This window comes from Halosimplex rubrum, assembly GCF_013415885.1.
GTDB classification, from domain to species: domain Archaea; phylum Halobacteriota; class Halobacteria; order Halobacteriales; family Haloarculaceae; genus Halosimplex; species Halosimplex rubrum.
The window spans coordinates 1564871-1679106 of sequence record NZ_CP058910.1; the positions used below are offsets into that span (position 1 = coordinate 1564871).

A 114236-nucleotide genomic window follows, 5' to 3' on the forward strand; every position below is an offset into this window, starting at 1 on the left:
CGGCCACGCTCGACGCGAGTCGCGTCCGCGAGGCGTTTCCCGACCACGCGCTCCCCAAAGAGGTGAAGCACTACTACGCCCGCGAGGCGTTGTCGGTCCCCGACGACCACCCGCTCGCCCATCCGAAGGTCGGCGCGTCGCTCCAGGCGTCGCTACTCGACGACGACGAGACGGTCCGCTGGCGCGACCTCGACCGACTCCAGCGGGAACTCGACCAGACGGTGCTGTCGGTGCTGGCCGACGCCGGCTTGGACGTAGCGCCGAGCGATGGGCATGGGCCGTTCGTCGCTGACGCGTACTTCGAGCCCGCCGTCGACGAGGGTGGTCCCGACCCCATCGGGCTGGACCTGACGCGGGTCGAACAGTCCCAGGAGAGCGTCGTCGTGCGCCACCTCGCTGACGGGCTCTCACCCGTGCAGTGGGAGGCGATGGAGACGTTGGTGACGGACGGCGGCCAGGTGGCGCCGGCGGATATCGCGGACGTTCACGGCCGGCACGTCGAGTCCGTCCGGCGAGCCCTGCGAGAGATGGACGATCTCGTCGAGCGCGAGTATTCGTCGGTGTCGCTTCGGTCGGAGTACGTCGCGGAAATGGTCCACGCCGCGGTCGACGAGGCGCGCGAGGGACTTGAACGCGCGGTCGACGCGACGGCGAAGGCGATGGAAGCCGCCGAGCGCGGGCTGGAGGAGACGATGAGCGCGTTCATCGCGTGGGCCGCCCGCCACGGTGTCGACGTAGACGACGCCCGCGACGCCCGGATGACGCTCCGGTTCAACGCGACGGTCGCCAGCGACGTGGGTGAGTCCATCCGCGAGGGCTTCCGCGTCTGGACGGACGCGGGGATGCCCGAGCAGCGATACCGCGAGGCGCGAGTCCGGTTCGGTGACGGTTCGATCAGCGACGCCTGGCGGTTCCTGAACACCGGGTAGCAGCCCGCCCGAGTAGAGGCATCACTGTCGTTCGTACCTATTTTCGGGGTATTTTCGCGCGCCAGTGCCGTGATTGCGTGATCTCGGTCGTCATCGCCCGGGTCAACGAGCGCCAGCTGGGTGTCGCCGCCGCGACGGAACCCAACCCGGGGGGTTTGGTTCCGTCTTAGGGGTGTGGCTAAGGCCACTTGTCCAAAATACACCGCACGCCTTTTGCGGAGCGCGCGAAATTTCCGCCCCCTTGGGGGCGCGCGAAAAATTGGGGGAGGAGTCAATCGAAGATAGCGCCGATCGGGAGTTTGGCCTGCTGGGCATCGCGGTGGTCGCCGCCGCCGTGCCACTCCAGGCGCGGGAGTCGTGACGAGTGTCGCATCTCCCAGGCGAGAACTTCGACACCGCGGCCTCGAACCCGGTAGGGAGCGAAGACGTACCACCCGTTGGCCCCTCTCAGTTGTTCGTGATACCTATCATATATCTTGAAGTTCCCCGGTTGACCGTCTGCGTGGGTCCGTTTCGCCGCTTTGATTTCGACCGGCGTCCCGTCGGGTCGGAGCGCGTCGTGCCAGCTACACCGCTCCAAGTCGAGACGGTACCGCTCGGCGGCCTGGCGCTCGACGAGCGTCCCGTAGTGGTTGGCGCGGTGGCTCGGCATCGCTACGCGCCCCTCGCGCCTCGCGCGCTTTTATATATATACTCGGGCCGCCCCCGCCCCGCGCCCGGCCCATCGGTCGCTCTCGCTCCCGAAGGGACGAGAGCCGGCTGTGGGCCTGACCACCCTATACAGTAGGCGGGGGGTGTGTGGACGTGGACACGTGGACACCCGGGCGCCCTCATGCGATTATGCCCTCCACTCTGTCCAAGGCCCCATCATGCTCTCCGTCGGCGATTTCAGGCGCTCGATTGCCGACCCACGATTTCCCGAACGGCACGTATTTGGCCGTTTCGCGGTGACTCAGGCCGTCCTCTTTACAGGCGCGAACGGTCCACACCGCCACGTCATACGCGACTTCGCCAGGCTCGGGATTCTCCTCGTCCTCCGCTCCTGTCCACGACCACGTAGCCGGGTCTTTCGTATCATAGCGCCAGTCAGTCTGCGGAATTCCGTCGATCCGGAATAGTTCATCTCTCACCTCGCCCGATTTAATCCTGTCCGCGACCACAGCCTGCTTCTTAGACTGTTTCTGGATGATATAGCCGACTCTCCACAGCAGCGGGTGAATGCTGCTTGGGTCGTGCGCGATGTAGATGAGAATCCCGTTGTACTTTCGAATTTTGAACACGAGCGGCCCCATCTTGGTCCGCATGAAGTACCCCGATCTCCCGGTCCCGTCGCCGCCCGACGAGAATTCATCGCCGATGAACATCTTTGGCGACTGCTGCTGATCGAGTGGGTCGCCGTCCTGCTCGACCCACTCCTCGAACGACCGGAAGCCAGGAACGAATCCGTCGCGCGGCTCGCCCTCCTGGTCGGTCCACTGGTCGGTCTCCCGCAGCGTCGGGATGTTGCTGGCGACCTTCTCGATACCGAGCAAGTGCTTCGCTCGCTGGCCGATAAGACCGCCTAAATCGGTCTTTCCGGTCCCCATGTCGCCGAGAATCACTATCACGGGCGCCGGGTCCTCGATGATTTCGTCTAGCTTCTGGATTGCTTTCATTCCTGAAATATCGGCCTGCTGGCCCTGGTCGCCGGTCTGTAGCTTCAGCGTCTGCATATCGCCCTCCTCAATGGCGTGCCGGCCGGCGTCGGTCGCCTCGATGCCGGTGATGTCGCGCCACTCTTGGAGGTCGCGGGCCTGGCCGGGCATCTCGGCGGGCTCGTCGGCCTCGCGCGGGTCGTAGTGCATCCGCATCACCGACAGGTACCGCGATAGCTGGGGGTCTTGGACCGTCCCGGCGTGCGGGTCGGCGACGGGATCTCGGTGCCCATGCCCATGCAGATGTTCGACGTACTGTGCTGGCGTGTATAGGTCGCTATCTTCAGTCATCGTTCATATCCTCCTGCTGCTGGCGGGCGCGGTCCATCCGTTCGTCGAGGTCGCGGTCGCGCTCGCCGTCGGTGTAATCGTCGATATTCGGCATCTCGTCAGCGTCGAGACTCGGGATGTCCTCGTCGTCGCCGGTCATGTCCTCGAAAACGTCGCGGGCGGTGGTCCGCTTCAGCGTCGTCCCGCGCTCGCGCGCCTCGGCGAAGTCGTTGACTGTCTCCTGTTCGTACTGCGTGACCGACCGAGACCACTTCGCTCGGGTATCCGCGAGGCGTTCGATCTGGTCGAGCATCCACCCGTGCATGTCGACCATCATCGACTGAGCGGTGAACAGTTGGGTGTCTTCCAGACCCTCCAGCCAGACGCCCTTTACCCGCAGTTCGCCGATGTCGTCCAGATATTCGTACTCCTGCACTGCCCAGGCGCTCCCGCCGTTGACCGGGTACGGGTCGGGGCCGTCGACGGTCTTGGTCCGCCACGTCTCCGGCGGGACGTAGTGCTTCTCGATGTCGGTCTCGGTCGTCCCACGGCCGTCGACGTGATGGACTTCGACCCAGTTGCGCCGGCGCAACCAGCGGGCGATGGCGACGCCGGCGAGGTAGCAGGGGATGCCGAGCACGAGCCAGGCGACGATCGCGGCGCCGACCCAGGTCGGCGGCTGTGGAATCGACGGCTGGTAGTAGGCGACCAGGGCGATAGCGCCGAGGACCATGCCCGTGACGAGATACCGAAACTCGCCGATGAGGTAGACGATGCGGTCGGTGCGGGAGTCGAACGTCGGCGCCGGTCCGTCGGCCATCAGGCAACCTCCGGACGGCCGCGCTCGCCCCGCAGTTCGTTCCACCCGGCGATGATCATCCAGACGAGCATGACCACGACGCCGATGATGAGGCCCTGCAGGCCGGATAGCTCACGGATCACGTCGAGGCCGCCGCCGCCCTGCTTGACGATGACGCCGTAGATCGGCGTCTCCTCCGTGCCGATGATGACGGCCGCGCGCCCGCCGGACTCGGTCACCGGGATGGCGACGGTCGACTCCTCGCCGGCGCCGAACGCTTCGGCGCGGAACCCGGCTTCGCCGCCGCCGTCGGCGAGGAACCCGCCGTCACTGAAGGTGATCACCTGTGCCGACTCGGAGCGGACAGTGACCTTCGCGATGCCGTTCTGCGGCAGGTACTCGCTGGCGACGATGGCTGTCTCGGAGTCGATGCGCGTCACGTTGCCGTCGGACTCCGGCGCCGGGACGGCCGTCGGTGCCCGCGTCGCGGTCGGCGTCGCCGTCGCGGTCGCGGTCCCGTTGCCGCCGAGTGAGATGTTCGGGAGCGAGATGTTCCCGCCGCCGGTCGCGTTCGAGAGCCACCGACGGGCGCGGTCGGCCTGGCGGCCGCCGCGCTCGCCGCCCTCGGAGCGGACCCACCCGGCGACGGTCCGCACGTCGTCGAGGGTCGCGTTCGATGGGTCCACGTCGTCGAGCACGTCGTCGGCGGTCGGCCGGGGCGTCCCGGTCGGCGTCGGGGTCGGCGTCGCCGTCGGTGAGCTCGTCGACGTGGTCGTCGCGGTCGTCGTCGAGGCCGCTGGCGTCGCGGTGGCGTTCGGAGTGTCGGTACGTTGGGCCGTGGGCTGTGGGCTCGCGACGGCGCCGCCGGCCGCGACGGTCACCAAAGCGAGCACTGCCAGCACTGTGAACAGCGAAAAGCGCATGGGTAGTTACCTCCGGCCGCCGTTTCCGAGGACAACCACCGCGACCGCGCCCGCGACGAGCACGAGCACGATGGTCTGGTTGCCGCCTCCGAGGAGCCCGCCGCCTCCACCGCCGCCGTCCATGTTGGCGAGTCGGGCGTCAATCTCCGCTTGGTCCTTGGCGATTTGCTGATACAGATTACTGAGTTCGTTCGCGCTGGTGGTCTCGTACGTCCGCTTTTCGATACGGACCTTGTCGAGCGACCCGCCCGTCGTGTTGACGGCGGAGTCAATCGTGAACGCTTGCTCAACCTCCCGAATCTCGGAGTCTTGGGAGTCAATGAGCCAGACCGCTCCCGAGATATTGCCCGGAGCGTACTCGGTGCCGACCTGGAAGGACCCGCCTGGCGGATTGGACTGTGCAACGACGAGCCCGCGGTCGGTCGTCCCGTCCGCGAACGAGACGTTCATGTGCCCGAGTTGGGAATAGCTCTCGGGGATGCTGACCCCGAGGCTTGCGAGGCTAGCGGCCGCGTAGCCGCTGAAATCGCTGCTCTGGGAGTAGCTGCCTGCGACCATCGCGGGAGTGACGAGGTCCGACGAGTTGATCTCTCCCGTCTCCAGCTGATCCCAGGTCCCACTCACCACCGACTGCATCTCTGAGATCGCGCTATCCGTCTGGGTCGAGATTCGCGAGAGCGGGGTCGCAAAGTCCTTAAACCAAAGCGCAGTCTGTGCGTCGTGGTTGGATTGAGGCGCAGAGACGTTTATGCGCCGGATATCAACGTCCTTGGCTGGACCATTGCTATTGCCGTCGGTCGCGTTGAAGACGGTCCCGGTCGACGGACCGATCACATGCGTCTCGGTCGTCGCGGGCTGCGTCTGCAAGTTCCAGAACGTGACCTCGATCGTGCTCACCTCAACGCTTGACCCGTTCTCCAGCGTGAATTGTCGGGTGCCGAACCCAGTAATGTTGAGTTCGTGAGGAGTGAAAGAGCTAGCAAGGTCTCCGTCCTGAACGTCCTCCTCAATGACATGAACGTAGGAGTCAGGAACCCCAGTCTCCTCTTGAGAGACCTGTCGCATCCGCTTAATGGTCGCAACGTGTCGGTTCCATTCGCTGACTGTGTTGCGATCCATCACGGAGTAGTATTCCGTGATATTCTGGATAGCTGCGTCTTCTGCGGCGGCTTCGCCGAGTCCGTTGTTGTAGGCACGGATGTAAGCGGGCTTACCGTGGTTGACGAGGGAGACCGTCTCAGTGTCTTCGAGACGGTTCGAGATCGTCGTCTGCCAGTTGTCGGCCGCGTCGGCACTTGTGGCGAGAGATTGATAGATATCTAGCATCGTCTCCTCTGCATCGAGGCCCGTCGTGTTGACGGTCGTCGTGGCAGGGAGCGCGTTGCAGTCCGTGATTTCGATGGCGGGGTTAACCACTTGCGAGACCCGCTCCATCGGACCGCAGTTAAAATCACGGTCCGCGCCGCTGGAGGTCCATACGTCCTTGTTTCGCCAGTCTGAGCGTTCGAACGCCGAGCCGGTCCCAATCTCCAAATCGGACGGGACTCCGCTCCCAGAGATCTCGACCGTGACGTTCTGGTACGCCTTGCTGTTCCGATACGCGGGGATATCCGCGGTGTTGGCGGCGTTGTGGGTGTCCTCGTAGACGAGTGTTTGGCCACCTCCGGGGGCCGGCGACACCCAGATTTTCACATCGAACGACCCGCTCACGTCGCTCACGTCCGCGGCGACGTAGGCGGCGCCCTCGGCGTCGACGGTCTTCGAGACGGTCTCCGCCGACGCGAGCCCGACCGCGGCGGGCGCGGCCAGGGACAGCACGAGCAGCAACGCGAGCACGGTCGGCCCCATCGCCTCGCGGGCTCGGCGGGCGCGGCGGCCGATCATGCTCCTCCCTCGTCGTGCATCCCGAGCGGGTCGCCCACGTCCACTCGGTCCGTGTCGTCTTCGTCGGGCTCCTCGACGCCGGCGCCCTGGTCGTCGCGCCGCTCGCGGAGGTGGTGACCGGCGACGAGCGCGCCGGCGGCGATGCTAGGGACGACCACGGGGAACGGGTCGCCGACGATGGCCGAGGCGATCGTGCTCGCCGAGACGCCGATGGTCCCGACGAGCCCATAGCCCATGATTCGGTCCATCGGTATTCACCCCAGGTAGCTGATGACGTAGTAGCCGGCCGCCTGGACGGCGAGCGAGACGATACCGATGGCGGGCTCGCTCTGGATGGTCTCGCGGAGGCCGAGGATGTTCAGGCCGGTGCCGAGGACGAGCACGATCGTCCCGATCATCACGTAGCTCTCGACGGTGGCTTGACCCTTCGCGAGCGCCTTCAGGTCCGTGTCGATTTCCATGTCCTTGCCGGCGGAGTCCATGCGATTCGTCGCGTAGGCGGTCAGCAGCGACAGCAGCGAGAGCGCGAACGCGAGGGTGAGTTCGGTGCCGGCGCCGGTGCCGGAGCCGCCGATGGTCCAGAGACTCCCCGAGAGCGCGTGCCCGAGGACGGTGATAGTCGCGATGCCGGCCGTGACAGCGGCCGAGAGCGCGAAAACGGTGCCTGCGATAGCGTCTTCCATATCGATCTGTCCGAACATGATTCGGTCATCCGTCCGCGTGGACGGATGACCGACAGGCTATCAGGTGGCGGTAAAAGACAGGTCACAACCAGATCATATACAGTCAAATCATGGTGTTCTATCCCGCCCATCCATCATGGAAATTACTTTTGTGACTAAGCGATTTTGATTCCTTTGAGATGGTAGATGGAAAGTTGTACTCTGCGACAGTACCTTTGCTGTATCTTGTAATCGTAGAATTGTCCGCAATATGTAGAGAGACAGACATTCTTGAGATACTTAGAAATGATCTCAATATTGGCAAGTACACCTTCCCCGGAGTAGATAACTCTATGATTCTCTTACGAAGAGTGGCCGTCATTCACATGGTGAATACAGGATTGTTCATTGTCGTTTTCTTTATGGTATTTCAACTTTTTGAGGTGGATTTTACTATTGCAGCCACATTATGGATACTCACTTGGATAATGTGGATTTTCCTGCCGTACTTAGAGATCCAAGAATATGGACAGATGCCTCCCGACCTACAAGCCTACGAAGCTCAGGGAGGTGGTGAAACTAACTCAGACCTCCTGCATAGTTCAGTAAAAACACATATTAAGTACATAGCGGTTCTACCGGTGTTGCTGTTCCTTTTAAATTATATTTCATCCCGGGGGGCGAGTTCCATGTTTGTATCGAGTGTTTCTGCTGGATGGATTTGGTCTTCCGGTCTCTGGCTAACTGTGTTGTATATGTCCTTTGAGAACATTACAAAATTCACGCGAGCGGTCGTCGGGGAGGCAACTGCCTACAATGTCTACAAACAGAAACAAAAGGAAGATTGATATTGTAGCATTGACCCTGCGAGGAGAGGAAAAGACGAAACCCTCCGGTCGCGCGTCGAGAGATACGCTCGCCGCGATATGCACACGAGCGCGAATCGGTCGTGTGCATATTCGGTGCCCGGGGAGGGCTCCGAACCTGGGTATCGAACGCTGTGGGCCGTGGGCCAGCATGGGCTTTAAGAGTAATCGGGGTTCCAGTCACTCGCTCAGACCTGCTTTTTGGCTTCGTGTTCACGAACGGTCGATATGCGAATCCGCGAAGACGGCAAGCACGCGCACCGGAGCGACACCATCGAACAGGCCGCCGAGTTCTGGGGGTGCAACAAGACCACCGCGTTGATGCGCTCGGCGGACTTCGCCCGGCGAATCGACGAGCGAATCCGAACCGTGCTCGCTCGCGACGACCTGACCATCGAGCAGAAGCAGGAGATCGCCGATACCCTGAGTATTCTGGGAACGTACGATTTGACCGTTGAAGAATCCGTATCCGTTGACTTGACGGATTAGTTCAGAATATTACCAGGGAAGTCGAGTGCCGTCGCAGTCACACGGACATCGCTGGCATCCTCCGGGACATTCATGGTGAGGGTTACGTCTCTCCGCTCACTTTGGGTCATGTGTATCTCTTTGGTCACTTTTTCGAGAACCACCGTCGGAGACTCGATAGCTTCCAGAGAAACAAGCACATTTCCCTTTGCGCCCCTGTTGAATACTCGAACGGTGAATTCTGTTTCTCCGAGTAGTTCACTGTTTGCGGAGTGGTCCCCGACAATCGGTTCAGTACTTTTGACAAAGATACCAAGCCCCAGAGCACCCACACCGACAGCGCCGCCGAGAGCCTTCAATACAGTTCTACGGGTCGATTTATCCGACATATAGGTGTCAAGCACTACCCAGGAACTTGTATCATTCGTCGTCGAGCCGGAGATCGTCTGCGTCGAGATTCCCTGCGAGATAGTCGCATCCCTTTTGAGTTATCTGGTAGTACCCTCGTTCTTCAGATACTTTTGACAGGAGCGTGCGGTCGGTCAATTTTCGCATCCGGCGAGCAACTGTGTCGCGGCTCTTGTCGATAGCTTCGAGACGTTCGTGGAGGTTGTACCAGACGACAGTAGGGGGTAGAGCGACGCCCTCGTCTTGCGCCGCGAAAAATTCGAGGACGGCATCGTCCACCTCGTTCATGCCTTCGACACGCGGGCGCATACCCGCAAATCTGAGCAATTCGTGTTAGTATCACCGGTCACTCCGTAGGTTTGGGTTACCATGTGCGTTTGTACGCAATATAGTGCAAACTAATAAGTAAGGTCGGCATTACTGAGCAGTATAGGGCGACACGCCGGGCTGGCGAGCGTAGTTCCTGCGAGAAAGAGTCGTCGACCGACGCCCCTACGCGCCGGCCTGGTCCGCTCTGTGAGCGAACACATGACGACGAGACACACGCGCTGGCTTAAGCCAGGTGGCGAGGAGTATCGACCGCGGACCACTTTCACCGGCCGCTCGACCGCTCAGGCGGGTGATACCTGCCCGTCCGGACGGGTCAGTTGCCGGATACGGGCGTTTTACTTTCACCCTACGTCCGTGGATTTCCCCTTTTACACACCCGGCCGTCAGCCCGACTCGGCTATGTCGGCAAACGAGAAGATGACCGTCCGGATTGAAGACGAGAGCGACCGCTGGCGCTTCACCTGTCCCCGCGGACACCGCGATTGGGAGCCCACGAATCACCATTTCTGGTGTGCGACCTGCGCTCGCGCTGAGGGTGTGGACGGCGTGTTCACCGACCTTCGCGACAAGACGAACGGCGAACTCTACGCACGCGACGACGTGCGCCTGGTGACGCCTGCCGGTCCCTACGACCGCGACCTCGACCGGAGGAGTTCGGCGTGAGCGCGCAGCTTGAACCGCTCCCCCCTTCGGAGGCGGTCGACTTGTATCTCGAAGCCCGCGACGACGCCGCGGATCAGACGCTTGACGGGCAGAAGTATCGACTCCGCGCGTTCGTCGCCTGGTGCGACGAGGAAGGAATCGCCAACATGAACGACCTGTCCGGTCGGGACCTGTACGCGTATCGCGTCTGGCGGCGCGAAGGCGGGTACTCCGGGGAGGAACTCGCGACGGTCACCCTCCGCGGTGACATGGCGACACTTCGGGCGTTCCTCCGCTTCTGCGGTGATATCGACGCGGTGCCCGAGGAGCTATTCGATCAGGTGCCGCTCCCCCGGATGGACGGCGAGGCGGACGTGAGCGACAGCACGCTCGACCCGGACCGCGCCGTCGAGATCGTCGACTATCTGGAGCGCTTCGAGTACGCGAGCCGGCGCCATATCATCGTCCTGCTACTCTGGCATACGGGCTGTCGGGTGGGTGCCCTCCGCGCGCTCGACCTGGGAGATCTCGACCTGGAGGGCGAGCGCCCCCGCGCCGATGGGCCGGCGATTCATTTCGTCCACCGCCCGGAGACGGATACCCCGCTCAAGAACAAGGAGAAGAGCGAGCGGTGGAACGCGATCAGCGGTCACATCGCGGACGTGCTGGACGACTACATCCACGGCCCTCGCGACAAAGTGACCGACGAGCATGGGCGCGCGCCGCTCGTGACGACCCGGAACGGCCGGGTGTCGGTGTCGGCCTGCCGGGATACGCTCTACCGAGTGACCCGTCCGTGCTGGCGCGGTGAGGGGTGCCCGCACGACCGCGATATCGACGATTGCGAGGCGGCCCACTACTCGAAGATGAGTACGTGCCCGTCGTCGCGGTCGCCCCACGACGTGCGTAGCGGCCGGGTGACCGCGCATCGGCTGGCCGACGAGGACCGTTCGCTGGTGTCCGACCGGATGGATGCCAGCGAGGACATTCTGGACAAGCACTACGACCGGCGGAGCAAGCGTCAGAAGGCGGAGCAGCGACGGAGGTTGTTCGACCTATGAGATTCGACCCCACCAAGTTGACCACGGAGACGTATCGGCGAGAGGATACCCCAGTACGGGGAGGGCGGACTCGTTCTGTCGGCGACTGCGAACGGAGTGAGCCAACGCCGACTGCCGTGTCTACCGCTCCCCGATTTGAGCCTGGAAGTCGCAGCGCGCGAACGAAGTGAGCGCGACCGTCTTCCTTCGTTCAAATCGGGGAGGGCGGACTTGGTTTTCGGCCGAACCGTAGTCGACCGCCGAGCGACGGCTCTCGGTCCTCGGAGGGGCTCGGGCGGTGCGCCGGGATACGGGGGACTATGACCGACCAGTCCTGAGCGCCCGGGGGCTGGCGTCTGCCAGCCCGCGGCGATGTCCCGGCCGTCGGCGCGTGTCCGACCCCCGACCCCTCCACACGTGCGCCGACGGAGCCGAGGGTCCGGGCCATCCCTTCAGCCGTCGGACGATTCGGCGCCCATCGCCTGTGTGACGTGTGTGACGGTGACGAGGCCGAACCCGCCGACGAGGTTGCCGGCGGTGACGACGGCGGTCATCGCGGCGAGCCGTTCCGGGCCGACCGTCGCGCCCAGCAGCGTTCCGAGGACGACGTGGAGGATGGAGACGACGACGTGGTCGAACGGGCCGAGCGCGAGCATGAAGCCGACGGCGTAGGCGAGCCAGAGCCGGCTCCCGTCGCTCCGGACGGAGACGACGAGAAAGGAGAGCAGGCTCACGAGCGCACCGCCGGCGACGCCGCGGGTGAACCACGTGCGTGCGGGCCGGTGCGCGGTCTCCTCGGCGAAGCGCTGGAGCGCGTCGGCCCCGGCCGGTGGGATCGCGCCGTCGACGGCGAACACGAGGGCCAGCAGGCCGCCGCCGAGGAGGTTGAAGACGAACGTGAGCGTCCACAGGCGGAGCAGCGACGGGAGCGCGGAGACGCCGCGCTCGACCGCGGCGGCGGCGGGGTCGGAGAAGTTCTCGTTGAACAGCTCCGTCCGGCCGGCGACGAGGAAGACGACCCCGGGCGCGAAGGCCAGCGCGCCGGCGACCCGGGCGGCGTGGCCCGCGGTCGGTCGGACGAGCCCCTCGACGATGCCGAGCGCGACGACGCCGAACAGGACGGTGAAGCCGGCGATGAAACTCGTCGACGCGAGCTCCAGCGGCGACTGGTCGAGGCGGCGCTCGCCCTCCGCGACGGCGCGGTCGAAGATCTCGCCCGGCGTCAGTTGCTCCGCCACGTGAGCGGTTGAAGCGCCGGCGACAAAAGCCGCTGGCCGGCCATCGAATGGGCCGGGTCACCCGGCACTCCGACGGGGTCCCCATCGGTACTCGCGGTGGGGGCGCGCGGTGGCGCGCGACCACCGGGCGGGTCGGTGCCGGTCGCCGCCGAGTGTAAACCCCTGGGACCACAAGTCGGGGTATGGACGAAATCGAACTCGGCCAGGCGACGATCGTCTACGACGACCCCGAGGAGGGTACGACCGAGGTCACGGTCGACAACGAGGAGGTCGTCTACGCCCGGGACCACTGGATGCTCAAGTCGGGGACCGACGACGACGGCAACGACCTGATGAAACAGATCCCGCGGGACCGGGTCCACTCCGTCGAGCGCAACGTCGAACGCTTCGAGGACGAGGCGTCGACGGTCCGCAACCGCGTCGAGTCGTTCGCCAGCGAGATGCGCGAGAAACTCCCGGTCGGCGGCGACGGCGAGCGCCGCCCCGGCGACGGCCGCGGGAGCGACGGCGGGCCGACGCGCGTCCCCGTCACCGAGGCGGACGACCGCGACGACTCCGGCGGGGAGTGAGCGGCGAGTCGCCCCCGCGACCCGCTCGTTCGGCGTGCGTGAGGCGTCGAGCGGACGCCGGTACCCCGGCGCCGAGAACACGGCCTAACGCGGACGTAGGCCCGGACGGGAGCGTTTTCACCGGATGTAAACTATCCTCGCTCTTTTTAGTGGGAGCGGTTCTGGTACGGATGTGGTCACGATGGGCGTCTTGGAACGGGCCAAACGCGCTTCAGGGCTGTCGGAGCCCGAGGCGTTACCGTATCTGTGTCTCGGCTGTGAGACGCAGTTCGACATCCAGTATCACACCTGCCCGGTCTGTGGGAAGTACGATATCCGACGGGCCAAGTGGGTGAACGCGGACGGCGAGTCCCGCTGACGACGGCCGTCCGGACGCCTCGCCGACAGCTCAGGCCTGCCCGAAGCCGAGCGCGCGGCCCACGACCCATGTGACCCGGGGCCGAATCGGCCCGCACACCCCTTTATTTATCGCGACTCCCCGGCGAGCGGCGGCGCCGACGGTCGGTCGTCATCGCGGTCCGCCGTCCCGATGCCCGAGCGCGCTGAACAGTCCGTATCGTTCAAGGTGCGGCGGTTCGACGGGGGGTTCGTGGTAGTTTCGTTCGACCTGTTCGGCACGCTCGTCGCCGTCTCCCGGCCCGCCGAGCCCGCCGAGGCGGTCGCCCGGCAGCTCCGCGAGCGCGGGGTCGCGGTCCCCGACGACTGGGCGAGAGCCTATCGCGAGCCGCAGGTCACCGTCGAACCGGGTGCGGAGCTCCCGCTGTCGGACCACGTCGGACACGCGCTCGCGAGCCGCGGCGTCGACGCCGAGGCGGAGACGGTCGCGGCCGCCGTTCGCGCGGCGTTCGACGGGCCGGTGGACACCCGCGAGGGCGCCGAGGCGGCCGTCGCGGCCGCCGCCGAGGGCGCCCCCGTCGGGGTCCTCTCGAACTGCAGCGTCGACGGGCTGGTCGAGCGGACGCTCGAACGGTCGGAACTCGCTGTCGACCGATTCGACGCGGTCGTCGCGAGCGTCGACTGCGGGTGGCGCAAGCCCGACCGCCGCGCGTTCGAGGCGGTCGCCGACGCGCTCGGCGTCCCGGTCGCGGATCTGGTTCACGTCGGCGACGATCCCGCGACCGACGGCGGCGCCGGCGACGTCGGCGCGCGGAGCGTCCTCCTGGACGACATCGGCCTGGCGGATCTGCCGACGCGACTGGAGGGGATGGAGTGTCGCTGAGTACCGTCGCGGTCGGGCTGGCGCTCGCGCTCGACGCGGCCCTTGGCGAGCCGCCGACGCGCGTCCATCCCGTCGCCTGGTTCGGCCGGCTGGTCGCGCCGCTGGACCGGCCGTGGACCCGGCCACGACTCGCCGGCGCGCTCGCGACGGTCGCGCTCCCGCTGGTCGCGGCGCTGACCGTCGGCGGCGTCGTCGCCGCGGCCGGTGCCTGGCGGCCGCTCGCGGGCGCCGTCGCCGGCGGGCTCGCCCTGTTCCTGACGACGAGCCTCCGGCGGTTGCTGTCGGTCGCCCGCGAGGTGACGGCGCTGACCGAGACGGACCTCGACGCGGCCCGGGCCGAGTTGCGCGCGCTCGCCGGCCGCGACGCCGCGGCGCTGTCGGCCGGCGAGGTGCGGAGCGCGGTCGTCGAGAGCGTAAGCGAGAACCTCGCGGACGGGCTGGTCGCGCCGCTGGGCGCGTTCGTCGTGCTGGCGGTCGTCGGCGCGCTCTTGCCGTCGGCTGGGGCGCTTCGGCCCGGTCTCGACCCGGCCGTCGCGGCGGTCGCGCTGGGCGCGGCCGGGGCGGCGTGGGTCAAGGCGGTGAACACGATGGACTCGATGCTCGGTTACCGGTCGAAACCCGTCGGGTGGGCGCCGGCGCGGCTGGACGACGCGGTCATGTGGGCGCCCGCGCGGGCGAGCGCCGTCCTGATCGCCGCGGCGTCGCTGTCGCCCGGTTCGGTGCTCGCCGCGCGGCGCTGGCTCGACCGCGTCCCCTCGCCGAACTCCGGGTGGCCGATGGGGACGGTCGCCGCCGCGCTGGGCGTGCGCCTCGTCAAGCCCGGCGCGTACGACATCGACGCCGACGCGCCGCTGCCGACGGCCGACGACGCCGAGCGGGCAGTCCGTCGAGTGGGACTGGCCGGCGGGCTGGCGTACCTGGGTGCGGGCGCGGTGACGTACGTGGGTGCGGGGGTGTTCACGTGGGCCTGAAGGAGGTTCCGAGGGCGATCCGCGGCGCGCTGGGGTTCCTCTCACGGCTCCCGGTTGGCCGCGACGAGCGCGCCTGGGAGGCGTTTCGGACGGCGCCGTGGACGCTCCCGGTCGCTGGCTACCTGCTGGGCGGGCTCGCCGCCGTGCCGGTCGCGGTGGGCGTCCTCGCGCCCGTTCCCGCGGTCACGGTCGCGCTCGCGTACGTGCTCGCGGTGGTCGCGCTGACGGGGATCAACCACTTCGACGGCGTCGCGGACCTGGGCGACGCGGCCGTCGTCCACGGCGACGCCGAGCGCCGCCGGGAGGTGATGGGCGACACCGCACTGGGCGTCGGCGGGACGCTCGCGCTGGCGGTCGTGGTCACCGGGCTGGCGCTGGCCGGGGCGGGGCTCGCGGCGCTGCCGGTCGCGGCGGCCGTCGGGCTTGTCGTCGCCGCGGAGGTCGCGGCGAAGGCCGCGATGGCGACGCTGGTCGCGCTCGGTTCGGCGGCCCACGACGGCTTCGGCGCGGCGGTCGCCGACGAGACGCCGCCGCGCGGGCTCGTCGCCCCGCTCGTGCTGGCCGCCCCTGCGGTCGCGCTGACCCTGCCGTCGCTCGCGGCCGTCGCGGCGCTTTCGAGCGGCGTGGGAGTCGCCCTCGCGCTGCTGTGGTGGGCGCGGGACCGACTCGACGGCGTGACCGGCGACGTGATCGGCGGCGCGAACGAACTCGCGCGAGTGGCCGCGCTCCACGCCGGGCTGGTGGCCTGGCGGGCCGACTTCGCGGTGCCGGTCGGTTTCGGGGAGCCGGTAGGTCTCGCGGTGCCGGTGGGGCTCGGGGAGGTGGTCGCGTGGACGCTCTGGTGATCTGCGGCGGGAAGGGCACGCGGCTCGACTTCGACGGCGAGAAGCCCCTGTTTCCGGTCGACGGCGAACCGATGGTCGACCGGGTGTTGGCGGCGCTGGCGGACAGTCGAGTCGACCGGGTGTCCGCCGTCGTCTCGCCCCACGCCCCCGAGACCGCCGCCCACGTCGACTGTCCGACCGTCGAGACGCCCGGCGAGGGGTACGTGGCGGATCTGCAGCACGCGCTGGCCGACGAGCGGGTCGGCCGGCCGGTGCTGACGGTCGCGGCGGACTTGCCGCTGCTGGACGCCGAGGCGGTCGACGGCGTGCTCGACGCCCACGAGTCGGGCTCGCTGACCGTCGCGACGCCGACCTTCCTCAAGAGCGCGCTGGGCGTGAGCGTCGACACGACGTTCGTCCACGAGGGCGAGGAACTCGCGCCGGCGGGCGTCAACGTCGTCGGCGACGGCCCCGACCGGACCGCGGTCCGCGACGACGCCCGCCTGGCGGTCAACGTCAACCGCCGCGAGGACGCCGAAGTCGCCGAGCGACTGCTGCACTGAGCCGGCGCCGCGCGGCGTCGTCCCCCGAACGGTCGGTCCGTCCGTGGGAAACCCTCAATGGGCTCACCGCCGAAGGTGGGGTATGTCATTCGATCCAGCGGTGCCCGACCCGCCGAGACTCGACGCCGCCGAGGACCCGGGCGACTACGACGCGGTCGAGGAACCGGAGACCAGGACCGGCGAGGAGGGGCGCCGCGAGGCGCTCGCGGAGTTCCTCGCGGAGGGCGCCTGGGAGGACGCCTTCCTCGAGTGGGTCGACAACTCCTACCTCGACGACGAGCAGTTCGAGGCCGCCCGCGAGCTGGGTATGGTCGCCGCGCTCGACTTCTACTGGAACGAGACGGCCGGCGACGTGGGGTATCTCGCGCCCGAACTCGCCGACGAGTTGCCCGACCCCTGGGACGACCGGCTCGGCCGGGCCGACCGCGCGGACATCGACGAGGCGATCGACGAACTCGGCCGGACGACCAGCGAGGTGCTGGAGAATCGCTACATCGACCGCAGTTCCGAGGTGTTCGGCTACACCTGGGAGTGAGCGGTCGCCGCGAGCGGTCGGCCGGACCGTGTGGCGAGCGAGATGGCGCTCGCGGGCGTCGCGAGCGCCTGTCTGGGAGATCCGTCGAACCAACGGCGGGCGGAGCGGGAGCTTCATGTCGCCGCTGGCCGACCCACCGGTATGGACAACGAGGCGGTCGCGCGGCTGGCCGGGACGGCGGTGACCCACGGCAGCAGCGACGACCCCGACGCCCTCGACTTCAGCGCGAACGTCAACCCCGAGGTGCCCGACGGCGTCGCCCAGGTCTACGCGGAGGCGCTCGACGACGCGCGGACCTACCCGCCCGAGGACTACCCCGACTACCGGCGGGCCGCCGCCGGCTACGTCGACTGCGAGGCCGGCGACGTGGTCCCGACGGCGGGCGGGCTGGCGGCCATCCGCCTGGCCGTCGCGGTGACGGTCGACCCGGGCGACCGGGCGCTCGTCCCCGAACCGAGCTTCGGCGAGTACGCCCGCGAGGTCGAGCTGCAGGGCGGCGCGGCGGTGGCGGTCGACCACGACGCCCTGTTGGAGCGCGACCCCGGCGAGTTCGCGCTCGTTCTCCTGTGCAACCCGAACAACCCGACCGGCGACGCCTACGAGCCGGGGGCGCTGGCCGACTTCGCCGACCGCTGTCGCGCGGCGGGGACGCCGTTGCTCGTCGACGAGGCGTTCCTGGGGTTCACGGACCGGCCGTCGCTGGCGGGCGAGCCGGGCGTGGTCACCGCGCGGTCGCTGACGAAGCTGTTCGGGCTGCCGGGGCTGCGTGCGGGCTTCGCCGTCGCGACGGGCGAACTGGGTGACAGGGTCCGGACGGCGGCGATCACCTGGGGACTCGGCTGGCCCGCGGCCGCCGTCGGCGCGCACTGCATGGACAGCCCGGGATTCGTCGCCGAGACGCGCGACCGCGTGGCGAGCGAGCGCGAGCGGCTACGGGCGGCCTTCGACGGCGACCCGCGGTTCTCCGTGTATCGGCCCGACCCGCCGACGGAGGACGCGACGGCGCCGTTCCTCCTCCTCGATTGTGAGAGCGACGACGGCGTCGAAGAGCTGCTCTCGCGGGCGCGGGCGGCCGGTATCGAACTCCGGGACGCCCGCTCGTTCGCGGGGCTGGACTCGCACGTCCGGGTCGCCGTCCGGACGCCCGCCGACCACGACCGGCTGCTGGGGGCGCTGGATGTTCGAGAGTAGGGTGTCGGCGGACGTGTTGCGGGTTCGGCGACCCGACACCCGCTGGCTCTCGACCGGCTTCGCGGGCGGGTACCAGCGGGCGGACGCCGCCTACAACTGTACCGTTCCGGAGGGCTTCGACCGGACGGATCTCTCCGCCTACGTCGCCGAGCGCCGCGAGCGGGCGGGCTTCTCCGACGAGGGACCGGCGATGCTGACCGGCGTCGAGTTGCGACACGCCCGCCGCGCCCGGCTGGACGGCGTCGAGGTCGTGGCGACCGCGGGGATCTCGAACCCGGCGCACCTCTCGATGGACGGCGAGCGGGCGGCCGAGCGAGCGGACTCGGGCGGCGGCGAGACCGGCGACGACCCGCCGCGGCCGGGGACGGTGAACCTCGTCGTCGGGACGACGCGGGCGCTGGACGAGGGCGCGCTGGCGACGCTGCTGGCGACGGCCGTCGAGGCCAAGACCGCGACGCTGCTGGCCGAGACCGGCTTCACCGGGACCACGTCGGACGCCGTGGTGGTGGGGTCGGACCCCTCCGGCGAGCCCGCGGCGTTCGCCGGCAGCGCGACGCCCGTGGGACGGGCCACGCGGGTCTGCGTCCGTGACGCCGTCCGGGCGAGTCTCGCCGCGCGGTACGGGGGGATGGCCGGTGACGGGAGCGGCGACGCGGTCCCCGAATCCGTCGCGGCGGCGGAGTACGGCGTCCGTTCGAGTGGACGGGCGGCCGTCTCGCGGGTCGGCCAGTAGCGCCGAGCGCGTGGACGAGCGGCCGGGACCGCCCGGTCGAAGCGGCTACGAGGCTGGGGGGCGACGCCATCGACATGAGCGACGACGCGACCGCGGACGGCGATCTTCGAGGCGACGACCCGCTGGAACCGCGACCGATCGAGCCGGCGGCGCCCGAGGCGTTCGGGCTGACACAGGTCTGGTGGGGCGACGGCAAGGGCAAGACCACTGCCGCCATGGGGATGGGGATGCGCGCGGCCGGCCACGGCTACCGCGTCCACATGCTCCAGTTCATGAAGGGCGGCACCAGCACCGTCGAAGACGTGCGCGGCGAGTACAACGCCATCGCGGCGCTGCCGGGGTACTCCTACGAGAACAGCGGCCACTACGGCTGGCACCGCTTCCACGACGGTACCGACGACGACGAGCACGCCGCCCGCGCTCGCGGCGGCTTCGAACGAGCGCGCGAACTGGTCGACGCGGCGGGCGAGGCGGACCTGTCCTCGCCCCTGCCGCTGGACGGTCCCGCCGACGACGGCGTCCACATGCTGATCCTCGACGAGATCTGCTACGCGGGCAACCGCGGTCTGGTCGACCCCGACGACGTGCGGGAGCTGGTCGAGTCCAAACCGGCGGACCTGGAACTCGTCCTGACCGGCGGCCACGAGCGCCCGGAGTTCGCGACCGACCTCGCGGACCTCGTGACGAACGTGGGCAAGGAGGCCCACCCGATCGAGTCCGGTCACAGCGCCCGCAAGGGGACCGAGTTCTGAGACTCCGGCGCCGTGCGTTCTCGGGGGAACGCCGATCAGGCGAGTTCGTACCGGTCGAAGGTGCGGACGGCGTAGCGATAGGACAGGGCAGGGAGGAGCAACAGCACCACCAGCGCGACGGCGCTGACGGTGAAGAGCGCGCTCGGCGCCAGCGACACCTCCGAGGAGAGGACGAGCGAGGCGATCGCGCCGATCAGCGTCGCGCCGAGTTCGCGCGCGCCTTCGAGGCCGACGAAGACGGCGGCGACGGCCGCCAGGACGACGTGGGCGCTGAAGAGGACGAACGCCCACGGGCTGGGGACGACCGCTTCCATCGAGCGGGTGACGTTGGTCGCCTCGAAGCGGGGGAAGGCGGTCCCGATACCGACCGAGAGGCCGGCGGCGACGACCATCGCCACGGGCGAGAGCCCGACGAGGATCGCCGTCTTCCCGGCGCCCACCGGGCTCAGCGCGGCGACGACGCCGACGAGGACCGTCCCGACGGGGACGGCGACGATCAGGCCCGCCAGCACGTGCGCGAAGACGAACGCCCGGCCGGTCACCTCGCTCAGCATGGTGGTCGCGAGCACCGACCCCTGGTCGCCCAGCGGGTTGAGGGTGAAGACGACGCCGCCGGCCCAGGCGACGAACACGAGGAGGGCGTAGGGCAGGTACACCGGGATCTCGCCGGTCTGGAGGATCTCGACGAACGCGCCCGTCCCGAAGAAGAGCGGATAAGCGGCGTACATCAGCTTGAGCGGGGCGCGGGCGGCCCGGCGCCAGGCGAGGACGGCCAGCGCCGCGGTCGGTCGGTCGACGACCGCTTCGAGTCGGCGGGCGAGCCAGTCGTCGTCGGCGGTCGCCGCGGCGGTCGCGCTCGCCGCCCCGGAGGTATCGGATTCGGCGGGGTCGGGGTCGTCCTCGCCGGCGAGGGCGGGGTCGGCGAACCAGTGACGCCTGGCGACCCAGGTGCCCGCGGCGAGGGTGACGGCGGCGAAGCCGACGGAGGCGGCGACGGCCGCACCCGCTCGCGTCGCGTCGGCGGCCACGTTCGGCAGGCCGAGCAGTCCCAGGTCGGCGAACCAGCCGACGGGCGAGGCGGCCATCGGCTCGAAGATGGCGCCCACGGCCTGGTTGAGCGACCCGCTGACGATGGCGGCCATGTAGACGACGAACACGAGGGCGATCAGGCCGTTCTTGTGGCGGGCGACGAACGGGAAGCGGGTGACGACGTGGCGGATACCGAGCCCGAGCGCGTACGCCGCGGTGGCGACGGTCGCTCCCCCGAGGACGAGGGCCAGCGGGACGCCCGCGGCCGGCCAGGGCGTCCCGGTGCCGAGCGCGAGGCCGACGCCGGCGCCGGCGGCGGGCAGCAACGTCCAGATCAGCAGGTAGACGAACTCGCTCGCGACGAGTCCGAGGTAGGCCTCGACGGTGGGGACGACCGTCAGGACCCCGTCGGCGTTGGTGAGCGTGCCGCGCTGGCCGACGGCGCGGACGGCGAAGACCACGACGGCGATGGCCCACATGACGCCGACGAACCCGCGGGCGGCTTCCGCCGTCGCCGTCGGTGCGAAATCGAGCGACCCCGAAGCGAGCGCACGGCCCAGCGCCCGACCGCCGTAGCCGCCCCCGGCGGTGAGCCCGAGCGTCAGCAGCGCGAACAGCCCCACGGAGACGATCGAGGTCGCCCAGCTGTCGGGGTCCGTCCGCTTGCGGACCATCCGCCGTACGTCGATGCGGGCCAGTCGGAGGCTGTGGCCGGCGTTCATGACTGGGTGTCCGGCGTCGTCGCGCTCGCTTCGGCGGCGGTCGCCTCCTCGGTGTGGTCGGTCGTCACCTCGAGGAACACGTCCTCCAGCGACCCCGCCTCGCCGCGCTCGGCGCGCTGTTTGAGCCGGTCGGGCGGTCCCTCCGCGACGAGGTCGCCGCGGTGGAGGACGCCGACGGTGTCGGCCAGCTCGTCGACGACCGGCAGGATGTGCGTCGAGAGGAACACGGTCGTCTCGCCGCCGGAGAGCTCGGCGACGAGGTCTTTGACCGTCCGGGCGGCGCGGGGGTCCAGCCCGCTCGTCGGCTCGTCGAGGAAGAGGACCGGCGGCTCGTGGATCACCGTCGCGATCAGTCCGACCTTCTTGCGCATCCCCGTCGAGAAGCCTTCGAGCCGGCGGTCGGCCTCGTCGGCCAGCGAGAAGCGGTCGAGATAGCGGTCGATGCGGTCGCGGGCCTGCTCGCGAGGTATGTCGTGGAGGGCGGCGACGTGGCGCAACTGTTCGCGAGCGGTCAGCTCGTCGAACAGCGGCGGTTCCTCGGGGAGATACCCCACCACGGAGATCAGCTCCCGGCGGTCGGTCACGTCGACGCCCATCACGTGAGCCGACCCGCTCGTGGGCCGGGTGAGCGTCGTCAGCATCCGCATCGTCGTCGTCTTCCCGGAGCCGTTGGGACCGAGGAAGCCGTACACCTCGCCCTGGTCGATCGACAGGTCGAGGCCGTCGACCGCCAGCACGTCGCCGAACCGTTTCGTCAGATCGCTCGTCTCGATCGCGAGACCGTCTGGGGGACGTTCGGGGGCCATATCGCCCTGTTCACGCGTCTGACCCTTATGTGATCGGTCGGCCTGACAGGATCTCGGTATCGGACGGGGGCGGTCACCGCAGGTCGGCGCGGAGACAGAGCGACCGCGGCGGCCGCTCGGCGAGGTCGGCCACCTCCTCCAGCAGTTCGTCGTCCAATCGCTCGGAGAGGTCGGGCTCGCGCAGGGCCGTGAGCGCGAACCCGGCGTCGAACAGCGGGTCGGTGAGCGCGTCGAGCGGTCGCCGGTGGAAGGTCGACGGGGCGGCGTCGTCGCCGCCGGTCCCATCCTGCTGTCCGTCGGGCACCGACCCGTTCCAGTAGAGGTCGTAGCGTTCGGTGTCGACGTAGGTCGACGACCCGGAGTCGGCGTCGACGGCCGGACGAGCGTCGAGCCCGTCGATGGCCCGGGTGTCGGGATAGGACGCCTCGCGGGCGACGAGGTACTCGTGGAAGGGGTGGTGGGTCGAGCAGACGACCGAGCCGCCGGGGCGGACCAGGCGGGCGAACGCCGCGGCGACGGGTTCGAGATCGGGGAGGTGCGAGAGGACGTGCTGGCAGAGCACGAGGTCGAATCCGTCGTCGTCGAGGAAGTCGAGGCCCGTCGCGAGGTCGCCGCGGCGGAACTCGATGCGGTCGCGGTCGCCGTAGCGTTCGCGCGCGGTCTCGATCATTCCCGCGCTCGCGTCGACGCCGACCACGTCGGCGCCGCGGTCGGCGAGCGCGGCGGCGTGGGTGCCGTCGCCGCAGCCGGCGTCGAGGACGCGCTTCCCGCCGAGGTCCGGGAGCAGTTCGTCGACGGTTGGCCACAGCACCTGTGCGCGCCACGGGACCGCGGCGTAGTCGCTCCAGTCGTCGGCGAGGTCGTCGTAGTGGTCGGACATGTGAACGGCGCTCACGAACGGATGGATCCAGTCGTCACTTCAGTGGTTCGGACAGGCCGATCTCGCGTGCGTGCCCGACAACTGCCGCTGGGACCTGATCTCTGTCGCAACTCGGGAGAGCTGAGGAGCGAAATCAGAACCACCATACATCCCCGTTCGGTCTATCGAAGGAAATGACAACTATCGTTACAGTCCGACACGGCGAGACCACGTGGAACCGGGAGGGGCGATTGCAAGGCTGGGCGCCCGTCCCACTCACCGGGTACTGCTCGATCACCGAGTTCGAGTTCGACCACGAGACGGATGCGGTGCGGGTCGTTCGCGAGAACGATACCGGCCACTGTTGACTCCCTCCGACGATCGACCGATCCCCGGCCCGTATTTACCGCTCGGTCCCGAACCGACGAGCGACTCCCGGATGACACGGACGATCCTGATCGCGGGCACGGCCAGCCACGCCGGCAAGAGCACCGTCGCCGCGGGGCTCTGCCGGTACCTCGCGGATCGGGGCGTCGACGCGGTGCCGTTCAAGGCCCAGAACATGAGCAACAACGCCCGCGCGGTGCCGAAAGCGGAGGCCGTCACCGACGACGGCGAAGCCGACGCTGCGGCGTTCGGCGAGATCGGCGTCTCCCAGTACGTCCAGGCCCGCGCCGCCCGCGTCCCGTCCACCACGGACCACAACCCTGTCCTGCTCAAACCCCGCGGCGACGGCGAGTCCCAGCTCGTCCTCGACGGCGAGGCGGTCGCCCACTACGAGGCCGGCGAGTACTACGACGACCACTGGGAGCGCGCCCGCGAGACGGCCCGCCGCGCCCACGAGCGACTCGCCGCCGACCACGAGGTCGTCGTCGCCGAAGGTGCGGGGTCGATCGCAGAGCCGAACCTGCGCGACCGGGACCTGGCAAATATCGAGACCGCGCGCTTCGCCGACGCCGCGGTCCTCCTCGCGGCCGACATCGAGCGCGGGGGCGCGTTCGCCAGCCTCGTCGGCACGGTGGAACTGCTCCCCGACGACGTGCGCGAGCGGGTCGCCGGCGCCGTCCTGACGAAGTTCCGCGGCGACGAATCGCTGCTCGACCCCGCCATCGAGGAAGTCGAGGAGCGAACTGGTGTCCCCATTTTGGGCGTGATCCCCCACGACGACCCCGGGTTGCCCGCCGAGGACAGCGTCGACCTCCCCGCGGAGGGTGAGCGAGCGATCCGCGGAACCGACGACGGCGTCCCCGACGACCGGGCGGTCGCCGTCGCCGTCCCACGAGTGCCCCGGATCTCGAACTTCACCGATCTGGAACCGCTGGCCCGCGAACCCGGGGTTCGGGTGGTCTACCTGCCGCTCGACGCCGCCCTCGACGACCCCGGGGCCGTCGGCGCCGGTACCGGTCGCGGGGCCGACGCCGTCGTGTTGCCGGGCACCAAGAACACCGTCGACGACCTCCGGGCGCTGCGGGCGGCGGGCTTTCCCGAGCGACTCCGCGCGTTCGACGGGCCGGTCGTGGGCCTCTGTGGCGGCTACCAGATGCTCGGCGAGCGCATCACGTCCGCCGGCGTCGAGAGCACCGACGACATCGATTCCCTCGAAGGTATCGGCCTCCTCCCGGTCGAGACGCGCTTCTCGACGGACAAACGGGTCGAGCGAGCGACCCGTCGTATCGACGGCGTCGGTCCGCTCGCGGGCGCCGCGGGCGAGGTCTCGGGCTACGAGATCCACATGGGCGAGACGCGCGTGCTCGACCGGGGAGGCGACACCGGCGCCGCGGTCGACCGGCCGTTCCCCGACGCCGGGGCGGGCGCGGCGACCGACCGAGTGCTGGGGACGTATCTACACGGACTGTTCGAGAACGAGACCGCTCGCGACGCGTTCGTGGAGCGTGTCTTTTCCCACGTAGGTATCGAACGGTCCGACGGCGGTTCGGCGGCGGGGTCGCCGTACGACAGGGCGGCCGACCTCGTCGCGGGGCTGGGACGGGACACGCTGGCCGAGGGCCTCGGCCTGGGCGCGCTCGCCGACGAGGCGGGCCGGTAGACTGACCGGTCCGGCGGCCGTGGATCGGGTATGTCGCTCCCCTCCGTCGACGACGCCCGCGCGTGGATCGATGCCCGCTCGGCGCGCGGACTCGCGCTCCGGGTGGCCGTAGCGGTCGCCGTCCTCGCGCTGGCGGGTGGCCTGGCCTTCTACGCCTACTTCGGTGTCTTCGCCCACCACGCTCCCGAGGAGGTCCGGGAGTCGGTCCGCGCGGACGGGAACGTGACGGTGACCGAGGAGTACGGCGGGTTCGTCGTCTCGGACGCCGACCCCGGCGTCGAGCGCATCGGCGTGGTGTTGTACCCGGGCGGTCGGGTGGCGCCCGACGCGTACCTCCCGACGGCCGCGCGGATCGCGACGCGGGCGAACGTCACCGTCGTCGTCCCGAAGATGCGGGCGAACCTCGCGGTGTTGTCGATCGGGCGGGCCGACGCGGTCCTCGCGGGCGAACGGAACGTCTCGCGATGGGTCGTCGGCGGACACTCCCTCGGTGGGGCGATGGCGTGTCGGTACGCCGGGTCCAATCCCGAGGCCGTCGACGGTCTGCTGCTCGTCGGCGCGTACTGCGACCAGCCGGTCCGCGGGATGCCCGCCCTGGCGGTTCTCGGGACGCGCGATGCGGTGCTCGACCGCGAGCAGTTCGCCGACAGCCGGGCGAACCTGCCGGCCGACGCCGCCGTCGAGCGCATCGAGGGGATGAACCACTCCCAGGCGGGGCACTACACCGGCCAATCCGGCGACCGTCCGGCGCGGATCGAGACCGACGCGGCCCACCGTCGGCTCGCGGGGGTCGTCGCCGACTGGCTCTGCGCCGGGCTCGACCACTGCGCGGCCGACGCCTCGCCGGACGACGGGACGGCCGCGCTCGCGCGGCCACCGTCGACCTGACACCGCCTCCCGAACCACCGAGTGCGCCGGACTGTTCCCGTGTGGGTCTACCGCTCGACGGCACCGTCGCTCGGCGGTCCGCTACCGGTCGCGCGCGAGCGCGCCGACGGCCCCACAGGGGAGGGCGACAGTCGGGCCACGGCCGTATCGCCGACGGGCTCGGACATTTCGAAATACGTTCGATCGGTTAATCGGTGGGAAACAACCCGATCGTTTCTAAATCTGTCGAAGCCATGCAGTATTTGCGAACTCGATCGGAACAGAATTACGGACGTGCTATTTTCGGAGGAGTATGAGTGTGCATCGGATACGTGGCAACTCGCGCCGGGGGCTGGTGTCGGCGACGCTCGGCTTCTTCGTTGGGTTCGCCGGCGTCGTGTTGTACGGGCCGGTCGCGACGGAGTTCGAGTCGGCGATGGGGCTGTCCGGGCTGGCGCTCGGGTTGCTGGTCGGTGCGCCCCAGCTGACGGGGTCGCTGCTGCGGATCCCCTTCGGCGCGTGGGTCGACGAGGTCGGCCCGCGCAAGCCGTTTCTGGTCCTCCTGACGCTCTCGATCGCCGGGATGGCCGGGCTGTCGGCGCTGCTGGTGACGGCCTATCCCGACGGGCTGACGATGGAGCTGTACCCGCTGGTCTTCCTGTGTGGCGCCCTGAGCGGCTGCGGGATCGCCACCTTCTCCGTGGGCACCACCCAGACCTCCTACTGGTACCCGAAGGACCGCCAGGGGACGGTGCTGGCGGTGTACGCGGGGCTGGGCAACAGCTCGCCGGGGCTGTTCACGCTCCTCGTCCCGATCGCGCTGTCGGCGCTCGGGCTGACGACGTCCTATCTCGTCTGGTTCGCGTTCCTGGTGGTCGGGACGGTCGCCTACGCCGCGCTGGCGGTCGACCCGCCCTCGTTTCAGCTGCGCGAACAGGGGCTCGATACCGGCGAGGCGCGTCAGCGGGCCGAAGCGTACGGCCAGGAGCTGTTCCCGGGCGGGGACGCCTTCGCGTCGGTCCGCGAGGCCGCGGCGATCCCGCGGACCTGGGGGCTGGTCGCGCTGTTTTTCACTTCCTTCGGTGGCTTCCTGGCGCTGACGGTGTGGTTGCCCTCCTACTGGACGGCGATCCACGGGATGGGCGTTCAGGGGGCGGGGGCGCTGACGGCCATCGCGTTTACCTTACCGGCGGCGATCCTGCGGGTTCCGGGAGGGTACCTCAGCGACCGCATCGGCGGGGAGGTGACGGCGGTCGGGAGCTTCGTCGTCGTCGGCATCGCGGCGCTGGGACTCGTCGTCACGCGGACCTACGGGACCGCGCTCGGGGCGACGGTCTGTCTGGCCGTCGGGATCGGCGTCGCCAACGCCGCCGTCTTCCAGCTCGTCCCGAAGTACGTGCCCGAAGCCGTCGGCGGCGCGTCGGGACTGGTCGGCGGCCTCGGCGCGTTCGGCGGGTTCGTCGTCCCGCCGCTGTTGGGGCTGTTCGTCGACAGCTTCGGCGAGTCGGGCTACGCAAGCGGGTTCGTCGTCTTCGTCGCACTCGCGCTCGTCTCGGTCGCGCTCTCCGAGCGGCTCTACCGCACCCGCGCGAGCGTCGGGGTCGACGCCGCGGCCGCCGGGGAGTGACCGCCGGTCTCGGCGACCGAGTCGGCGTCACTCGCCGGTCACCCGTCCCGAGTCACTCGACGACGAGTTCGACCGTATCGGTCGTCGTCTGACCGGTGTTGTCGGTCGCGGTCAGCTCGACGGTGTAAGTGCCCGCCGAGTCGTAGGCGTGGGACGCCCACCAGCCTTCGGCGCTCGTATCGTCGCCGAAGTCCCAGGCGAGCGCGTCGACCCAGCGCTCGTCGCCGGCGGTGTCGCGGGCCTCGAACTCGACGGTCTCGTCGACGGCCGGTCCGGTCGTGCTCGGGTCGGCTTTCGCGACTTTCTCGGTCGGCTCGGTGACGGTGATCGCCAGCCCGTGGGTCGTCGACTCGCCGGCGTCGTTCGTCGCGGTGAGCGCGACCTCGTACTGGCCGGGGCCGTCGTACTGGGCGTCGACCCACCAGCCCTCGCCGGTGGTGCCGTTCCCGAGGTCCCACTCCAGCGTCGAGACGTGGCGGTCGTCGCCCGAGGTGTCGCGGGCCTCGAAGTGGACCCAGTCGCCCGCGGTCGCCTGGGTCCTGTCCGGCTGCAAGCGCGCGATGGGGTCATCGGAGGTCTCGGCGAGCCACTGTCTGATGAACCCGCCGTGTTCCTCGGGCGCCGAGCGCAGCGTCCACTCGTCGGCGCCGCCCGGGCCGGGGGAGTCGAACATCGTCGGCGCCCACGAGTCGTCGAAACACCAGGCCGCCCAGCCCATGTTGTCGTAGCTCTCGACCCACTCGCGGAAGGGCTGGCCCCAGTCGGTGTTGGTGCCGTAGTCGAGGCCGTCGCTGTAGGGGTCCCAGCCGAACTCGGTGACGAAGACGGGCACGTCCTCGGCGGGCGCGCCGTAGGTGTCGTCGAACTCGTCGGGCTGGCCGTTGTCCGGGTAGATGTGGGCGGCGTAGATCAGGTTCTCCCCCTCGAAGGGGTACTCCGGGGCGAAGTTCGTCCGGGAGGTCCAGCTCGGCGACCCGATGACGATGGGGGTCTCCGGGGCGTCCTCGCGGACCATGTCCACCCACGGCTGGGCGGTGTCGCGCCACAGCAGCCACTCGTCCTCGGGGCTCTCGACGGCTTCGCCGTTGTCGCTCCAGAAGATCGGGTAGGTGGGTTCGTTGAACAGCTCGTAGCAGACGTGCTCGTCGTCGGCGAACGCCGGTGCGACGCCGCCCCAGAAGGTCCGGACGATCTCGTCGGGGCTGGTGTCGTAGTCGGCGTCGTCGGCCGCCGCCTCGGTGTAGGGGTGGATGACGTGGAAGTCGATCAGCGCGTAGATGCCCCGCTCGCCCAGCAGGTCGACGACCGGCCGGAGCACGTCGTCGATCAGCCCGTCGACGCCGAGCTGGTCCACGTCCCACTGGGTGACCGGCAGGCGGACGACGTTGGGGTACCAGCCCCGAGCGGGGTCGCTCGCCCAGTCGACGACCTCCTCGGGCGTCTTCGGGTGGGTCCCCTCGACCTCGTAGAAGCCCATCGACGCCGTCGCGAGGCCGCGGAGTCTGACCGGCTCGCCGTCGGCGTCTCTGACCCACCGGCCGTCGGTGTGCAGTCGCGAGGGCGCCCCCTCGTCGTTCGCCGCCGCGGTCCCCGCGAAGCCGCCCAGCGCGACGCCGGCCACGCCCGCCCCCGTCGCTCGCAGGACGCCCCGCCGCGTCGCCGTCCGTTCCCATGTGCCCGTTCGCCGCTCGTCTGATCCGTGCGGATCGATATCTGGTGTCATGCCACTTTTCCATCGGAACGACACGATGTAATACCATAGTCGAGTGAAACGTCGGGCCGCTGAAACTCCTTGGATTTCACAGTGTGGAACGGCATAGGGCGCGTGAGGGTGTCTTCGGCCCGACGGGGTGCTCGCGCGCCAACTACCTGTCGCTCACACGAATGTTTTTAAGCCAGGGGGAACCACCCCGACGTGATGGTCGAGGCGTTCGCGGTCGCCAGCGGGAAAGGGGGGACCGGCAAGACCACGAGCACGCTCGCGCTGGGGATGGCGCTGGCCGAGGAGTACGACGTGACGGTCGTCGACGCCGACATGGGGATGGCGAACCTGCTCTTCCACGCCGGGCTCGCCGACGTGGAGACGACGCTGCACGACGTGCTCGTCGCGGGGGGCGCGCCGGTCGACGCGGCGGTCTACGAGCGCCACGGGATGCGGGTCGTCCCCTGCGGGACGAACCTCGCGGACTTCGAGGCGGCCGACCCCGCGCGCCTGCGCGAAGTCGTCGCGGCGCTGGCGGCCGACACCGACGTGCTCCTGCTCGACTCGGCGGCCACCCTCTCCAGTCGGGCCGCGGTCCTCCCGGTCGTGCTGGCCGACCGGGTGGTCGTGGTCCTCGAACCGACGATCCCCGCGCTGTCGGACGGGCTGAAGGTCCAGGAGTACGCCACCTCCTACGGGACCGAGACGGCGGGGATCCTCTTCAACAAGGTCAGAGACGCGGACGCCATCGAGCGCATCGCGCCGAAGGCCGAGCGGTACTTCGAGGGGCCGACGCTGGCGACCGTGCCGGCCAGCGACCGGGTGCGGGCGGCCCGACGGAACGGCCGGCCGCTGCTCGCCCACGCGCCCGACAGCGAGCCCGCCAGCGCGTACCGCGAGGCCGCAGCGACGCTGTCGGTCCGCGACGGCGACTCCGGGGCGGTCGCGGACCGCTTCCGCAGCGCGGTCCTCCCCGAGTCGCCGTGACATCCTCTCCCGCTACGACCGCGGGACTCCCTACAAGGGAAGTATTGGAGTGAGGTCTCAGGACGAAAATGCCGTGAGTTTCATCTGTCCGGATCTCGGACTCGGCTCACGGTGTCCTGCGGCGCTGTCACTGGCGCTCCCATCCCGAGGTGAGTCATCGCGGTCCGGTTCCCAAGGAACGCTCTCTCCCCACGGGTCAACGCGAGCGGCGACATTCGCACTCGCGTTAATATCTGCTTGGAACTCTGTTACCCAGCATGCACTGTTCGTACAGTGAAACTCCGCTTGCGATGGTCTTGCGCCGAGATGTCCGCAGGCATGGCATATCTGCGATGTGTATGCCGGATTCACGAACTGAACGGGGATTCCTTCCTCCCGAGCTTTGTCTTCGATACGCCCGGTAAGTCGAGCGAATGCCCACGTATGCAAGCGGCGGTTCATCCACTTTCCGTAGTCTATAGATTCTCGAATATTAGTGAGATCTTCCAAAACGATGATGGGATCTTCGAACTGCTGAGCATACTCTACCGCTCGTCGAGACGCTTTCTCAACGATATCGGTGAGCGCGTTTTGGAAATAGTCCCTTCGCTCGTCGATCTTCTGATCTGCCCCGCGTGTTTCTAACCGTCGAAGCGTCGTGAACATCTCCTTTCGGAGCTGTCGTGCCCGGCCACCATCGAACAGCATTGGCTGGGTCGGCTTCCCATCCTGATAGGCACAGCCTGTCAGGAGTTTGGACTCCCCAATATCGAATCCAACTGGGGTTTGATCGGTTTCCCGATCTACTTCTGGAGCATCGTATTCGACAGTGACGTGTAGCACCCAATTAGTGCGACACTCCTGTAACCGGAATTCGCCAACGGTCATGTTTCCCTGATACAGGTCGTCCCACAACTCACGCTGTGCTGGATTTATCCGAAGCGGGATCCAGAAACTGTTACCCCATCCGGCTTGCGGAACTCGCCAACAAAATTCGTGGGTTCGGTCCTTCGATCGGTCGAGTTTCCAGCCTCGGTTCGTGAACCTAACGGGGTGGTCGTCATCTAGTTCAGCGGCAGAATGTGTCTGGCGAAGCTGTGGGACTCTGGACTTGAGTGCGTCCTTTGCGTATGATGTGAGTCGGTATTCAGTGACGATGTCGTTGACTGCTGACTGTGTCTTTGCTCCGCTTTCGAATGCCGCTCTCAATGCGCGACGATACGTCGCTGTTGTCCGCTGTAGCCGTCGCTCTTTGTGTGCAGTCGGTGGCGCGAGTGTTGCTTCAAGCGTCTTCGTGATCGTCTCGCCCACAGTAGTACTTTAGACTACATAATAGTTAAATCTAACTAATCACTATTACTGATTGATGCCAAACCTTAATATCGAAGTAGATGAGGAAGAGTTTGAACGACTTACGGAAATTAAAGAAGCTCACGGCCTAACTTGGCGTGGACTCGTTATTCAGGGAGCACAGAAATTGGATACTGATGGCCCCCTGTGATGGTGTAGAGGTTTACTTTCGAATCCCACTCCCAAGGATTAGCGTCTAAACGGGTCAATGAAGTCTGATTTCATATCTCTTCTCAGCAGATTGCTCAATACACAGGAGCGTTTAGAACGGCTAATTACCCCGATTTTCTCGCACTTCCCACTAAGGTTTAACTAGCATTATAAATAATTGGGGTATATGGATCACGCCAATGGTGAAGACATCACGGACAATAACCACTTAGCTGAAGCAATTAACGTGACAAGGGAAGGGAGCGCCCCACCTGGATCAGCTGGCTATGATGAGCCAGATAGTGCAGGGGCTGGAATGACACTCCGGGATTCGTGTTTCCATGTGGCAATTAACGAACTCCAGAAGATCCATTCTGCCCCACAAGAGAGCCAAGAAGAAATCAACCGCGTACTGCAGATGCTTCAAGAGGCACAAAACGCAGACAATGAAAGACGTGCCCGTGTTATGGCGAAGGCTCACGAACTCCTACAGGATGTGTGGGTACCACCGGAGCAGTAAACGGCCGGCGCAGGCCAGGCACTCATCGCTCAGTACATACCTGCACAGAGCAAATTCAGGAAGCGAAAGACAGGGTATGTGAACTGCTGTATGACACCCTCAGCTGCTGTCCTATCCAAAGAAATCCCGTAATGGTGACGAAGTGTACGCGACTGGCGTTTCGCCAATTAAAATTAGGACACCAACACTCTCTTCTTCTCCAATAGGAAATCCGACATTTGACCCTGCATCTAGTGTGTAAGTTGCTACTTCACCAATCCGATCTTCGCCTATTGTTGGTACGACAAGGGCCCCCTGCTCGTCATCTGGTCCTTTCGGTTCTTGTTGTACTTTAGTCACATGTTGTAAAGCACCATACTCTTGCCCTGGCCATCTGAAAACGACTGCGCGGCTATTCCATACGCCGACTTCACTTTGCGCTATAACATCAAATGAAACCTCCATATTCTCTGTCACCTCAGTTATTTCAATGTCGTACTGGGGGGCAACAGAAGGTGCGACAGTGAATGACTCCGAACTGCTTACAGTGTCCAGTGTCACCTCCTGTTTGCTGGTCCAATAGTCGCCATGTCTTACTCGCCACTGAAGTGTTGAGTCTTCTATGTTAATCGCAGTTTGGGGAGAAGTTTCGCGTACATCCGCGAGATCGACAGATGTCGGGTTCGAAAATTCGAATATGATTTCAGATCCCTGTGTGGAACTTGGTGTAGTCCACTCATTGGGTTCAACAGCGACATCAACATCTGAAGGCGGTGAAATAGGAATATCTTCGGCGGTGTACGTCGTCCCTTCGAGTGGCTCTGAAGCAAATCCCACGAATTCAATTCCTGCGCCGGGTGCAACACCATATGCTCGCTTACCTCTATTCTCATCAGAAAGTGTCAGGTCAACGTCGGGGATTGTAGACCAAACTTCAACTGCCTCCGTAGCGATAATTCGTTGATCCCCGGTGTTCTGTAGTTCCCACGTCTTTTGATTTTGGTCAGGGGGCTCATCGCTCACCTTTTCAACCTGTAACCCCGGCCTCTCCGCTTTCGTGGTTGCTGTTGTGGTATCCGTATTTTGATCTGTTTCAGATTCTGGTGTTGATGTCGGTGTTTGTTCTGGTGTGTCAACATCGGGTGCTTCTGCTTGGTCGGACTCCAAGATCCCGGAGCATCCTGCTAATGTAGTTGTTAGTCCGGCTGCGGCAACCAGGAATCGTCTTCTATTCTTATCTTGCATATTGGTAGTTAAGAGGCAGGTGAGAAAAATATTTACTGGAATCCCCAAATATCGGGTCCACTGAGAACAAACGCTCTCTCGTTCGTAGCTGCAATATCAACAATTGGGTCATAAAATACACGTTGGCCGGTAAGTTTCCGTGTATTTAGATTGTACTGATACATACCGTGTTCAACTTGCGGAAGTAGTGGATTATTTGAGTGTTGATATGGGATGAATACAGAATCGTTAGTTACCTTCGGTCGTTCTACGGTCCGTTCATCTATCTGGGTGCCCCACCTGTGCTCACCAGTTCTTGAGTCAAGGATGTGAATTTTACCACTCACTGGATCATCAAACACTATGTGATTATTACTCATTGAAATATTATAATCGGGTTCTTTTTCCAAGGTATATTCCCAACTAAGTGTCCCGTCTGTGGGATTAAGACTTACAACTTTCCCTTTTCTATCATTATAATTTGTACTGTGAACGAATAACAGGTTATCTCGGGAAAATTTCAGCCAGATAGGACGGCGGTCAGGGTTGAACCGCCACTCTGGATTCCCAGATACGCTGTCGAGTGCTACAATGACGCGTTCGTTCGCCTCATTGACTCCTGATAGATAGATGTGGCCTGCGCCTGCTGCCATACGTTGGATGTTGAAATCGCTTATCCAGGCAAAATCATCAGTTCCCCACTGATAATCTCCTGTACGTGCGTTGTAAGCGAGTAATTCGATTTTATTAGCCTCTCGACAGACAGTTTCAGTTTCGCCATCCAAGACCGGTATCATATTGATGGGTGATTCGGGCAGTTTTCCCTTGTCCAATACCTCTCCAGTCTCGCGGTCAACAGAGGCGACTGGCTGTCCATCGGGGTACCGTCCCCCAGCGATAAACACTGTTTCGTCAGTATGTGAGATTGCGTACGGACGTGTGTAGGTCGTGATATCGACCTCCCAGTTGACTTCGCCCGAATCTGGACTGCGAGAAAAGACACTGCCAGATGTAGTCCAAAGTGTGTTACTATCGGCTATGGCCAATGATTCGCGGTCATATTTATCTCCGGGATCGTTGCGGCAAAACCGGCAAGAATTGTATGTTTGCTTTGTCCAGGCTGGTTCAAGTTTTGGAGTGATCAAATACTTACTTTGCTCATCTGCACATCCGGTTTCATGGCAGTAGCCTCGGCCACCAAGATAGCCAGCTCCAAGAACAGTTCCTAGGCTGGCAATCAATGCCCGTCTTGACGGCTTCCACATAGTAAAGAAGCGTAACTCACAAATGATAATTTTAGCGGTGACTCTTTGCTACTTTTCTCGACTCTGTAGGTTTAATTTTGGAGAGTAATGTAATAATTACTTATACAATGTCTGGAGTATGATGGTCAATACGTACGTATACCTACTAGCTGATTCATTCTTAACACCTCAGAAATAAACTCGCGTATAGACTTACGAGGCTCTCTTGTTTGAATCAAGAACGGATATCAATAGAAGGGCGACTCCTGCGCTCGCGAGTCGTCGAAGACCCGCGGACCGTCCTCGTCGACGCGCTCGACCGCGAACTCACGGGCTACGCCGTCTTCGAACCGCAGGACGCGCTCCTGCTCGAAGCGAGCGGCCGCGGCGTCGTCACCTTCCACGCGGGCGTACCGGTCGTCGCCTACCACACCGGCACCGACCGCGCCGGACCGCCGGCGCTCGCGGACCTGGCCGCGGAGGGACCGTATCGCCTGCGGCTGTTCGCGCTCGCGCCCGCCGACCTCGAAGCCGTCAACGACCGGTCCTCGTTCCGGGTCCCGCCCGGTATGGCCGCCGAACGGCTCGCGGGCGACCCGGCGCTGGCCGACCGGACGCGCGAGGCCGCGCCGGCCGACCGGTCGACTGATACGGCGGGCTCGTCGGGCGGTGCCGACGACGACGCGGCCGGCGACGACGCTGTCGGGTCGGGCGAGCGCCAGCCGGGGGCCGTCGAGGCGTTCCTCGACGACGCCGAGAAGATCGAGGCGATCCGCGAGCAGGCCCGCACCGAGGCCGCCGAGCGGGCCGACGAGTGGGGCTTCGACGACGTGGCCTGACACCCTATTCGACGGCGGGCGCTTCCTCGTCGGGGCGGCCGGGGAGTTCGAGTTCGATCTCCAGCTCGGGGTCGTCGACGCCGTCGAAGTCGACCTCCAACTCGACGGGTTCGCCGAACGCGAACGGGAGCTCCCACTCGTCGGTCGCGATCGTCAGTTCGTCGCCGTTCTGCAACTGTTCGCCGAGGTCGACCAGGAACGCGCCGGCCTCGCTCGCGTCGAGGCGGTAGGTCTGTTCGAACTCGCGCCCGCTCCTGATCGTCGTCCGTCCGTCGTCGGATTCGTCCGTGTCAGACATGGTTCGTGACTTCGACCGCGTGTGACTTCGTACCGGGACTCATCGGAGTCATTTAGGCAAGCCTAAATCAAAAAGGGTGCGGTTCCGCCCGGTCGGTGGTCGGGCGAGCCGCGGCCGCGGCTCGCCGGTCACGCTCTCCGGACGAGGTGGGTCCGGACCGCCCGCCGACAGGACCGACAGGTCTCGGCGAGCCGGGCGACCGTCGACAGCACCGGGTAGTCGACCGGCAGTTCGTCGTAACAGAACGCGACGAGGTCGCGGTGGCGCACGCCGGCGTCGGGCGTCTGGTTCGTCGTCGCCGCCAGCGTCGACTGGCGCTCGCTCGCGAGTTCCTCGCACCGGTCCTCGAACCCCGCCAGCCGCCGGTGGCGCCGGGCCAGCGGGTCGAATCCGACCTCGCTCAGCGGCGTCTCCTCGGCCTCGGCGATCCACGCGGTCGCCGCCTCGACGAGCGCGACCGCCGACGAGAGCCCGTCGGCCTCCCGGTCGAGCGCCGCGAGCACGGTTTCGGTCTCGCCCGTGCGCGCCTCGACCGCGCCGAGGACGCCGCGTTTCACCGCCGGCGAGAACGTCGTCTCCGTCGCCGGCGCGAGCGCCGCCGCGACCGTCCCGGGCAGTTCGGCGCGGAGCGTCTCCGTCAGCGGCTCCGGCTCGTCGATGTCCGCGACGCTGTGGGGACGGACCGTCTCGTCGAAGGCGGTCCGGACCCGGCGACAGCGGTCGGGCGTCGACGGCGTCCCGGCCCGCCTGCCCCCGCCGGAGACCGCGACTCCCGGCGCGGCCGTCGGCATCTCCGTCCCGATCTCGGCGACGCGGTCGGCGAACGCCTCGTAGGCGTCGACCTTCGCGGCGAAGGCGTCCCGTTCCGCCCGGACGCGCTCGCGGGCGCGGTGGAGGTGGGTGTCCCCCGCCGCGACTCGGTCCGGTCGGACCGGGTCGATCGGTCGCCACCCCGACGACTCGGGGTCGTCGCGCGGTTCAGGTCTCACCGTTGACGATGTCGGCGACGCGCCCGCGGTCGAACAGCTCCGCGTCGCTCGTTACGTCCCCGAACTCGTCGGGGAACAGCTGTTTCGCGGCCCGTTCGGTGAGGAACAGGTTGTGGATCGGTCCCTGGTGGAGGTAGCCGCCGCGGTAGACGCGGCCGTTCTGGACGGCGGTGAGTTCGCCGCCGACCGGGTGGTCCTCGATAAACTGAACGACGGTGTCGCGGAACTCGGCGGCGGACTTGCGTTCGTGGCCGCGGATCAGCAACACGTCGGGGTCGACCGTGAGGAGGTTCTCGTAGTCGAGTTCGCCGCGGTTCTCCGTGCTGAGGTTCTCGATGCCGGTGCCGGCGAGCGCGTCGCCGACGCCCAGGTCGCGCCACTGCTTTTTGCTCGTCCCCTTGTCCGTCAGCCGGTACGGCGAGAACGTCTCGGGTTCGTTCGTGCCCTCGAAGGTGAGCATCACGCTCGGGCGCTCGCCGGCCGGCGGGAGTCGCGTCTGGACCCGGGTCAGGAAGTCGTCGTGAAGCCGTCGGAACGCCTCGAAGCGCTCGCGCTCGTCGAAGACGGTCGCCACCGTCTCGAAGGCGTCGTACAGCGAGTAGTAGCGGTAGTCGTGCCACGAGTCCGACCGGCGGAAGATCAGGTTGCCGACGAACGGCGCGACGTTGCTTCCGATCTCGTCGACGTCCGACTGGTCCCAGTCGAACCAGTTGACGAGCATCTCCGTGTCGTACAGGTGGACGTCGGCGTCGAGCTCGTAGAACTGCTCTTTCGTCCGGACTTCCGGGTGGCGTTCGAGCGGTTCCTGGTCGACGCTCACGCCGGGCAACTCGTCGTAGACGTAGGTGTAGTAGCGGTCGGCGCCGCCGCTGCCGAGCATGCCGTCGGCCTGCCCGAGCGCGACGGCCATGTCCGCGAACTCCCCGCAGAAGGCGATCCAGTCGCTCGGGACGGCGTCGAACGTCACCTCGCCGGCGGGTTCCATCGTCACCGAGTACGACTCCGTCGCCGTCGCAGCGTCGCTATCGGTCGATCCCTCGCTCGAAGTGGCCGTCGGCTCCGGCGTCGGGGTGGCCGTCTCCGTCGACTCCCCACCGCGGTCGTCGGTCGGCGTGGACTCGCCGGCGGTACAGCCGGCCACGAGCCCGCCGCCGACGGCGGCGCCGTATCTCAAGTAGTCGCGTCGCGTCGGTGCCTCGACTTCGCTCGTCTCGCTGGTGTCCTCGCTCATGATCAGATGTCTCCGTTGACGATGTCGCGAACTCGCTGACGGTCGAACAGACGGTGCTCTTCCGGAACGTCGGGAAACGACTCAGCGTCGAACGCGCCGAACGCCTCCGGGTAGAGCTGCTGAGCCAACAGCTCCGTCTGCAGCAGGTTCACCAAGGGCCCCTGCGAGCCGAACGCGCCGGGATAGACGTTGCCCTGCTGCACTGCCGTGAGCTGGCTCCCGACGGAGTCGGCTTCGAGCGGTGCGACGTACTGCTCGCGGAACGCCTCGGCGGAGAAGCCGTCGCCGTCGCCGGTCGTCCCGATCCCCCAGTGGAAGACGAGTATCTCCGGGTCCACTTCGAGGAGTTGTTCGTAGTCGATCGTCCCGGCCTCGACCAGATCCGCGGGGAACGCGCTGTCGACATCGAGATCCCGGTACGGTTTCATCTCGACGCCCTCAACCCGTGTGTCCATCGGGTAGAACGTCCCCTCGTTCGGGTTCGACGCGCTGTTGACGAGCCCGACCTCAGGGCGCTCCGGGGCGGGCGGGAGCCGGGAGTCGATCTCCGCCTGCACCGAATCGTGGACCGCTGCGAGCGCCTCGTAGCGCTCGCGCTCCTGGAACAGGTCGGCGAGGCGTTCGAGCGCCTCGTACAGCGAGTAAAGCCGGTAGTCGTGGAACTCCCGGCGGCGGAGGATATTGTTGCCGAAGAACGGCGCGACGTTCTCCCGGATCTCGGCGGTGTCCTCCCGACTCCACGTGTCGTCCCATCCGGTCTTGTGGAGATAGTTGGGGTCCATCAGGATCACGTCCGGATCCTGCTCGTAGAAGACCTCCTTGTCCCAGTTCGTGGCCGAGAGTGACTCGGTTTCCGAGAGCGCCGGGACGTCGAGGCCGAACGGTTCGAACAGGAACCCCGGGATCATGTTCGTGGCGGTCAGGAACCCCTCGCGGTGGCCGAGCGCGAACGCCATGTCCGCCCACTCGCCGTTGTTGACGATGTACGTCTCCGGTACCTCGTCGAACGACAGGCAGCCGACGGGTTCGATGCAGGCCTCGTAGCCGCCGGTCGTCGTCGGCTCCGCCGTCGTGGACGGCGCCGCCGTCTCGGAGTCGGAACCGGTGGACGCCGTCGGCGTCTCGGTCGGCGTAGCGGTGGAACCGCGCTCCGCGCCGTCGGTCGGCGTGGACTCGCCGCCCGAACAGCCCGCGAGCAGGCCGCCGCCGACGATCGCGGCGCCGTAGGTCAGGTAGTCTCGCCGTGTCGATGCCTCGGTCGTGTCGGTGTCGTCGTCGCTCATGGTCAGATATCTCCGTTGACGATGTCCGCGAGCCGCCCGCGGTCGAACAGCTGTTCGCTCTCCGAGAGCTCTCCGTATCCGGGATAGGTGCCGAATTCGTCGGGGTAGAGTTGCTTGGCGGCCATCTCCGTCTGGAACATGTTGATGATCGGGCCCTGATACGGGGTGCCGCCGACGTACAGGTCGCCGTTTTCGACCGCGGTCACCTGGCTCCCGACGGGGTGGTCCGACAGCACCTCCCGCTGCTGTTGAATGTAGTTCTCACCCTGGAAATCGCGATACGTGACGCCGAAGTTGAAGATGATGACGTCCGGGTCGTACTCGAGGAGCCCCTCGTAATCCACGATCACGGAGGATTGGCCGTCGTAGGCGCCTTCGAACGCGTCGACGACGTTCAGGTCGCGGTACTGTTTCTTCCCCCAGGTCTTCTCGACCGCCGATTTCGGGTTGTAGACGACCCATCCGTCGCGGTTCTCCGGGTTGTACTGTCCGTTCACCAGCGCCAGCGACCGGCGCTCGCTTTCGGGGGGGACACGCGAGCGAACGTCGTCGACGAACGGCTCGTAGAGGTCCAACAGCGCCTCGCCGCGCTCTTGCTCGCCGAACAGGGCGGCGTATTCCGGGATGTACTCGGGCAGGGAGAGGTAGGGGTACGGCTCGCCGTCGGGCCAGTGGGTCCAGCCCCCGAAGCGCTTGCGTCGGCTCTCGTTGCCGAACCAGGGAGCGACGTTCTCCCGGATCTCTCGGGCCTCGCCGCGCTCGAGCCCGTAGATCGCGATGAGGGGGTTCGGATCGAACGCTATCAGGTCCGGGTCGAGTTCGTACAGCACCTCGAGGTCGGTGTCGCGGTCCGAAGTCGTGAACTTGGCGAGGTCGTCGGTCGCGGGCGCCGAGACGCCGTCGAGGAAGTCGTAGAACCCCGTGTACCAGAACTGCGGGTCGGCCATCCCGACGGCACCGTCGGCCTGCCCGAGCGCGGTCAACACGTCCGCGCTGAACCCGAGGCCGCCCACCCACGAGGACGGCGGCTCGTCGAGCGTGAGTTCCCCGACCGGTGGCATCGTCGCCGTGTAGGACTCCGGTTGCGTGGGTGTCTCGGTCGACGACTCGGTCGCCGTCGCGGTCTCCGTCGGGTCCGACGCCTCGGTCGGCGTCGGCGTCTCCGTCGGCGTGTCCGCGTCCGTCGACCCCGCACTGTCGCCGGATCCGCCGCCGCTCGCACAGCCGGCGAGCAGTCCGCCGGCGACGATCGCGCCGCCGTAGGTCAGGTAGCCTCTGCGCGTTGGTCCCTCGTCTGCAGGGTCGTCTCTCGACATATGTTTTAGGCTCGCCTAAAACCATATAGTCGCTTCGGTATTTAGGCCGACCTAAAATTAGGGCCGGCAGTGGCGAGCGGTGCGTCGGCCCTCAGATCTCGCCCATCCGCTCCTGTTTGCGCATCAGATACAGGAAGTACGGGCCGCCGAGCAGGCCGGTGACGATGCCGACGGGCATCTGGCCGCCGCTACCCAGCAGTACCGCCAAGCCGAGTCGGGCGCCCACGTCGGCGGCGACCATCAGCGCGGGGCCGGCGAAGACGCAGCCGACGACGAGCCTGCGGTAGTCGCTGCCGACGACGTTGCGGACCATGTGGGGGACGATCAAGCCGACGAAGCCGACGATGCCGGCGACGGCGATGCTCGCCGCGGCGGCCAGCACCGCGACGCCCGACAGCGCGAAGCGGATCTTCTCGACGTTCATCCCGAGCGACGAGGCGGTGTCCTCGCCCAGCAGGAGGACGTTGAGCTGGCGGGCGCTGGCGAGCGCGAGGACGAGCGCCAGCCCCGTCCACGGCAGGGCCATCCGCACCTGTTCCCAGTCGGTCCCCGTCAGCGAGCCGGTCGTCCAGGCGATGGCCGACTGGACCACGCCGATGTCGTCGGCGAAGAAGAAGAGTCCGGTCTGGAGGCTGCTGAAGACGGTGCCGACGATGACGCCCGCCAGCACCAGCCGCACCGGCGAGGTGCCGTTCTTCCAGGCGATGACGTAGACGATCAGGAACGCGGTGATCCCGCCCAGTGCGGCGATCACCGGCAGTAGCGACGAGATCCCCAACACGAGCGTCCCGAAGACGTAGGGGATCACGAGCGTCACGCCCGAGAAGACCACGAGCACGAGCAGGATCATCAGCCCCGCGCCCGAGGAGACGCCGAGGATGAACGGGCTCGCGAGTTCGTTCCGGGTGACGGCCTGGAAGATGGCGCCCGAGACGGCGAGGTTCGCGCCGACGAGGGCGGCGACCAGCACCCGCGGGAGACGGATGTTCCAGACGATGAGGCTGCGCTGGTTCATCTCCGGTAGCTCCGTCCCCAGCAGGAACGCCCGCCAGGCTTCGGCGTTGAACAGCACGTTCGGCTCGAACACGGCCCCCCACGCCTCGACGAGCGTCATCGAGTAGGCACCGTAGCTGACCTGGACCAGCCCGCCGGCGACGACAACCGCGAGACTCCCGAGCACGACCGACCACAGCGAGCCCGAGAGCCAGTCGGTCACCCGGCGCCGGCGCGAGAGTCGCTCGGTCGCGTTCGCGGATTCGCTCGCCATCCTCACTCGCCCGCCTCCGCGGACCGCCCGTCGGCTTCGATGTCGCGGGCGCGTTCGCGGATCGATTCGTCGGCGACGTGGTCGAGCAGCGTCTCGTCGTCCACCGCTGTGGCCACCCGTTCGGCGTCCAGGTGACCCGCGAGCGTCTCCTGTCCGGTCGCCGTCCGCGTATCGATCTCCCCGTCCGAGACGTACGACGACAGCGAGTCGTCGATGCTCGCTTCGCGCACGCGCCGGAACCGGTCGGCGTCGGGGTCGACCGGCGCCTCCTCGGCGTAGTGGTCGTCGAACCACTCGACCCACTGGTCGCGGTCGGCCCACTCGTCGTCGAGTTCGGCCTCGCGGCGCACCCAGTCGACGCCGTCGGCGACCGCCTCCCACCAGCCGTCGTCGATCCGGGCGTCGGCGATGACCCGGTGTGCGACCCGCGCCCCCCGACCGGCGGCGATGATCGCCTGGTCGTCCTCCTCGGAGGGCGTGGCGACGTACAGCCGCTCGACCGGCGTCGTCCCGTCGTGGTCGGCGTACGCTTTGTCGAAGTGTTCGTGTTCCTCGTCGCCGTGGTCGTGGGTCTCGAACATCGCCGCGTCGTCGTCGAGCCCGCGCATGTACTCGCCGTCGTAGCGCGTGGCGGCCACGACTCGACGGGCGGTGACGGGCTCGCCCTCCTGGGGCGTGACGCGGAACCCGTCCCCGTCGTCGGTCCGGTCGACCGATTCGACCAGATCCGGGACGATCGTACAGCCCGCTCGCTCGGCGTGGTCGTGCATCAGGTCGTACAGCGTCTCGATGTCAATACCCTCGGGGAAGCCGAGGTAGTTCTCGAGGTAGGCACACCGCTGGAGCGAGGAGCGGCCGCGGTCGTAGACGACCGTGTCGAGCCCCTCGCGGGCGCAGAACACGCCCGCCGAGCAGCCCGCCGGCCCGCCGCCGACGACGACCACGTCATGGTCGTGCTCGCGTGTCGGTTCGGGTTCTGTTTCGGTCATAGTCAGATGTCTCCGTTGACGATGTCCGCCACGCGCCCGCGGTCGAACAGCTGCTCGCCGCCGAACTCGTCGGCGTACAGCCCCTGTGCCGCTCGTTCGAGCTGGAAGAGGTGGATGATCGGTCCCTGGTAGGTCAGGCCGCCGTAGACGACGCGGTCGTCCTGGACGGCCGTCAGCTGGCTCGCGACGTCGTGGTCTTCGAGGTGCGAGACGATGTCGCGCCGGAAGTCCTCGTCGCTGGTCTCGCCGCTGATCCTGACGGCCAGGGCGTCGGGGTCGATCTCCAGCAGCGTCTCGAAGTCGACGGTGTTGCCGCCGGCCTGGGCGTCGGTGACGCCGTGTTTCGCCAGCGCGTCGCCGACCTCGAGGTCGTTCCAGTGTTTCGACTGGGTCCCCGAGCCGACGAGGTAGGGGTAGAACGACTCCGGGGGACTCCCCGCGGGATAGAGGATCGCGATGTCGGGCGTCTCCTCGGGGAGCCGCCGCTCCACGTCGGCGATCACCTCGTCGTGATACGCCGCGAACGCCTCGTAGCGGTCCCGTTTCCGGAACGCCGCCGCGAGCTTCTCGAAGGCCTCGTACAGCGAGTAGTAGCCGTAGTCGTGCCAGCCGTAGACGCGCGAGAACACCGTGTTCCCGAAGAAGGGCGCGACGCTCTCGCCGATCTCGTCGACGTCGCCCTCGTTCCAGCCGAGCCGGTTGACCATGAAGTTCGGGTCGACGACGTGGAGGTCGGCGTCGAGTTCGTAGAAGATCTCCTTGCCGGTGCCGTCCTGCCAGAGCTGCGCGAGGCCGCTCTTGTCGACGGAGACGCCCGGCAGTTCCTCGTAGAGGTGCGTCCCGAAGCGGGCCTTGACGCCGACGGCCGCCAGGCCGTCCCCCTCGCCGAGCGCGACGCCCATGTCAGCCCAGTCGGCCGTGTACGGGAGCCACGTCTCGGGCGGTGACTCGAACTCGACGGTTCCCACGGGTTCCATCGTCACCGAGTAGGGCCCGTTCGCCGCGGTCGCCGTCGGCGTATCGCTCGCCACGGGCTCGCTCGTCTCCGTCAGCGCGTCGGTCGCCGCGCTCGTCGCCGTCGGGGTGGCCGTCGGCTCGCTCGTCTGGGGGGGCTCGTCGCCCGCGGCCGACTCGGTCGGGTCGCCGTCGCTCGCACAGCCGGCGAGCAGGCTGCCGGCGACGATCGCGCCGCCGTATTTCACGTACTCGCGCCGCGTCGGTGCCTCGTCGTCAGCATTGTTTGGCATGTTTTTAGGCTCGCCAAAATCGTATATATGACTTCCGGAATTTAGGCGAGCCAAAAACCGGATCAGCGGGGGGCGCCGCAACGCGGACACATCGGTGGTCCCTGATCGGGTAGTTCGAGGCCGCAGTGGGGGCACTCGCCGTCGGCATCCGGCGACCGCATCGCTTCGACGGCCGGTTCGGTCGTCTCCCGTATCGATTCGAGCGTGCCGACCGCTTCGGCCGTCGACGCCTCGACGGGGGAGTCCTCCCCGTGGACGCGGGCCGCGAGGGCGTGCATCCGCCGGGCGGCGAATTCGTCACCGTCGTCCTCGTCGGCGTCCGCCGGCTCCGGGATGGCCGGGAGCGACGCGTCGGCGTCGGCCGCGACGAGCGACGCCAGCGCCTCCGTTGCGCGCCCGCGAACGTGCGAATCGGAGTCGTCCAGCCGCGCGACCAGGGGGCCGCTCGCGGCTTCCAATCGCTCCGGGTGCGTCGATCCGACGGCGGCCAGCGCCGTACAGAGGTGATATCTGACGAACTCGCTGTCGTCGTCGAGGTGTTCGGCGAGGCGTCCGACCAGGTGGCGGAGCCGGTCGGGGTCGCCCAGCGCCACGAACGCCAGCGCCTTGGCGAGTTTCTCGGTGACCTCCGGTTCGTCGAACGCCAGCCCGATCCGCAGGTCAGCCAGCACGTCCGGCGAGGCGACCGCGTCGGGGTGCTCCAGGGCGACGTAGCCGAGCGCTTCGGCCGACCGCGCCCGGACGTAGTAGAACTCGTCGTCGTCGGCCAGCCGGTCGGCCAGCGCCTCGACGACCGGGACGACGGCCGCCGGTTCGGCGCCGGCGACCGCGACCAACAGCTTCGCGGTCGTCAGCCGGACCGGCCGTTCCTCGTCGGTCAGGAACGGCGCCAGCGCCGCGGCGAGCCCGTCGAACCGACCGGGTCGTTCGTCGGCCAGCGCCCGCAGCTCCCGGAGTGCGTCCGTCCGCCGTTCGGCCGGTGCCGTCCCGAGCGCGTCCAGCGACGCCCGCGCGTCTTCGGTCGCACCGTCCTCGGTCGCCTCCACGACGCGGTCGGCCGCCGCCGAGTCCTCGTTCATCCTTCACGTCCCGTATCGCGGGAGGCCCACAAACCGCTTGCGCTCGCCGCGCACCCCTTCGACTCCCGGACCCCCGCTCGTCGCTCACCGCGTTTTAGGCCGGGCGAAAAATACCAGACAGGAGTGCAGAATTTTGGCACGCCCAAAAATATTCGCGATATGGCGCGCTACGACGGCGATTTTAGGCACTCCTAAACACACAGATTTATGATATGTGGGGTCGAAGGTGGACGTGTATGAGCGCCGAAGGACTCGAACGGCAGACGCGGAACTACCTCAGCAACAACGTCCCGCAGATCCAGCAGCACGGCGGTAACTTCGAAGTGCGCGACGTCGACGAGGCGTCGGGGTCGGCGACGGTCGCCATCGGCGGGGCCTGCTCGGGCTGTGGCATCGCGCCGATGACGATGAAGGCCATCGAGGAGCGCCTCCCCGAGAGCGTCGACGGCCTCGACGACGTGGAGGTCGTCCGGTCGGGTGGCCCGCGGGCCGCCGTGATGCCCTCGAAGACCGACGAGATGGACGAGATGGACGAGTACGAGGACTACAGCCCGCCGTTCTGAGCGGCCCCGTGGCCGCCGTGAGACCGACGGACGCCACTCGTCGGTCGTCATCTCGACCGCTCCGACGCCGTTCGGTATCCCGTCGGGTGGCTCGCTCGGAAGCGCCAGTCCGAGGCGGGGACGTCGAGATCTGTTCGTCGGCTTCGGTTGCGATCCCTGCAACCGAAGTTGAGAGACCTCGTCTTCGCTCTCTTCTATCTCATCAATTGTCTCGCTAAAAGGGCGTCATAGAACGGTTCGCAAGGCGGTTGGTTTCAGAGCTATCGGTTGTGAATCATCCGCCCAGTGGGAGTGCGAACTGAGCGTTTTAGTCAAAATACTATGTCATTGTAGACTGAATTGACAGCGACCGTGGTCATCGACCGGAACTCCGCGGATTCGTGGAGTTCGTCGCCGTCGGTGTCGGGGCTCAGCGGGTCGGTCTCGAACTTCGCGAACTCCCCGTCGACCTGGGTGGGAATGCCCTGGAACTCCTTGAGGTCGGGGAACCCCTCCTGGTCTGAATCCTCCGTCTCGTACTTTGAACCAGCCGCGTCGCCAGCGTCCCGGCGATGGCGTACCGCACGTCATCACTCGGGTCAGTATGTGCCTGGAACTTCTCGGCGTCGTCGGAGATCACGCCGTCGTCGGAGTCTTTCTTGCGCGGGTTCGAGTCGACGTGGACCGAGCCGTTGGCCTCGTTGGTCGCGTAGCGATACGCCTGCCCGCTGCGGTTGATCGTCGGGACCGTCCAGCTCTCTGTCTCCGTGTCGTTGAGCAGATTGTCGCAGTGTCAAAGTAAAGCGGTTCGATGAAGTGATTGACGGGCGTGTTGCCATTCGTCCCCTTCCCTGCCGATTTGGAGCACGGGACCGATCTCACGGACCGCGGTTTTGCGCGCGACCGCCTGGGTGGCCTCGAGGGGCTGATCCCAAGGCGCTGCCGTGGCACGGGTGCAGTATCGAGGCCGTGGGTAAGGACGTTGATGTAGAGCGTGTCGTCGCGGCCGTCACCCTAGGCCCGGTGCTCGCTTTGACCGGGATAGAGATTTTCCCACCTCGGTGCCGGATCGTTCGAGACGTTCCCGACGAACATGTACAGCCCGTCGGTCTCGCTGAATTCTTGGCCGAATCAGAGTAGATCAGCAGCCGAACTGCGCTGGGTCGGTGATGCTGTACGAGCGTAGCGCACCGGATTCGAGCACCCTGACGCCTACCGTTTGGTCGAGAGTCGTATTCGGAGTCTGCCACTCGGTGACCGTCGGGACCACGTACGCGGTGTCGGCGGGTAGCGACGTGTTGAACGGGATCCGCCACGACTCGTTCGCTGCCGAGATGCGTCCGAGCTGTTCTCGTTTCAAAACGGCTCCGTCCGCGTCCCAGAACTCGACGCACACGCCGGATGCGGTCCCGCGAAACTGTCCATTGGCCGCGACGAACCCGTCGATCGTTCGGTGTTCCCCCAGCGAGATGTCGGCACCACCCAGCTGGAGCGACCAGATCTCCTCGTAGGTCTCCGTGATGGCCGTTTGCGTCTCGGCGTTACCGGTTGAGCGCGGCTGCTCCGTCGGCCCCGGTGACGGGGCCTGGCAGCCTGCGACCACGACGAGCGCTAGGAGGACGAGGGCCAATCGGTCAGTCATCTCGCTCCCTGCTGTCTACGTTGTCCAGATCGACAGTGAACAGTTCTTCGATGCTGAAGGTGGAGTACGTCGCATTCATGGGGGGTTCCTCGTAGGAATCCTGCCACCCGGAAGCCATGGTGCTCCAGAGATCGATCGAGGGGTAGTTCGGGAACGAGAGGTACTCCGGGGTCGTATCGCTCGAAGACCCAGAGTACACTTCACCACTCGGTCCCGTCTCGTCGGCGAAGCCGGTGTCGAGCAGGTGGCCGACTTCGTGGACGGTGGTGACCAGGAAGTGTTCCCCCGGGTTCCCACTTCGGAGTTCATCGACAAACAGTGCGTTGCCGAAGTCGAAACCAGTCCGGTACGTGCCGCCACGACGAGAGGTCCGACCGGCGCTCCCGCCCGCGTGTTCTGTGCCGACGAAGAGGTACGCACGCTGTGCGCCCGCATCGGCATAGGCTTGCCAGATCCGGTTGATGTCTCTGTTGGACAGCGGTGGGTTGCCTGCGGCCTGGCGCACTGCGTTGGCTGACAGCTCATCGTCGATGACGAACCGCACGTCGATACCGTAGAACGCGAAGTTGTCCGAGACGTTCCGAAGTTCCGTCCGGAGTCGTTGCTGGCTCCATGCGATGCGCTCGTCGTAGTCCACCTCGAAGACGAGCGTAGGGTCTGGCGTCGTCTCAGCGTCAGTGGGGTCCCCGTCGGTATTTGCTCCCGCAGTCGCCCAGTGGAGTTCGCCGATGTGGATATTGGAGTGTTCCAGAGCGGGACCCGCGGCGACATCCGCACCGTCGTGCCCCTGCTGGTTTGGAGTCGGCGCTGCCGTGACAGTGTGGAAGTCGGCCTGCTCCTGCAGCGAGTCCTGGACGGGAACGCCGCCCGATCGCAACGCCTCCCTGTACAACACGACGTTATCCGCGTACTCGATCCCGCGGTCGTGGTCGTAACTGACGTTGTAGACGCCGACCCAGCCGTCCCAGTACCCGTCGCCGTCCGTGTCGGGATCGGTCGGATCGGTGGTATCGGTTTCCCGAAAACCGTCGACGCGGACGGTCACACCGTCGATCTCCCGGCCGTCCGTGAGACTGTCACCGTCAGTGTCGTTGTTCTCTGGATTCGACTCGAACGGTTCGACCGTCAACGGGAGCGTCTCGGCCGTGAACCCACCGGTCTCGGTACCGTCGGGGAGCCCGTCCCCGTCGGAGTCGACGCCGCTGGTAGTGTTTGTCGCGACCCGCGAGAACACCCGCGGCAACTGGCTGGCATTCTCGGCGAAGTAGGAGTTTCCGCCGGTCGTGTTCGCGATCTCGCTCAACAACTCGGCGTTCGCGTTGCTGAATCCGACCGTGTAGAGGGTGATATCGCGGTCGGCCATCTCCTCGGAGAGAGCCCGGATCTTGCCGGCGTTGCCCGGGGCCTCGCCGTCGGTCAGCAGGACCGTGATCTTCTGCCGCTCAGCGCTACTGTTGGCGGTGAACTCCGCGAGGTCCATCCGCAGTCGGTCCCTCGTGCCTAGTATCGAGTGAGCTGTTCGTGAGTGGAGATTCGGCAAACATAGAGAACGACTGGAATCACGGTTTTCACTTAGATCCTCAGTACCGGACCTCGAAGTAGGAGTTGTCGAGCGCTTGGACCAGCGCGCAGGGATGTTGTTCGCCTTCCCGACGGCGTGTCCGCGGATCTGGACTATTCGTCTACGGCTGCAAGCGCGTCGCGTGCCGCCTCACGGATGGCTTCTGGTTCGTCTTCGTCGTCCGCGATCGCCTGGAGTGTCGTCCGGACTTCCTCCTCGTCGAAGGTTCCGAGCGCTTCGATGGTGGCCGTGCGGATGGTTTCGTCGGCGTGGGGGAAATCCCGATAGTCCAGGAGTGCGTCTCGAACCTCTTCGCTGCCGAGTTTAGCCAGCGCCCGGAAGGCGTGGGGAACGACTTCCGGGAGTGCCTTCCAGCGAGTCTGGAGGAGTGCGTCTTTGGCTCGCGGATCTGGGTTGTCGGCCAGTGCCTTCGCGGCTTCGCTCGGGATCTCTGGTCTCGGTCGGACCAGGAGGTCTTCGTACCACTCCACGACGTATTTGTCGTCGCCCGACGCAGCGAGTTCGTCGACAAAGGACCGGACGGCATCCGTTCGGGGAACGAACTCGCGTAATCGATCGGTGTGTTCGCACTTCCTGACGATGGTTTTCAGATGTTCTCGACTTAGGGCTGGCGTGTATCCCCGCTGTGTGCCATGTTCACGGTAATAGTCGAGTCGACGTCGTCCGTCCTCAGTACCGACTTCAAGAGCCGCACAGTCACAGTCATCCATCTGCTCCCGACCACCGTTTCCGCAGACCTGCTCATAGTACGATTTCCCCGCAGATACTATCGCCTGACATAGCCCCTCTTTCTCGACGACTGCCTCTTTGACCGTCTCGTCTTGCCGTTTCAGAACCTCAATAACTGAAGTATCAGAGTTTCTTGGCCGAGATCGCAATTGATATTTACTATATGTGAAACGTTGTAGCCAAACCTCTTCACCTCGCAGAATTGCTTCAATCCCGAATACGGAACGCAGTATATCTCCTCCGGGTGTTTGGAGCCCGCTACTACCAAATTGAGATACCTCTTTAGACGTATCTTCGTCATCTGGCGTTTCTATTACTATTTCTATAGTTTCTGCATCTGGATACTTGATCGAGATATCTGAGTGCATTTGCATGGATTATAACGCTATATCGAGTGTGAGATTGTACTGTGTTCTAGACCCATAGGGTTGACTCCACTTGGTCCACTCGTTTCCATTCCATCGTTCCCACCGTTCCTTGACGCGATTCCATCGCCTCACATCAGGGCCGTTATTCGGATACGCAGTCGTAATAACATCCCCATCTGTATTGATTTGCAGTTCCGAGATCCCGTAGTGACTCCACGTTGCTTCGACGATATAGCTCCCACCTGAGCTCTGTGTTCGTTCGATGGCTTCTCTGACTAATTGTTTCACATCATGTTCGCTCATCGTATCAGGGAGGTCAGCCGCCGGCCTTGCATCACGACTCCTTACTGACTTTCCAGTTGGGAAGAAGGTTGTTTCGTCTGCCTTCTTGTTGGTTTCCGTCCCTTCGACGTGTCTGTCCACGATGTGCTGCCACCGATCCGGCGTCAGGTATACGACTCGGCCATCGGGATCCTTTGCGATTAGTTCAATCTTCGTCAAGTCTGTCTCCCCGGAGATGTCGTGTATCTCGGCGGGCGTGATATCGTCACTAGCGAGCTTGTCGTCACCGCGTAGTTCGCCGTCAACTACGATCTCGCCGAGGATTTCTAATTCACTGCCGCTCATACGCAAGAGACTCCCGTAATGGCCAGTTCTTGCTTCTCGGATGACCTCCGCAGCGTCACCATCGAGCGCTTCGATGAACTCGGCAACCTGACTGAGTGAGTCTGCCTGTGGGAAGAATCCTTGTAACTCAGATTCGTGAATATCCGCGAAGAACTCGACGGCCGGCGCAGGCGCTTCCTCGACGATGTCCCAGGCCATCTCCTCCTGGTTGAGCGACTCGATCGTCTCGACGGCAGCGTCGATGTCGCTCTCACTAACATCTGGATCATCGAGCGCTTCGACCAGCGCGCTGGGATGCTCCTCGTCCTCTAGCCCACCGTCGGTCATCACGCGCTTGGTCGTCTCGGAGGCGTCGTCGTGGAGGAACTCCCGTGCAGCGTCGAGTTCGCTTTGACTGTCGATGCCCTGCAGGTCCTGTGCAGTCGCCCGCAGGATCGTATCGCCGACGATGACGACGAAGACGAGTTCGGGGTCGTCGACGGGTCCAGCGATGCCGACGCCGACGTTGAGCGACGAACCGGAGTCGTCAGATTCGGGCAGCGTGACGCCGATGGCGTTGTCCGGTTCGAGCGCTCGCCCGATGTTCTCCAGCGTCACGTCGTCGTCGGTCGCGTCGATGAACTCCCACCCGCGGCCGGTCTCGATGCGGTTCGAGTCGCCGTACTCGCCTCGTGGAAGGACGAGGTCGCCAAACTCCGTGTCGTTGTATCGTTCGACGACATCCGAGAGCGGGACAGAGTACTCACGGCTCTGTTCACTAGGTCGTGAGATGTCGACGACCATCCTGTTTTCGAGGATGTATCCTGTCGAGATCAGGAGGACTCCAGCAGTTGACGAGATCGGCTTCGATTGTACGTCGGGTAGCGTTATCAGTTGTCTTCCGAGGCTGTATGCGGTTCTTGAGACAAAACTCGACCCGGCCTTGCGATGGTTGATCAGGTACCTCGCTGAAGTCCCGTTCTGGTTGGTGACGTTTACCCAGTGTCTATCTGGATACTGGTCAGCAAGTCCGAGTGCGCCCCCGCTAATCGACTCGAAATCGTATCCGTAGTAATTCGGATATTCTGGTCGGTCCTGCGCACCCTGCTGTGCCCACGCGACGGTCGCTCGAGACGGACTCCAACCGACGCCTTCGTAGTACGGGTTGGCCTCCACGCCGTCGACAGTGACTTTCGAATCGTCGACAACTTTAATGCGCCCTTCACGCCGCGTGGTCAAGAGGAACTTTACGGCTGGTGGGGTGTCATCGATTAACGGCCGCTCATCGTACGAATCGGTGAGTCCGTCTTCGTCGGTGTCGTTAGATAATGGGTCGGTCCCAATCGTCCGCTCTTCTAAATCGCTGAGTCGATCCCCGTCCGAATCCGTCTCGGTCGGGTCACTAATCAGCGGGAAGATATCCCGCTGGACACCCGTCGGTCCGACGTCTCGCCGGACCGTGGTCATCGACCGGAACTCCGCGGATTCGTGCAACTCGTCGCCGTCGGTGTCGGGGTTCAGCGGGTCGGTCTCGAACTTCACGAACTCCCCGTCGACCTGGGTGGGAATGCCCTGGAACTCCTGGCGGTCGGGGAACCCGTCCTGGTCGTGGTCCCGCGTGTCGTCCAGCTGGACCGGCCGCGTCGCCAGCGTCCCGGCGATGGCGTACCGCACGTCACCGCTGGGGTCGGTGTGGGCGCGGAACTTCTCGGCGCGATCGGTGACCACGTCGCCGTCGGAGTCTTTCTTGCGCGGGTTCGAGTCGACGTGGACCGAGCCGTTGGCCTCGTTGGTCGCGTAGCGATACGCCTGCCCGCTGCGGTTGATCGTCGGGACCGTCCAGCCCTCTGTCTCCGTGTCGTCGGTCAGCCCGTCGTCGTCGGTGTCGACTTTCGTCGGGTTACTGTGGATCTGCCAGTTGCCGCCAGAGAGCCGCTGGGTGAACGGCTCGCCGTCGGTGACGATGGTGAACGCGACCGACCGGTGGACGATCGACCCGACCTCCGCACCGTCGGCGAGCCCGTCGGCGTCGGTCTGGGCGTCGTTCGGGTCCGTCGAGAAGGGGACGACCGACACCGGGAGCGTCTCGTCGGTGAATCCCGAGCGTTCGGTCGCGTCGGTCAGGCCGTCGCCGTCGGAGTCCGTGCCGCCAGTGGTGTTGGCCGCCACGCGAGAGAACACGCGGGGGAGTTGACTCGCGTTATCGGCGAAGTACGACGACCCGTCGGTCGTATTGGCGACGTACTGCAGGAGGGCGGCGTTGGCGTTGCTAAAGCCGATCGCGTTGATCGTGATGTCGCGATCATCGGCGTCTCGGGCGACTTGGCGGATGTCGTCAGCGTTTCCGTAGTCCTGCCCGTCGGTCAGTAACACGGCGACTTTCCGCCGCGTCTCGTTGCTGTTGGTCTCGAACTCGTCGAGGGCTGTCTCCAGCCCGGCTTCGATGTTCGTGCCGCCGACCTGATTCAGCGCGTCGATGCTCTGGTTAACCGTGTCCCGGTTCGTCGTCAGCGGCGCCCGCACTCGTGCGGACGAATCGAAGTCGACGACAGCCGCCCGGTCACCGTCGATGAGGGCGCTGACGAAACGCTTTGCCGCAGTCGCGCGCAAGTCCTGCGGATCGGTGCCGTCCATCGACCCCGACGAGTCGAGCACGAACACGACGTCGAGCGACTTGACTGCACTGTCGTTCGTCTCCTCGCCCCCTCCTCGATTCGGTTGCGGAACCGTCGTGAACGTGTCTTTCCACCGGGCCACGTCGAGGACGGCGTACTGCGAAAAGTGGCTCGTCTCCGCCGACACGGTGTTCTCGTCCGTATCGACCGTCGAGTTGACGGGAACGAAGCCCTGAACGGTATCGTTCCAGCGGAAGACACCGAGCCGCGACTCGTTGTGTCGCGGCAGTGCAGACTCCTCGTAGGAGAACGTGATGTTCGCCCGTTCGAAGTCGCGCTGGGACTGGATGCTGACGACCGGCGTCGCGGTGATGTTCGCGACCTGCGGCGTGTCGAACTGCCCCTGGTCGCCCTGCCGGATCGTCGTCGTACCCGCGACGTTGCCCTCGCCGGTCACGTCGATGGAGACGCCGAGCGACTCGTTGCCGGTCGTCGTCGTGAACGTCTCGTTGCCGTCGAGGACGCCGTCGCCGTCGGTGTCCGGATCGAGCGGGTCCGTCTCGAACGGCTCGGTACCCTCCACGCCGTCGAGCAGGCCGTCGTCGTCCGTGTCGGGATCGGTGACGTTGGTCTCACCGTTCACCTCTGCGAGGTCGGCCAACCCGTCACCGTCCGTGTCGGCGCGGAACGGAGAACTCCCGGCGTCGATTTCCTCGGCCGTCGTCAGCGAGTCGCCGTCCCGATCCTCGGCACCGTCGAGCGTGCCGTCGTCGTCGGTGTCCGGATTGAGCGGGTCAGTCGGCAGGAACAACTGCTCGATGCCATCGCGCAATCCGTCGTCGTCCGTGTCGGCCACGAGCGGGTCGGTCCCCAGGTCGAACTCCGAGAGCGTGCCGAGGCCGTCGCGGTCGAAGTCCGCGTGGCCGTCGATCACGCCGTCGTCGCTCTCGTCGCGGTCGGTTTCGGTCGAGTCACTGTCGGGATCGAGCGGGTCGGTACCCAGCGCCGCCTCGGTCGACTCGCTGAGGCCGTCGCCGTCGAGCAACAGCGTCGCAGTCGCCCGCACCGTCTGGCCACCGGTTCCGCTCGTGCCGGGCTTCACGTCGCTATCGGTGACGGCGACGGTGACGTTCGCCACCCGTTCCGAGAGCCGTACGGGCACGCCGACCGTCCGGTTCTCCATCGGTCCGTTACCCAGCCGGTCGACCGGCTGTGAGCGGCGCCGTTCGCCGTCGACGTACACGGTGAGATTGCCGAGCGTCCACGGTCGCGGATCCGAGAACCGCACCCCCACGCTTCGATTCACATCCTCCGAACCGTTGCGGATCGGGTCTGCGCGATTGACGATCGCCACGCTGGGGTCAACCTCCCGATCGATCATATGGAGCGATTGCTGTGCTTGCTGCCAGCTCGTCCGCAGCGCCCGGATCGCTTGTGCGTACTGACTGATCGCTTGCCGCCCGTCCGACCTGTTCGCGCGGTCGAGTCGGCGCTGTGCGCGGTCGAACTGCCGTTGGGCGTTGTCGAAGTGCGCCTCAGCGCTCCGGCGCACTCCCCGATTCTCCAGTTCGCCCTCGGTCTGGTTCAGCGCTCGCCGCGCGTCGAGGATCGTCCGATAGGTCGTCCGGTTGTCCGCGACGGCGACGTAGCGACTCGCCCGTAACGCGGTTACGTTCGCTTCCGAACGAGCGAGTTTCGCCAGCGCCTGCACGCCGACCGCGTCGTCGGTGAACGACTGCATCGACGCCAGCCGCACGGGATCGCGATAGTCGTTCAGCGTCCCGTTGATTCGGTCGTAGGCACGGTCACGTGCCGAGGCGAAGCGTTGCTTCTCGACGCTCGCGTTGTCGATCGCCGCCGCGGCCTCGGCTTTCAGCGCGGCCGGCGGCCCCGACGGAACGTTGCCCGCGCCGGCGAGCGTCGCCTCGTTGCCCGCGTTCCCGATCGCCGCAGATCCGGTCGTACCACCCACAACGGGGGGAATCGCTGCCATCACCAGCATGAGGACACACCCCAGTGCCCCGATTCGGCCCAGTGGCCCCATTGTCACCGCAGACTTATCAGTCATTCATAATTACTTTCGAGCTGGACATACTTGCCGATAGTTTCAATACGTTCACCGAATCCGACGAACGGTCGCACCGCTCCACGACACTATCTGGCGACTGTGTCGACACGTCGCCAGCAGAGCGCAAGGATCGAGACTGCCGACCCGTCCCGGCGTACCGCGTACTCCGGCGGCCTGAGAACACCGCACACCGGCCGGGCGCATCCGAGTCGGCGGGGAAAATACAACGGAGTCGCGCGTCGCTACTCGTCCATCCGGACGGGGATCCACCAGACGCGGCTGCGGCCGCCGACCTTCTTGCTGGTCACGTCGGTCTCGTCCTGGAGGTCGTGGAGTCGGTTGAGGGCGGTGCGGCGCGAACAGCCCAGCACCTCGGCCACTTCGCTCGCGGTGAGCGGCTCCGCGTAGTCGGTACGGTCGCGGAACACCTCGATCACGTCCGACTCGGTGTACTGGGTCTCGCGGCCGGGGTCGACCATACCGATAGTTGGGTCGCTCGACCCTTATGGGTTCCTACGAAGGAAGGCGTGGACGGCCGTCGACCCGACCGCGACGGTCGTCCTCGTGGTCGACGCCCACCGCGCGGCCTATCGGGTGTCGCGCTGCTGGCCCTGCTGGTCGGGATTGCCGCCGTCGTCCCTGCGTTGCGGTAGTCTCTCCCGAAACCTGCGCATCGACGACACGCCGGTGTCGTCCGAGCACCACTCTCGGGCGGTTCCCAACATTTAATCCGGTTCGTTCGTGGTTCTGATGATATGTATCGGATATTACTGAAGTGCGAGGAGAAAGCCTCGCCGTTCACGGCGAGGCTTTCTCCTCGCACTTCAGTAATCGGCTTCCGAAGGTCACGCAAACTGTTTTGAGCGATGTGTTTTTGCTCTGCATTGAGCGACTCGGGACGTCAGAAGATGGGTGTGCCGAGCGTTCTATGACACCCTGGTCTGTGGTGGCTGCCGACACTGACTCCAGTCCTTCACACGTGGTAGTGGAACCGATAGGATTTGGCGACAGGTACTTTCTGTTGGATCCGGGCTACTACCTACCCGCTTCGGAGGCAATGAAGCCATCCACTTCGTTTCGACTACGTATCCATCAGTCCAGCCTCCGCCGACCGACAGGCCGTCACGATGCACTCGAAATCCGGTGTGTCGCGACGGTCGGTTTGTCGCCCCCGAGAGGGGTGCGGGGGGCACCAGACTCGCCTCGCGCTGAGTTCAGATGGTGACGACAAATTCCTACCGACGTGGCTTCGACGAACAGTACGGCCGATCGATACCAACAGTTAGCTCCTCAAAACACGCAGAGGACACCGGAGCAGATCCGTCGGAGGACCACTGCTGACCACGGCAGGAAATACGCCGATACACCTAATACATTTAGCGACAAGAAAATACATATGCCCATCGACATCGAGACGTTCGAATCTTCCTCGGAGGACCACCTCCAGCACAGCGGGGTGACGAACGCCGATCGGGTGATGCGGTTCCTCGCTACTCACCCTGACCAAGCGTTCACGCAGAGCGAGATCCGCGACGAGACCGACGTGAAAGCCGGCAGCATTAGCGTCGTCCTCTCCCGTCTCGAAGACCGCGGACTCGTCCGTCACAAAGGGAACTACTGGGCTATCGGTGAGGCCGACGAGGTGGCCGCGTACGCGAGTCTGTCCGAAAGTACCCGAGCCGCGAACGACCGTTTCGGTGAGGAAGACATGGACGAGTGGCTAAAACACGCCGTCGACGACGAGGACCCCGAATGAGCTACCAGCGCGGCGATGTGGTCTGGGGGCCAGATCCGTTCAAGTCAGGCGAAAATCCACGGCCGTGGTTGATCCTAAACAACGATAGCCACCCGTTCGGCGACGAGGAGTATATGACAGTCACACTGACGACGACGCCTCACGACGAGGGCATTCCGCTCGACGACGCCGGTTGGATCGAGGGTGGGATGCCTCGACAGAGCTATGCTTCGCCATGGACGGTGGCCTCGCCGAAGCACGCCGCGATCGTCCGACGCCAAGGCCGAGTTGAATCGGCCTTCGTCAACACTGTCGTGGATGCGCTTGGCACCTATCTCGAACCACTACCCGAAAACTGATCTCCTGAACTGGTTCCAGTCTATCGACGGGCGTCCTAGCGACAGCGAGCCGGCGCTACACTCGCACGGATGGGTCCTCGATACTGTTGCGTTACTCGTCGATAAACGATGGCTTGTCGCGTAGCCAGTCGCGATGCACTCGAAATTCGGCGTCTCGCGACGGTCGGGTTTGTCACCCCCGAGAGGGGTGCGGGGGGCAAGACAGACTCGCCCTGTGCTGACTCCCGATGGCGACGACAGCTCCCTACCGACGCGGCTTCGACGAACAGCTCGACAGATCGTTCCCAGCCGACGGCTGCCCCAAGTGCGACGGCCGACTCCGAACGGACGGCGGCGAAACCTGCTGTCGAGAGTGTGGGCTCCTTGTCGAGGCCTGTCGCGTCGATCGACGTGGCCCTGAATCCAACCGGAGGAACGCTTAACACTGTTGGGGTCGTATCCCAACAGTACGGAGACGATGCCCGCGACGGAGCTGTACCGGGACCACGGTGAGAAGCCGGATGGCAGCGAGTACGAGCTGGTTGCGTGGCAGGTCCCGGTGAGCGAGGACTTCCCGGAGGGGCTCAAATACAGCTTTCAGTACACCAGCGCTGAAGGTGACACACTCCTCCGGTTCGACAACGCGCCACACCACCCCGATATCGGCCGCCATCATCGGCACCCACCCGATGGCGATATCGAGGCCCTGGAGTTCACGGGCCTCGCCGACTTGGTTGAGGACTTCCGGAACGAGGTGGATGACATCTATGCCCAACGACACTGACGCCGAACCCACGCACGAGGAATTCACGCCCGACGCGGACGAAGTCGAGTATCCCTCGACCCTTCGAATCACGTCACTCCCGTCAGAACAGGCCCAAGCAGCGGCCGTCGAGCGCGCCGACCGCTGGGAGGCAGGTGAGGCGGTCCCGCACGTCGTGAACTTCGAAGACCGGTCCCGACTCCGCGAGTTACTGACCGACCGACGGATGGAGCTCCTCGAAGCGGTGATGGAACAGCCGCCCGAGAGTATCCGTGCTCTCGCTAGCCGTCTCTCTCGCGACGTACACGACGTCCACGACGACCTCCATCTGCTCGCCGAGTACGACATCATCCACTTCGAGACGGACGGGCGCGCCAAGAAGCCCTACGTTCCCTACGATACCGTCCGGATCGAAGTCGAGTTCGGGCTGCCGCGTGGCGACCACTCAGAGTCGGCTGCTTCGGTGTGATACGGCCCGTGGTTGTGGCAGGCGCACCGAATGGGCTGGCGGCGACGTTGTCCGGCAGTTTCGTTCGGTTCCGGTCCTGCTCGAAGCGCCGCGGCTGACCCACCGTTAGAGCCACGTCTCTCGCAGACAGACCCGACAGTCCGGGCGATGTGGCCCTCCTCGGACCCACCCAGACCACGACCGACAGCTACGCCGACGTGCTTGGAGACGCGAATCAGTTAGTCGACAGTCCCTTCGACCAGCGTGTCTGCGCCGAGCTGGCGCCCGGAGTCACCGGGCTTGGGGAGACACTGCGGTGACGGTCTACAGCTCGGAGGTTGCTGCGTCGCCCCTTGCATTCACTAGAAATTCGGTGTGCGACACTCGGTGATTTTGTTTCCCCCGAGAGGGGTGCGGGGGGCACCAGACTCGCCTCGCGCTGAGTTCAGATGGCGACGATAGATCCCTACCAGCGGACGTTCGACGAACAGCCCGACGAACCGATCCCGGCCGACGACTGCCCGGAATGTGCCGGCCGACTCAGAACCGACGGCGGCGAGACCCGGTGTACCGACTGCGGCCTCGTCGTCGAGGCCTGTCGCGTCGACCGACGCGGGCCGCGCACCTTCGACGAGGACGACACCGACCGGCGACGGACGGGCGCGCCGCTGACCGAAGCGCGCCACGACCGGGGCCTCTCGACGAAGATCGGCTACTCGACCGACGGCAACGGCAACGCCCTCTCCGGCCGGAAACAGCGCCAGCTCGCCCGATTGCGCCGCGAGCACACCCGCGCGAAGTGGCGCTCGAAGGCCGAACGCAACCTCGCCCACGGCTGTACGGAGATCGCCCGCCTCGTCGGGGCGCTCGGGCTCGACCACGACGACCGCGAGCAGGCGAGTGCGCTCTTCCGGAGCGCCCAGCAGGCCGACCTGCTCCGCGGCCGGTCCATCGAAGCCTTCGCCGCGGCGGCCGTCTACGCGGTGTGTCGCTGCACGGCGGCCACGCGGACCCTGGGCGAGGTTGCATCGGTCGCCCAGTGTGCCCGGGGGAAGGTCACCAACGCCTACGACGTACTCAACGACGATCTCGGCCTCCCAGCCCCACCGCAGCGCCCGCGGGCGTTCATCCCGGCGCTGGCCTCGGCGATGGACGTGCCCACAGAAACGGAGTCACACGCCCGCGCCCTCGCCGAGCGCGCCTGGGCGGCCGGCGAGAGTCTCGGGACGCACCCGGCGGGGTTCGCCGCGGGCTCGCTCGCCGTCGCCTGTCGGGATCACGGCGTGGACATCGTCCAGCAGGATCTGGCGAGCGAAGCCGATGTCACACCGAACACAGTCCGCGCACATCGCGATACCATCGAGGCCGACCGGGAGGCGTGGGCCCGATGATCCACGGCTGGCTCCACGACCGACTGCTGGCCGACCGCCCCAAACGCGTCCACGAGTGTCGCCGCTGTGGCGAGGCCGTCGACGCCGGCTGTGAGCGGTGCCCGACCTGCGGCCACGGGGGCATCGCGACCTACGAAGTCGGGTAATCCCACCGCACGCCGTGGTTGTCGGCGCCCCGGAGGGGCGGGGCGCCCAGTGACGGGCGCTCGGAGACGATGCACCCGCTCGAACAACTAACCTTCCCGACCCGTGTCGCAAAGCGCGCCCAGTACGAAGCCTTCGAGTTCACACTCGCCGACGACAGTGTCGTCGTCCGAAACGGCAGCCACCCCGACCCCAGCGACCACGAGTATCGCGTCACCGTCGACGACGGCCTCCCGACGGCGTGTGAGTGCCCGGCCGACGACAGCTACGCGGGCGCCTGCAAACACCGCGTCGCCGTCGCGATCCGGCGGCCGATCCTCGAGGCCGTCACGGCAAACGAGACCAGCCAGTCCGTGGCCGCGGACGGTGGACGGGTCGCCGACCGGGAGTCCGACGACGCCGGCAGCGGGCCAACGCACGATGGCCCAATGGACGACGGCGAGGCTTGCGCGGAGTGTCTCGGCGAGTTTCCCTGCTGGGACTGTGTCCGCACCGGGCGGAAAGACCTCCCCGAGTCGTAGGTCGCCAACGGGGGGCCTTCCTTTCCGCTTTGCGGCGAGTCATCGATGGCTGGGAAGCGGCGGACACGAACACGGCTGTTCTGGGGGACGATGCCGGCCACCCGCGACTCACCACCCCACCCTCCGCTCCCGGCCGCCCTGGGGCGGCCGACAGGCACGACCGTGATCGTGGGACCCGAACCGCCCTGCTGTGTGTCATCTCAGCGGCATCGGTCCAGCCGACACCTCCACTCCACTCCGTTCGATCCACTGAGTTTTTCATGTCTATGCCGATGTCATTCCTGACTAAAATGCAAACAAGAAACAAGATATTTACGACATGCTTTGTGGATCTGTGAGTGAACGCAGTCACCGCTCGCCCTTCAGGGGGGATCTGGGGGCGGTGAGTGACAACACTCGAGCCATGAATCCAAACGGTGTGCAGGACGAGCCAGGCGAACAGGACCACGAGACGACGCGGACCTATTGGGGGGATCGCTCGACGCTAGCAATCGTCCTCGGCGGACTCGTCCTCCTCGCGGTCGAGCCAGCGGCCGCCCAGACGGTGACGGCGAGCGGGTCGGGCATCGGGAGTTCCTTCTGTAACACGACCATGGCCGACACGATCCGAAATCTCTTCACGCTCATCCAGTTCGGCGGCCCGCTCGTCGGCGGCCTCGTCGCCCTCGGTGCGACGGTGGCGCTGCCGGTGTTCCGGCGCGCGGACACGAAGAAGGAACTGAAATCGATGCGCGGGCAGGCCATCGTCTGGGGCGTCATCGCGGCTCCGCTCGGGGGAACCATCCTGCAGTTCCTGCTCACGTCCGTCGTGGCGGGTGGGGCCAGTTGCAGCCTCTGAGCTGGTCGGTCGGGCTCGGCGGCGCCGTCGCCACGCTGCTCGCCGTGAGCGCGCTGGTGGCGACCCAATCGGTCGCCCACCCGACCGAGATAGCGGCGACGGCACCGAACGTGACCGACCACCACGACACCGATCCCGCGCTGTGGTCGCGGGACGACGACTCGATACACCGGTCGACGCTGCGCAACCGAAGCGGGTCGGCCGCCCGGTCGCTCGCCACGACGACGGACATCCCGTTCAACCGACCACCGGCGGCGGTCGCCAAGTGGAATCGCGACCAACTCGCGACGTTCCCATCGACCGGCGTCGACACGTCGGCGTATCCGGCCAGTGCCAGCCCGACCGACGGGACGGTCGTCCGCGATGCCTACGTCGAGATCTTCACGGTCCAGCCGTCGACGCGGGTCCGGCTCACCCCGGAGCGCCAGCCGCGATACGTCGCCAAACAGGGCCAGCTGTTCGCGACACTCGACTACCGGGTCCCCGTGCCCGAGGATTCGGACACCCGGTGGGAGACGATCACCTGGGCGCTCGCGAGCCACACCGTCACCGACACGACGCTGTTCGTCGACGGCGACCGCGAGGCCACAGCCGGCGGCGGTCACGTCCAGCGGTTCGACTACGACCTCAGGGGCGACCGCGGGGCGAGCCACACGCTGGCAGTCCGGGCGAACATCTCGGCCTCGCTCACGCGGGATCGCAGGTGGTGTGCGAACCGGACCGTGGGCAACAGCACTGCGGGCGATGAGCGCACAGTCACGTGTACGCGATGGGAGACGAACACGACGACGGTCAACGAGACGCTCACCGTGACCGACGCGGTCGACGTCAGGGCCTACGCGCTGCTGGCCCGCGGGGCGTACGCGCGCTACCCCGACGGTGACCTGGGGCTGCTGATCAGGAAGACCAACCCCTGGTTGGGCTACCGGCTGCCGACCGGGCGCGTCAACGGCGTCTGGCGGTTCTATTCGGCCCGCGACCCGGGCTGGGACCGGCTGGTGACCGCGACAGCCAGTGGCGTGAACGTCTCACATTCGCCGGTGCATCCCTTGCGGATCTCGGCGTATCCGTTCAAGCCGGGGCCGACCGTCGCGCCGGCCGAGCGCGTCTCCCTGCAGGCTGTCAGCGGGCCCCAACGCCGGCCACCGACGTTGCCCCCGACCATCCGACTGGACGTGCTCGAACAGCCCTACACGGCGAGCCACAGCCTCGTGACGCGGTTCGAGAGTCCCAACGCGACCATGGACGACCTGACAATCGCCGGGCTCGTGCGCGGCACGCAGTGGGACCTCGACCCGCAGTATTTCACCGAGATCACCATCCACCGCAGCAATCTCACGCTGACGGTACTGAACACGACGGCACGAACGGCGACCGTCCGGATCACCCTCCGGGACGCACAGACTGGAACACCGATCCGAACGACGGACACCGAGGGGCACGTCCGGGTCGCCGGCGAGCGAGTCCAGACCGACCGCGACGGTACCGTCACGACGACGGTCGCCCGGCCAGCCGGTGCGATCAGCGCCCGGTTCGAGCCGTGGGACTGGTGGCTGCGGCCGACCTCCTACGTGGGCGATTCCGATGCAGCCAGCGTCGACGGAACGGTGCTGACCGCCGTTCGATACCTGTATCGGGCCGGGATCCCGGTCGGCCTGTTTCTGCTGGCCGTGTTCTTCATCGACCGGATCACAGGCATGTCTATCTGGCCGCCATGGAGGGGACTATGACGGGCGAGCAGCAGTCACGACGGCGAGTGCTGAAACGTGGCCTCGCCCTCGCGACAGCGGGTATTGCCGGCTGTTCGAGTCTCGGTCCCGTTGGCGGTGTTGGTGGGAGTGGGCCCATTCAGGGGACCTCGGTGTCGGGCGCGTCGCTCGTGGTTGACCTCCGCGAGGATCACGAAGTGACGAAGCTCAACTTGATCGGTCCGTCCGGGAGCCGCTTTCGGTCGACCGACGTTGCAACCGGGGCGACCTCAGCAGAGCTGGGCCTCTTCGATTATCGGCGGGGCTGGCACTATACCCCTGGTGAGCATTCGCTCGTTGCCATCGCTGACGGAGACGAGGTCGCTTCGAAGACGCTTTCGCTGGAGCCCACGCTAAAGATCACGGATATCGAGCCGTACTCTGGTGGGCGTCCTACTCCGTCTAACCGGGCGAACCTCCTCGTTACAGTCGAGAATACTGGGACCGGCCCGACGTGGGTCTACTACGTCGGGTATGAGAATGCGTTAAACAGAGATGCAAATCATATTCCTACAAATAACTACGCTAAGACCGTTCCACTCCAGAATTTGGATAAACCAGAATCCAAGAATGACGTAATCTTAGAACCGGGTAGTGATTCGGAACTTTTGGGAATGGATTCGCCATTCCTTCTGACTAATGAGGATCAGTGTGACAATCAAAGAGTAGAGCTTTCGATTCTCGTTCTGTCAGGAATCGGTTCGAATGCAGAGAAACAGCTCAGAGCCACTCTCACAGGTGAAAGAATTAGTGCCAACTTTGCGAGTACCTGTAGCGACATCTCAGTGAATCGCGTGGAACGGACTTCTGAGAAAGATGAATGAGCGAATAAAATGGATATCCGGGGTTTTCCTCTGCATTGCAATTCAGCCTATAGTCGGAATTGCTCACGCTCAGAGTGGGGACGAGAGCGGCGGTGGCGGTGCTCTTGGTGACACGATCGTCTGGGCAATCAAAGAAGCGCTGCGGGTCCTCTTCAACCCATTTAGAGAACTTATTGAAACGTATGGTAATGATATTGTTTCCATCATCGTTGGGACACCTCATCCAAACTCGGTGTTTAATGCACCGTCCAATAGCTCTTGGCCAGATCTGTATGTCTACTATTGGGACCAAATCATCCCTCTATCGCTATTGCTGTGGACCCTTTCTATCGGACTCGTAATATTTCTCGAATCAACTAGTTATCTCTTCAGCAGCTATCACAAAACTAAGCTCAAGAGGCGTTCCTTCACTGGATTACTTGGTATCCTATCTTGGTGGTGGATGGATGCCTTCGCACGCCAATTCATGAACGAACTAGCAATTTTTATCGCGCCTGACCTTTCACAAATATCTCTATTCAAAACCATCTCCTTTGGTTCAGTCGGCGCTCTTACGACTGCGATTGTACTCTCTGTTGATTTTTTCCTCCTGTGCCTAGTAATTGCTATCTACTTCATTCGAATTGTCGTATTGTATCTCTTCACACTGCTGATGCCGGTTCTAATCGCCTTATGGATTCCTGGAGTCGGACCATTCTCTCTCGTCTCGAACTTTATGAAACGCTTGGCTGGATTCTATGTCCCATTCCTGTTCATGCCGGTTCCCGTTGCGTTCTTGTTCCAACTGGCTCAAATTCTTGGGCAAAATTTCGGGTTTTCAACGCATGGATTAACGACTTGGCTTGCTGCTCTCGTCATCCCAATCGTCGCGATCGTCTCACCGTTCGTCCTGTTCTGGCAGGCCGGCTCGATCTTTTTCATGGCACAGAGCGCCTCCCATCACGCGTCGTCGCGCCGTGCCCGATCACGATTCGGGAAGACACGCGATCTCGGTGAGTCCGCGGCCCACGGCGGACGTAACTTCGTTCGTGGAGCCCGCGGCCAGGCAGCGATCCAGCCGGACGGGCAGGTCGTGTTCGACTCCGGACGGTCCCGGGCCCACGCGGCGGGGTCCCGGCTCAACGACACCGGATCGCGACTCCGTGGGACACTCCAGCGGTCCGCGAACACGGAGACCCGTCCCGACGGCGGGGCCGCGAACCGTTCGACAGCCCCAACCAGTGACACCGCAAGTAGTGACGACGCAACCAGCGACGACACGACCAGCGGCGATGCGGCCGAGACCAACAGTCGCGACGCGGCGTTCGAGGCGCTGCGCGATCCGGCCCGAACGGGCGACCGGTCGCAGGCAGATCAGGACCGTGCTGCAATCGACGACGAGCCACGCTACATTCGCTAACGATGCAGGACCGCAACCCCGCAAAACGCATTCCGAAGTCGCTGGGTACCGGCACGAAACTACTCGGGACGTACACGCTGACCGACCTGGCCGTGGCGCTGTTTCCCGGCGTCGTGGTCGTCCTCCTCGTCCAGCTGGTCGTCCCGGTCGACCTGACCGTCGCCGGGTATCAGGCCGACGCGTTCACGCTCCCGGTGGCCGGCGCGTTCGTCGCCGTGGGCGCCGTGTTCGTCTACCTGACGCCCGCCTATACGACCAGTCTCGATTGGGTCACGTCGATGCTGGGCTTTCACGCGCGGGCCAGCGAGATCGACCACGAGGCGGCCAAAGCGTACACTCAGATCGAGCGCGTGTATCCCGACCGCGACGCCATCGAGCGGACGGACGGCGCCGTCGTCGGTCTCGTCCAGGTCATCCCTCCGACGATGGCGCTGGCGACCGACGAGGAGTGGGCCCGGAAGGCCGAGTCCTTCCAGGACTTCCTGAACACGACCGTCGAGTTCCCGATCCAGATCTATTCGACGACCCAACCGTTTCCCGTCGACGAGCACCTCGCTCGCTACGAGGCGCGCCTCGAGGACCCCGACGTGGAGGCCAACCCCCAGCTCGAATCGCTCATCGAGCACTACATCGACTGGTACGAGCAGGAACTGGCCGAGCGACGCATGACCATCCGCGACCACTACGTCGTCGTCCCGGTGACACCGGCCGAGGTCCACTTCGAGGAGGCGAGTCTCGCCGCGCAACTCGCCGACCTTCCAGTCGTCGGGCTGTTCGTCCGCGAGCTGTTCGCCCCGCGGGAAGCGGTCGAACGGGCGGCGCTGATCGACGAACTCAACGACCGACTCGGCCGAGTGCGAGCGGGCCTGCGCGGCATCGACGGCTGTACGGCCCACCGGATCGACGCGACCGACGCGACGAAGATCGTCGGCGAGTACTGGAGCGACGAGTCCCAGGACTACGGGGATCTCGACCAGGTACTTCGCACTCGCGGGATCGTCGGGGGGCCCGAGCGATGATCGAGGCACTCCTGTCGGTGCTTCCGACGCGTGAGGCCCCCACGGACGCCGACGACGCGGACAGTCACGGTGAGGCCGACGACGGCGATGAGGGGAGGGACGGCGGCGAGGCCGCACGGGACACGGACCGGGTCAGCGTCGATTACGACCCCGCCGAAGCCGACGGGACCGAGACCGTCCCCGAGATCCCAGAGATCCACCAGACGGTCGTCACGCCGTCGAGCATCGAACCCGAACCGAACGCCGTCCGCACCGGCGACCAGTGGGCCCGCACGCTGTGGACCGGCGAGTATCCCGACCGGCCCCGCGACGGGCTCTTCGAGACGCTGTACTCGACCGCGGCCACCCGCCGGACGGACATCAGTCTCCATCTCACGCCCAGAGACACGACCGCCACACTGGACACGCTCGAAAACACCATCGAGGATCTGGAGGCCGACCGGGAGTATCTCGAAGAGAAGCGCAAGGCCGGCGCCCGTGGCGTCGCGAAGGACCTGGAGGACTACCAGGCGCTGTACGACGCGCTCAGGAACACGTCGATGAGCGCGTTCGACGTGTCGATGTATCTCGCGGTCCAGGGGGACTCACCCGACGACCTGAACGCCGACGGCGTCACGAACACGGCGCGCCAGTCCCCGACGAATCTCACGCCCGTCACGCCCCGGTGGACGCAACTCGACGCGTTCGTCTCGGCCAGCCCGGTCGGCGTCGACAAGCTAAACGAGTCGCTGGACACGACGACGCCGATGCTCGCCGGGGCCGTCGGTGCCATGTTCCCGTTCGTCGCCGGCGCCTTCGCCGAGCCCGGAATCGAGTACGGCACCTACGCGCTGAACGAGAGTCCGCTCATCCTTGACCGCTTCGAGCGGGAGACAGGCTACTGCGCGATGGTGATCGGCCAACTCGGCGCCGGCAAATCCTTCTCGACGAAACTCCAGCTCCTCCGGCGGGCGATGTACGACCAGGACACGGTCATCATCATGCTCGACCCGCTGGGGGGGTTCGCTGGCGTGAACGGCGCGCTGGGCGGCGAGCGGATCACCGTCGGCGGGACGCGCGGGCTCAACCCGCTCGAACTCCGGGCGACGCCCGCGGACGTGTTGCAGGACGTCCCCGACCTGGACCCGTGGGCCGAACAGCTCTCGTGGGTGCTCACCTTCTTCGAGACCTTCTTCGAACACGTCGCCGCGAACCCGCTCGGCGACCGCAAGCAGACGCTTCGGCGAGCGGTCCAGGAGGCTTACGAACGCCAGGGGATCACCAAGGATCCCTCGACGCACGACAACGAGTCGCCGACCGTTCGGGACGTGATCGCCGTCCTCGAAGATCTGCTTGACTCACCCGAGCAGTTCGGCTACGCGACCGACGGCGAACAGGAGAAAGTCCGTGGCGACGCCCAGACACTGCTGACGGATCTCCGACCGTCGTTCCGCGAGGACGGCGACCTCGCGAACCTCGCCCAGCGGACATCCTTCGATCTGGATTCGTCGGTACTCTATCTCGATCTCCACCAGGAAGAGGGCGCGACCGGCCGCTCGGAGACGAGTCTCATGATGCAGGTGCTGTTCAACGCCGTCTACGAGCGGGCCAAGGGCACGGACAAGCGGGTCGTCTTCGCCATCGACGAAGCCCACTACCTGCTGAACGACGCCACCTCCCTGGAGTTTCTGGAGACGGCCGTCCGGCACAGTCGCCACTACGATCTGTCGCTGCAGTTCATCACCCAGACGGGCGGCGAGTTCGCGTTGACCCCTGAAGCGAAGACCATCGCGGATCTGTGTTCGCTCACGTTGATTCACCGGGTGCAGGAGGAGACCGACACACTCGCCGAGTGGTTCGGACTGAGCGAGCGGGAAGTGAACTGGGTCCGCACGGCGAAAGCCGGCGATGAGGAGGAGGGGTTCTCCGAGGCGTTGCTGGGGATCGATGAAGAGGGGTGGTTCCCGCTGCGGGTGCGTGCGAGCGAGTTCGAAGTCGACCAGATTGATCCGGCAGATGGATAACTCAGTCGTCGCGTAGACTGGTCTCCGCGCTCCAGCGCTGTGGGGCACACTTCACCGCCCAAATTTACCATGGATCTTTCCCGCTCGGGTCAATACCCAGATGTACGATGGCTGGCCAACGCCACGGTCGAATCCTTCTCGTCGCTATCGCTCTCCTTGTGGCTGGCTGTACGGGGGTAGTGCCGACCGATACCCCGGCAGGAGACGCCCCGTCGTCACCATCGTTGTCGACACCGACAGCCGATGCGACGGCAACAGCGATGAACGGCTCTGTGGAGGTTCACTTCATCAACGTCGGCCAGTCAGTGAGTACGCTCATCGTCGGCCCAACGGGCGAGACGATGCTCGTCGATACCGGGCACTTCAACGACGACGGAGAGCACGTTCTTCAGTATCTCCGTGGCCACGATATCGACCGGATCGACCATCTCGTTACCTCGCACAACGACGCCGACCATATCGGTGGGAACGCAGCAGTGATCGACTACTTCGAGCGTGAGGCCGATGGGGTCGGTGCAATCTACGATCCGGGGATCGCGGCGAGCACGCAGACATACGAACAGTATCTCGACGCTGTCGAGGAGTACGATGTGGCGCTCTACGAGACACGTGCGGGCGACTCGGTCCAGTTCGAGGGCGTCGACGTGCAGGTGCTTGGCCCACCCGACCCATATATCGAGAACGAGGGACGCAACGAAAACAGTCTCGTCCTCAAACTCACGTACGGAGAGACGAGTTTTCTCTTCACAGGTGATGCCGAAGACGATCAAGAAGCCTATCTCGTTGAGAACTACGGTGACCAACTGCAATCGACCGTTATGAAAGCTGGTCATCACGGTTCGGCGAGTTCGTCGAGCGGGGACCTGCTCGATGCAGTCCAACCGAAGGCTGTCATTCTCTCCAGCGCATACGATTCACAGTACGGCCACCCAGCCGAGGAAGTCCTGCGACGATTGGCCGACCGCTCATTGCCGGCCTACTGGACGGCAACACACGGCGATATCGTCCTCGTCAGCGATGGCAAGAGTGTCTCCGTCCGAACCCAGCAGGACGCACCGACAGCGCCACTCGATATCCGTTCCGGCAGCCCCGTCGAACCGGGCGTGAGCGGGAGTGTAACCGAACGAACCCGCCTTGGCGGTGAGCCGGTCGCAACACAGACTACGGTGGTCGTCACCGATGGTGGGACACCAGTCCAGGGTGGCGAATTGACTCTTGCGGAGGTCAACGCCGATGCCGAGGGTGATGACCGGGAGCATCTCAACGATGAGTACCTCGTATTCGAAAACACCGCGAGTGATTCGCTCGACCTCTCGGGGTGGACTGTCGAAGACGAGGCCGGGAAGACCTACACGTTTCCTGATGACTACACGCTCGAGGCGGGTGCGACTGTCACGTTACACACTGGGAGCGGAACTGTCTCCGAGAGCGACCTCTACTGGGGTGCTGGATCGCCGGTCTGGAACAACGCCGGTGACACAGTGATCGTGCGCAACAGTAAGGGTGAGCGCGTGCTTATGGAGACGTATTCATGAGTGACCTCGAGACCCTCGACGACGGCACCTACACTGCAGTCGTCGATTCGGTCGAGGATGGGTTTGCGACCGTGTTCTTCGAACGAGACGGCGACGAGGTCGGGAACGCGGTCGTTGAGTCGTCGGACCTCCCCGAGAGCGCGCGCCATGCCGATGCAATTCTGTCTGTCGACATCGAAGGCGGAACTGTGGCTTCGTACGACTACGATCCCGAGCGGACTGAGTCACGGAACGAAGCCGCTCAAAATCGATTCGACCAGCTGTCGAGCAGACCACCATCGGCCGAGGACTCGGGAACGAACGCTGGCTCTGGTGACGAACAATCCTGATTGCTACTCTGACCCGTCGATAGACAATTTCTGTGCTTGTTGTCGTGTTCCGCGTGGATACCAGCTGGTCGAACTCCGCGATGAGTTCCACATCGGGATTGAGGTAGTTCGTCTCGGTCATGAGGTCCGCCATCGTCACCTGCTTGTAGTCGTCCTGGTGTTCGCGGGTCGTCAGCGAGACGCCGGTCTCGTGAGGGTGCCACACTTCTCGCGAGCCCTCGTCGATGCTCACCGGTCGGTCTCGGAAGCTGACGAACGGCATGTGGGCGTTCCATATACAGTAACTACTAGTAGATTTGTAGAGGCCGATATCCGCCGTAAAAATGGAGTATTGGGGCTAAAAACGTGTATATATCTTTTAGTCCACCGACGAGGAGTGCGCTTCTATTCACCGAACTCCCGAGTGGAATAGCTGCGAAGTAGGGCTGCGGACGACCCTCAAACAGCGAGGGCATTTGATGAGGTCCAGACGGTCATGTCCGGACTAACCCCGACCACCCCGCCATGCTGGATTGAGGCCCACATTCTAGGATTATGAGCTGGCTCGCTCGCTAATAAAAAGTGATCAGTTGCCCCTTGTCCAACTGCCCACGATTTCGTTTGGTCACCGTAATTGATGGCAGGTGCATGCACAAAGAGTGACTTCCCACCTTGATGTCCAATGAGAGTGCTCCCATCCGTGAGGACGAACGTTAGATACGTCTCATCAGAGGGTCCGTCAGGATCATCATGCATACCGCCAGCCAGTTCAGCAACTCGCTCAACGACGGAACTGATACTTTCCCAGAGCACTTGTGGCCCAATGTCGTCTGCTTCTTTGCCAAGAACTCCTGCATCAGACATAGCGGTCAGGAGTCGGTAAAATAGTACCTCGCTATCCGTGGTCCCAACTATGTGGGAACGCAGAGAGGGAGCAATTTCGTCTAGCAGCGTCGCTCGTAAGTCATCAAAATCAGCGATATTGCCGTTGTGTGCGAACAGCCATCGACCGTATTGGAACGGGTGCGTATTTGCAACCGTGTGGTCACCATGTGTCGCACGGCGAACGTGAGCGACAACGCAACTTGAATCGATCTGATTCGAGAGAGTCGAATATACAGGGCTCTCAGCAGCCATCTCCGGGCTCTTGACAATCTCCGGAACGCCCTGAACGTACTGGCCTACCCCCCACCCATGCGGATTGACTTCGCTCAGCCGTTGCAGAGATTTGTCGGCGTCCAACAGCGATTCCTGAACGCGACAGGAAACGCTGCTCCGTAACGCGAACATTCGACACATGGGTGTTATCGATTCTCCTGCAAGTCGGATTCCGGCTCTTCAGGATGTCGTTCGGCGACCAAGACGCCCACCTGGTCATGCACACGCTCGATGTCCGTGACCACGAATCCGACGTCAGTGAGCATTTCTACGAGCATCCCGACGGTTTCCCCATCAACCCCGTGGTCGAAAAGCGGATCTTCAGGGTCAGGTGATCCGAAGAACATGGGGTCACCGAGTACGAATCGACGCGGGCCGAGGTCAGCGATGGCCTCGATAGCTTCGCGTTTTTCCTCAGCGGGGAGGTGATGCAGTGCGAAATTCGAGACTACGATGTCTACTTCGCCGTCGTAGTGCGGGTCCCGGAACTCTCCGTACCCGAAATCCACGTTCACGAGACCCCTATCGGCAGATTTTGACCGCGCCTGCTCTATCATCCCATCACTGATGTCGCGGCCGACGACGTGGCCGGCGTCCCCGGCCAACGCAAGCGCAATCAGGCCCGTCCCCGTTCCGAGGTCGAGGACGACATCGTCGGGACCAGGATTGGCGTGCTCGACGACGAGCGAGGCGCACGCATTGTAAATCGGCTTCTCGTCGCTGTCGTGTATGTCGTCATACTGATCAGCGATCTCCGAGAAGCGATCGCCGAGCTCCTCTAAGGACATGTCCATAGTTACCGCCCTCCCTCGAAGTCTTCCATAGAGAGTTCTCCATTCACGGTTGTCCCGACTGCGTACCCATCCCCGACGGCGGACGCTATTGAGGGTGGGCCGCCGCTAGAGGCGTCGCCAGCAATGAACAGCCCCTCGACCGATGTTACCCCGAATCCACGTTGGGAGCGCGTTGCATCGACGAGGCCAAACTCAGTCACGTCGAGATCGAGTTGTTCTGGGAGGTCGCTGTGTTGCTCCATCGGTGGCGGGTAGAACAGCGCATGCCGAGCGACATCGCGGCCATCCGCGAGTGAAACGCTTTCAAGTTCACCATTGGTGCCGTTGAGTGCGGTAATCGGTCTATCCTCGATTTGGATTCCACGCTCGACGAACAGCGACCGGGATTCTTCGTCGAAGACGTCCTCTCCATCGGTGAACACGACGAGGTCGTCACTCAGATTGTAGATGAGCTTCGCGTACTCGACAACGTGTTCGTCGGTAGCAATCACGCCGAGTGGTTCACCACGAACCTCGTAGCCGTGACAGTAGGGACAATGATACACCCCACTTCCCCAGAACTCCTCGAAGCCGTCAGTCTCAGGAAGATTGTCCCCGACTCCCGTCGCCAATACAACTTTCCGACTCGTGACGGTCTCGCCGGAGTCGAGTGTGCTGGTGAATCTGTCGTTGTCTTTACTGACGTCGGTCACCTTTGTGTCCCTGAATTCTGCCCCGTAATTCATGACCTCCTCACGGCCGAGAGCTCGGAGCTCTTCCGGTGGAACACCATCTCTCGTCAGGTAACCATGTGCTTCATCAGCTGGCTCATTCCGGGGTTCGCCGTTGTCGCAGATCAGGACACTACGGAGCGAGCGCCCTAACTGAAGGGTTGCACTCAAACCCGCAGGCCCACCCCCGATGATCAGAACGTCGTACTCCGACTCACCACGATCAGTTGTTTGCATATCTAGTGCAATCAGGACTGTTGGACATAAGGCTTTCGTATCTACAGATCGAAACCCATGATAGTAGAAATCGGGGTATTTGACTTATTAAAGCGTTCAAAGATGGGTTTTCAATTGGTGGCTGTCTACCTCCTCCTTCTCGATGAGAACGTAGTCACAAACCCTAATTGCTTCGATTGTGCAAATCTTATGTGTGGGAAGAACCAAGCACCGATACCAATGCCAGAGGCCATACAACGTCAGATCCGTGATGAGCGGGAATGTGAGGATCTTCTTGACTGTCTTCTCGGGCTGAATGAACGGGACAGAGCCGTTTTTCGGCTGTTAGCAGAATCTTCTGAGCCGCTTACCGTGGATCATATTGGAAAGTTCATCGGGAAAGAGCGGACAACAGCGTATCGCTCGATCAAACGACTCGAAGAAGCGGGGGTGGTCGTACAAGAGCAAGAAAGTTGTCCTAAAGGGGGATATCACCACGTGTACCGGGCTTCTGATCCGGATGAGATAGCGGACGACTTTCAACGAATACTCAACCGGTGGTACGCTGAAACCGGCCAGCTCATTCAGGAGTTCCGAGACACATATAGTGGAGATGATTCAGCTGAGATGGGTTAATAGACCCTCTCTACTTATTGATTGACGGTCGTTGAGGTCTTGCTATACTGACTGTCGTAAGTAATCGGTTATTTGTGGCGGATTAATTTTCCGCAATGCGGTTGCCACAGCTGGTCTGAGCTCGTCGATCGAACTAAAGAAAGGTTTCCGAGAGATCGTTTTAACTGGCGCCAGCACTCCTCAACAGGATTAAGATCCGGCGATCCTCGCGGAAAGTACGTCACTTCGATCTGTGTTTCTTCTACGAAGTCGCGCACTTGTTGGGACTTGAAATACGAGGCGTTATCCAGCAACACGTGGATTTTCTCGCCAAACTCGTCTTGAAGTGCTCGAAGGAATCTGATCGTCACGTCGCTGGTAAAGCGGTCTGAGACTTCGGCTGCGAAAAATTCGCGTTCGTCAGAGACTGCACCAAGGAGCTTTACACCCCTTGAACGCCGCCAAAACGGGAGATTTACTCGTTGACCGCGCGGAAACCACGAATGGTAGAGATCACAGCCGATCGTTTTCCGCGTCTGATCGACCGCAACGGTGGTATACTCATCAGAGAATGATTTACTCAGTTTTTTGGTAGCTTCCCAAAATTCGGTGCGTTCATCCTCGTCAGCTGTCGGCGGTTGCGGTCGCGGTGTTTGCCAGGTGAGACCGGCGTCTTTCAGCAATCTCTGGACGTGACGCAGGGAATATTCGGCTCCAAACTCGTCTTCGAGAAATTGCTGCGCGAGTTTCGTTGTCCACGCCGGTTGGTCGTAACCGGCCTCAGACGGCGGATTGTGGACGGTTTCCTGAAACTCCGCTCGGTCGGCGTCATCTAGTTTCGATGGCCGACCAGAGCGCTGTCGATCCTAGACGGCTTGGCTGATCGGTTCTTCTTCGAGACGGTCGAACCACCGGTAGATCGTTTGTTCGCGTGTATCGAGCCACTCTGCGATCATCGGCGCAGACGGCCCTCTCTTGTAGATAATCGTCACAATCAACCGCTGTGTCTCACGCTTTTCCGTTGCATCGTCAAGTGCTGCCTCTAGTTCGTCAATAGAAACGTCCTCTAATATGCCATTATTTCTCTATAATCAGGAAGAAAATTAGAAGTTATGGTTAGTTTCGTCTCTTAGTATAGTAGATATCATATGTGGGCGTTCATCAGCGTCGTCTTCCCGACGCCGGTCGGGCCGCAAAAGAGGACGACGCCGTGGTGTTCGTACAGTTGCCAGAGCATGGCGACCAGCTCGGTCGGGAGGCTGTCCCGCTCGAGCAGGTCGACGGGCGTCATCACGTCGGGGGCCTGTTTACGGATGGAGATGTGGGGGCCGTCCTCGCTGACGGTCGGCAGCGCCACCGCACAGCGGATGGTCTCGGAGACGCCGGGCGGGCTGAGGTTGACCTTCGCGCTGGGGTTGGCGGCGTTGAGCTCGGTGCCGTCGTCGGCGGCGAGTTGCTTGACGACGTTGACGAACTCGCTCTCCTCCTCGAAGGCGAGGTTCGTCGGGATCCGTTCGGTGTGGCCCACGTCGTCGCGGGGGACGACCTTGACGCGCTCGCCGACGCGGTTGGCCTCGACATCTTCGAGGCGGTTGTCGCGGATCGGGACCGTGAGCTTGCCGTAGCCGACGTAATCGCGGAGGACGTAGTAGACGAGGTCGTCCAGTCGGTCGGTAGCGTAGCGGTCGTCGACCGGCGGGATGGCCAACTCCCACTCGGCGAGCGCGCTCCGAACCCGGTAGCGGGCGGCGTCGAGCCAGGTTCGCGTGTTCCGCGCGGTGAGTCGTCGCGAGAGCAACTCGCGGGCGCGCTCGCGGACGAACGCTGCCTCGTCGTCGACGACGCCGTCCACGTCGGTTTCCCAGATTCGCTCCTTGCACTCGGCGACGAGGTCGGCGTCACCCGGGAGCAGGTCCGGTTCGCGGACCGCGTACTTCGTCATGAAGCTGTCCGTCCCCAGCAGGTTCTCGCGGTAGACGACGACGGGGATCTCGAAGCCGTGGAAGTCGACGGTGTGGTGGTCGAGCCGCTCGCTGGCGAAGCGGTCGAGGTACTCGGGGTCGGTCGGGAGTTCGGTCTCGGCGGGCGCGAAGTCGTCGGTGTGGACGACGACGCCGCCGCCGGCCACGTCGGCCACGTCGATCCGGTCGTCCAGCGCGTACGGCGTCAACCGTCCGAGACACCCCAGCTCGGCGAGCGCGTGGTACTCGAGGCGTCGACGGGCGCCCGGCGGGGCGTCGACCAGGCGGTCGAGTACCCGCCGGTGTTTCGGGTCGAACCCCTCGGCCATCCGTTCGACCGCGCCCTCACGCGTGCGCGGTCGTTCCAGACTCGCGTCGCCGAAGTACTCCAGCACCCGGTCGAGTCGGTCGCGGTTCCCGTCGGTGAGTCCCGGTTCGCGGACCTCGTAGTCGAAGTCCGTCGCGGTCTCGCGGATCGTGACGACGACGCCCGGCGCGACTTCGGTCTGTGAGCGCACGTCCGGCGCGTACCACGCCTCGGGGTCGTCGGGCGGCAGCGGCGGCGCGACCGCTCCGCCACCGCCGTCCCCCCGGCCGGCGAGTTCGAGTCGCTCGTTCGACATCTACGAGGGCTTGGCTGCCCGATGTGGTTTAAACTCTTGCATCCCTCCGAACAGAGGGTGTAGGCCGTTCTCCCTGTTTGGGCAGGTAACGGCCGACCGAGCGCACCCGATACACCACACGAGGGAGAGCGCTCAATACACCAACGAGTTGAAAGTCGACGACCCGCTCGCATCAGTCTCCGGCTCTGACACGGTAGATCGTGTATCGGAGTCGCCTCCCGATCCGGGCGGGCACCCGTCACACTGCGGCGGTCGACCGCAGTCGAACGATCGGGAGCGAGCACGATTTCTGGCCGATCCCGACCGGTTCCGCCTCCTGCGAACGATTTAGGAGTGTCCAGCCGAACATAGTAGCCATGTTTCCGGTGGGGGCTGACCGCCTACAGTGCGCGGTCGCCGGTACGGATGCGGTCGCGGACACGCTTTCGGGCGCGGAGATGGGTGGTGAGCGGTCGCTGGCGGTCGAGGTCGTCGGCCCCGGAGCGGGTGTGGCGGCGCAGATCACTGAATGCGAGGCGGACTGTCTGGTCGTCGACAGTGGCGCGACCGGTGTCGACGTGGAGACGGCGCTCGAACAGTGGAGCGCCGATCGGTCCGACGGCCCGGCGGTCGTGCTGACCGACGGATGGGGCGACGCCCGGGAGGCGGCGGCGCTGTCGGCGGGGGCGACGGAGACGCTGCCCCGGCGGCTCGTCGAGACCGATCCGGCGCTGGTAGCCGAGCGAGTCCGTTCGGCGGTCGACCGCGAGCACGCCCGGGACACTGCCGAGGCGCTGTACGAAACCGTCGCGGGTGTGGCCGCGGTCCACGACCCCGAGACCGGCGACCTGATCGACGCCAACCGGGCGTTCCGCGAGCTGGTGGGCTACGACCGCGAGACGGTGCGGTCGATGGCGCTCACTGAGTTCACGGCCGAGGTCCCCGGGTACGACCGCGAGCGGCTGGCCAACGCAGTCACCAGCGTGGCCGACCGGGGGGACGCGACAGCCGACGGGGCCGACCCGATCGAACTGGAGTGGCCGGTGTCGACGGCGGATGGATCGGTCCGATGGATCGAGTCCGAACTGCGGCCGGTGGCGCTGGGCGGGCGGACGGTCGTCCTCGCCGCGTCGGTCGACGTGACCGAGCGCCGTCGCCGGGAGCGCGCCTACGAGCAGGTGTTCGACAACGTCAACGACGTGATCACGGTCCACGACCCGTGGGCCGAGCAGCTGGTCGAAGTCAACGAGACGATGGCCGACCTGACGGGGTACGGTCGGGAGGCGCTCGTCGAGATGGACGTCGGCGGCTTCACGGTCGACGAAGAGGGCGACACCGCCGAGCGCGTCTACGAGGCCCAACAGCGGGTCGCCGCGACGGGCGAGGCCGAGACCGTCGAGTGGCTGGTCGAGACGGCTGGCGGGGAGCGGCGCGTGCTGGAGGCGAACCTCGCGCCGGCGACGATCGCCGGCGAGGACCGCGTTCTGGCGTTGGCGCGCGACGTGACCGAGCGCCGCGAGTCCCAGCGGCGGCTCGAACGGGAGCGCGACCGGCGGTCGGTGCTGTTCGAGAGCAACCCGGACCCGATGCTCAGGGTTCGCTTCGAGGAGGAGGTGCCGGTGATCCGGGAGGTCAACCCCGCCTTCGAGGCGGTGTTCGGGTACTCGCCCGACGAGGTCGTCGGGTCCGGCGTCGGCGAGGCGGTCGTCCCGGCGAGCGAGCGCGAGGAGTACGAGCGCCTCCGAGCGAAGGTCGCGCGCGGCGAGCGCGTCGAACGCGAGATCACCCGGCAGACGGCCGACGGGACCCGGGAGTTTTTCGTCAGGGTCATCCACTCCACTGGGGACCTGGCGGCCGACGGGGAGACGGACGCCTACGTCTGGTACACCGACGTCACCGAGCGGCGGGAACTCGAGCGGACCTACCGCAACGTCTTCGAGAACGTCTCCGACGGGCTGATAATCCACGACCCGGACACCGGGGAGATCCTCGATGTCAACGACCGCTTCTGTGCGATGAACGGGTACGAACGGTCGGAGCTGGTCGGCGAGACGATCGACATCGTCACCGGACCGGACCACAGCTACGAGCGCGCCGAGGCGCGCATCCAGGCGGCCAGGGAGGACGGGTCACAGCTGTTCGAGTGGCGCAACCGGCGCAAAGACGGCGAGACGTTCCCCGTCGAGGTCCACCTCTCCCTCGTCGACATCCGCGGGGAGGAGCGCGTCCTCGGCAGCGTCCGCGACGTGACCGAGCGCAAGCGCCGCGAGCGGGAGTACGAGCAGATCTTCGACGGGGTCGACGAGTCGATCGTCGTCCAGGACCCCGAGACGGCCCAGCCGCTCGACGCGAACCGGACGTTTCTGGACCGGCTCGGCTACGACAGCGTCGCGGCGGTCCGCGAGGCGGGCTTCGAAGCGCTCAGCGCGACCGGGTCCGGGTACACGACCGAGCGGGCGCGGGAGCTCTGCCAGCGCGTCGTGGAGACGGGCGAACCGGAGACCGTCGAGTGGCAACAGGAGACGCGGTCGGGCGAGCGGCGCTGGATCGAGGCGACGGTCGACGCCGCGGTGATCGGTGGCGAGGAGCGGGTCCTCTCGATGCAGCGCGACATCACCGAACGCAAGCGGCGCGAGCGGCTGGTCCGCGCGCTCCACGAGTCGACCGACGACCTCCAGGAGGCGGAGACGCCCGAGGAGGTCTGCGAGGCGGCCATCGACGCCGCGACCGAAGTGCTGGACCTCTGGTTGCCCACCTGCTGGCTCCGTGGGCGCGGCGACGGCGGAACCGACGCCAGCGACGGCGGGACCGACGACGGGGGCGATGCTGCCGACGCGCTCACACCGGTCGCCGCCGGCGACGCGGTCGACGACCTCGCGCCCGGCGACGGACCGCGCCCCCTTGACCCCGACGACCTCGAGTACAGCGTGTACGAGGGCGACGAGCGCGGGGTCTACGACCCTGAGGCCCTCGACGGCGGGACGCCGCCCGGGGACGCGGTGCTCGTCCCGCTGGGCGACCACGGGCTGTTCGGCGCGGTCGACCGGGACGGTGACGGGTTCGACGATATCACGCTCGACGTCGCGGGCATCCTCGCTCGCCACGTCACCGCTGCGCTCGACCGCGTCGAGCGCGCTCGGGAACTCCGGGAGAGCGAGCGCCGGTTCCGGCTCATCGCGCAGCACATCGACGAAGTCGTCTACGTGGCGACGGCCGACTTCTCCGAGATACGCTACGTCAACGACGCCTACGAAGAGATCTACGGGCGTTCCGTCGCGGAACTCGACGAGGACCCGACCGCGTTCACCGAGGCGGCTCACCCGGAGGACCGGCCCGATTACGTGGCGGATATCGAACGTCTGGTGGCGGACGTCGAAGCGGGCGACCCCCGAGATGCCTACGGCGGTGAGTACCGGATCGAGCGCGACGGGGAGACCAGGTGGATCACCGCCACCCGCTTCCCCGTGCGCAACCGAGACGGGAGCGTCGACCGGATCGTCGGCCGAGTTCAGGACGTGACCGAGCGCAAGCGCCGCGAGCGGGAGTACGAGCAGATATTCGACGGCGTCAACGACGCGATCACGGTGTTCGACCCCGAGGCTGGCGAAATAACCGCAGTCAACGAGACCTACAGGGAGATGCTGGACTACGACCTCGAGGCGATCCGGGAGCTGGGAATCGAGGGACTCAGCGCCACCGACGAGGGGTACACCGGTGAGCGCGGGTGGACCCTCATCGGCGAGGTCGCCGCGACGGGCGAACCGGAGACCATCGAGTGGCGCGTCGTGACCGGCGCCGACGAGCGGATCTGGCTCGAAGTCACGCTAGCGCCTGCGGAGATCGGCGGCGAACTGCGAGTCCTGTCCATCCAGCGTGACGTGACCGAGCGCAAGCGCCGCGAGCGGGAGTACGAGCAGATATTCGACGGCGTCAACGACGCGATCACGGTCCACGACCCGGAGACCGGCGAGATTCTCGACTGCAACGAGCGGATGTGTGAACTGACCGGGTACGATCGCGAGGAACTGCTCGCGGATGGGATGGAGGCGATCAACGTCCCCGAGGAGGGGTACTCCAGCGAGCGCGCTCGCGAAACGATCCGGGACGTGATGGACGCGGACGAACCGGGCAGCCACGAGTGGCTGATAGAACGCGAGGGCGGCGAGCGCCGGCGGGTCGAGGTGAACAACACGCCGGCGACGATCAACGGGCAGCGCCGGTACCTGGCGATCATCCGCGACATCACCGAGCGGCGTCGGACCGAGCGGCGACTCGGAGCGGTCCTCGACCGCATCGACGAGGCCATCTTCGTGACCGGTGCCCGGGAGATAACCGCCGCGTCGCAGTCGCCCGAGTACGTGTGTGCGGGATACGAGGAGATCTGGGGCCAGTCGCTCGAGGAGATCCGCGAGACCTACGAGGACGGGTTCTTCGGGACTATCCATCCCGACGACGAGAGCGAGTACCGATCGTTCATCGAGGGTATCGTCGCCGACATCGTCGACGGGGTCGCGGCCGATAGCTACTCCCACGAGTACCGCATCGAGCGACCCGACGGGCAGTCGCGATGGGTACAGTCGGACTACTACCCGATCGACTGGGAGGCCGGCACCGACCGGATCGTTATCGTGAGCCGTGACGTCACTGACCGGAAAGCCCGCGAACGACGGATGGCATCGTTCGACGACGCGAGCGACGACCTCGCGACTGCCGACACCCCGGAGGAGGCGGCGCTGACCGCCGTCGAGGCGGCCACCGAGACGCTCGATCTCCCGGCGGTCGGCGCGTTCCTCTACGACGCCGACGACGGCGTGCTCCGCCCGGAAGCCCTGACCGGACCGCTCCCGTCGGCAGTCGGGGGCGCCCCCATCGGACCGGGGGACGGACCCCTCTGGGAGGGGTTCGCCGACGGGACGAGCGTCGCTTCGAACGGCGGACACGGTGACTCCGGAGTCGTCGGTGGGAACGAAACTCGGGGTGAGGGAGTCGTGAGCGACGACGGGGCCACGGCGAGCGGGGGCGACCCCGACGGGCTGGCGGACCTGCCGGCGTGGCGGGCGATCGCGCTCGGGAACCACGGCGTCCTGCTGGTGGGCTCGCCCGACAGCGCGCTCGGCTCCGAGCGGATCCAGGCGGCCCACGTGCTGGCGGCGACGCTGGAGGCGGCGCTCAACCACTTGGAGGGGCGACAGCGACTCGAAGCCCGGGAGGAACAGCTCCGCACGCAGACCCAGCGGGCCGAACGACTCGACCGGATCGCGCGGCTCACCCAGCGGGTCGAGGCGGCCATCACGGACGCCACGGACCCCGGCGAGGTCGAGCGGGCGGTCTGCGAGCGCCTCGCCAGTTCCGGCCCGTACGACCTCGCGTGGGTCGGCGGCGTCGAGGTCGGGACGGACCGGCTGGCCGCCCGCGCGGTCGTCGGCGGCTCGGAGGGGTACGTCGAGGGGCTGGACCTGACGACCGCCGACGACACGGCGGATCCACACCCCGCGGTCGCGGCCTGGCAGCACGACGAGGTTCGGGTCGCCGACTCGCTCGTCGGGGACGGACCGGCCAGCGACTGGCGCCGGCGCGGGCTCTCGGCAGGGTATCAGTCGCTGTGTGCCGTCCCGCTGACGTACGACGGTATCACCCACGGCGTGTTGACCGTCGGCACCGACTCGCCGAAGGCGTTCGGCGACCGCGAGCGCGAGGTGCTCGCACAGCTGGGGACCTCTATCGCGAACGCGCTCGCGGCTATCGAGCGGCGGCGGGCGCTCGAATCCGACGAGACCGTCGAACTGGAGTTCGTCGGCGGCGGGAAGCACCTCCCGTTCGCCCGCGCCGCGGAGGCGGCGGAGTGTCGGGTGACGCTCGAACGGACGGTCTCCCGACAGGACGGGTCGGTCAGCGTCTACTACGGGTTCGACGGCGACGTGCCGCCGGACGCGGCCGCCGTCGCCGAGCGGACGTTGCCCGGGGCGGTCGACGTAGTGACCGACGACTCGTCGTCGACGCTCGTCGAATCCAGGGCCGACGAGTGGTTCGGCGCGCCGCTGGCGGAGTACGGCGGCGTCCTGCGGGAGGCCGAGGCCGACTCCGACGGGACCACCGTCGTCGTCGAGGTGCCCCGGCAGGCCGACGTGCGGTCGTTCGTCGAGCGACTGGCGGGCATCGCGCCGTCGCTCGAACTCGTGGCGCGGCGCCAGCACCGGCAGCGCGACCGGACGCCGGCGGAACTGGCCGACCGTATCCGGTCCGACCTCACCGACCGCCAGTTCGAGGTCCTCCGGACGGCGCTGTCGGCGGGGTACTTCGAATGGCCCCGCGAGAACGACGGCAGCGAAGTCGCCGACCGCCTCGACATCACCCAGCCGACGTTCAACAAACACCTTCGGATCGCCGAGCGCGCGACCTTCGGACTGCTGTTCGACGGCGACGACTGAGCGGCCGGCTCGGTTTCCCTACCCGCCGGTCAGCGAACGCCGTCTCGCTGGAGCGCCGAGAGGGAGTCACTGAGCGCGAAGCCGAGCGCGACCGTCCGGAGCAGCGCGGCCGTCGCCAGCGGCGACTCCGCGGCGTCGGGAACGGGATAGCCGTGGTCGGATTCCACGGCCGCGGCCGTCCGGGAGAGGGTCGCGAGCCGGCGAGCGCGACTCGTCGCGTAGGCGTCGACGACCGCCGACGCCGGTCGGTCGGCCCGCGCGACCGCTCTGACGAACGCGAGGGCGTCCTCGACCCCGAGCGGGATCCGGAACCCAGTCGCCGGCGCGACCGGCCAGGCGGCTGCTCCGCAGGCGGCGACCCGGTCGCTCCCCCACCACCTCGGGTCGGGGGACCGCTCGGGGAGTCGGGCCTGCCGGACGGTCGTCGGTTCGACCCCGTCGAGGGCCGTCGCCAGCCCAGTGGCGTCCGGGAGGGGGGCCTCGCGGCGTCCCGCGATGGACTCGTCCTCGCGCTCCGGGTCCGGTGCAGTGACCCGGACCATTCCACCGCCCCCATCCGGACGGGGGAGTCGTTGCACGACGGTTCCGGAGTCCCACCGGTCTAGCGTCCAGTTCTCTCCGGGAGTGTCTGCGGGGAGAGGGGCCGGCGTCTCGTACTGGACGAGCGCCGCTCGGTCCGGGCGCGGGCGGTCCGGCAGGTGGCCAGCGGCGTCGACCCCGCGAGCGTCGACGACCGCGTCGAACCACTCCACGACGCCGTCGTCGAACTCGACTGCGACGCCGTCGTCGCGAGGGGACAGCGCCGCGACGCGAGTCCCGTCGTCCCGCTGGCGGGCGGGACGGCGCGCGTCGAGGGCGCGGCGGAGCGCCCGCGTTCGGACGAGTACTGGGGGCGTTTCGACCCCGTCCAGTCCCCCGGGAACCGCCGCATCGGTGGCCGCTTCCGTGTCGTTCTGTCGAACGGAGACGCCATCGACGGCGACGCCGCGCTCCCGGACGGCCGCGGCGGCGTCGACCGCGGCGAGTACCGCGAGCGTCGCCGGTGGCAGGTACGTCACGCCCGACCGGGACGGCTCGGCGTCGCTCGACGCGACCAGCGGGTCGTACCCGGCGCGCCGGAGCAACAGGGCCAGCGTGAGCCCGACAGCCGTCTCACCGACGACGAGCACTTGCCGCTCCGGGCGGCCCCCGATCGCGTCGTCCGGAGGGACGCTGATTCGCGCCCCGAGGGCGCGGTCGGCTTCATTCGCCCGGTCGCTCGAGCCACTCGTCCGGTCAGCGGCCTCGTCGACCGAGTCGGCGTCATCCTTCGGGTTCGCGTCCGCCCCGCGATCGGGCTCGTCGCTGGTACCGGTGACGGCGCGACCGAGCAACCGGCCGGTCAGTCCCCACCGCCCCGCCGCGCGGCGACCCCTCGGAGACGACAGTCGGCAATCGGACATTCGACGGCCCTTCGCGGTCGCCGTACCTAAGCGGACGAGCCGTGTTTCAGGCCGAGAAACAGCGGCGGTCGTGCGCGCCACCGAGCGCGAGCGCGTCGGGGCGTCCGTGGTCGGTGATCGTGTGAGCCGTTGTCGTCACAACGTGTGTAGCCCCGAGCCGGCCCCGGTGACAACGTGAGTTTCCAGTACGCCGAGGGGCGTCGGGGCCGACGCTACGGACGAGACTGAGCGATGCCACTCACCGAATCCGCGCGGTCGGGGCCCGTCGAGACGACGGAGGACGCGCCCGGCGACCCCCTGGCCGACGAACTCCTGGAGTTGCTCGACGCCGAGTACACGCGCCCGATCCTCGAAGCGATCCGGGCGGACCCGAAACCCGCACGGGCCATCGCGGACGCGTGCGGGGCGTCCCGGCCGACCGTCTACCGCCGGCTGAACGCGCTGCAGGAGGCCGGGCTCGTCGACACCGACCTCGCGTACGACGCGGACGGCCACCATCGGACGGTGTTCGAGGCGGCGTTCGAGTCGCTGACCGTCGCCGTCACCGAGGACGGACTCTCGGTGACGGTCACTACCAGCGGTTCCGAGCGGTCGTCGAACGGACGGACTCGTCCCGCGCCCACCGAGTGACCGGCTCACCTCCCGACTCTCTCTCGATGGCTTCCGCGTGTGCGAGCGGCGCCGCTTCGCGCTGGAACCCACTCTTGAGACGACATTTCGGCCGGTGTCACGGACCGAGAGTCAATACAGCTAGCCCGTCCACCTGGGAGTGGCGACGACTGTAGCCAGTAGGTTCGGGGGAGTGGGCCCAGCAGTGTCGATAGAGCGTTCCCATGGTACTATCCACTGATTCGCGATCGACAGGCCGCGTCTCGACCGGGGCGGACGAGTCGACGGCCACGCCCGAGGCGGTTATCGAGGTGCTCGCCGACGACCACGCGCGGACGATCCTCCGAGCCGTCCGGGCCGAGCCGAGGTCGGCTCGGCGGCTGAGCGAGCTGTGCGACGCGTCGCGGCCGACCGTCTACCGCAAGCTCGACCGGCTCCAGCGGGCGGGACTGGTCACCGCCGAGATGGAGCACGACACCGACGGCTACCACCGTCGGCGGTTCGAGGCGGCCGCGGACCTCGTCGAGTTCGAACTCGGCGACGCCGGCTTCGACGTCACCGTCGACCCGAGCGAGCCGGGGCGTGACCTCTCGCGCTGACTCGTCCGGCGGTTCCTGTCGGAGTCGGCCGCCGTCACCTGCGAGTCCGACTCCACCGGCCGGAGACGGCCTCGCTCCGGATCTCCTGTTCGGGCCCACGTGTTTCAGCGGCTGAAACACTCCTGTTCGGTTGATTATCCCCCGGTCACTACTACCGATCGCCCGCCCGACCGGAGGCGGGAGCCAGTATCCGGCCGCTGTCACACTCCTCGTGACAGGGAAACCACCCCATCCCACCCTACCACTCCCCGAACCCGCCCACTTCCCGAACCAACCCACTTCCCGAACCCACCACCCTGATCGCCGCCCTTCACCGCTCGGTCGGGTCGTGTCCGACCGCCGCCCGGCCCCCAGTCCCCACTCGCTTCGGCCCTCGTCTCCGTGCCCCCGACTCCGCCGTCGCCGTCGATTCGACCCCGTTTCGCGACCCGTCGAAGTCCCCTCCGTTCCGACTCTGTCCGCCGCCTTCGAATCGGCGCCGGATCCCGGTCCGAGGTTCCGAGTCTGAAACCCTGATATCACTTTTATCTTCACGGCACGCGGACTGTCCGTATGAGCGATGGTGGCGACCGCGACGGCACCCCCTCGTGGATAGACGACCAGCCGCGTCGGCCCGACGCGTCCGACGAGACGGTCCGGATCGAGACGATCCCGGACGACGACGCGGGCACGGTCACGTTCGCCGCTCGCCGCGATAGTGACGGGCCGACCGTCGCGTGGATCACCGTCGACGCGGCGACGGTCGTCGATCTCGGAGCCCACAACTGAGCGCGCATTCCGCGGGCGCTCGGCGGAATCGAACCCCGACGCTGGCGGGGGACCCCTCAGCTCTCACGGGAGTGCTGTCGATCCCCGACCGACGGGGAACGTGGTGATTCCAGCGGTGGGCCCTCCGCCCGCCACAGCGTCGAGCGGATGTCCCGACGGGTCACCCCCGCCGGTCACCGGTCGTCTCGACCTCGTCGGCGTCCGCGACCGCCCGACGAGCGTCGTCGAGCAGCCCCTCGCCACCGGCCACCAACACCAGCGGGTCCCCGTCGGGCGCGTACACGTCCATCTCCGTCCCTTTCTCGGAGTACCACTGGTCGACGACGGTTGCGAGGCCGGCGTCGACGAGATTGTCGAGGTGGTAGTCGGCGTTCTGGATCGAGGTGTCGACCCGGTCGGCCAGCTCCGACTGCGTCGCCGGCTCACGGTACAGTTCCGAGAGGATCGACCGGGCGAGCTCCGCCGAGAGAACGGAGAAGACAGCATCGGACTCGATGTCGTCGAGCCCGACGACCTCGGGCTCGCCGTCCGGGCGTTCGATTCGCGGCTCTCGCGGTAGTAGGGCGCTCATACCACTCACAAGCGGCTGCACCCTCAGAAGTGGTCTCACTACGTCAGTCGACACCGCGTCGGTCCTGGGCTAGATAGATTGATCCGGCGGGCGACGCGACCGCTCCGCCACCGCCGTCCCCCCGGTCGGCGAGTTCGAGTCGCTCGTTCGACATCTACGAGAGCTTGGCCGCCCGATGTGGTTTAAACTCTTGCACAGCGGCCGTCACTCTTTCGGAACACCGGCCGGTCGAATCCGCGCTCGAATCTCGACTGCCTGTCGATCTTCGAAAGGAGATCGTCGATGGCGAAAGCTGCGGCTACGAGTCGAAGAGGGCAAAGGCACCCCGACAGCGGTCCCCGATCGTTCCACGTGAGCCGATTCGGATTGAAACCGGCTGCAGCGAACCTGTTGGAACAGGTTCGCCGGCACGGTGGCGTCGGATCCCCCACCGGGGGTCTGACCTGGCGGTTAGAGACGGCAGTTATCGGGTGTCGCAGTGGTCTCTGTGTGTCGGATTCCGGCTCAGGTGATCTCCTCGATCAGCTCGAATCCATTTTTGAACCGCACGCAGTCGTCGAATCCGCTTCTCGAGAGAGCAGAGACGATCCCCTCGCCAGCGTCGATATCGGTCGTCACGACGCACGCAAACTTTCCGTTCCCCACGTCGAGATGTTCCGCTACAACAGCCCCGAGCGCGGTATCCGCCTTCTCGATCTGGTCTTCGCGTCGGTTCGACGACTGTGCGATGAACGTCCGCACGTCGTCCATCACCTGCGATACGGTACCGTTTGTGTAGTCCGGTTCGTCGGCGACCGTGACCCAGCCCGTCTCGATCGCGCTGTTGATCGGGGTCTGGCCAGGCGTACTTCCTTCCGGAGCGCCCCCGAGTTCGTGGTACACACGCTGGGGAATCACGAACGAGATGGCGTTCCGCTGGGCAAACCGGCCCAGCGCTGTGTACTTGTTGTTCTGCTGGCGGCCACAGGCGACGAACAGTCCCGTATCCGCGGCCCAGACGACGCCCTCCTGCATCGGATCGAACGGCTCACTCATCTCCGCGACCTGTCAGTTTCCCGTCTCGGGCGGTTGCTCGCGGGCACACCGGATGTCCTCGAAGTACGGATCGACCGCCTTCATATCGAGGACGACCTCTCGAAGGGCTTGCAAGACTGCGATAGCGAAGGCGGGTTGGAGATCGAGTTCCCGGGCCGCCACCCGCTCCGACATCTCGCCTTCGACGTACGGGATCGCGTAGGTGAGTGCGGTCGCGAGTTTTCCGAGGCCGTGCTTTTCCAGCAGGATATCAAGATCCTGATCTCGAGGTGAGCGTCCGAACGCTTCGATGAGAGTCGGGGTGACCGTGGATTCGTCGCCGTCGAGGTTGGCAGTGAGAGTGATCGGAACCGCCGAATACGTGTGCGTCTTCTGTGCTTCGTCCCGTGTCAGTACCCCAAGCTCGACGAGCGTGCTCGTGTCCGAGTACGCGGTCGTCCGCGGCAGCCCCAATGCGTCAACGATATCGTCGATGGTGGTTTCGCCTTCCCGAAGGATGTACGTGTACAGGCGTGCCAGCCGCGGCTCTTCCAAGAGCCGGGCGACAGACAGGAGGCCGTTGATAGCTCGTTCGGGATCGCCGGCGGCTCTCGACATACAACTCATAATTCGTGTGTTGTGTAATAATTCTTCGGGAGAGCGCGAAGCGGTGAACCGCCGCGGGGTCGAGCCCCGGGGGCCCGTAGTTCGTCTGGGGCGTTCCAGCCGGGGACCGACGCGACGGTTCGGGCCGGTTCGGCGACCGTCTCGACGCGGCCGCAAGTGACGACCCGGACGGGTACGGCGGCGACGGGCTGTGGAACGGCAGGGAAAACGAGACCGACGCCTACGAGTAGCTGCCGGTGACCGCTTCGGGGTCGAGAGTACTCGGTGTGACGCCTGGCCGCGAACGAGTCTCGCTTCGGGGTCGAGAGTACTCGGTGTGACGCCTGGCCGCGAACGAGTCTCGCTTCAGACCAGTTGGATGGTGTTCCCGTTCGAGGTAACGTGCAGATCCTCGTCGAGCTCGTAGCCCTGGCTCGTCGCCAGATCGACGTACCCGGAGAACCCGGCCATGTCCTGATGCGCGGGGATGAGATGCTCGGGCTGGAGCGCGTCGAGCATCTCGTAGTGGCCCTCCCGCGAGAGGTGGCCCGAGACGTGGACGTCGTCGTAGATGCGCGCGCCCTGCATGCCCAGCAGCGTCTCGGACTGGTAGCGCTGGCCCTCGTTGGTGGGCTCGGGGATGATCCCCGCCGAGAAGATGACCTTGTCGCCGTTCTCCAGTTCGTAGGGCGTCTCGCCGCGGCCCATCCGCGTGAGCATCGCGCGGGGCTCGCCCTGGTGGCCGGTCACGACGGGCAGGAAGTTCTCCTTGCCCTCGTTCATGATCCGCTCGAACGTGCGGTCGACGGACTGGCGGTGGCCGTACATCCCCAGGTCGTCGGGGAACTCGACGGCGCCGATGCGTTCGGCGGTGCCGGAGTACTTCTCCATCGACCGGCCGAGCAGGACGGGCTGGCGTCCGATCTCCTCGGCGAACTCGACGAGGCTCACGACCCGCGCGATGTGGCTGGCGAACGTCGTCGCGACGATGCCGCCCTCGTAGTTCTCGAGGCTCTGCATGAGGTCGCGCAGCTCGCTGCGGGCGACGGCCTCGCTGGGCGTGCGACCCTTCTTGTTGGCGTTGGTGCAGTCCTCGATGTAACACAGCACGCCCTCGCGGCCGATCTCGCGGAACCGGTCCATGTCGATGGGGTCGCCGATCACGGGGGTGTGGTCCATGCGCTTGTCCAGCCCGTAGACGACGGCGCCCTCGGGCGTGTGCAGGACCGGGTTGATGGCGTCGATAGTCGAGTGGGTGACGTTGACGAACTCCAGGTCGGTCTCGTCGCCGATCGACATCGTCTCGCCCGCGTCCATCTCGACGAGGTCGTTGTCGACCTGGAACTTGCCCTCGTCGTCGATCTCCTCGCGGACGAGTTCGAGCGTAAAGGGCGTCGCGACGATCGGCGCGTCGTAGCGGTGGGCCAGCTTGGAGATGGCGCCGATGTGGTCGAGGTGGCCGTGGGTCGGCACGATGGCCCGGACGGTGCCGTCGATGTCGGACATGACGCGGTCGTCGGGGATGGCGTCCATGTCGATCAGATCGAGGCTGTGCATCCGCTCGGTCTGGATGTCGTCGTGGATCAGTACCTTCGAGAGGTTGAGGCCCATGTCGAAGACGACGATGTCGTCTCCGGCACGGACGGCCGTCATCTGGCGGCCGACTTCCTCGTAGCCGCCGATAGTTGCGATTTCGATTTCCATAGTGGGGTCCGATCGGAGCGATCCCAGAACCCATCTCAGAGTCCGCCAACGGAGGAGAGCAGGCCGAACGGACGCCGTCGACAGCGACACAGAATGGAGCGCGACGGAGTCGTGGACGGCCTTCCCGGGGACAACGCGTCTCGGTTACGTCGACATCCGCGACCGCGGCGTAAATAGTTCCCGGAACGACCGCCGATCGGTGACCCGAACACCCCCTCGCGGGAGACCAGCGGTGGTGCGTCGCCACGGCTCGGCGGGCCACGTCGGTCCCGCCGCGGACCGGGAGAACCCGTCTGTTCGCACTGACCGGCACGGCGCCCCCGCCCGCGCGGACGACGGCTCCGAAGAGCGGGGCCGGCGACGCGGCGATCGCCACTGCGTGGGAACGAGCGGTAGACCCAACACCTTCGACCGCGGCCGTACGCCCATGACCGGAACGACGCTGTACGACCGGCTCGGCGGTCGCGAGGGGATCGAGGCGGTCGTCGACGAGTTCTACGACCGGCTGCTCGACGACGACGAGCTCGGCCCGTTCTTCGAGGACGCGGATATCGAGATGCTGCGGCGGACCCAGGCGGACTTCCTCTGCGAGGCCGCCGGCGGACCCCAGACCTACGACGCGGCGCCGGTCCGGGAGGCCCACCTCCACGTTCCGTTCACCGAGGCGCACATCCGCCGAGCGATCGACGTGCTGGAGGCGACGCTCGCGGCGTTCGACGTGTCCGACGACGACGCCGACAGAGTGGTCCAGGCGATCGCGGCCTACGAGGCCGACCTCCTGGCGACGCCGGCCGACGACGCCGGGGACTGAGCGCCCCACTCGCGGGTGCAGTGCGATCGGCCGCGCCGTCGGCGCCGCCGTCGGTTCCGCGGGCGCGGCGAGTCAGTCGTCGGGTCGCCGGGCGAGACGCGATTCCGTCGCTCGGACCGGGCGGATAGCGGTTTCGGCGGATCCCGCCCGCTGGATAGCGGTCTCGCCGTCGTCGACCGGTCGAATGGCCGTCGAGGACGGCCGGACCGGTGCAGGGATGCCCCGCAGTCGGTGGTCCGCGGCGACGTGGCGGGAGCGGTCGTCCGGGCCGATGCGCCGGTCGCAGTCGAGGCAGTACCAGCGGTCGGTCGTGGCGAGGTGGTGGTCGTGCGTCCGGGTCATGGTCGGTCGCTCGCTGGTCGTCCGTCGGCGTCGCCGTTCGCGAGCGGTCGTTCTCGCTCGCGCGGACGCCGCTCGATAGTCACTCGGTGCTCGACGCCCTGTTCGCGCCTGTGGGCGCGTTCCGTCGATAGCGCCGCCGCGACCGTGGGCGCTTCGGCGGTGAACGAACACGTCTCGCAGTCGACGCTGAACCGCGCCATCGCCTCGGTCAGTCGCTCCCGACCGCCGACCGCGGCCGGTCGGCGATCCGATCGTAGGCGGTCGGTTCGGACGACTCGCCGGCGAACTCGACGGCGAACCCCTCCTCGCCCATCGTCACCACGGCGCCGTCGAAGCACAGCTCGTAGACGTTCTTCGGCCGGCAGTCCTCCGGCAGCCGGTTTTTCTCCGCGACGAGGTCGGCCTCCTGGAGCCGGTTGACCTTCCGATAGGCCGTCGACAGCGGGATGTTACACTCCTCGGACAGCTCCGGGATGGTCTTGGCCTCCGCGCGGACGGCGTCGAGGATCGTCTTGCAGTCCTCGTCACCCACCGCGTCCAGAAACGCTCGCTCTCTACCCTCTGACATCTGTGTTTACGCCTTGACCGCCGGGAGCCATAGCCGACGGACCTAGCTCACTAGCGACGGAAAACCGACGATAGTCGGAGGGCGCTAGTCAACTAGCGTCCGACTCGTGTCACGCCCGACGGGGCGCGTCCTCGGCGTCGACGAGGAGTTCGAGGACCTTTCTGGTGCCCTCGCGGACGTGTCGGTAGAACGTGGGCGAGGCGATACCGAGCACGTCCGCGAGCTCCTCGCCGGTGGAGTGGCGCGGGGAGGCGAAGAAGCCGGCGTGGTAGGCGAGCGCGAGCGCCTCGCGCTGGCGGTCGGTCAGCCGCTCCTCGACGGCGGTCCGGGTCAGCTCGACGGTCCGCACGTCGCGGTCGCGGGTCCGCTTGGCGGCGAAGACGGTGTCCTCGCCGGCGGCCTCGACCGCGGTGATGAGCGTCTCCACGTCCGAGCGGGGCGCGGTCTCGCAGCGGACCGTCGCGACCTCGCCGGTCGTCTCGAAGGCGCGGACGGTCGCGCCGTGTTCGACCAGCGCGGCCACGGGGTCGGCGCCGCCGGTCACCTCGACGACGCCCGTCTCGCCGTGGGCCTCGACCACCCGGGCCCCGGCCACGTCGTTGCGCTCGCCGAGCGCCTCGGCGACCGCTTCGGGTCGAGCGCCGTCGACGGCGACGTAGGCGACGTACCCCGCCGCGGCGGGCGCGACGCCGTCCAGCGAGAGCCGACAGCCCAGCTCGCCCGCGACGCTCGCGGTCGGCGAGTCGCGGGCGCCGACCTCGAACTCCAGTTCGACGACCGTGTCGGTGTGGAGCAGCTGCCGGTTCTCGGCGGCGTTGATCGCGTGGCCGACCCGCTCGCCGAGCTCGGCCAACAGTCCCCGCTCGTACTCGTCGAAGGCGTCGGGCCGCGCCGAGTAGACGGTGACGACCCCGAGGACCGAGTCCCCGTAGACGGCCGGGACCACCGCCTGGGACTGGAAGCCGTGGGCCAGCGCGCGCTCGCGGCGCGGCCCGCCGCTGGGCGCCGTCGTGAGGTCTCGAACGGCCTGCACCTCGCCGTCGGCGACCGCGCGGCGGTAGAGATCGTCCCCACTCTCGTCGCCGATCCCGAGGTCGAGTCCCTCGACGAAGTCGTCGTCGACGCCGGCCCACTCGCGGGGCGCGACCTCGTCGGCCGCGGCGTTGTGGTCGCCGATCCACGCCGCGAGGTACGCCTCGGAGGCGGCCAGCCCCTCGCAGACGCCGCGGTCGACGGCCTCGCGGGTGTCCGCGCGCGCGAGCTCGCGGTTGATCGGTCGCAGGCTCTCGATGATCTGTTTGATCCGCCGCAGGGAGTTGCGCTGGCTGCGCAGTTCCCGCTCGCGGCGCTTCTGGTCGGTGACCTCGTCGTTGACGGCGACGAACCGCTCGATGGTCCCCGAGCCGTCGACGATGGGGGCGATGGTCTGGTTGACGACGTAGGGCTCGCCGGACTTGCGCCGGTTGCGCACCTCGCCGGTCCACACCTCCCCGTCGCGGATCGTCGCCCAGAGGTCGGCGAAGAAGGCGTCGTCGTGCTCGCCGGAGTTGAGGATCGAGGGGTCGGCCCCGACGGCCTCCGCGGCGCCGTAGCCGGTGACCCGCTCGAAGGTGGGGTTGACGTACTCGATGGTGCCGTCGGTGTCGGTGACGTACACCGAGTGGCCCGCCTGCTCGACGGCCTTCCGGAAGGTCCGCAGCTCCTCCTCGGCGCGCTTGCGGGCCATCAGCGCGCCCAGATCGGCCGCCACGTCGGTGACCGCCTCGACCAGTTCCTCGTCGGCGGCCCGCCGTTCCCGGAGGAAGAAGGTCAGCACGGCCACGACGCCGTCGTCGGTCCGGATCGGGACCCCGAGCGCCGCCTGGAGGCCGACCGACTCGGCGGTGTCCGTCCGGTGGAACGTCGACTCGGGGACCGCCGAGGCGTCGGGGATCCACTCGGCGGACTCGCTCGCCCAGACGCGACCCGGGAGCCCCTCGTCGGCGTCGAAGGTCACGTCGCTGCTGGCCCGCAGGAACGGGGCCAGCCGCTCCGACGCGGCGTGGCCGACGAGGTGTTCGAGGCGGTCGCCGTCGGCGGCGGGCACCCACGCCTCGCCGTAGGCCCACCGCGTGCGCGCACAGACCGCTTCGAGGGTGGTCTCGACGCCCTCGCGGAAGCCGTCGGCGTCGGCGATCGCGTGGTTGACCGTCGCCAGCAGCTCGCGCTCGTCGGCCAGCCGCTTGCGGTCGGTCCGGTCGCGCAGCCGCAGGTCGAACCCCGCGATCCCTCCCTCGGCGTCCCGCCGAGCGGTGGCCGAGACGCCGGCCCAGAAGTCGCTCCCGTCCCGGCGCAGCCGCCACCCCTCGGTCTCGACCACTCCGTCGGTCCGCGCGCCGTCGAGCGTCTCTCCGGGGTCGGCCGCGGCGTCGTCGGGGTACAGCAGCGACAGGTCCGCGCCGACGGCCTCGGCGGCCGACCAGCCCGTCAGCGCCTCGGCGCCCGCGCTCCAGCCCGCGATCCGACCGTCGGCGTCGAGCGCGACGCGGGCGGTGTCCTCGTTGGGCGCGACGCGCTCGGCGTCGTCGTCCCGCGCGGCCAGGTCCGTCCGCTCGCCCCGCGTGAGCCGCACGACGACCCGCTGGCCGTCGGCGGGGCTGACCGTGGCGACGACACCGCCGCCGGCCGCGCCGGCCGCGCCGGTGGCCGCCCCGGCGGACGTTCTCCCGTCCGCCGCGCGCCACGCGACCCGCCGTTCGTCGCCGCCGTCGGCGACCGCCGCGACCGCCGCGACCGCGCGGTCCGGGAGGACCGTCTCGACGGATTCACCCGTCAGATCGGCCGGTTCGCGCCCCAGGTATCGCTCGACGCTCGCGTCGGCGAACGAGACCCGCTCGTCCTCGACGACGAGGACGCCGGCCGCGGTCGCGCTCGCGACGGCGTCGAGCGTCGCCCGCGCGTCCGCGCCGTCGACCGCGTACCCGTCCCGGTTCGTTCCGTCCGTCTCCGGCCGCGACCCGTTGCCCGTCACGTTGGCGGGGACTACGTCGCGAGCGCGCAAAAGCGTACTCCACGGGTTCGGCGGTGCCCGAGCGGTCGCCGGTTCGCTGTTCTCAGCGAGCTGTAACTACCGAAACGAAGGTACGCCGGTGGGGGGTACCAGCGAGTAGGGCGACTCCGATGATACACCACCCCGACCACGACATCGAACTGTACCGCGACGACGGGACCTACCGGGTCTTCGTCGACCTGCCGGGGTTCGACCCCGAGGACATCGAGGTAACGTGGGTCCACCACCGGCTGACGGTCTCGGCGCGGCGGACCGGCGGCCCCGGGAGCTCGCGCGTCTTCGACCACCAGGTGAACGTCCCGCGGGCCGTGGACGACGACGGCATCACCGCGACCTACCGGGAGGGGGTCCTCGACGTCGAACTCCCGGTCGACCGGAGCGAGAGCCCGCCCGGTCGCCGGATCGAGATCGAGACGTAGGGGCGCGGTCGGGTGGTTCCGGCGGCGGTCCGGCGGGCGGTCCGCGACCGCGGGTCTGACTCCGAGAACGGGCCGCGACCGACGGGCGAGCTAGACGACGGTGAACCGGTCGGCGACCTTCGTCTCGACGGTCTCGTCGTCGGCCTCGACGGTGACCTCGTAGCGGTAGGTCCCCCGCTCGGTGTCGGCGTCGGTGGCGATCTTCGACCCCCAGGTCTCGGCCGAGTAGGCCTCGTGGTCGCCCCGCCAGTTCAGCTCCAGCGGCCCGTACTCGGCGTCGGGGAACTCGACGCGCACGGCGTCGACGGCGTCGTCGCCGAGCGGGTCGCCCGTCTCGGGGTCGTAGAGGGCGACGTGGAGGCCGACCTCCATCCCGGCTGCGAACCGGCCGAGGCTGGCACAGGAGGTGGTCGTCGGCGGCGGCGTCGGGGTCGGCGTGGGGGTGGGCGTCTCGGTCTCCTCGTCGGGGGTCGCCGCGGGGTCGTCGGTCCCGTCGCCGGGATCCGTCGGGGTGTCCGGACCGACGGGCTCGTCGGTGGTGGTGGTCTCGGTCGTGACCGTCGGCGTGTCGGTGTCGGTGTCGTCGTCGCCGGTGCCGGGGTCGGTGATGTACTGACAGCCGGAGACACTCGCCGTTGCCCAGGTCGCCGCGCCCGCCGCCATGAGTCGCCGTCTCGTCACTCGCCCGTCGTCCGCCGAGTCGGACCGGTCGCTCCCCGCCGGCCGTTCGTCCTGTTCGCCCGCGCGACCGTCGCGGTCGGCTCCGGAGGTGTCTTCAGCCATCTCGCTAGGGTCTTCGGGGAGTTTCGGGTAAAACGGCGGGCGTCTCTCCCAGTGAGTTAGAACTACGGCGAGGGTTTTGTCGACACCTCGTGGAGTTGCGTGTGTAATGAGCCGCGACAGCAGCTACTCGACCGAGGAGGAATCGTCCGCCGGTCCGGGCGAACCCGACGACGGGGCGACCCGAAGGCGCGTGCTCGCGGGCGGCGCCGCCAGTTGGGCCACCGTCGCGCTCGCCGGCTGTCCCGGCGGCGGGGCCGACACCGACACCGCCGAGCCGGCCGCAACGGACACGGAGACGCCGACCGACACGCCGACGGCGACGCCCGAACCCGAGCCGGAGAACTACGTCGTGACCGCCGAGACCGGGACTGGTGAAGTCCCCGAGGGCGCCGCGTTCGCGTCGGCGTGTTCGGCGACCCGACGGTTCGTCCCCGGCATGCTGGCGGTGTTCTACGTCGGCATCTACGACCCCGAGACGGGCGACCAGCTCACCGACGAGGACCTCGACAGCGTCGTCGTCGACGTCGACGGTGGCGAGTCGGTCGAACTGAGCTGGGCCGGCGACGACGAGGAGAACCCTGCCGAGGAGTGGAGCGGCTCCTGGCAGCTCCCCGACGATATCTCGACGGGCACCTACGCGTACACGGTGGAGGTCACCGACGGCGACGCGAACTTCCGCGCCGTGGGCATCCTCGAAGACGCCATCGAGGTCATCGAGTACTCGAACCCGACGAACTACGTCGTCACGACCGAGACGTTCTGGAACGGCGCCCCCGTCGAGTCGGCGGGCGGCTTCGTCGGCGGCTGCGCGCCCGAGCGGCAGTTCAGCCCGGAGATGGACGTGACCTTCTCGATCGGCATCTACGACGGGTCTAGCGGCGACCTCGTCGGCGGCGACGCCCTCGACTCCGTCACGGTGGAGTCGACCGACGGCGCCTTCGACCCCGTCGAACTGTCCTGGCAGGAGAGCGGCGAGGAGACGACGGCCCAGTGGACCGGGACGCTCGAGACCGAGGCGCTCGACCCCGGCAGTTACGGCTACGACGTGGTCGTCACCGACGGAGAGGCGAACTTCTACGACGTGGGGATCGCCTCGAACCAGTTCACGATCATCGAAGTGTAGCGACCGCGCGACCCCCCGCACATCAATGAGCCATCCCGACGACACGCGACCCGAGGAACCGACCGGCGAGGAGTCCGAGGAGCGGCCGCCAGCGGACGCCGACCCGGAACGCCCGGCTGACGACGACGGCGTCGAGCGCCTGGAGTTCGCCGACGCCGTCTACGTCGACGCAGCGCCCGGGGCGCTGTGGGACCACTTGTCGGACCCGGAGACGCTCACCCGGTGTGTCCCCGGCGCCGAGTCGATCGAGCGGCTGTCCGAGCGGCGCTATTCGGTCGAGATCACGCGGGGGGTGAGCCGCCTCACCGTCTCGCTGTCCGGCGAGGCCGAGTTCGTCGAGATGGACCCGCCGGACCACGTCGTCACGAGCGCGACCGCGTTCGACTCGACGACCGGCAGCGAGTTCGACGTGCTCGCCGCCATGGAGATCCGGGACGGCGACCGATACGGGTCGAAGCTGGCCTACACCGCCGAGGTGACCTACACCGGGGGTGCCGCCACGCTCAACCCGTCCGTGTTGCGCCCGATCGTCGAACGGGACATCGACTCCTACTTCGGGACCCTCACCGAGGTCGTCGAGGGCGACGACTGACCCGGATCGCGCTGCGGTATCGCTCCGGTCGGCCGGTCCACCGACCGGCAGTGGCCCACCCTCGACCGCCGTCTTCCCATCGAGTAGCAATCTCCGCTACCCGTTTATCCGAACGCGGGGTAGCCCGACGTGTATGACCGGACAGCATTCAGCCGACGCCGACCGTGGACGCGACGAGCGCGACGACCGACGGCGTCGGACCGGGGTTCCCTCGCGGCGCGCGTTTCTCGCGACGGGTGCGGCGGTCTCGGCGGCGTCGCTCGTGGGGTGTCTGGGGTCCGACTCGCCGACGACCGCGACGCCCGACGCGGGCGGCGAGGCGGCCGGCGACGGCTCGACGCCCGGCGGGACCGCGTCGTCGACCGGCGCCACCGTATCGACGGCCGGCGAGCCCGAGCCGCCGTGGACGACCGAGCAACTCGCCGACTACGTCGGCGACGGCGCCGAGGTCACGATCTACGCGGGGACGGGCGACTCCCAGCAGTGGTACGACCTCGTCGACGTGATCAACGACGAGTTCGGGACGAGCGTCGAGGCGACGGTCTTCGCCAGCGACGGCGCGGCCGTCTCCCAGCGGCTCCTCCAGGAGCGCCAGGCCGGCGAGGACGCGGCCGACGTGATCAGCGTCGCGTCGAACCTCCGCGACCGGATCAAACAGAAGGGCCGCGAGGAGGGGACCGCCTACGCGAAGGAGTGGTTCGAGTGGGGCATCGACGAGAACTTCTGGTTCGGCGACGCCCTACCCGACAAACGCGTGCTCCCGTTCCTGGTGTCGGGGTTCAACGGCGGCGCCGGGGTCGTCCTCCCGGTGAGCACGGAGATCTTCGACGAGCAGGGGCTGGACTACCCGGAGACGTACAACGACCTGTTCGACGACCAGTACGAGGGGCTCGAAGTGGCCTTCTCCGGCTACGTCAGCTCCGGGATGATCGGCTGGATCACCCGCTACCACGCCGCCCAGACGGACATGGGCGAGATGGAGTGGATCCGGAGCCTGATGGACCACTTCGAGGTGGTCGGGGTCAACTCTCACTCGGCCGGGATGCGCGAGGTCGGGAAGGGCAACGCCGCGATGATGCTGTACAACTGGCCGTGGGCGGCCGCCCCGTTCGTCAAGAACGAGGACCTGGCCGTCGAGGGCATCTTCACCGACCCCGCCAAGCGCAACGCCACGGAGGGCGGCCTGAGCATCAACCGGGAGGCGCCGCACCCGTGGGTCGCCCGCTACTTCGTCAGCGCGATGCTGGAGAAGTCGGTCCAGCGGCGGATCCTGACCGACGTGACCGACCAAGTGCCAGTCCGGACCGATCTGGACCTCTCGGATATCGACATCGACCCGTACACGGAGCGGCGCCTGAACGCGAACCTGTTCCCGATCGGGTTCTGGGAGTCCGCGGAGTACTCCACGCTCGGCCAGAGAGCCGTCGACACCGGCATGTTCGAGCCGTAGTCGGGACGAACGGAACGCGCGCTGTGACTCCCCCACTGGTAGGCATGGATAGCACCGATCCCTCGAACGCGCCCGGAGGCGAGCGATGAGCGTCCGCGACGACGTGGCCGCCGCGCTAGAGGGTGTCGGCGGGCTCGCAGACCGCCGGTTCTCGGCCAAGCGACTCGTCCTCGGGACGATCGTCGCGGGCGTCGCCGTCCTGACGCTGGTGCCGCTGGTCTTTCTCCTGTGGACGAGCGTCTGGTCGGGCTATCCCGGCGAGATCGGCGGGTCGTTCACGCTCGCGCACTTCGTCGACGTGTACCGCGAGGGATTTTTCGACGTGCCGACGCTGCTGGCGAACACCCTCGTCGTCGCGGTCGGGATGACGGTCACCGGTATCGCGCTCGGGCTGACGCTGGCCTGGCTGTTCGTGCGGACGAACCTCCCGACGAAGGGCGGGCTGGAGCTGGTCCTGCTGTCCGGCCAGGCGATCCCGGGGTACGTCTTCGGGATCATGTACATCACCGCCTACGGGCCACAGAACGGGCTCGTCTCGGTCGCCGTCGCCGACGCGCTGGGCCTGGGGTCGCTCTCGGTCGGTCTGTTCACCCCGTGGGGGGTCGCGTTCGTCGCGGGCGTCAACGTCGTCTCGACGGCGTATCTGCTGACGGTGCCGGCACTGCAGGACATGGACGCGTCGTTCGAGGAGGTGAGCCGGATCCACGGAGCGAGCGTCACCCAGACGCTGCGGTCGGTCACGCTCCCGCTGGTCAAGCCGGCGCTCCTCTCGGCGGTGATCACGGTCTTCCTCTACGGCATGGGGGAGTTCGCCATCGTCTCGGTGCTCGGCTCGCGCCGCGGGTTCGACGTGTACTCGACCGCCATCGGGTCGGCGATCAACTCGCGGTTCCCGCCGGCCTACGGCGAGGCCGCCGCGCTGGCGTGTAGCCTGCTGCTCGCGACGGGCGTCCTCGTCTACTACTACCGACGGGTGACGAGCCGGAAACGGGAGTTCATGACGCTGACCGGTCGGACCGGTCGACGCCGGACCTGGGACCTGGGTCGGTGGCGGTGGCCGCTCGCCGGCGGGCTGTGGGCCGTCGTCTCACTCGTGTGGATCCTACCGATCCTCGCGCTGGCGCTCACGTCGCTGCACTCGACGTGGACGGGCCACGTCCGGCTCTCGGGGCTCTCGGTCGAACACTACGTCACGGCGGTCACGAGCTCGGGGTTGCGCGAGGCGTTCGTCAACAGCGTCCTGGTCGCGGTCGGCGCGGCGACGCTGGGGACGGTCCTCGTCGTCGGGGCGGCCTACTACACCGAGCGGACCGACGGGCGCTTTCGCGGCGCGGTGGACTTCCTGACGCTCACGCCGCTGGCGGTGCCGGGGATCATCACCGGCGCCGGGCTGATCTTCCTGAGCCTCTGGGTCGGCAAGCTCCCGGGCGTCACCCTCTACGGGACGCTGGCTATCATCGCCCTCGGGTCGGTGATCGTCTTCCTCCCGGTCTCCTCGCGTATCGCGGTCGGGAACGTCGTCCAGATCCACTCGGTGCTGGAGGAGGCCGCGCGGGTCGCCGGCGCCTCCTGGCTCCGCCAGCTACGCGAGGTGTTCCTCCCGCTGTTCCGCAACACGGCGGTCGTCCTCTGGTTCTTCCTGGCGGTCCACGTGTTCCAGCTGCTGTCGATCCCGTGGATGACCTACTCCTCGGACACGGTGGTGATCCCCGTCGAGCTGTTCCAGCTCTACATGTACGAGCCGGCGCTGTCGCTGGTCGCCGCCATCTCGACCGTCTTCATCGGGCTGACTGTCGTCTTCGTGCTCGCGATGCGGGTCTGCGGCATCACCTTCTACGAACTCGGCCAGCACTGAGGTCCCGATCGCGCCCGGGGCGGGGATCGGCCGCGACCTCGCTCGGACGGCCCCCCCGCAGTTCCCACGGCGTAGAAATCCGCGGAGGGGGTTAATGCGTGGGCGGGGTAGCTCGAACCGAGACGACCGGCGGGCCGTCGGGTCGGGACGACCGGCCACCGGCCCGTCGGGGACACCACCACAGCTATGGACAGTGACACGCGGCTGACGGTACGGGACCTGGAGAAGGGGTTCGGTAGCGAGTTCCACCTCTCGGGGGTCGACGTGACGGTCGGCGCCGACGAGATCGTCGCCCTGCTCGGCCCGAGCGGCTGCGGCAAGACGACGGTCCTCCGGTGCGTCGCCGGCGTCGAGACGCCCGACGGCGGCGAGATCGCCATCGACGGCGAGCCCGTCTTCGACGGCGACACCTCGCTGCCGCCGGAGCGACGCGACCTGGGGATGGTCTACCAGAACTACGCGATCTGGCCCCACAAGACCGTCCACGAGAACGTCGTCTTCCCGCTCGAACACGCGACGGACGTACCGAGCGGGGAGTACGACGAGCGAGTCGCGGAGGTGCTCGAACTGATGGAGATCCCGGAGCTCGCGGAGTCGCCGGCGACCGACCTCAGCGGCGGCCAGAAACAGCGGACGGCGCTCGCCCGGGCCATCGTCCACGACCCCGGACTGCTACTGCTGGACGAGCCGCTGAGCAACCTCGACAAGGAGCTTCGCAAGCACATGCGCTACGAGCTCCAGCGGCTGCAACACGAACTCGGGCTCAGCGTGCTGTACGTGACCCACGACCAGCAGGAGGCGTTCTACCTCGCCGACCGGGTGCTCGTGATGAACGACGGGGACGTCGTCGAGCGCGGCGAGCCCGAGGCGCTGTACCGGCGGCCCGAGTCACCGTTCACCCGGCAGTTCGTCGGCGTCCGCAACCGCTTCACCGGGACGACCGAACCGAGCGGCGACGGCGACCGGGTCGTCCGGACCCCGTTCGTCGACTTCCCGCTCGGCAACGTCGATTACGTCGAAAACGGCGGTGAGACGGACGACGTGGAGTGTTTCCTCCGGCCTGACGACGTCCAGATCGGCCAGTTCGCCGGCGAGGTCGACGGGCGCATCGAGCTGTCGGGGACGGTCGTCGCCGAGGGCATCATCGGCGACCGGTACGAACTGACGGTCCGGATCGACGACACCGACGCGACGCTGGTCGTCCACACCGACAGCTACCGGCAGTTCGACCGCGGCGACGGGATCAACCTCCAGTTCCAGCCCAAGGCCCTGCAGGTCTACGAGGCCGAGACCTGACCGGCGCCGTCCGGTCGCGACCGCGCTCGTCCGGGTTCGACAGCACCGCCCCTCCGTTTCAGGTCCGCGCGACCGAGCAGTCGACGAACAGCTCGTCGAGGTCGTACCGGTCGGGGATCAGTCCCTGGTTCTCGGCGTACGTCTGGAACTTCTCCAGCTCGGGGACGGTGCGGTCGGTCAGGCCGTACTCCCAGGCGTCCTCGCCGAGGATCCGGTCCTGTTCGACGAGGTGGAGGTGCCCCCAGGTGTTGGTCGTGTGGGTGCTGGGGCTCAGGTTGGCTTCGAGGGCGTCGTCGCGGGCCTCGCGGAAGGCGTCGAACAGCGAGACGGCGAGCCACGGGTGGGCCTCCAGCAGTTCGTCGCGGACGGCGACGGTGTGCATGATCGGGTGGATCCCCGTGTCGCGGTAGTACTCGCGTTCGGTCTCGACGGGGTCGTCGAACATGAGCGCGGCGTCGTCGGACTCGACGACGCTGTGGAACATTGCGTTGGCGGGCTCCATGGCGGCGACCAGCTCGCCGTCGAAGAACATCGCCCGCAGGTCGTCGGGGTCGACCATCGCCTCGCCGCCCTGCTCGCCCGGCACCGTGCGGATGTCGAAGCGGTCGGGGATGTCGACCGGCACGTCGTCGCCCTTGCGGCGGAACCAGGTCACCTCCGAGAGGTCGAGCCCGTAGCGCTCGCGGGCGATGCCGCGCATCCACACGTCCCGCGTCGTCTGCCAGGACTGGATCCCGACCCGCTCGCCGGCCAGGTCCGACGGGTCGTCGATCCCGGCGTCGGTCCGACGGTAGCAGAACGACTGGGGGAACTTCTTGCACGGGAAGACCGGGATCGCGGTGAAGGGATACTCCTCGGGCCGTTCGTGCGAGGAGAGGTACGACGCCAGCGACACCTCGCACACGTCGAAGTCGCCGCGCTCGAAGAAGCGGCGGTGGCGTCGCGGGGGGTACTCGGCCACGACGGTCGCGTCGACGCCGTCGGGTTCGACCGCACCCGTCAGCAGCGACCGCGTCAGGTCGCGGGTCCAGCAGGCGATCGACAGGTCCAGTGCCATACCCGAACCGTCGCGCGTCGCGGCCGTAAGCCCGGCCGAACGGCCCATCCAGCGGGACGCGACGCAACGCTTAACGGGGCGAATCCGCGACTGCGCGTCACTCCGCGTCGCCGCGCCGCTCGGCGACCGCCGCGACGGCGTCGATGATCTTCTCGTAGCCGGTGCAGCGACAGACGTTGCCCGACAGGGCCGACCGGAGCGCCTCGCGGTCGGCGTCGGGGTCGTCGTCGAGGTGGGCGAGCGCCGACAGCACGAACCCCGGGGTGCAGTAGCCACACTGCAGGGCGCTGTGTTCCTCGAAGGCGTCCTGCACCTCGCGGCCGAGGCTCCCGGTGGCGATGCCCTCGACGGTGGTGACCGATCGGCCGTCGACCTTCGCGGCCATGACCAGACAGGCCTTCACGGCGTCGCCGTCGAGCAGGACGGTGCAGGCGCCACAGCGGCCGCCGTCGCAGCCGGCCTTGACGCTCCGGGCGTCGCAGTCCTCGCGGAGCAGTTCCCGCAGCGAGCGGTCGGGCGGCGTCTCGACGGTCCGCTCCTCGCCGTCGAGTTCGAAGGCGACTCTCATGGCGACCCTCCCGCCCGGCCGATGGCGCTCAGCAGACTCCGCTCGGTGAGCGTCGCGACCAGCCGGCGTTTGTACGCGGGCGACCCCGCCTCGTCGTCGATGGGGTCGATGTCCGCGGGCGCTCGCTCGCTCGCGGCTGCGACGGCCTCGGCGCTCGCCGCCTCGCCGGTCAGGTCGCCCTCCACCGCGTGCGCGCGGACGGGCGTGTCCGCGACGGCCGAGCAGGCGACGCGAGCGGTCTCGACGGCACCGTCGACGAGGGTCACGACCGCGGCGACGCCGGCGGTCGCCCGGCCCGATCCGGCGGCGGCGTGGCGTTCGTAGGCCGAGCCCGACCGCTCGGGATCGGGACGGTCGAACGTCACGTCGGTCACCAGTTCGCCCTCGTGGCGATCCGTTCGGAGGTGGCCGATCAGGAACTCGCTCAGGGGGACGCGCCGGCGGCCGTCCGGGCCCGCCAGTCCCACGTCGGCGTCCAGTGCGCGGAGCGGCGCGAGCAGGTCGAACGTCGGATCGCCGTGGGCGACGGCCCCGCCGACGGTCCCGAGGGTCCTGACCTGCCGGTCGGCGACGACGGCGCAGGCCTCGCCCAGCGCGGCGACGCGGTCGGCCAGGCCGTGGTCGGCCAGTTCGGCGTAGGTCGTCGTCGCGCCGACGGTCGCGCGGCCATCCTCGACCGTGACGCCGGACAGCCCCGGGACCGCGCTCACGTCGACGAACGCGTCGGCGTCGACCAGCCCCTGCCGGACGAGGGGCAGCAGCGTCTGGCCGCCGGCGACGATTCGCACCCGGCCGTCGGCGTCGCGCAGTCGCCGACAGGCGGCCTCGACCGTCTCCGGGCGGTAGTAGTCGGCCTCCGAGCGCCCGGTCGCGTCGGCGGTCCCGTCAGTCATCGCTCTCACTCCCGTCGAGCGCGAACAGCACGTCCTCGTCGCGGACGGGCGCCGCGGTGAACCGCTCGCCGACGGCGTCACGGACCGCGCTCGTGACCGCGGGCGCGACGGGCGTGATCGACGGCGTCCCGACGCCCTTCGCGCCGTACGGACCGGATTCCTCCGCGGACTCGACGATCTCACAGGCCAGCCGGTCGGGCATCTCGGCGGGCGAACTCACGGGGTAGTCGGCCAGTGTCGCGTTGGTCGGCACGCCCCCCTCCAGCTGAACCTCGGAAGTGAGCGCGAACTCGATCCCGTGGCCGACGGCGCCCTCGATCTGGCCCTCGACGAGCGTCGGGTTGATCGCGTAGCCAACGTCCTGGGCGGCGACGTAGGCGGTCACGTCGACCGCGCCGGTCCCGGTGTCGACGGCGACCTCGGCGAAGTGGACGCCGTAGGCCAGCGGCGCCCGCTCGGTCTCGGCGCGACCCGTGACCGCGAGGGGGTCGTCGACGAGCGCGCCGACCGAGATAGCGCTCCCGTCGGGCGACTCGACGCGGCCCTCCCGGACCGCCAGGTCCTCGGGCGGTGCGTCGAGGTGGTCGGCCGCGCGAGCGCGCAGTCGGTCGCACAGGTCGTCGGCGCCGTCGCGGATCGCCGCGCCGACGAGGTACGTCGTCCGGTTGGCGACCGAGCCGTACTTGTCGTCGACCGCGTCGTCGGGGTCGTAGCCCTGGACTGTCACCCGGTCGAGCGCCAGTCCGGTGGCCTCGGCGGCGATCTGGGCGAGCGCGGTCGCGGCGCCCTGGCCCACGTCGATGGCGCCCGTGCGGACGGCCAGCGAACCGTCGGGCGCGAGGGTCAGGCGCGCCCCGGCGTAGTCGTCGTTGTTCCCGGCGGCGGGCGTCGTGATCTGCCCGCCCGCGGCGACGCCCCGGCCGTAGACGGTGTCGTCGGATCGCTCGCTCTCGGGGCCGTCCCGGTCGTCGCCGCCGGCGTCGGGGCTCGCTCGCAGCTCCTCGAACCGCGCCCGACCGCGGTCGAGGCACTCGCGGAGGCCGCAACTGCTCACCGGCGCGTCGGCGTGGGGCCGTTCGTCGCCCTCGGCGACCCAGTTGCGCCGGCGGACGGCGACGGGGTCGAACCCGGCCCGGCGGGCGAGTTCGTCGAGGTGGGACTCCAGCGCCCAGGTGATCTGCGTGACGCCGATACCGCGGTACTCGCCGGCTGGCGGGTTGTTAGTGAACGCCGAGACGCCCTCGAAGCGGTAGTTCTCGACGGCGTAGGTGTCGAGCGGCCGGCCGCGGCAGGCGCTCAGGACGACGTGGCCGACGCCGTTGGGGTACGGGCCGGTGTCGGCGACGGCGTCGACCGACAGGGCGGTGAGGCGGCCGTCGTCGGTCGCCCCCGCTTTCAGGTCGAGGTGGGTCGCGTGGCGTGACTCGGCGGCCGAGAACTCCGTCTCGCGGTCGAATTCGAGTCGGACGGACCGTCCGGCTTCCCGGGCCAGCGCGGCCGCGACCGGTTCGAGAGTGAGCTTCGTCAGCGACCGCCCGCCGAAGCTCGACCCCGCGGTCGGGGGACGTTTGACCTCGACTTCGACTTCGGCCTCGCCCTCGGGGTCGTCGAACAGCCGTTCGAGCGTCTTCTCGGCGTGGCCGCGGTTGCCGAGCGTCGCGGTCACGCGGAGCGTCTCCCCGGACCACTCGGCGACCGCGCAGTGCCGGTCGAGGTTGCAGTGGGTGACCCGCGGCGTCCGGTAGCTCGCCTCGTGGACGTGGTCGGCGGCGGCGAACGCGGCGTCGGGATCGCCCACTTCGAGGGCGTGGTAGTCGTCGACGTTGCGGACGTACTCGGGGTTGTCTACCCGGAGGGGGTGGCGGTCGGGCTGGCCGAACGCCGGGTCGGCCTGCACGACGGGGGCGCCCGAACGGACGCTCTCGCGGGGGTCGTGGACCGACGCCAGCGGGTCGAGGTCGTACTCGATGGCCTCCACCGCCGCGTCTGCGGCCGCGGGGGTCTCAGCGGCGACGGCGGCGATAGCGTCCCCGTAGTGGCGGACGCGGTCGTCGAACCCGCCCGGCAGGTCCCAGCGGGGGACCACGGCGGCCACGTCGTCCATCGCGGCGGCCGCGTCGCCGTCGAACCCCACGATTTCGGCGTGAGGGACCGGCGACCGGACGACGCCCCCGACGAGCGCGTCGGGGTGGTCCACGTCGGTCGCGTAGCGGGCCCGGCCGCGGACCTTCGCCCGGGCGTCCTTGCGCGTGGCCGACGACCCGACGGCGGACTTCGGGTCGGGGCCGGAGTGCCCGGGCGTCACGCGCGGGCCTCCACGCGGTCGACGAGGTTCTCGAAGTACGTCTCGACGTTGGCGCGGACCTGCCGGCGGAGCACCCGCGACCCCATCGTCGCCAATCGGCCGGTGAAGGTCACGTCTACGTCGTACGCCAACTCGGTCGCCGCGCCCTCGTCGGTCAGCGTCACCGTCACGTCGGCGTCCATGCGGCTCCCGGTTCGGGAGTCCGTCCCGACGCCGGTGAAGCGGAGCCACTCCGGGCGGTCGCGCTCCTCGATCCGGACTTCGCCGTCGAGCGCCACGTCGATCCCGGTGATCCGCTGGCGGATCGCCCCCTCGTAGCGGTCCTCGGAGACCCGCGCGATCTCCTCGGCGCCCATGACGCACGTGGTCAACACGGCCGGGTCGGTGATCAGGTCCCAGGCCGCCGACCGCTCGACCGGGACCGTCTCGGTTCCCTCGAACTCCATACGGAAGCGTCGGTGCGACCGACGTAAACGCGCGACGGGGAATCCCGCCGAGTGGGAGCGCCCGGGTCGGTCCGGGCGGACTCGAACCCGAGTTCAGGCGTAGTAGTCGGTGTCGAGGTGGTCGGTCGCGAACAGCTCGCCCGGATCGTAGCGCTCGGCGGCGACGCCCTGGTCGTGGGCGTACCCGGCCAGCGTCTCGACGGCGGCGACGTTGTCCTCGGTGAGCCCGTACTCCCAGGGGTCCTCGCCCAGCACCGACCGCTGTTCGTCGGCGTACACGTCCGCCCACACCAGCGGGAGTTCGCGCGGGCGCTCCAGCGCCGAGAGGCCGATCTCCTTGGCGTGCTGGAAGGCGTCGTACAGCGGCTGGACGACCCAGGGGTGCTCGGCGAGCACCTCGTCGCGGACGACGATCGCGTGCATGACCGGGAAGATGCCCGTCTCGCGGTAGTAGCGCTGCTCGACGGCTTTCGCGTCGTCGAACAGCCGGCGGGCGTTCGCGATCCCGGCGTCGACGGGGTGGAAGATCGCGTCTATCTCGGCGCGTTCGATCATCCCTTCGAGGAGGCCGATCGTCGACCCCTGGTGGCCGACGTACTCCAGGTCGAACCGCTCGGGCACGTCCACGTCGACGATCTCCGACCCGCCGGCAACCCACTCCACCTCGGCGAGGTCGAGGCCGTGGCGGTCGGCGAGGGTCCCGCGCTGCCAGATCCCCGTCGTCGTCTGCCAGTTGACGATGCCGACGCGGGCGCCCGCGAGATCCGCGACCGAATCGATCCCCGCGCCCTCGCGGACGTACATGTACGCGTGGCGGAACTTGCGGAAGGGGAATATCGGGAGGGCGGTGAACGGAAAGCGGTCGGCGTCGCGGCGGGTGGCGAGGTAGGTCCCCATCGACAGCTCGCAGGCGTCGAACTCCAGGTCCCGGACCATCCGGGAGAAGCGGACGGGGTTGGGGTAGTTCACCGCCGAGAGGTCGACCCCCTCGGGCTCGACGCGGCCGTCCCGGAGGGGCTGGGTCCAGGCGTAGGGGTGGACGGCGAGCGAGAGATCCAGCGCCATCACTCGGTGACCTCGAAGGCCATGTGCAGCGCCGGCAGCGGCCGGACGGGGTGGTTGTCGAGATACGAGAGGTGCGGGCGGACTTCGAACACGGGTTTCTCCTCCTGCATGTCGAAGAGGCTGGGATAGACGTCGAGGAAGTGCCAGCCGGGCTCGCCGGCCGCCCGGAGCCGCGCGTGGACGGTGCCCTCCTTGTCGTCGCCGGCGGTGCCACAGACGTAGCCCAGCGGCGTGTTGTCGTAGACGAAGAAGGGGGCGTTCTCGTAGATGGTCCAGCCGATCCCCGACAGCTCGATGTCGATCTCCGTCCCGACGGGGCCGCGGACGGGCGCGAACGTCTCGATGGAGGGCTGCATCATGAACCCGGTCACGGCGACCTCGCGGCCGTCGACGGCGGCGGTGATCGGGCGGGTCGACCCCTCGGCGCGGGGGATCGCGATCTCCGTCTGGAAGCCGCCCTCCGAATCGGTTTCGACCGTCGGGAGCACGTCCGGCTTGGGCTCGGGAGTGATCGGGATCCCCTTGACGCGGTGGCCCTCGTGGCGGTACCAGATCAACTCGACCTCGGTCTCGGCGGGGAAGTTCCGGCCGGTGAGTACGGCGGTCGTCCCGGCCTGGCCCGAGGGGGGCGAGATCTCCAGTTCGGCCTCGGTGTCGGCGTCGATCTCGGGGTAGTGGACGCTCATCGGCTGCTCGTCGAGCAGCGGGTCGACCCAGGCGGTCCGGGGGTCGTCGTCGGGCTCGGTCACCTCGACGGTCCAGACCGACTGGCGGCCGCCCGCGACCGGGCCGTACGGCGACTGGGTGTTGTTCTGGAGGTAGGGGACCCCCTTGTAGTTGCGCCACACCTGGATGACGTGTTCGCCGGGCGGGCCGACCGCGCGGATCTCGGCGGTCGCGGTCCCGCGGTTCATCACGCCGGTCACGAACCCGACGTTGCCGTTGTCCCAGGAGATCTGGTAGTTGTTCGTGACGACGTTCGGGCCGATCCCGTAGCCGGTGATAGTAAAGGCCTCGCCCAGCGGCGCCTCGGTGCGGTCGATCTCGAAGTGGGGCGTGACCGAGAACTCGTCGCGCGCGAGGACGTTCCCGTCGCCGTTCTGGACCTGGATCCGGTGGGCGCCGCCGTAGTCTCTCGGGATCGTCCAGTCCTCGTCGAAGGCGCCGTCGGCGTCGGTCCTGACGGTCGCGATGCGGTCGGTCCGGGGCTGGTACTGCGGGCCGACGACCTCGTTGCCCTCCAGGACGCCCCACCGACCTTCCGTCGAGTTCCACAGCAGCTCGTACTCCTCGTCGGCCGGGAAGTTACGGCCCTTCAAGGTGATCTCGTCGCCGACGTACCCCTCCTGGTCGCTCAGCACCAGCGTGCCGTCCGAGCCGCTGCCGCGACGGTGGCGCTGGAGCGTCTCCTTCAGGTCGCTGGACACTCCGGATTCGTCGTCCATGTCTGTCCGTTCGCGGCTCCCTCGAATACGTCTGTGCCGGCTTCCACACTGGCGGTGGACACGGCAAGAGTTAAGGGGTGAATCGACCACGGCTCGCGGTCGGCGGTGTCGAAACGAGAAAGCGGTCGGCCGTCGGTGCCGGCCGACGGGCACGAGCTATCCCAGGAACAGCCGGAGCTGCGGGTACTGTTCGACGACGTCGAGCTCCTCGATGCGGGCGTCCAGACCGAGGATCCGGCCGGCGCCGAACGCGCCGAGGCCGAACAGCAGGAAGACGTACACCATGTGGTAGTCGATGAGCAGGGCGTTGTCGAAGGGATAGGAGGCCAGCCAGTAGAACAGCATCATCGTGGCGCCCCAGAACGCGCTGAACCGGACAAAGAGTCCGAGGATCAGCGCGAGGCCGACGAGCGTCAGCCCGAGCTGGTTCAGCGGCGTCAGCAGCCAGGCCCAGTCGTTGCCCATCGCCGTCCACAGGCCGGTCAGCGGGTTGCCGTCGGGGATCCCGTACAGCAGGAACCCGCGGACGCTCCACTCGGGATCGACGACTTTCGTGATCCCGGCGTAAAAGAGCGTCCAGCCCATGATGAGCCGCAATGCGAACAGCGCGTACCCTATCCACGTCTCCGAGTAGGTGAACTCCACGTCCCAGCCGAACACCTGTGATTCGAGTTCTCGGGTCGCCATACACCGACGTTCCGCCAGCGAGCGGATAAGCCGTGCCGTGATTCCCAGCCGCTGGGACCGGACGCGCGCACTCGAGACGGCGATACCGGCGATATCGCCCCACAGAACGCGGATCCCGCCCGGTCCGCCGCGGTGGCGCGAGCGACCACGTCACCTCCCGTTCCCGGCCGGCGAGAAGCCCGTCCGGGCTTGAAGGTCGCCTCCGTGGTAGCTTCGCACACGGCCGGGGACCGACCGGTCGCGGTCCGGATGCCGTCGTCGCCCGCCGCGGGGCGACGGACCGGACGGCGACCGCTCCCCGACGGTGATTCACCCATGTCGACGCACACTCCGCTGACGGTCGCGACGCTCGTCGTGACGACGGTCGCCGTCGTCTCCGGCGCGCTCGTCGCCTCGCTCGCGTACAGGGCGGCCAATCGAACCGCGTCGCGCGAGCTGTGGCTGCTGAGTTACGGACTCGCCGCGATCGCGCTCGGCCCGCTGGCCGGGGCACTGGGCGCGGTCGCGCTCGGACTCGACGCCGAATCGACCCTGTTCGTGCAGGGGCTGCTCGTCGCCCCGGGGTTCGCGCTGCTGGTCCGGTCGCTGTACCCCGCCGGTCGACCCGTTCGGGCGTGACAGCGGCCGGACGGGGGTTCGGTCAGTCGTCGCCGTCCCGCCGACCGGACCCGTCAGTATCGCGAGCGGAGCGGCCGTCCGCTCGACGGGCTCGCGACTGGTGTCCGTACCTGTACGGGTACGCCCACAGGTGTACCGAATACATGGATCACTGAAAACCTCTCAATGCGGTAATAGTGGATACCTAGAGAAGCGTTATGTGGATATTCGATCTGAGGATTACTACGGTCGAACGCCAGGTATGAACGACGATCCATCGCGGATGAAACGGAAGGTACAGAAGCTGGGGTCGTCGACGTTCGGCGTCTCGATACCGGTCGAGTGGGCGCGCGCCCACGACATCGACAAGAGCGACCAGGTGACCCTTCAGGAATCGAAAAACGGGGAGTCGCTGCTGTTGATCCCGGAGCGGTCATCGAACGACGAGGAGGAGACGCTGATCAACGCGGACCTGTTGGAGAACGAGGCGCTGGAGCGGGCGCTCATCAGTCAGTACGTGCTGGGTCGACAGATCGTCCGGATCGAGGGGTCCGAGCCGCTGAAACTCTCCCATCACGACGGCGTCCTGGCGGCCGAACGGCGGTTGATGGGGCTGGGCGCGATCGAACAGCGCGACCAGGTGGTGACGGTCCGGTGTTCCGTCGCGCCCGACGACTTCGATATCCCGACGCTGCTCGACCGGCTCCACCGGACGGAGGCGTCGATGCGCGACGACGCGGTGACGGCGCTGATCGACGGCGACACCTCGACCGCGCGCGTCGTCTCCAAGCGGTACCCGCAGGTCGAGAAGCTCTACTTCCTCTTCCTGCGGCTCCTGTTCACGACCTACCAGAACCCGCGGCTCAGCCAGGACGTCGGGCTGGAGGCGGATCTCCCGATCATCGGGTTCCGGTCGATCGCCGCGGACATCCTCTCGATGGCCGACGCGGCCTGTGAGATCGCGACGATCGCCCGGGAGCAGGAGGGGACGCCCGACGCGGCGACGACCGAGCGCATCGAAACGCTCCGGGAGACGATCGACGAGGCGGCCGATATCGCCATCAAAAGCGTCAACGACCGCGATTACGAGGGGATCGAGCGGGCGAACGACGCCTTCGACCGGGTCGACGACGAGGTCGAGTCGATGAACGAGCACCTCGCGACGGCGCGACCCGAACCGCTGTTGGCCCTCCAGCGGTCGGTGGTCCTGCTCGAACGGAGCGCCCGCGCCGCGGAGAACAGCATCTCCGTCGCGACGGACCTGACCTTCCGCGACCCGTCGGTCGTCGACGGATAGGTCGCCCTCCGCTCGGCCGGTAGGTCCCGTGAACGTCGCGCCGAGCGCCGGGACGAGAAAAAGCCCAGTCCGAACTGGGGTCGGTCGCTCGCGTGTCGCACGCGATGAGAGTCCGTCGAACGCCGGCGGCGCTCAGCCGAGCCCGGCCGCCGCCCGCACGGCCAGCGACGCGGCGGAGCCGGTCGAAGAACGACTGACTGGGGGTGAGTCGCCGAAGACGACGGCGAACGGGACACTTCTCAGGGCGACCGAGAACGCCCGTTATCGAGACGTGTACCGGATGGTCACGCACCGGGCGAGGGCCGGCTGACCGCTCCGTGTCCGAGCCGTGACGCCGCCGAGAGCACGGACGAAGCGCCAGCGACGTGGTGGACCGCTCAGACCCCCTTGGCGACGCTGTACCACTCGCCGTCCCAGGTGAACAGGTAGGCGACGGCGGCGCGGATGCCGACGAGGCTGTACAGCGGGAGGACCAGCGGCGTCGCGAGCCACGCGAGGCCGACGGAGTCGACCCGCCCCCGCCGAGCGTCGCTGACTCGCAGCGCCAGCGCGGCGCCGGCCAGCGTCGCGACGGGGAGCGCGAGCCAGGTCACCGCGCCGCTGACGACGAGGACGGCGGCCTTCGAGACCAGCGAGAGCATGAACACGTTGCCGAACACCGATCCGGCACACAGCAGCGGGGCGAGCAGCGTCCGGTAGTTGCGCGGGGAGCGACACCCGACCAGGAGGTCGTGGAGCGTCTGGGCGTAGCCGGTCATCCAGCGCTTGCGCTGGCCCCACCAGTCGGCGACGCTGTGGGCGCCCTCGATGGTCGAGGCCTGCGAGAGCAGTTCGACCACGTCGAGGTCGGCCTCGTAGCAGTCGAAGGCGAAGGCGTAGTCCTCGGTGAGCATCGCGGGGTCGTAGCCGTCGACCGCTTCGAAGGCCGACCGGCGCATCACGACGGTGCGGCTGGCGGCCATCGTGAAGTCGGTCACCAGCGTGAGCAGGCGCTGGCTCAGGTCGCCCAGCACGACCGACTCGTAGTAGGCGATCGTCTCGACGAGCCCGTCGGGCTCGGGGACGGTCCGGCCCTGCACCACGTCGCAGTCGTCCAGCCGGGCGACGGCCGTCGAGACGAACCGCGGGTCGACCCGCTCGTCGGCGTCGAAGACGGCGAGGTACGGCGAGTCGGTCGCCTCGGCGGCGTAGTTGACGGCGCCGGCCTTGCTGCCGGGGTAGCGGGTGTTGACCAGCACTTCGACGCGGGCCTCGCGGGCGGCGTACTCGCGGGCGCGTGCGATCGAGGCCTCGTCGTCGGGTTCGGCGACGACGACCACCCGCAGGTCCTCGTAGCGGCCGTCGAGCAGGCTCTCGACGCTGCGGTCGAGGACGGCGGCGTCGCGGTGGACGGGGACGACGGCGGTGACGGTCGGGCCGGTCGACGGGCGGCGGCCGGTCTCCTCGACGGCGCGCTGGCCGAACAGGGCGAGCGCCGAGCAGCCG

Annotated in this window: 107 protein-coding genes and 3 pseudogenes (2 of these 110 running past the window's edge); 54 read left to right on the forward strand and 56 right to left on the reverse strand. The window is 66.9% G+C overall.

Translation table 11 applies throughout. The features are described from left to right. Nucleotides 1-929: the 3' portion of a DUF7845 domain-containing protein gene (locus tag HZS55_RS07695; RefSeq protein WP_179911112.1), read on the forward strand. The gene continues 697 nt to the left of window position 1, outside the view; the window shows 929 of its 1626 coding nt (coding positions 698-1626); the start codon falls outside the window, past its left edge; it ends in the stop codon at nt 927-929. A 271-nt stretch (nt 930-1200) separates the two neighbouring features. On the opposite strand, the gene HZS55_RS07700 is transcribed toward HZS55_RS07695, so the two are convergent. From HZS55_RS07700 to HZS55_RS07730, 7 genes are all read right to left on the reverse strand, one after another. Continuing rightward, nucleotides 1201-1581 (reverse strand): hypothetical protein, encoded by a 381-nt coding sequence (locus HZS55_RS07700; RefSeq protein ID WP_179911113.1) that lies wholly within the window; start codon nt 1579-1581, stop codon nt 1201-1203. Nucleotides 1582-1759: 178 nt separating this feature from the next. Further along, entirely contained in the window at nt 1760-2914 is a 1155-nt protein-coding gene (locus HZS55_RS07705; protein WP_179911114.1) for a hypothetical protein, read from the reverse strand. Then, on the reverse strand, nt 2907-3713 hold the full coding sequence (locus HZS55_RS07710; RefSeq protein ID WP_179911115.1) for a DUF2062 domain-containing protein: 807 nt from the start codon (nt 3711-3713) through the stop codon (nt 2907-2909). Before HZS55_RS07710 ends, HZS55_RS07705 begins: the two co-directional genes overlap by 8 nt. After that, nucleotides 3713-4615 carry a hypothetical protein gene (locus HZS55_RS07715; RefSeq protein ID WP_179911116.1) on the reverse strand — a complete coding sequence of 301 codons (903 nt, stop codon included), beginning with the start codon at nt 4613-4615 and terminating at the stop codon, nt 3713-3715. The genes HZS55_RS07710 and HZS55_RS07715 overlap by 1 nt, the downstream gene beginning before the upstream one ends. Before the next feature lie 6 nt (nt 4616-4621). Continuing rightward, the gene (locus HZS55_RS07720) at nt 4622-6499 is read right to left on the reverse strand and encodes a hypothetical protein (RefSeq protein ID WP_179911117.1); all 1878 of its coding nucleotides are present in this window, start codon (nt 6497-6499) and stop codon (nt 4622-4624) included. Beyond that, entirely contained in the window at nt 6496-6747 is a 252-nt protein-coding gene (locus HZS55_RS07725) for a hypothetical protein (RefSeq protein WP_179911118.1), read from the reverse strand. Before HZS55_RS07725 ends, HZS55_RS07720 begins: the two co-directional genes overlap by 4 nt. A 6-nt stretch (nt 6748-6753) precedes the next feature. After that, entirely contained in the window at nt 6754-7182 is a 429-nt protein-coding gene (locus HZS55_RS07730; RefSeq protein WP_246308385.1) for a hypothetical protein, read from the reverse strand. Nucleotides 7183-7361: 179 nt separating this feature from the next. Between HZS55_RS07730 and HZS55_RS07735 the strand changes: the two genes are divergently transcribed. Continuing rightward, entirely contained in the window at nt 7362-8009 is a 648-nt protein-coding gene (locus tag HZS55_RS07735) for a hypothetical protein (RefSeq protein WP_179911120.1), read from the forward strand. Nucleotides 8010-8255: 246 nt separating this feature from the next. Continuing rightward, nucleotides 8256-8516 (forward strand): DUF7692 domain-containing protein, encoded by a 261-nt coding sequence (locus HZS55_RS07740; protein WP_179911121.1) that lies wholly within the window; start codon nt 8256-8258, stop codon nt 8514-8516. Here HZS55_RS07740 and HZS55_RS07745 read toward each other — a convergent pair. Together HZS55_RS07745 and HZS55_RS07750 are read right to left on the reverse strand one after the other, a co-directional pair. Then, nucleotides 8513-8854 (reverse strand): hypothetical protein, encoded by a 342-nt coding sequence (locus HZS55_RS07745; RefSeq protein ID WP_218927288.1) that lies wholly within the window; start codon nt 8852-8854, stop codon nt 8513-8515. The genes HZS55_RS07740 and HZS55_RS07745 overlap by 4 nt on opposite strands. Nucleotides 8855-8915: 61 nt before the next feature. Next, nucleotides 8916-9191, reverse strand: coding sequence for a transcriptional regulator (locus tag HZS55_RS07750; RefSeq protein WP_218927289.1), 276 nt, complete (start codon nt 9189-9191; stop codon nt 8916-8918). A 441-nt stretch (nt 9192-9632) separates the two neighbouring features. Here HZS55_RS07750 and HZS55_RS07755 point away from each other — a divergent pair, with 441 nt between their 5' ends. Next, nucleotides 9633-9896 (forward strand): hypothetical protein, encoded by a 264-nt coding sequence (locus HZS55_RS07755; RefSeq protein ID WP_179911124.1) that lies wholly within the window; start codon nt 9633-9635, stop codon nt 9894-9896. Next, nucleotides 9893-10936 (forward strand): tyrosine-type recombinase/integrase, encoded by a 1044-nt coding sequence (locus tag HZS55_RS07760; RefSeq protein WP_179911125.1) that lies wholly within the window; start codon nt 9893-9895, stop codon nt 10934-10936. Before HZS55_RS07755 ends, HZS55_RS07760 begins: the two co-directional genes overlap by 4 nt. Nucleotides 10937-11367: 431 nt before the next feature. Here HZS55_RS07760 and HZS55_RS07765 read toward each other — a convergent pair whose 3' ends face one another. Continuing rightward, nucleotides 11368-12153, reverse strand: a complete 786-nt coding sequence (locus tag HZS55_RS07765; protein ID WP_179911126.1) for a formate/nitrite transporter family protein — start codon at nt 12151-12153, stop codon at nt 11368-11370. A gap of 182 nt (nt 12154-12335) precedes the next feature. On the opposite strand from HZS55_RS07765, the gene HZS55_RS07770 reads away from it, so the two are divergent. From HZS55_RS07770 to HZS55_RS07815, 10 genes are all read left to right on the forward strand, one after another. Then, a complete protein-coding gene (locus HZS55_RS07770; RefSeq protein ID WP_179911127.1) occupies nt 12336-12722 on the forward strand; it encodes a hypothetical protein in 387 nt (128 codons plus the stop codon). Nucleotides 12723-12894: 172 nt separating this feature from the next. Next, entirely contained in the window at nt 12895-13080 is a 186-nt protein-coding gene (locus tag HZS55_RS07775; RefSeq protein WP_179907706.1) for a hypothetical protein, read from the forward strand. Between the two features lie 171 nt (nt 13081-13251). Continuing rightward, a complete protein-coding gene (locus HZS55_RS07780; protein WP_394353556.1) occupies nt 13252-13941 on the forward strand; it encodes an HAD family hydrolase in 690 nt (229 codons plus the stop codon). Then, nucleotides 13932-14912: a CobD/CbiB family cobalamin biosynthesis protein gene (locus tag HZS55_RS07785; protein WP_179911128.1), complete on the forward strand. Its 981-nt coding sequence runs from the start codon at nt 13932-13934 to the stop codon at nt 14910-14912. Before HZS55_RS07780 ends, HZS55_RS07785 begins: the two co-directional genes overlap by 10 nt. Further along, on the forward strand, nt 14903-15757 hold the full coding sequence (gene cobS / locus HZS55_RS07790) for an adenosylcobinamide-GDP ribazoletransferase (protein ID WP_246308386.1): 855 nt from the start codon (nt 14903-14905) through the stop codon (nt 15755-15757). Before HZS55_RS07785 ends, cobS begins: the two co-directional genes overlap by 10 nt. After that, nucleotides 15757-16299 carry an NTP transferase domain-containing protein gene (locus HZS55_RS07795; protein ID WP_179911821.1) on the forward strand — a complete coding sequence of 181 codons (543 nt, stop codon included), beginning with the start codon at nt 15757-15759 and terminating at the stop codon, nt 16297-16299. The genes cobS and HZS55_RS07795 overlap by 1 nt, the downstream gene beginning before the upstream one ends. 82 nt (nt 16300-16381) lie before the next feature. Next, nucleotides 16382-16834 carry a hypothetical protein gene (locus HZS55_RS07800; protein WP_179911129.1) on the forward strand — a complete coding sequence of 151 codons (453 nt, stop codon included), beginning with the start codon at nt 16382-16384 and terminating at the stop codon, nt 16832-16834. Between the two features lie 141 nt (nt 16835-16975). After that, the gene (locus HZS55_RS07805; protein WP_179911130.1) at nt 16976-18025 is read left to right on the forward strand and encodes an aminotransferase class I/II-fold pyridoxal phosphate-dependent enzyme; all 1050 of its coding nucleotides are present in this window, start codon (nt 16976-16978) and stop codon (nt 18023-18025) included. Continuing rightward, entirely contained in the window at nt 18012-18758 is a 747-nt protein-coding gene (locus HZS55_RS07810) for an adenosylcobinamide amidohydrolase (RefSeq protein WP_179911131.1), read from the forward strand. Before HZS55_RS07805 ends, HZS55_RS07810 begins: the two co-directional genes overlap by 14 nt. Before the next feature lie 74 nt (nt 18759-18832). Beyond that, the gene (locus HZS55_RS07815; protein WP_179911132.1) at nt 18833-19510 is read left to right on the forward strand and encodes a cob(I)yrinic acid a,c-diamide adenosyltransferase; all 678 of its coding nucleotides are present in this window, start codon (nt 18833-18835) and stop codon (nt 19508-19510) included. Nucleotides 19511-19545: 35 nt separating this feature from the next. Here the strand turns inward: HZS55_RS07815 and HZS55_RS07820 are convergent, their stop codons facing one another. The 3 genes from HZS55_RS07820 to HZS55_RS07830 all read right to left on the reverse strand — a co-directional run bounded on the left by HZS55_RS07820 (nt 19546) and on the right by HZS55_RS07830 (nt 22947). Beyond that, nucleotides 19546-21261, reverse strand: a complete 1716-nt coding sequence (locus HZS55_RS07820; protein ID WP_179911133.1) for a hypothetical protein — start codon at nt 21259-21261, stop codon at nt 19546-19548. Continuing rightward, nucleotides 21258-22067: an ABC transporter ATP-binding protein gene (locus tag HZS55_RS07825; RefSeq protein WP_179911134.1), complete on the reverse strand. Its 810-nt coding sequence runs from the start codon at nt 22065-22067 to the stop codon at nt 21258-21260. The genes HZS55_RS07820 and HZS55_RS07825 overlap by 4 nt, the downstream gene beginning before the upstream one ends. A gap of 73 nt (nt 22068-22140) precedes the next feature. Then, the gene (locus HZS55_RS07830; protein WP_179911135.1) at nt 22141-22947 is read right to left on the reverse strand and encodes a class I SAM-dependent methyltransferase; all 807 of its coding nucleotides are present in this window, start codon (nt 22945-22947) and stop codon (nt 22141-22143) included. A gap of 173 nt (nt 22948-23120) precedes the next feature. On the opposite strand from HZS55_RS07830, the gene HZS55_RS22990 reads away from it, so the two are divergent. From HZS55_RS22990 to HZS55_RS07850, 4 genes are all read left to right on the forward strand, one after another. Next, nucleotides 23121-23294, forward strand: a complete 174-nt coding sequence (locus HZS55_RS22990) for a histidine phosphatase family protein (protein WP_394353557.1) — start codon at nt 23121-23123, stop codon at nt 23292-23294. A gap of 71 nt (nt 23295-23365) precedes the next feature. Beyond that, nucleotides 23366-24973, forward strand: coding sequence for a cobyric acid synthase (locus HZS55_RS07840; protein ID WP_179911136.1), 1608 nt, complete (start codon nt 23366-23368; stop codon nt 24971-24973). Nucleotides 24974-25003: 30 nt separating this feature from the next. Further along, complete coding sequence (locus tag HZS55_RS07845) at nt 25004-25861, forward strand: alpha/beta hydrolase (protein ID WP_179911137.1); 858 nt, start codon at nt 25004-25006, stop codon at nt 25859-25861. Nucleotides 25862-26153: 292 nt separating this feature from the next. After that, nucleotides 26154-27467: an MFS transporter gene (locus HZS55_RS07850; RefSeq protein ID WP_179911138.1), complete on the forward strand. Its 1314-nt coding sequence runs from the start codon at nt 26154-26156 to the stop codon at nt 27465-27467. A gap of 52 nt (nt 27468-27519) precedes the next feature. Here HZS55_RS07850 and HZS55_RS07855 read toward each other — a convergent pair whose 3' ends face one another. Next, a complete protein-coding gene (locus HZS55_RS07855; protein ID WP_179911139.1) occupies nt 27520-29190 on the reverse strand; it encodes a cellulase family glycosylhydrolase in 1671 nt (556 codons plus the stop codon). Nucleotides 29191-29385: 195 nt separating this feature from the next. Here HZS55_RS07855 and HZS55_RS07860 point away from each other — a divergent pair, with 195 nt between their 5' ends. Continuing rightward, nucleotides 29386-30156 (forward strand): nucleotide-binding protein, encoded by a 771-nt coding sequence (locus tag HZS55_RS07860; protein ID WP_179911140.1) that lies wholly within the window; start codon nt 29386-29388, stop codon nt 30154-30156. 57 nt (nt 30157-30213) lie between these two features. On the opposite strand, the gene HZS55_RS07865 is transcribed toward HZS55_RS07860, so the two are convergent. Then, the gene (locus HZS55_RS07865; RefSeq protein WP_179911141.1) at nt 30214-31446 is read right to left on the reverse strand and encodes an RNA-guided endonuclease TnpB family protein; all 1233 of its coding nucleotides are present in this window, start codon (nt 31444-31446) and stop codon (nt 30214-30216) included. Nucleotides 31447-31501: 55 nt separating this feature from the next. On the opposite strand from HZS55_RS07865, the gene HZS55_RS22795 reads away from it, so the two are divergent. Together HZS55_RS22795 and HZS55_RS07870 are read left to right on the forward strand one after the other, a co-directional pair. Continuing rightward, nucleotides 31502-31636: a hypothetical protein gene (locus tag HZS55_RS22795; RefSeq protein WP_281373053.1), complete on the forward strand. Its 135-nt coding sequence runs from the start codon at nt 31502-31504 to the stop codon at nt 31634-31636. Nucleotides 31637-31822: 186 nt separating this feature from the next. After that, nucleotides 31823-32155 carry a hypothetical protein gene (locus tag HZS55_RS07870; protein WP_179911142.1) on the forward strand — a complete coding sequence of 111 codons (333 nt, stop codon included), beginning with the start codon at nt 31823-31825 and terminating at the stop codon, nt 32153-32155. A gap of 111 nt (nt 32156-32266) precedes the next feature. On the opposite strand, the gene HZS55_RS07875 is transcribed toward HZS55_RS07870, so the two are convergent. Continuing rightward, entirely contained in the window at nt 32267-33379 is a 1113-nt protein-coding gene (locus tag HZS55_RS07875) for a hypothetical protein (protein ID WP_179911143.1), read from the reverse strand. A gap of 32 nt (nt 33380-33411) precedes the next feature. Beyond that, entirely contained in the window at nt 33412-34623 is a 1212-nt protein-coding gene (locus tag HZS55_RS07880; RefSeq protein WP_179911144.1) for an outer membrane protein assembly factor BamB family protein, read from the reverse strand. A gap of 209 nt (nt 34624-34832) precedes the next feature. Here HZS55_RS07880 and HZS55_RS07885 point away from each other — a divergent pair, with 209 nt between their 5' ends. Continuing rightward, nucleotides 34833-35441 (forward strand): hypothetical protein, encoded by a 609-nt coding sequence (locus HZS55_RS07885; protein ID WP_394353558.1) that lies wholly within the window; start codon nt 34833-34835, stop codon nt 35439-35441. Between the two features lie 4 nt (nt 35442-35445). Here the strand turns inward: HZS55_RS07885 and HZS55_RS07890 are convergent, their stop codons facing one another. The 9 genes from HZS55_RS07890 to HZS55_RS07930 form a co-directional block, all read right to left on the reverse strand. Then, nucleotides 35446-35739, reverse strand: coding sequence for an amphi-Trp domain-containing protein (locus HZS55_RS07890; protein ID WP_179911145.1), 294 nt, complete (start codon nt 35737-35739; stop codon nt 35446-35448). 128 nt (nt 35740-35867) lie between these two features. After that, complete coding sequence (locus HZS55_RS07895; protein WP_179911146.1) at nt 35868-36728, reverse strand: DUF7260 family protein; 861 nt, start codon at nt 36726-36728, stop codon at nt 35868-35870. Beyond that, the gene (locus tag HZS55_RS07900) at nt 36718-37959 is read right to left on the reverse strand and encodes an ABC transporter substrate-binding protein (protein ID WP_179911147.1); all 1242 of its coding nucleotides are present in this window, start codon (nt 37957-37959) and stop codon (nt 36718-36720) included. The genes HZS55_RS07895 and HZS55_RS07900 overlap by 11 nt, the downstream gene beginning before the upstream one ends. A gap of 2 nt (nt 37960-37961) precedes the next feature. Then, nucleotides 37962-39242 (reverse strand): ABC transporter substrate-binding protein, encoded by a 1281-nt coding sequence (locus HZS55_RS07905; protein ID WP_179911148.1) that lies wholly within the window; start codon nt 39240-39242, stop codon nt 37962-37964. A 2-nt stretch (nt 39243-39244) separates the two neighbouring features. Beyond that, entirely contained in the window at nt 39245-40558 is a 1314-nt protein-coding gene (locus tag HZS55_RS07910; protein WP_179911149.1) for an ABC transporter substrate-binding protein, read from the reverse strand. A gap of 91 nt (nt 40559-40649) precedes the next feature. Next, a complete protein-coding gene (locus HZS55_RS07915; protein WP_179911150.1) occupies nt 40650-41825 on the reverse strand; it encodes a FecCD family ABC transporter permease in 1176 nt (391 codons plus the stop codon). Between the two features lie 2 nt (nt 41826-41827). Next, a complete protein-coding gene (locus HZS55_RS07920; protein ID WP_179911151.1) occupies nt 41828-42814 on the reverse strand; it encodes an NAD(P)/FAD-dependent oxidoreductase in 987 nt (328 codons plus the stop codon). Nucleotides 42815-42816: 2 nt separating this feature from the next. Then, nucleotides 42817-44061, reverse strand: a complete 1245-nt coding sequence (locus HZS55_RS07925) for an ABC transporter substrate-binding protein (protein WP_179911152.1) — start codon at nt 44059-44061, stop codon at nt 42817-42819. Nucleotides 44062-44123: 62 nt separating this feature from the next. Then, on the reverse strand, nt 44124-45140 hold the full coding sequence (locus HZS55_RS07930) for a HEAT repeat domain-containing protein (RefSeq protein WP_179911153.1): 1017 nt from the start codon (nt 45138-45140) through the stop codon (nt 44124-44126). Nucleotides 45141-45376: 236 nt separating this feature from the next. Between HZS55_RS07930 and HZS55_RS07935 the strand changes: the two genes are divergently transcribed. Together HZS55_RS07935 and HZS55_RS22800 are read left to right on the forward strand one after the other, a co-directional pair. After that, a complete protein-coding gene (locus HZS55_RS07935) occupies nt 45377-45703 on the forward strand; it encodes a NifU family protein (RefSeq protein ID WP_179911154.1) in 327 nt (108 codons plus the stop codon). A 380-nt stretch (nt 45704-46083) separates the two neighbouring features. Continuing rightward, complete coding sequence (locus tag HZS55_RS22800; RefSeq protein WP_281373056.1) at nt 46084-46206, forward strand: hypothetical protein; 123 nt, start codon at nt 46084-46086, stop codon at nt 46204-46206. Between the two features lie 617 nt (nt 46207-46823). On the opposite strand, the gene HZS55_RS07940 is transcribed toward HZS55_RS22800, so the two are convergent. The 5 genes from HZS55_RS07940 to HZS55_RS07960 form a co-directional block, all read right to left on the reverse strand. Further along, complete coding sequence (locus HZS55_RS07940) at nt 46824-47312, reverse strand: hypothetical protein (RefSeq protein ID WP_179911155.1); 489 nt, start codon at nt 47310-47312, stop codon at nt 46824-46826. Nucleotides 47313-47316: 4 nt separating this feature from the next. Beyond that, nucleotides 47317-48804: a VWA domain-containing protein gene (locus HZS55_RS07945; protein ID WP_179911156.1), complete on the reverse strand. Its 1488-nt coding sequence runs from the start codon at nt 48802-48804 to the stop codon at nt 47317-47319. Nucleotides 48805-48998: 194 nt separating this feature from the next. Beyond that, entirely contained in the window at nt 48999-50003 is a 1005-nt protein-coding gene (locus HZS55_RS07950) for a HEAT repeat domain-containing protein (protein ID WP_179911157.1), read from the reverse strand. A 9-nt stretch (nt 50004-50012) separates the two neighbouring features. Continuing rightward, a complete protein-coding gene (locus tag HZS55_RS07955) occupies nt 50013-55268 on the reverse strand; it encodes a VWA domain-containing protein (protein ID WP_179911158.1) in 5256 nt (1751 codons plus the stop codon). Between the two features lie 266 nt (nt 55269-55534). Then, on the reverse strand, nt 55535-55771 hold the full coding sequence (locus HZS55_RS07960; RefSeq protein WP_179911159.1) for an HTH domain-containing protein: 237 nt from the start codon (nt 55769-55771) through the stop codon (nt 55535-55537). A gap of 917 nt (nt 55772-56688) precedes the next feature. Here HZS55_RS07960 and HZS55_RS07965 point away from each other — a divergent pair. The 15 genes from HZS55_RS07965 to HZS55_RS08035 all read left to right on the forward strand — a co-directional run bounded on the left by HZS55_RS07965 (nt 56689) and on the right by HZS55_RS08035 (nt 70327). Further along, entirely contained in the window at nt 56689-57048 is a 360-nt protein-coding gene (locus tag HZS55_RS07965) for a MarR family transcriptional regulator (RefSeq protein ID WP_179911160.1), read from the forward strand. After that, complete coding sequence (locus tag HZS55_RS07970) at nt 57045-57386, forward strand: type II toxin-antitoxin system PemK/MazF family toxin (protein WP_179911161.1); 342 nt, start codon at nt 57045-57047, stop codon at nt 57384-57386. The genes HZS55_RS07965 and HZS55_RS07970 overlap by 4 nt, the downstream gene beginning before the upstream one ends. 457 nt (nt 57387-57843) lie before the next feature. Then, nucleotides 57844-58149, forward strand: coding sequence for a toxin-antitoxin system TumE family protein (locus tag HZS55_RS07975; RefSeq protein WP_179911162.1), 306 nt, complete (start codon nt 57844-57846; stop codon nt 58147-58149). Continuing rightward, nucleotides 58133-58597: an HVO_A0114 family putative DNA-binding protein gene (locus HZS55_RS07980; RefSeq protein ID WP_179911163.1), complete on the forward strand. Its 465-nt coding sequence runs from the start codon at nt 58133-58135 to the stop codon at nt 58595-58597. Before HZS55_RS07975 ends, HZS55_RS07980 begins: the two co-directional genes overlap by 17 nt. 428 nt (nt 58598-59025) lie before the next feature. Continuing rightward, a complete protein-coding gene (locus HZS55_RS07985) occupies nt 59026-59967 on the forward strand; it encodes a transcription initiation factor IIB (RefSeq protein WP_179911164.1) in 942 nt (313 codons plus the stop codon). Further along, on the forward strand, nt 59964-60113 hold the full coding sequence (locus HZS55_RS07990; RefSeq protein WP_179911165.1) for a hypothetical protein: 150 nt from the start codon (nt 59964-59966) through the stop codon (nt 60111-60113). The genes HZS55_RS07985 and HZS55_RS07990 overlap by 4 nt, the downstream gene beginning before the upstream one ends. 69 nt (nt 60114-60182) lie before the next feature. Beyond that, nucleotides 60183-60632 carry an SWIM zinc finger family protein gene (locus HZS55_RS07995; protein ID WP_179911166.1) on the forward strand — a complete coding sequence of 150 codons (450 nt, stop codon included), beginning with the start codon at nt 60183-60185 and terminating at the stop codon, nt 60630-60632. 418 nt (nt 60633-61050) lie between these two features. Beyond that, entirely contained in the window at nt 61051-61470 is a 420-nt protein-coding gene (locus tag HZS55_RS08000; protein ID WP_179911167.1) for a hypothetical protein, read from the forward strand. Next, on the forward strand, nt 61458-63200 hold the full coding sequence (locus tag HZS55_RS08005; RefSeq protein WP_179911168.1) for a hypothetical protein: 1743 nt from the start codon (nt 61458-61460) through the stop codon (nt 63198-63200). Before HZS55_RS08000 ends, HZS55_RS08005 begins: the two co-directional genes overlap by 13 nt. Further along, complete coding sequence (locus HZS55_RS08010; RefSeq protein ID WP_179911169.1) at nt 63197-64042, forward strand: hypothetical protein; 846 nt, start codon at nt 63197-63199, stop codon at nt 64040-64042. Before HZS55_RS08005 ends, HZS55_RS08010 begins: the two co-directional genes overlap by 4 nt. Further along, the gene (locus tag HZS55_RS08015) at nt 64035-65441 is read left to right on the forward strand and encodes a hypothetical protein (RefSeq protein WP_246308388.1); all 1407 of its coding nucleotides are present in this window, start codon (nt 64035-64037) and stop codon (nt 65439-65441) included. The genes HZS55_RS08010 and HZS55_RS08015 overlap by 8 nt, the downstream gene beginning before the upstream one ends. 2 nt (nt 65442-65443) lie before the next feature. Further along, nucleotides 65444-66460 (forward strand): hypothetical protein, encoded by a 1017-nt coding sequence (locus tag HZS55_RS08020; RefSeq protein WP_179911170.1) that lies wholly within the window; start codon nt 65444-65446, stop codon nt 66458-66460. Then, the gene (locus HZS55_RS08025; RefSeq protein WP_179911171.1) at nt 66457-68463 is read left to right on the forward strand and encodes a VirB4 family type IV secretion system protein; all 2007 of its coding nucleotides are present in this window, start codon (nt 66457-66459) and stop codon (nt 68461-68463) included. The genes HZS55_RS08020 and HZS55_RS08025 overlap by 4 nt, the downstream gene beginning before the upstream one ends. 107 nt (nt 68464-68570) lie before the next feature. Next, nucleotides 68571-69998: a lamin tail domain-containing protein gene (locus tag HZS55_RS08030; RefSeq protein WP_179911172.1), complete on the forward strand. Its 1428-nt coding sequence runs from the start codon at nt 68571-68573 to the stop codon at nt 69996-69998. After that, nucleotides 69995-70327 (forward strand): DUF3006 domain-containing protein, encoded by a 333-nt coding sequence (locus HZS55_RS08035; RefSeq protein ID WP_179911173.1) that lies wholly within the window; start codon nt 69995-69997, stop codon nt 70325-70327. The genes HZS55_RS08030 and HZS55_RS08035 overlap by 4 nt, the downstream gene beginning before the upstream one ends. Nucleotides 70328-70370: 43 nt before the next feature. On the opposite strand, the pseudogene HZS55_RS22605 reads toward HZS55_RS08035, so the two are convergent. The 4 genes and pseudogenes from HZS55_RS22605 to HZS55_RS08050 all read right to left on the reverse strand — a co-directional run. Further along, nucleotides 70371-70652, reverse strand: a pseudogene (locus HZS55_RS22605) (secretion system protein); the annotation flags it as partial. Between the two features lie 113 nt (nt 70653-70765). Continuing rightward, nucleotides 70766-71605: a class II glutamine amidotransferase gene (locus HZS55_RS22995; RefSeq protein WP_218927290.1), complete on the reverse strand. Its 840-nt coding sequence runs from the start codon at nt 71603-71605 to the stop codon at nt 70766-70768. A 5-nt stretch (nt 71606-71610) separates the two neighbouring features. Then, nucleotides 71611-72258 (reverse strand): class I SAM-dependent methyltransferase, encoded by a 648-nt coding sequence (locus HZS55_RS08045; protein ID WP_179911174.1) that lies wholly within the window; start codon nt 72256-72258, stop codon nt 71611-71613. Nucleotides 72259-72260: 2 nt separating this feature from the next. Then, on the reverse strand, nt 72261-73205 hold the full coding sequence (locus HZS55_RS08050; protein ID WP_179911175.1) for an NAD(P)/FAD-dependent oxidoreductase: 945 nt from the start codon (nt 73203-73205) through the stop codon (nt 72261-72263). A gap of 219 nt (nt 73206-73424) precedes the next feature. Between HZS55_RS08050 and HZS55_RS08055 the strand changes: the two genes are divergently transcribed. Then, nucleotides 73425-73820 (forward strand): helix-turn-helix domain-containing protein, encoded by a 396-nt coding sequence (locus HZS55_RS08055; protein WP_179911825.1) that lies wholly within the window; start codon nt 73425-73427, stop codon nt 73818-73820. A 68-nt stretch (nt 73821-73888) separates the two neighbouring features. Here HZS55_RS08055 and HZS55_RS08060 read toward each other — a convergent pair. Then, nucleotides 73889-74653: pseudogene (locus HZS55_RS08060) on the reverse strand (IS630 family transposase); the annotation flags it as partial. Between the two features lie 293 nt (nt 74654-74946). Further along, a pseudogene (locus tag HZS55_RS08065) lies at nt 74947-76383 on the reverse strand (type II/IV secretion system ATPase subunit); the annotation flags it as partial. A 356-nt stretch (nt 76384-76739) separates the two neighbouring features. Here HZS55_RS08065 and HZS55_RS08070 point away from each other — a divergent pair. Beyond that, nucleotides 76740-82790 (forward strand): PAS domain S-box protein, encoded by a 6051-nt coding sequence (locus HZS55_RS08070; protein WP_179911177.1) that lies wholly within the window; start codon nt 76740-76742, stop codon nt 82788-82790. A gap of 29 nt (nt 82791-82819) precedes the next feature. On the opposite strand, the gene HZS55_RS08075 is transcribed toward HZS55_RS08070, so the two are convergent. Then, on the reverse strand, nt 82820-84232 hold the full coding sequence (locus tag HZS55_RS08075) for an FAD-dependent monooxygenase (protein ID WP_179911178.1): 1413 nt from the start codon (nt 84230-84232) through the stop codon (nt 82820-82822). 231 nt (nt 84233-84463) lie between these two features. On the opposite strand from HZS55_RS08075, the gene HZS55_RS08080 reads away from it, so the two are divergent. The 3 genes from HZS55_RS08080 (at nt 84464) to HZS55_RS08090 (ending at nt 86208) form a co-directional block, all read left to right on the forward strand. After that, nucleotides 84464-84862: an ArsR/SmtB family transcription factor gene (locus HZS55_RS08080; RefSeq protein ID WP_179911179.1), complete on the forward strand. Its 399-nt coding sequence runs from the start codon at nt 84464-84466 to the stop codon at nt 84860-84862. Between the two features lie 203 nt (nt 84863-85065). After that, complete coding sequence (locus HZS55_RS08085; RefSeq protein ID WP_179911180.1) at nt 85066-85440, forward strand: ArsR/SmtB family transcription factor; 375 nt, start codon at nt 85066-85068, stop codon at nt 85438-85440. Between the two features lie 552 nt (nt 85441-85992). Next, nucleotides 85993-86208, forward strand: a complete 216-nt coding sequence (locus HZS55_RS08090) for a hypothetical protein (protein ID WP_179911181.1) — start codon at nt 85993-85995, stop codon at nt 86206-86208. Nucleotides 86209-86368: 160 nt separating this feature from the next. Here the strand turns inward: HZS55_RS08090 and HZS55_RS08095 are convergent, their stop codons facing one another. The 4 genes from HZS55_RS08095 to HZS55_RS08110 form a co-directional block, all read right to left on the reverse strand. Then, the gene (locus HZS55_RS08095) at nt 86369-86779 is read right to left on the reverse strand and encodes an ArsR/SmtB family transcription factor (protein ID WP_179911182.1); all 411 of its coding nucleotides are present in this window, start codon (nt 86777-86779) and stop codon (nt 86369-86371) included. Between the two features lie 504 nt (nt 86780-87283). Beyond that, nucleotides 87284-87814: a hypothetical protein gene (locus HZS55_RS08100; protein ID WP_179911183.1), complete on the reverse strand. Its 531-nt coding sequence runs from the start codon at nt 87812-87814 to the stop codon at nt 87284-87286. A gap of 12 nt (nt 87815-87826) precedes the next feature. Next, nucleotides 87827-88411: a DUF7437 domain-containing protein gene (locus HZS55_RS08105; RefSeq protein ID WP_179911184.1), complete on the reverse strand. Its 585-nt coding sequence runs from the start codon at nt 88409-88411 to the stop codon at nt 87827-87829. Nucleotides 88412-88765: 354 nt separating this feature from the next. Further along, nucleotides 88766-90103, reverse strand: coding sequence for a ribonuclease J (locus HZS55_RS08110; protein ID WP_179911185.1), 1338 nt, complete (start codon nt 90101-90103; stop codon nt 88766-88768). A 427-nt stretch (nt 90104-90530) separates the two neighbouring features. Between HZS55_RS08110 and HZS55_RS08115 the strand changes: the two genes are divergently transcribed. After that, complete coding sequence (locus tag HZS55_RS08115) at nt 90531-90914, forward strand: group I truncated hemoglobin (RefSeq protein ID WP_179911186.1); 384 nt, start codon at nt 90531-90533, stop codon at nt 90912-90914. A 72-nt stretch (nt 90915-90986) separates the two neighbouring features. Here the strand turns inward: HZS55_RS08115 and HZS55_RS08120 are convergent, their stop codons facing one another. The 4 genes from HZS55_RS08120 to HZS55_RS08135 all read right to left on the reverse strand — a co-directional run bounded on the left by HZS55_RS08120 (nt 90987) and on the right by HZS55_RS08135 (nt 94834). After that, nucleotides 90987-91256 (reverse strand): hypothetical protein, encoded by a 270-nt coding sequence (locus HZS55_RS08120; protein WP_179911187.1) that lies wholly within the window; start codon nt 91254-91256, stop codon nt 90987-90989. Continuing rightward, nucleotides 91253-91456, reverse strand: coding sequence for a hypothetical protein (locus HZS55_RS08125; protein WP_179911188.1), 204 nt, complete (start codon nt 91454-91456; stop codon nt 91253-91255). The genes HZS55_RS08120 and HZS55_RS08125 overlap by 4 nt, the downstream gene beginning before the upstream one ends. A gap of 8 nt (nt 91457-91464) precedes the next feature. Continuing rightward, complete coding sequence (locus HZS55_RS08130) at nt 91465-91824, reverse strand: winged helix-turn-helix domain-containing protein (RefSeq protein WP_179911189.1); 360 nt, start codon at nt 91822-91824, stop codon at nt 91465-91467. A 109-nt stretch (nt 91825-91933) separates the two neighbouring features. Continuing rightward, the gene (locus HZS55_RS08135; protein ID WP_179911190.1) at nt 91934-94834 is read right to left on the reverse strand and encodes a PAS domain S-box protein; all 2901 of its coding nucleotides are present in this window, start codon (nt 94832-94834) and stop codon (nt 91934-91936) included. A gap of 149 nt (nt 94835-94983) precedes the next feature. On the opposite strand from HZS55_RS08135, the gene HZS55_RS08140 reads away from it, so the two are divergent. Further along, on the forward strand, nt 94984-95292 hold the full coding sequence (locus tag HZS55_RS08140) for an Hsp20/alpha crystallin family protein (protein WP_179911191.1): 309 nt from the start codon (nt 94984-94986) through the stop codon (nt 95290-95292). 90 nt (nt 95293-95382) lie between these two features. Here the strand turns inward: HZS55_RS08140 and HZS55_RS08145 are convergent, their stop codons facing one another. Continuing rightward, nucleotides 95383-96075: a hypothetical protein gene (locus HZS55_RS08145; protein WP_179911192.1), complete on the reverse strand. Its 693-nt coding sequence runs from the start codon at nt 96073-96075 to the stop codon at nt 95383-95385. Nucleotides 96076-96181: 106 nt separating this feature from the next. Between HZS55_RS08145 and HZS55_RS08150 the strand changes: the two genes are divergently transcribed. The 5 genes from HZS55_RS08150 to HZS55_RS08170 all read left to right on the forward strand — a co-directional run bounded on the left by HZS55_RS08150 (nt 96182) and on the right by HZS55_RS08170 (nt 102391). Next, nucleotides 96182-97198, forward strand: a complete 1017-nt coding sequence (locus tag HZS55_RS08150) for a hypothetical protein (protein WP_179911193.1) — start codon at nt 96182-96184, stop codon at nt 97196-97198. A 25-nt stretch (nt 97199-97223) separates the two neighbouring features. After that, complete coding sequence (locus HZS55_RS08155; protein WP_179911194.1) at nt 97224-97790, forward strand: CoxG family protein; 567 nt, start codon at nt 97224-97226, stop codon at nt 97788-97790. Nucleotides 97791-97923: 133 nt separating this feature from the next. Next, complete coding sequence (locus HZS55_RS08160; RefSeq protein WP_179911195.1) at nt 97924-99240, forward strand: transporter; 1317 nt, start codon at nt 97924-97926, stop codon at nt 99238-99240. Between the two features lie 85 nt (nt 99241-99325). After that, nucleotides 99326-101095 (forward strand): ABC transporter permease, encoded by a 1770-nt coding sequence (locus HZS55_RS08165; protein WP_179911196.1) that lies wholly within the window; start codon nt 99326-99328, stop codon nt 101093-101095. A 186-nt stretch (nt 101096-101281) separates the two neighbouring features. Continuing rightward, entirely contained in the window at nt 101282-102391 is a 1110-nt protein-coding gene (locus HZS55_RS08170) for an ABC transporter ATP-binding protein (protein ID WP_179911197.1), read from the forward strand. A gap of 58 nt (nt 102392-102449) precedes the next feature. Here the strand turns inward: HZS55_RS08170 and HZS55_RS08175 are convergent, their stop codons facing one another. The 8 genes from HZS55_RS08175 to HZS55_RS08210 all read right to left on the reverse strand — a co-directional run bounded on the left by HZS55_RS08175 (nt 102450) and on the right by HZS55_RS08210 (nt 110857). Continuing rightward, complete coding sequence (locus HZS55_RS08175) at nt 102450-103448, reverse strand: type 2 periplasmic-binding domain-containing protein (RefSeq protein ID WP_179911198.1); 999 nt, start codon at nt 103446-103448, stop codon at nt 102450-102452. A gap of 97 nt (nt 103449-103545) precedes the next feature. Then, nucleotides 103546-104016, reverse strand: a complete 471-nt coding sequence (locus tag HZS55_RS08180) for a (2Fe-2S)-binding protein (protein WP_179911199.1) — start codon at nt 104014-104016, stop codon at nt 103546-103548. Further along, entirely contained in the window at nt 104013-104909 is an 897-nt protein-coding gene (locus HZS55_RS08185; protein ID WP_179911200.1) for an FAD binding domain-containing protein, read from the reverse strand. The genes HZS55_RS08180 and HZS55_RS08185 overlap by 4 nt, the downstream gene beginning before the upstream one ends. Next, a complete protein-coding gene (locus tag HZS55_RS08190) occupies nt 104902-107214 on the reverse strand; it encodes a xanthine dehydrogenase family protein molybdopterin-binding subunit (RefSeq protein ID WP_179911201.1) in 2313 nt (770 codons plus the stop codon). Before HZS55_RS08190 ends, HZS55_RS08185 begins: the two co-directional genes overlap by 8 nt. Beyond that, on the reverse strand, nt 107211-107660 hold the full coding sequence (locus HZS55_RS08195) for a CoxG family protein (RefSeq protein ID WP_179911202.1): 450 nt from the start codon (nt 107658-107660) through the stop codon (nt 107211-107213). Before HZS55_RS08195 ends, HZS55_RS08190 begins: the two co-directional genes overlap by 4 nt. A 93-nt stretch (nt 107661-107753) precedes the next feature. Further along, the gene (locus tag HZS55_RS08200; protein WP_179911203.1) at nt 107754-108725 is read right to left on the reverse strand and encodes a substrate-binding domain-containing protein; all 972 of its coding nucleotides are present in this window, start codon (nt 108723-108725) and stop codon (nt 107754-107756) included. Next, nucleotides 108725-110170 carry a hypothetical protein gene (locus HZS55_RS08205; RefSeq protein WP_179911204.1) on the reverse strand — a complete coding sequence of 482 codons (1446 nt, stop codon included), beginning with the start codon at nt 110168-110170 and terminating at the stop codon, nt 108725-108727. The genes HZS55_RS08200 and HZS55_RS08205 overlap by 1 nt, the downstream gene beginning before the upstream one ends. A gap of 156 nt (nt 110171-110326) precedes the next feature. Further along, nucleotides 110327-110857, reverse strand: a complete 531-nt coding sequence (locus tag HZS55_RS08210) for a DoxX family protein (protein ID WP_179911205.1) — start codon at nt 110855-110857, stop codon at nt 110327-110329. A 315-nt stretch (nt 110858-111172) separates the two neighbouring features. On the opposite strand from HZS55_RS08210, the gene HZS55_RS08215 reads away from it, so the two are divergent. Together HZS55_RS08215 and HZS55_RS08220 are read left to right on the forward strand one after the other, a co-directional pair. Further along, the gene (locus tag HZS55_RS08215) at nt 111173-111475 is read left to right on the forward strand and encodes a DUF7521 family protein (protein WP_179911206.1); all 303 of its coding nucleotides are present in this window, start codon (nt 111173-111175) and stop codon (nt 111473-111475) included. 241 nt (nt 111476-111716) lie between these two features. Continuing rightward, nucleotides 111717-112751 (forward strand): AbrB/MazE/SpoVT family DNA-binding domain-containing protein, encoded by a 1035-nt coding sequence (locus HZS55_RS08220; protein ID WP_246308389.1) that lies wholly within the window; start codon nt 111717-111719, stop codon nt 112749-112751. Between the two features lie 377 nt (nt 112752-113128). Here the strand turns inward: HZS55_RS08220 and HZS55_RS08225 are convergent, their stop codons facing one another. Further along, nucleotides 113129-114236, reverse strand: the 3' portion of a protein-coding gene (locus HZS55_RS08225) for a glycosyltransferase (protein WP_179911207.1). The gene runs 284 nt beyond the window's last position; the window shows 1108 of its 1392 coding nt (coding positions 285-1392); its start codon lies beyond the right edge, outside the window; its stop codon occupies nt 113129-113131.

Coding starts and splice junctions, on each gene's coding strand:
- HZS55_RS07700 (WP_179911113.1), bottom strand. CDS start 1,581: ATGCCGAGCCACCGCGCCAACCACTACGGGACGCTCGTCGAGCGCCAG.
- HZS55_RS07705 (WP_179911114.1), bottom strand. CDS start 2,914: ATGACTGAAGATAGCGACCTATACACGCCAGCACAGTACGTCGAACAT.
- HZS55_RS07710 (WP_179911115.1), bottom strand. CDS start 3,713: ATGGCCGACGGACCGGCGCCGACGTTCGACTCCCGCACCGACCGCATC.
- HZS55_RS07715 (WP_179911116.1), bottom strand. CDS start 4,615: ATGCGCTTTTCGCTGTTCACAGTGCTGGCAGTGCTCGCTTTGGTGACC.
- HZS55_RS07720 (WP_179911117.1), bottom strand. CDS start 6,499: ATGATCGGCCGCCGCGCCCGCCGAGCCCGCGAGGCGATGGGGCCGACC.
- HZS55_RS07725 (WP_179911118.1), bottom strand. CDS start 6,747: ATGGACCGAATCATGGGCTATGGGCTCGTCGGGACCATCGGCGTCTCG.
- HZS55_RS07730 (WP_246308385.1), bottom strand. CDS start 7,182: ATGGAAGACGCTATCGCAGGCACCGTTTTCGCGCTCTCGGCCGCTGTC.
- HZS55_RS07735 (WP_179911120.1), top strand. CDS start 7,362: ATGGTAGATGGAAAGTTGTACTCTGCGACAGTACCTTTGCTGTATCTT.
- HZS55_RS07740 (WP_179911121.1), top strand. CDS start 8,256: ATGCGAATCCGCGAAGACGGCAAGCACGCGCACCGGAGCGACACCATC.
- HZS55_RS07750 (WP_218927289.1), bottom strand. CDS start 9,191: ATGAACGAGGTGGACGATGCCGTCCTCGAATTTTTCGCGGCGCAAGAC.
- HZS55_RS07755 (WP_179911124.1), top strand. CDS start 9,633: ATGTCGGCAAACGAGAAGATGACCGTCCGGATTGAAGACGAGAGCGAC.
- HZS55_RS07770 (WP_179911127.1), top strand. CDS start 12,336: ATGGACGAAATCGAACTCGGCCAGGCGACGATCGTCTACGACGACCCC.
- HZS55_RS07780 (WP_394353556.1), top strand. CDS start 13,252: ATGCCCGAGCGCGCTGAACAGTCCGTATCGTTCAAGGTGCGGCGGTTC.
- HZS55_RS07800 (WP_179911129.1), top strand. CDS start 16,382: ATGTCATTCGATCCAGCGGTGCCCGACCCGCCGAGACTCGACGCCGCC.
- HZS55_RS07805 (WP_179911130.1), top strand. CDS start 16,976: ATGGACAACGAGGCGGTCGCGCGGCTGGCCGGGACGGCGGTGACCCAC.
- HZS55_RS07810 (WP_179911131.1), top strand. CDS start 18,012: ATGTTCGAGAGTAGGGTGTCGGCGGACGTGTTGCGGGTTCGGCGACCC.
- HZS55_RS07815 (WP_179911132.1), top strand. CDS start 18,833: ATGAGCGACGACGCGACCGCGGACGGCGATCTTCGAGGCGACGACCCG.
- HZS55_RS07820 (WP_179911133.1), bottom strand. CDS start 21,261: ATGAACGCCGGCCACAGCCTCCGACTGGCCCGCATCGACGTACGGCGG.
- HZS55_RS07825 (WP_179911134.1), bottom strand. CDS start 22,067: ATGGCCCCCGAACGTCCCCCAGACGGTCTCGCGATCGAGACGAGCGAT.
- HZS55_RS07830 (WP_179911135.1), bottom strand. CDS start 22,947: ATGTCCGACCACTACGACGACCTCGCCGACGACTGGAGCGACTACGCC.
- HZS55_RS22990 (WP_394353557.1), top strand. CDS start 23,121: ATGACAACTATCGTTACAGTCCGACACGGCGAGACCACGTGGAACCGG.
- HZS55_RS07840 (WP_179911136.1), top strand. CDS start 23,366: ATGACACGGACGATCCTGATCGCGGGCACGGCCAGCCACGCCGGCAAG.
- HZS55_RS07845 (WP_179911137.1), top strand. CDS start 25,004: ATGTCGCTCCCCTCCGTCGACGACGCCCGCGCGTGGATCGATGCCCGC.
- HZS55_RS07850 (WP_179911138.1), top strand. CDS start 26,154: ATGAGTGTGCATCGGATACGTGGCAACTCGCGCCGGGGGCTGGTGTCG.
- HZS55_RS07855 (WP_179911139.1), bottom strand. CDS start 29,190: ATGACACCAGATATCGATCCGCACGGATCAGACGAGCGGCGAACGGGC.
- HZS55_RS07860 (WP_179911140.1), top strand. CDS start 29,386: ATGGTCGAGGCGTTCGCGGTCGCCAGCGGGAAAGGGGGGACCGGCAAG.
- HZS55_RS22795 (WP_281373053.1), top strand. CDS start 31,502: ATGCCAAACCTTAATATCGAAGTAGATGAGGAAGAGTTTGAACGACTT.
- HZS55_RS07870 (WP_179911142.1), top strand. CDS start 31,823: ATGGATCACGCCAATGGTGAAGACATCACGGACAATAACCACTTAGCT.
- HZS55_RS07875 (WP_179911143.1), bottom strand. CDS start 33,379: ATGCAAGATAAGAATAGAAGACGATTCCTGGTTGCCGCAGCCGGACTA.
- HZS55_RS07880 (WP_179911144.1), bottom strand. CDS start 34,623: ATGTGGAAGCCGTCAAGACGGGCATTGATTGCCAGCCTAGGAACTGTT.
- HZS55_RS07890 (WP_179911145.1), bottom strand. CDS start 35,739: ATGTCTGACACGGACGAATCCGACGACGGACGGACGACGATCAGGAGC.
- HZS55_RS07900 (WP_179911147.1), bottom strand. CDS start 37,959: ATGAGCGAGGACACCAGCGAGACGAGCGAAGTCGAGGCACCGACGCGA.
- HZS55_RS07905 (WP_179911148.1), bottom strand. CDS start 39,242: ATGAGCGACGACGACACCGACACGACCGAGGCATCGACACGGCGAGAC.
- HZS55_RS07910 (WP_179911149.1), bottom strand. CDS start 40,558: ATGTCGAGAGACGACCCTGCAGACGAGGGACCAACGCGCAGAGGCTAC.
- HZS55_RS07915 (WP_179911150.1), bottom strand. CDS start 41,825: ATGGCGAGCGAATCCGCGAACGCGACCGAGCGACTCTCGCGCCGGCGC.
- HZS55_RS07920 (WP_179911151.1), bottom strand. CDS start 42,814: ATGACCGAAACAGAACCCGAACCGACACGCGAGCACGACCATGACGTG.
- HZS55_RS07925 (WP_179911152.1), bottom strand. CDS start 44,061: ATGCCAAACAATGCTGACGACGAGGCACCGACGCGGCGCGAGTACGTG.
- HZS55_RS07930 (WP_179911153.1), bottom strand. CDS start 45,140: ATGAACGAGGACTCGGCGGCGGCCGACCGCGTCGTGGAGGCGACCGAG.
- HZS55_RS07935 (WP_179911154.1), top strand. CDS start 45,377: ATGAGCGCCGAAGGACTCGAACGGCAGACGCGGAACTACCTCAGCAAC.
- HZS55_RS07945 (WP_179911156.1), bottom strand. CDS start 48,804: ATGGACCTCGCGGAGTTCACCGCCAACAGTAGCGCTGAGCGGCAGAAG.
- HZS55_RS07950 (WP_179911157.1), bottom strand. CDS start 50,003: ATGCACTCAGATATCTCGATCAAGTATCCAGATGCAGAAACTATAGAA.
- HZS55_RS07955 (WP_179911158.1), bottom strand. CDS start 55,268: ATGGGGCCACTGGGCCGAATCGGGGCACTGGGGTGTGTCCTCATGCTG.
- HZS55_RS07960 (WP_179911159.1), bottom strand. CDS start 55,771: ATGGTCGACCCCGGCCGCGAGACCCAGTACACCGAGTCGGACGTGATC.
- HZS55_RS07965 (WP_179911160.1), top strand. CDS start 56,689: ATGCCCATCGACATCGAGACGTTCGAATCTTCCTCGGAGGACCACCTC.
- HZS55_RS07970 (WP_179911161.1), top strand. CDS start 57,045: ATGAGCTACCAGCGCGGCGATGTGGTCTGGGGGCCAGATCCGTTCAAG.
- HZS55_RS07975 (WP_179911162.1), top strand. CDS start 57,844: ATGCCCGCGACGGAGCTGTACCGGGACCACGGTGAGAAGCCGGATGGC.
- HZS55_RS07980 (WP_179911163.1), top strand. CDS start 58,133: ATGCCCAACGACACTGACGCCGAACCCACGCACGAGGAATTCACGCCC.
- HZS55_RS07985 (WP_179911164.1), top strand. CDS start 59,026: ATGGCGACGATAGATCCCTACCAGCGGACGTTCGACGAACAGCCCGAC.
- HZS55_RS07990 (WP_179911165.1), top strand. CDS start 59,964: ATGATCCACGGCTGGCTCCACGACCGACTGCTGGCCGACCGCCCCAAA.
- HZS55_RS07995 (WP_179911166.1), top strand. CDS start 60,183: ATGCACCCGCTCGAACAACTAACCTTCCCGACCCGTGTCGCAAAGCGC.
- HZS55_RS08010 (WP_179911169.1), top strand. CDS start 63,197: ATGACGGGCGAGCAGCAGTCACGACGGCGAGTGCTGAAACGTGGCCTC.
- HZS55_RS08015 (WP_246308388.1), top strand. CDS start 64,035: ATGAATGAGCGAATAAAATGGATATCCGGGGTTTTCCTCTGCATTGCA.
- HZS55_RS08020 (WP_179911170.1), top strand. CDS start 65,444: ATGCAGGACCGCAACCCCGCAAAACGCATTCCGAAGTCGCTGGGTACC.
- HZS55_RS08025 (WP_179911171.1), top strand. CDS start 66,457: ATGATCGAGGCACTCCTGTCGGTGCTTCCGACGCGTGAGGCCCCCACG.
- HZS55_RS08030 (WP_179911172.1), top strand. CDS start 68,571: ATGGCTGGCCAACGCCACGGTCGAATCCTTCTCGTCGCTATCGCTCTC.
- HZS55_RS08035 (WP_179911173.1), top strand. CDS start 69,995: ATGAGTGACCTCGAGACCCTCGACGACGGCACCTACACTGCAGTCGTC.
- HZS55_RS22995 (WP_218927290.1), bottom strand. CDS start 71,605: ATGTGTCGAATGTTCGCGTTACGGAGCAGCGTTTCCTGTCGCGTTCAG.
- HZS55_RS08045 (WP_179911174.1), bottom strand. CDS start 72,258: ATGGACATGTCCTTAGAGGAGCTCGGCGATCGCTTCTCGGAGATCGCT.
- HZS55_RS08050 (WP_179911175.1), bottom strand. CDS start 73,205: ATGCAAACAACTGATCGTGGTGAGTCGGAGTACGACGTTCTGATCATC.
- HZS55_RS08055 (WP_179911825.1), top strand. CDS start 73,425: ATGCCAGAGGCCATACAACGTCAGATCCGTGATGAGCGGGAATGTGAG.
- HZS55_RS08070 (WP_179911177.1), top strand. CDS start 76,740: ATGTTTCCGGTGGGGGCTGACCGCCTACAGTGCGCGGTCGCCGGTACG.
- HZS55_RS08075 (WP_179911178.1), bottom strand. CDS start 84,232: ATGTCCGATTGCCGACTGTCGTCTCCGAGGGGTCGCCGCGCGGCGGGG.
- HZS55_RS08080 (WP_179911179.1), top strand. CDS start 84,464: ATGCCACTCACCGAATCCGCGCGGTCGGGGCCCGTCGAGACGACGGAG.
- HZS55_RS08085 (WP_179911180.1), top strand. CDS start 85,066: ATGGTACTATCCACTGATTCGCGATCGACAGGCCGCGTCTCGACCGGG.
- HZS55_RS08090 (WP_179911181.1), top strand. CDS start 85,993: ATGAGCGATGGTGGCGACCGCGACGGCACCCCCTCGTGGATAGACGAC.
- HZS55_RS08095 (WP_179911182.1), bottom strand. CDS start 86,779: ATGAGCGCCCTACTACCGCGAGAGCCGCGAATCGAACGCCCGGACGGC.
- HZS55_RS08100 (WP_179911183.1), bottom strand. CDS start 87,814: ATGAGTGAGCCGTTCGATCCGATGCAGGAGGGCGTCGTCTGGGCCGCG.
- HZS55_RS08105 (WP_179911184.1), bottom strand. CDS start 88,411: ATGTCGAGAGCCGCCGGCGATCCCGAACGAGCTATCAACGGCCTCCTG.
- HZS55_RS08110 (WP_179911185.1), bottom strand. CDS start 90,103: ATGGAAATCGAAATCGCAACTATCGGCGGCTACGAGGAAGTCGGCCGC.
- HZS55_RS08115 (WP_179911186.1), top strand. CDS start 90,531: ATGACCGGAACGACGCTGTACGACCGGCTCGGCGGTCGCGAGGGGATC.
- HZS55_RS08120 (WP_179911187.1), bottom strand. CDS start 91,256: ATGACCCGGACGCACGACCACCACCTCGCCACGACCGACCGCTGGTAC.
- HZS55_RS08125 (WP_179911188.1), bottom strand. CDS start 91,456: ATGGCGCGGTTCAGCGTCGACTGCGAGACGTGTTCGTTCACCGCCGAA.
- HZS55_RS08130 (WP_179911189.1), bottom strand. CDS start 91,824: ATGTCAGAGGGTAGAGAGCGAGCGTTTCTGGACGCGGTGGGTGACGAG.
- HZS55_RS08140 (WP_179911191.1), top strand. CDS start 94,984: ATGATACACCACCCCGACCACGACATCGAACTGTACCGCGACGACGGG.
- HZS55_RS08145 (WP_179911192.1), bottom strand. CDS start 96,075: ATGGCTGAAGACACCTCCGGAGCCGACCGCGACGGTCGCGCGGGCGAA.
- HZS55_RS08150 (WP_179911193.1), top strand. CDS start 96,182: ATGAGCCGCGACAGCAGCTACTCGACCGAGGAGGAATCGTCCGCCGGT.
- HZS55_RS08155 (WP_179911194.1), top strand. CDS start 97,224: ATGAGCCATCCCGACGACACGCGACCCGAGGAACCGACCGGCGAGGAG.
- HZS55_RS08160 (WP_179911195.1), top strand. CDS start 97,924: ATGACCGGACAGCATTCAGCCGACGCCGACCGTGGACGCGACGAGCGC.
- HZS55_RS08165 (WP_179911196.1), top strand. CDS start 99,326: ATGAGCGTCCGCGACGACGTGGCCGCCGCGCTAGAGGGTGTCGGCGGG.
- HZS55_RS08170 (WP_179911197.1), top strand. CDS start 101,282: ATGGACAGTGACACGCGGCTGACGGTACGGGACCTGGAGAAGGGGTTC.
- HZS55_RS08175 (WP_179911198.1), bottom strand. CDS start 103,448: ATGGCACTGGACCTGTCGATCGCCTGCTGGACCCGCGACCTGACGCGG.
- HZS55_RS08180 (WP_179911199.1), bottom strand. CDS start 104,016: ATGAGAGTCGCCTTCGAACTCGACGGCGAGGAGCGGACCGTCGAGACG.
- HZS55_RS08185 (WP_179911200.1), bottom strand. CDS start 104,909: ATGACTGACGGGACCGCCGACGCGACCGGGCGCTCGGAGGCCGACTAC.
- HZS55_RS08195 (WP_179911202.1), bottom strand. CDS start 107,660: ATGGAGTTCGAGGGAACCGAGACGGTCCCGGTCGAGCGGTCGGCGGCC.
- HZS55_RS08200 (WP_179911203.1), bottom strand. CDS start 108,725: ATGGCGCTGGATCTCTCGCTCGCCGTCCACCCCTACGCCTGGACCCAG.
- HZS55_RS08205 (WP_179911204.1), bottom strand. CDS start 110,170: ATGGACGACGAATCCGGAGTGTCCAGCGACCTGAAGGAGACGCTCCAG.
- HZS55_RS08210 (WP_179911205.1), bottom strand. CDS start 110,857: ATGGCGACCCGAGAACTCGAATCACAGGTGTTCGGCTGGGACGTGGAG.
- HZS55_RS08215 (WP_179911206.1), top strand. CDS start 111,173: ATGTCGACGCACACTCCGCTGACGGTCGCGACGCTCGTCGTGACGACG.
- HZS55_RS08220 (WP_246308389.1), top strand. CDS start 111,717: ATGAACGACGATCCATCGCGGATGAAACGGAAGGTACAGAAGCTGGGG.